Origin of the sequence: Gordonia sp. VNK1 (genome assembly GCF_040049135.1) — a bacterium.
Classification (GTDB): Bacteria; Actinomycetota; Actinomycetes; order Mycobacteriales; family Mycobacteriaceae; genus Gordonia; species Gordonia oleivorans.
In genome coordinates this window covers 115,344-230,686 of sequence record NZ_JBDZDJ010000001.1, presented here as the reverse complement: position 1 = coordinate 230,686, position 115,343 = coordinate 115,344, and the positions used below count along the sequence as shown (strand labels likewise).

Below are 115,343 nucleotides of genomic sequence, written 5' to 3'. Positions count from 1 at the left end.
GTCGAGCCGACCCTCGTCGGTCGAGGGGCACGCCCCTCTCGTCGGTCGAGCGGCGAGTCGAGACCACCGCGGTGGAACTGCGCGGCATCACTCGGTCGTGTCGCGGAGGGAATGGCACGGTCGGCTCCTCACCCGGCCAGAGGTATCACCGAGGTCAGGCGCCGTCACTCAGTCGGATGCCCGAACCCCGATCAATGCGCCCGGGCCGTCGTCGGTGACGTCCCACCGCACCTGCCGACCGGTGCGGAACAGTCGCCCACCACCTGGTCCGGCAACGAAGCGCGACGCGGTGCGTGCCGGATCGCCGACGTAGCCGCGGGCCAGTCCGGTCCCCACCAAGTACAGTTCGCCCACCGCGCCCGGCGCGCCCGGCTCCAACGAACTACCCAACACCACAGCACCCATACCCGCCAACGGATTTCCGATCAGATCGGGGTCGACGCCGCGCCGATACCGCACCACTGTCCCGATGACGGTGGCCTCCTCCGGGCCGCGGATGTGGTCGAGGACCGCCGTCGCCGACCACGCGTCGGCCAGCTCGGCGGGCAGCGCATCGCCGGTGACGAGCACATGCCGCACCGCGGGCAGCTCGACGGGCTGAAGCGTCTGCAGCACAGCGGCATTGGCGATGATCACCGAGGCGTGCGCACCGCGCAGCCAGTCGGCGAGTTCACTGTCGTCGCGGGCGGCCGGAGCGACGACGACGGGCGCACCGCCGACCGCGGCGAGGATCAGGCTCAGCACCGACAGGTCCGAGTCAGGGCCGGTGGTCAACGCCACCCGGTCGAGGACGTCGACGCCACCGATACGCGCCAGGCGATGCAACCCGCGATGGGTCACTCCGACACTCTCCGCAACGAATCCGTCACCACGGTCAACAGAGCGGACCACGACGTATGCCAACGCATCGGGCGAAACCCACGGATCATGTGACGCGGCAACCGGTTTGGCGGGCAGCGGCGGAATGTCGCTGCGGGTCAGCGCAAAGGGCGTCGCGCACGCCTCGAGCACCCCGGCCAGATCCTCCGTCTCCGCGGCACCGTCGACCATCACGCACGTCGCCCCGACGCGCCCCACGGCCCAGAAGGCGACCACCCATTCGGTGGACCGTTCGATCAGCAACGCCACCCGATCACCGGCGCCCACCCCCTTGTCGGTGAGGCGCCGGGCCGTCGCCGACACCCACCAGTCGAGTTCGTCGAATGTCAACGTGCGGTAGCCGTCATCGACGGCGATGAGGTTCGGAAAACGACGCACCGCGGTCTCGAACAGCTCGGACAACAGCGGCGGGTCCGCGTCATCCGGGGCAGCCCCGGCCCGCGTCGCGATGAACGCCTGCTCTGCGCGGGTGAGCAGCATCCGCGACTGCACCGGCTCACCCGGATCGCCGGTGAGCACGCGCAACGCCTGCCCGATGCGGGCGGCCAGCAGCTCGATAGGCTTGTGGGAGAACAGATCCAGCGGATACACCAGGTGGATCTGACGGTTCTCCGAGTTCGGGTCGACGACGACCCGCAGGTCGTATCCGTGGGCATTCGCCTCGACGGTGTCGCCGACGGCGAACTGCACCTGAGTCACCGGGCGCGTTTCCGCGGCAACGGGCAGGTCGAGGTGCTCGACGATGTCGGCGAGGTCGATCTGCGCGTGGTCGGCGGCGGCGACGTCGGCATCACGAACCGCGTCGATCATCTGTCCAACGGTCAGTGATCGGGGAAATCTGTTGCGCAACACCACCGTTGCCGGTTCGGCGTCACCCTCACCCGGTCCGATGGGGGTGACGACGGCGATGTCGTCACGGCCGGTGTGCACGCTGAGAGCGAAAGCCGTTGCCGCATGCAAGATATGAACGACGGTGGCGTCGTGGCGACGGGCGGTGCGGTCGATGAGTCCGACGAGACCCTCGGTGATGGTGCGGGAGATGACCCCGGCCGAGGGTTTGCGGTCGGCCGGCCGACGGTCGACGAGACCGAAGTCGCCGGGATACCCGTCGAGGGTCTCCGCCCAGAACCGCAGCAGCGCATCATGTTCGGAGGTGTCATCGGCGTGCACGGTCTCCGGCTCGGCAGGAGCGTCGTCGGCGACAGCGACAGCAACGTCAGCCGGATCGGGCTCGTCAACGACAGATCCATCGACGGCAGGTTCGTCGACTACCGCCTCGACAGCGCCCTCGTCTCCGTTGACAGCACTCGTTCCGACGTCGACAGCGCCCTCGTCCCCGTCGACAGCGCTCTCGCCTCCGTCGACAGCGCCCTCGTCCCCGTTGACAGCGCCCTCGTCCGCGTTGACAGCGCTCTCTGCGACGTCGACAGCGCCCTCGGCTCCGTTGACAGCGCTCTCGGGCGCGCTGACGTCGACGTCGTCGACGTCAGCACCAGCGCCCGCACCCCCAGGCTCCACCACCCGCCCGTTCTGGTCGACGGCGACGATCTCCCCGGTGCGGAACATGCGGCCGCCGATCTGCTCGGGGTCGGCGACGAATCGGGCGGCGGTCTGTGCCGGGTCACCCCAATATCCCCGTGCCAGTTGCACTCCGGAGAGATACAGTTCGCCGCTCTCCCCCGGCGACACCACACGACCCTCGGCGTCACGGACCGACCAGTCGATCCCGTCGAGCATCGACCCCAACACACCGGTGTCGGCAGCCGGGTCGACCTCCCCGCCCACCGACCACCCACCGGTTTCGGCGTGACCGCGCAGCGCGACGAGCCGCAGGTAGGGGTGGGCGGCGAACCAGTCGGCGTGCGCGATGGGTGTGGGATCGCCGCCGGTGACGATGCATCGCAGGGCGGGCAGGTCGGTGGCGATGGCTGCCGCGGCGGCCGGGTCGGTGAGGCCGGTCATCTCCGTCGGGGTCTGGGTGACGATGGTGACGGCGTAGGTGTCGAGGGCGGCGACGAGCAGCGTCGGGTCGGCCGCGGCGGCGTCGTCGATCACCACCACCCGCCCACCGGAGGCCAGTGCGCCGAACACCTCCCACGCCGACTGCAGCGCGGTGAGCGGATGCGCCCAACTCCACACGTCGGCGGGGCCGGCGGCCACGACGTCGAGACCGGCACCGAGCATGGCGGTGAGGTTCGCGCGGGTGACCCCGACCCAGCGGTCGGTGCCGGCGACGGGCAGCAGGTAGGCGTCGCCCGGCTGGGGTGCGCCGGCGTGGTCGCGGTGCCAGTCGATGGTGAGCCCGGCGCTGATCGTCGCGACCGGTCCGGCGGCCGGGCCATCATCGCCGGAGTCCGAGTCAGCGTCGGAGTCGTGGTCTGGGTCGAGCGGGATGTAGGCGGCGCCGGCCATCAGCACGCCGACCATCGCGACGACGGTGTCGGCGCTACGGGGCAGGCGTAGGGCGACGCGGTCGCCGTAGCGGATGCCACCCTTGCCGAGGTCGATGGCCAGGCGTCGGGCACGTGCCGCGAGCTGCGCATACGACAGCACGGTGTGCCCGTCGCTGACGGCGGTGGCCGCGGGGGTGCTCACCGTGTGCGGGATGAGCGCGCGGATCGGGTCGAGGGTCGGCGGACGACGGACCGGTGTCACCGACGACTCGGCCGCGTCGATCTCTTCCGGCGTTTCCGCTGGACCCGTCACCGATTCCTCCACCACCTCGAACTCCCTCGGCCCACCGTGGGCGCCGTGCACCCCACGACCAAGCGTTCACACCACAGAAACCCTATGTCACCGTGGTCGTCGGGGCATGGGCGTGTCGAAGGGGGCATCACCGCGGCCGGCAACGGTGGAGTACCGGGTGGTTGTCCACTCCGAGCGCCGGCCGACGCTCAACATTTGGGTGACGGTGGTGCCACCGGTCCAAGCCGGCAAGCCTGGTTCACGCTCATCGTCGGACTGGTCGCTGCCATCAGTGTGATCGTGACGATGACGCAGACGCAGCGCGCGGACAACTGCCGCGAGTGGTGGCCGCGATTCGAGTGGGCGATGGAGGCCACGTACGGCACGAACCGCGACCAGCCGCGCGATGGGTGGCGGGTGATCGCCATTCTGGCCGTGTCGCGGCTGATGACGGCCAGCGAGCGACCCCTGGTCAGTGAGCTGATCGGCGGCATCACCACAGAGGCCGTGAATGCCGATGACCTCGGCGTACCATCAGAGAACAGCAGCGAAGAGGACTGAATTCGATGACCGCCGACTACAGCAAACGCGGAAGCGATCCGCGTGAACAGGAACTCATCGCGCTGGCCGCCATTGCTGCCGCGAAGATGGGCAAGAGGCCAGCCCCTCGATGGGCATTGATCGCCGCGGGACTGGAACCGGCGCCGCCGAAGGGTCGATCAGCAAGTTCTTCGGACCAGGATCGCGACCCCGGCATCGCGTAGGTCACCCGCCGGGTTCGGATGATGCGCCCCAAGGTGATCCACGGCCAAAGATGTCGTAGAACGTCACCCGTGAGCGAGACGTTTGCCGACGTCGAGCGCGAACGCGTGACCTGCGCACCCGCTCGATCCGAAAACCGCACACGACCACGCGATACGCTTCCGGCATGAAGCGTGCATCCCTACTTGTCACCCTCTCCGCGATCGGAATTCTGCTGATCCCCGGATGCGCGACGAACGATGAACCGGGAGCACCCAGTTCGTCGTCGGCCTACTCCTCGACGCCGTCATCGTCGGCCACCTCGAGCACGAGTAGCGCGCCGCCACCAAGTCCTGCGCCGGTCACCGAGACGGTGGCGCCGCCACCGGTCGCGACGCAGACGCCGACGGAGACCGTTGCGCCGCCCACGCAGGGTTCGGGGCTGCCCTCGAATCTCGATCGCGACGGCGACGGCATCCAAGACGAGGGAGCCGTGGGCGGCGGCGACACCGACGACGCGCTGTGCAATGACCCCAATCTCGCCGACTGGGCCGCCACCAGCCCTACGTGTCAATGAGCGCTCGATGGTTGGCGGCCACCACGACTCCCGTCGACGAGCACCTGCGGGATACGACAGACAATGTCGTAGAACGTCACTCGTGAGAGCGACGTTCTACGACATCCGCGCAACCCGGCACCCACGGCGACGCCGGCGAGGAAGCCCCGCCGAGATGCTGGTGGCCGGCACAGACGACGCTTCCTCCCTACTTCGCGTTATGGGCGGGTCGAAATGCGTTGACAGAAAGCAGCGATCAGGTCAGAATCGCACGCGGCTGCAATCCCGGTGCTGCACAGACGGGCGATCGGGTGGTGGACACCGGGAGTTTCCGCTACTCGCGCCCGTACCAGCGCACGCCCATAATTCGCGTCGGCAACCATCGAGCACGGCATTCAGTGCGATGCCATGATCCGCGATGCCGCGTGACGGACAATTGAAGCGTCGCGTGCGGCAGCAGCTTCCCTATCCGTCGGCCAATGCGCTCGCCATCGGGCAAGAAACACGCACCGCATTACCGAATCGGGCATTTCGTTCATCTCATATTTCACTGCCAATCCGACAGTTGGGTGTCGCCCGATCGGACGAAATCTCAGTCGATACCATTGGCCAAAGAGTCAATCGATGCTGAGGTCAGTCTTCGAGGGATCAGTACATAACGTGCGAGGCCGAGTTATCTAGCCACACACCGGCACATCAACCCTGACATTCGGATCATCCACGAGCGGCTGAATCGGTACCTCCGCCGCCCCATGCGCCGACGTGGGCTCCTCCATCGTCATCTCGACGGTGACGGTCTGCCCCGGCGGAACCTGCACCATCGTCGCCATATACGGCCGGCCGTGCAGCGCCTGGTCGATGCGTAGGGCCTGCTCACCGTCGACGGTCAGTGACTTGAGCGTCGCGCCTTTTGTCGTCAGCATTTCGACGTTGACGAGGTTGGTACCGCGTTCGACACCGAGGTCGGTGCCATTGGGTGCGATCACGTAATCGGGCAACGACAGATCGGTGAGCGTGTTGGTGAGCTTGACGGTCACCGTGCTCTCCCGGGTGTCACCGGTGCACTGCCCGGACACATACGAGATGTCACGGCGCAGGTAGTAGTCGAGCTTGTTGCCGCCCGCATTGCCCAGTGCTACTTGCAGATACGGGCTGTCGGTGTCGGAGATCTGATGCCCGAGGTCGGTGGTCTCGAGGACGGCCTGCTCCTGCGGGTCGGTGCTGTAGACCATGATGCGACGTTCGTGCACACCCTGCCCCAGCGCCTCGAGCAGATCGCCGGTGTCACCGTCGAAGCGGGAGACCTGGTCGACGATCGCGCGAGAGATGGTCTGCAGATACGCCTTTCGGGCATCGTTGTTGTTCGCGAAACGTTCGTACGACGTCGACAGGGTGATCGGCACGATGTTGTCGGCCGTGATCTTCTCACCGTTCGGCAATGTCACCGGGCCGGTCACCTTCAGCACGTAGCTCATCGCGATCGGATCGACAGCAATCGCCCCGTCGAGTTGCCGGCCGTTCTGGGACTCCCAGTTCGCTATCCAGATCCTGGCGGCGTCACGGAAGTCGGCGTCGATGTTGCCGTTGCGGAAGTCGGTGTAGGGGTGGAACTGTGAGTACAGGAGGTTGTACTCGTCGCCGAGGTCGATCTGCGGGCGGGCGGGGTCCCGGAACTGGTTGTTGGCCCCGAGCGTTGGCGTGGTCACCCGGCCGTCGGTGGCATTGACGATGGCGAACCCACCGACGAGACCACCGGTGCCGCGCGCCTCCGACGGCGTCTGGAGCGCCAGGAAATAGTTGCGCGGTCCATCGCCACCCAGCATGCCCGGAACCAGTTGCGCGGCAACATTGGTGCCGTCGATGGTGGCGTCGGCGCGATCGATCACGTCGATGAGCTGGTCGCGCGCGTCGGCCACAGTGCCAAGCCACGACGGATCGATGGGCTGCGCCTGCGCGGTGATCTCGTTGGATCGCTTGGCGAGCGCAGCAAGTTCGGGTTGTGCCTGCTGCAGCGGGGCGGTGTTGATGGTGTCGCCGGTGCGCAGTTGAGACGGGCTGAGGACGGAGGCGAGCTCGGCCGACGGCACCAGGACGTCGCTCGCGTAGTCCGACACCGCGTCGCTCATCTGCTGCACCGACTCCAGGGGATCACCCAACCACGGGATCGCAGCGGCCATCGACCACACGATTCCGTGGGTGCGGTCCGCGGCGCTCGACGCTTCGTCGGCGGCGGATTGTGCTGCTTTTTGCGCTCCACTCTCATCACCCTTGAGGATCAGGGTCTTCGCTTGTTGGGCATCGGTTTTCGCAGCCTCCAGCTCACCCTTCGCCTTGAATGCAGAGAAGGCCAGCCAGAGGATGGCCAGGATGAGCAAGGCGAGAACAATTGCGAGGGTGATCCAGAGTTTGCGCTTTGACTTGCGGTGGTCTCGAGACGGCTCCTCGCTGCGCTCGTTGCCTCCTCGACCGGCGGGTGGTGGTGGCGTCCCGTTGTCGCCGTGCAGCGAGGTGGCCTCGACACGCCCCTCGTTCCTCCGGCCCACTCGACCAGCGGACGGGGCTTCTCGACCAGTAGGGGCGGGGTCGATCGCGTCCGAACCAGCCGGTGCGGCGTCAGATATCTCGATGCGGTCGGCGGGCACCCCCAACCACTCCGCAACCTCCCCCACCTTTGGCTCGATCTCGGAGAACACCCGCTCGAACGCCTCGATCGGCTGACCCATCGGGTCGACGATGTCCAGAGATGCCGAGTTCGTGTCCACCCGCCCACGCGAGTCGATGAATTCCTGCAGAGGTGCGTCGTCGCCGAGAACCTTGCGTAGCTCCACGAATTCGGTGAGCGTGAACATCCGCTTCCACCGCGCGGGCAGCATCCGCTGGCAGGCGGCGCGATGCTTGCGGGTCATCGTCAGCACCAGGTCGGCCGTCTCGAGAATCTGCGGACGCAGGTACCGCGACTCGAACCCGTCTGCGTCGTAGCCGCGTTCACCAAGCACCTGCGCCGACAGCGGGTGCATCGGCTGCGCGTTCTGGGCCCCCACGCCGGCGCTGGTCACCGTGACGTCGACGTCGCCGCGTGCGGCCATCGCCCGCAGAATCCGCTCCCCCATCGGCGATCGGCAGATGTTGCCCGTGCAGATGAACAGCACCGTCGACGGACGGTCGAGAGAATCGCTCACATCTCCTCCTCGAGAATGTGGGCGATCCGTCGCATCACGCCGGGATCGCCAAACTCACGGTGCGCGACCGGCAGTGGCACCACCCGCACCTCACCATCGAGGTAGCGGTCCCATCCGGCAGGACCGGGCGTATCGGACGCGGAAATGTAGAGCACCTTACCGGCCGTCACCGATCCCGCACGATGGGAGCGCACCGCCGCCACCAACTCCGGCGCCAGATCGGCGACCTCGTCGGCGGGAGCCGAGGTCATCTCGTCCGGGCTGCGCGGATCCAGCAGTACCACGTCATCAACCACACCACCGGCGTCGCTGATCTGCCGTGCGATCTCGTGTGCGATGTTGCCGCCCACCGACCACCCGGCCACCCGGTACGGCCCGGTCGGCTGCACCGAGCGGATGGCCGCGACATGTCGCCGCGCGATCTCACTCATCGACGATGGCAGCGCAGCACCGTCGAGGAGTTCGGGAAGTTGCAGTCCGACCACCCGGTACGCCGCAAGCGCGGCCGCAAGCTCGCGGTAGGGGGTGACCAGGCCGGTGGCCAGATGCACGACCCAGAGGATCGGACGGTCATCGGGGCCCGGCGCCGACAGTTCCACCGCACGCCGCTCATCGCCGCCCCCGGGCGCGTTCAGCAGCGCCGCCACCGCCGCGGGTGTCGGTGCGGCGAACAGTGCGGCCATCGTCGGTCGCCAGCCGGTGCGCTGGGTGATCTCGTCACGCACCGCGACCAACCCCAGCGAGTTGCCGCCGGCGGAGAAGAAGTCGTCGTCCATGCCGATCGGCGCTCCGAGGACGGCACTGAACGCGTCGAGCACCGAACCTTCGAGCGGGGTCGTCGCTGCCCGGCCGCCGGTCGGCCAGTGTGGTTGTGGGAGAGCGGATTCGTCGATCTTTCCGCTCGTCGTCCGTGGGATCTCGTCGACGACGATGAGGCGCGCAGGCACCATGTGGCGTGGCAGTTCCCGACGGCACACCTGGATCAGGGCATCGACGTCGAGGTCGTCGCCGGCCGCGTACGCGACCAGCGCCGGCCCACCAGGGCTCTCGCGCAGGACGGTCGCAGCCTGCGATGCGCCGGCGCGGCGCAGCACCGCATCCACCTCGGCGGGCTCGACGCGCTGTCCACGGATCTTGAGCTGTCTGTCGGCGCGGGCCACATAAGCGAGTTCCCAGCGGTCATCACCACTCTGTTCCCAGCGCACCAGGTCACCGGTGCGATACATTCGGCGACCATCCGGCGCAGCGACGAACCGCGCTGCCGTCAAGCCCGGATCACCGAGATAGCCTCGGGCGAGCGAACTTCCGACGAGATACAGTTCGCCGGTCACGTCAAGGGGGACGGGCCGCAACGCGCGGTCGAGAACCAACGCGCCGACACCGTCGACGGGGGTGCCGATGCTGACCGGTTCCTGGGGTCGATGCCGGCCGGCCGTCGCGGCGACGGTCGCCTCGGTCGGCCCGTACACGTTGACCAGCGTGCAGTGCGCCGCCCACCGATCGGCCAGATCTGCCGGGAGCGCTTCCCCACCGACGAACACCTGTCGCAGCAGGCGCAGCGGTTCCGGGTCCAGTGTCGCCAGCACCGACGGTGTGGCGATGAAAACCGTGACACCTGTCTTCGCCAGCCATGCCGTGAGATCGTGTCCGGCAACGAGTTCCGGTGGTACGACGACGAGTGTGGCGCCGACGCTCAGCGGGAGGATCATCTCCATGATCGACGGGTCGAAGCCGGGACTGACCATCGCGGCCACCCGGTCGAAGGCATCGATGGGCGCGACCGTCGAGAGTCTGTGCAGGCCACGGTGAGTCACGCCGACCGCGTTGGGCCGGCCGGTGGTGCCCGAGGTGGTGATGACGTAGGCGAGGTCGTCGACGGACACCTGTGCGTCGGGAACCGGAGGTACGTCGCCGATGGGTCGCGCGGGAATGTCGCAGATGGTGATGGCGGTGGCGCCGGTGACCTCGAGGATGCCGTCGATCCGGTCCGAGGGATACGACACCTCGATGGGCACATAGACCGCGCCGATACGGGCGATGGCGCGGACCGCGACCATCGACTCGATGGACCGCGGAATCCGCACCGCCACCGCATCCCCCGCACGTAAACCTGCGTGGGTCAGTGCTGTCGCCGTCGCCGACACCCACGCGTCGAGTTGAGCGTAGGTCAGCGCGCGTCGGCCGTCGTCGATGGCCATCCACGAGGCATAGCGGCCGGCCGGTGCGGCGAACATCTCGGCGAGGGTTGGCGGATGCGCGGGTTCGGGGGCCTCGAGGGCGCGGCCGATCACGCGGGTGTCGTGACGACTCAACAACTCTGCGGAGTTCAGTGCGCGGCCGGCGTCGGCGGTGAGGAGCCGCAGTGCAGCCGTCATGCGGTCGGCGAGGCTCTCCATGACGGCGGCATCGAGGATGTCGGTGGCGTAGACGAACGCGATCTGGTGGGTTCCGTCGTGTTCGCTGACGGTGACGCGGATGTCGAATTCGCTGTGGGGTGACTCGAATTCGTCGGATTCGGGGAGATATCCGGTACCGCCGACGGTGAGCGCCACCTGGGTGAGGGGGTGGCGGCCCGGTTCGCGGCGGGCGCCGACGTGTGCGACGACGTCGTCGAAGGCGACGAGCGCGTGATCGAGGGCGGCGAGGGCAGCGTCGCGGACCCCGCCGAGGTAGGAGCCGACGGTGGCGTCGGGTCGGATCGTGTTGCGTAGCAGCACTGTCGAGACGAGCATGCCGACGGCACTGCGCCAGTCGGCCGGACGCCGCAGCGAGGTGGTGGTCGCAATCGCCACATCGTCGGTGCCGGCCTGCACGGCCAACGCCCACGCCAGTGCGGCGTGCATCAGCTGGAATCCGGTGACGCGGTGCCGTCGTGCGGTGTCAGCGAGGTTCGCGTGGAGGTCGGCGTCGAGTGTCCGGTGCACGATGGCGGTGGAGTAGTCACGGACGGCCGGTCGGGTGGCGACGAGGCCGAGGTCGTCGGTATAGCCGTCGAGGGTGTCGGTCCAGAAGTCGAGTTGGGCGGCTCGATCGCGCTGTTCCGCGTCCACCAGGGCCGCCGTCACGTCGGTGAATTGGGTTGGGTTGGTGTGCAGTTCGCCGGAGGTGAGGAGTGCGGTCAGCTCATCGGCGAGAATCGCGGCGGACTCACCGTCGATGGCGATGTGGTGGCCGATGACGGCGACCACAACGGGGACGTCGATGCCGTGCTCGTCGGATCCGATCACGGCGTACACGCGCACCGGTGGTGCGGTGGTGAGATCGAAGGGGGCGCGCATCAACTCGGTGATCGTGTCCGGGGTGACCGCGTCGACGGTGATCCACTCCAGATCGGGACGCCAGTCATCGAGCACATGTTGCCGGGGACCGTCTGGGGTCGACGGGTAGGTGGTGCGTAACGCGGTGTGCCGTGCGATGAGTGCGTCCACCGCCGCGGCAACGCGCGACATCGTCGTGCCCTCGGGGACGGGGATGACGACCGGCACCACGTACATCGGGATGTCACCGAGTGTGTGGGCCGCCACCCACATGCGGCGTTGGGTGGGGGCGAGGGGGAGGTCGCGCCCACTGGTCGAGTGGTCCGCCCAGCCGGCAGTGGTACTGACATCGTCGGTCGAGCCCACCGGAGCGCCCTGCCCCACCTCACCGGGTCTCGACACGGCTCGTCGCTTGCGCTCCTCACCGGCTCGACCGGCGGGGGTCGGCGCCTCTTCCCCGCTGGCGGCCGCGCCTACTTCGTCGGTCGAGCCCACCGGAGCGCTAGCGGAGGCGGTGTCGAGACCTCCGCCAGCTGACAGCGCAGCCCGATCACCACCCTGCCCCACCTCACCAGGTCTCGACACGGCTCGTCGCTTGCGCTCCTCACCGGCTCGACCGGCGGCGGTCGGCGCCTCTTCCCCGCTGGCGGCCGCGCCTAATTCGTCGGTCGAGCCCGCCGGAGCGCTAGCGGAGGCGGTGTCGAGACCTCCGCCGGCTGACAGCGCAGCCCGATCACCACCCTGCCCCACCTCACCAGGTCTCGACACGGCTCGTCGCTTGCGCTCCTCACCGGCTCGACCGGCGGCGGTCGGCGCCTCTTCCCCGCTGGCGGCCGCGCCTAATTCGTCGGTCGAGCCCGCCGGAGCGCCAGCGGAGGCGGTGTCGAGACCTCCGCCAACTGACAACGCAGCCCGATCACCACCCTGCCCCACCTCACCGAGTCTCGACACGGCTCGACCGGCGAGGGTCGGCGCCTCTTCCCCGCTGGCGGCCGCGCCTATTTCGTCGGTCGAGCCCACCGGAGCGCCAGCGGAGGCGGTGTCGAGACCTCCGCCAGCTGACAGCGCACCCCGATCACCACCCTGCCCCACCACACCGGGTCTCGACACGGCTCGACCGGCGGGGGTCGGCGCCTCTTCCCCGCTGGCGGCCGCGCCTATTTCGTCGGTCGAGCCCGCCGGAGCGCTAGCGGAGGCGGTGTCGAGACCTCCGCCAGCCGACAGCGCAGCCCGATCACCACCCTGCCCCACCTCACCGGGTCTCGACACGGCTCGTCGCTTGCGCTCCTCACCGGCTCGACCGGCGGGGGTCGGCGCCTCCTCCCCGCCGGCGGCCGCGCCTACTTCGTCGGTCGAGCCCGCCGGAGCGCTAGCGGAGGCGGCGTCGAGACCTCGCCCCACAGCCCCCGCCAATCCACCCACCGTCGGGTGATCGAAGATCATCTTCGTCGGCACACGAACCCCGAACCGAGTCTCGATCGTCGACGCCAAATGCGTTGCCGACAGCGATGTCCCACCCAACTCGAAGAAGTCCGAGTTCTCATCGATGCCGGTCGCGTCGACGCCCAGCGTCTCTGCCATGGCAGCGGCAACCCCGTCGAGGACGCCCGGAGCCCACTCAACGGAATCCGGCGCCCACTCAACGTGATCGGGCGCCCACTCGACGGGGTTCGGCGCCCTCTCGACGGGAGCGACGACACCCGGGAACGGGCGATCCAGCCCCTCTCCGACCGCCGACAGCGCCGCAACCACACCACCGAGCAACGCCTCGGCCAACTCCCGCGACACCCGCGACGAGTACACGACGGTCAACTCCAGCCGCCCGTCGACGGTCGAGACCACCAGTTCCGCATCGAGTTTCGCGGCGACCTCATCTCCGTCGAGGTCGACCGGCTGCACCGTCAGCTGTTGGCCGTCCTGGTTCAGCACGATCGGTTCGGTCACCGCAGGGACCACGTCCTGACCGACCAACAGCACCGAGGTCAGCGGATCACGACCATCCCGTGCGTCGGGCCGCACCGCACGCGCCACCACCTCATACGGCACGTCGGCATGCGCAGAGGCCTCCACCGCCGCATCCCGCGACGCAGCGATCGCGTCCCGGATCGTGGCGTCACCGGCCACGCGAGTGCGCACCGCGACGGTGTTGACGAACATGCCGATCACCGATTCCCACTCCGGCGCGCTGCGCCCGTGCACGGGAACACCGATCACCACGTCGTCGCTGCCGGTCCAGCCGGCCAGCACCGACGCCAACGCCGCGTGCACAGCCTGGAACACCGTGGCCGACACCTGTTGGGCGGCAGCAGAAATCGACGCACTCACCCCACCATCGAGGCGCCATGCCACCCGACCTCCGGGGCTCACATCGGCCGGACTCACCCCGGGTAGCCGCAACGGAGCCCGAACGCCTGCCAGCTCATCGGTCCAATGCGCGAGTTGCCGCGCAAACAGGCTCGACGGCTCCGCTGGGTCGCCGAGGAACTCCATCTGCCACTGCGTGAAGTCGGCGTAGGTGAGACCCGGATCAGCCACGTCCTCACTCTGATACGCCTGCGCCACCTCGCCGAGCAGCAGTCGCACCGACCATCCGTCCACGGCGATGTGGTGCAAGGTCAGCACCAGATACACGTCGTCACCGTCGGTGGTCATCAGTGTCGCGTGGACGGGCGCATCGTTCTCGAGATCAAACGGGCGGGTGATCTCCGCTCGGATCGCGGCTCGCGGGTCGTCGACGTGGACGGTCCACACATCGTCGGGGTCGATGAGTTCCTGTACCGGCCCGGCGTCACTGTCCGGGAAGCGGGAGCGCAGGCTGTCGTGACGCGACAGCACCTCGATGAGAGCTGCTTGCAGCCGTTCGACGTCAATGTCGCCGGTCAGTCGCGCCACCACCGGAACGTGGTAGGCGGTCGATGTGGGGTCGAAGCGATGCTGAATCCAGATGCGGCGCTGCGGGTATGCCAGGGGCAGGGATTCCGGACGCGTCCGGTGCGAGGGCCTGGTCAAGGCCGGTCCCGTCGCGGTGTTGGCAACCGAGGCCGCCAGTGCACCGACCGTGCGCGCGGTGAATAGTTCGGCCACCTTGACGTCGTGGCTGAGGCGGTCGGTGAGCCGTGAGGTCACCTGGGTGGCGCTGAGCGAGGTGCCGCCGAGCGCGAAGAAGTCGGCGTCGGCGTCGAGGGCGGCGCGATCGACGGCCAGCACCTCGGCGAAGACCGCGGCGACGGTGTCCTCGAACTCGGTAGGAGGTGCCGCGGCGGTGATCTCGGGCCGCGTCGTATCCAATGCCGAAGCGACCTGCACCGCCGTATCCGGCGCGACAGCATCCAACACCTCAGGCACCCTCAGCGCCCGACGGTCCACCTTGCCGGTCGGGCCGATCGGCAGGGCGTCGACGACGACCACAGTGGCGGGAACAAGGCTGCGGGGCAATACGGTTCGGGCGTCGTCCCGGATCTGACGGCCGTCCGACGTGACGTCGGCGGCGGTGCTCACCCAGGCGAGCAGGACGGGTTCCCCGGAACGGTTGGTGCGCACCCCGACGGCCGCGGACGCCACTGCGGGCAAGGAGGTCAACGCGGCCTCGACCTCGGCGGGTTCGATGCGGATGCCGCGCAGTTTCAGCTGTTCGTCGCGGCGGCCGTGGATGACGAGTTCGCCGTCGGCGCGGCGGTGTACCAGGTCACCGGTTCGGTACATTCGGGTCCCGTCCGGGCCGGCCACGAAGGCGGCGGCGGTGGCACCCGGATCGTTCAGATAGCCTTGCGCCAGTGGGGTTCCGGCGACGTACAGCTCGCCGATGGTGTACTCGGGCACCGGCCGCAGCTGCTCGTCGAGGATGAATGTGCTCACCCCGGGTATCGGTGCGCCGATGGTGACCGTCGGTTCACCGCCACCGGGTCGGTCGCTGTCAGCGGAATACCGCGCGCTGGTGACCGCGACGGTGGTCTCGGTGGGCCCGTACTCGTTGCTCAGTGTCATCCGCGCCGACCAGCCGCGGACCAGACTCGGCGGCAGCGCCTCACCGCCGACGGCGAGGTGCCGCAACCCCGGCATTGCGTGCGGGCCCGTGGTGGCCAGCACCGACGGTGTGCTGAGCAGCACGCTCACCCCGGCCTGCTCGACGCGGCGGGCCAGTTCGTCACCGCCGACGACCTCGGCCGGGCACACCACCACGCAGGCCCCGGCGGCGAGTACCGGAACCAGACCCATGAGCTGGGCGTCGAATCCGACCGCATAGGTGTGCAGCACGCGGTCGGTGCCGGCCAGGTGCAGGCGCCGCACCGTCTCGCGGGCCCATCCGCCAAGACCACGGTGGGTGACCACCACGCCCTTGGGCACCCCGGTGGTCCCGGAGGTGAAGGTGAGGTAGGCCGGGTCGTCGATGCGCAGTGGACGCGTCCGGTCGGCGTCGGTGAACCGTGGTGGTGCAGCCAGATACAGTCCGGGATCGTCGACGACGATCACCTCGGTACCGGCGGCCGTCACGTCGGCGGGCACCTGGCCGGCGGCGAGGGTGAGCACCACCGCGGCCCCGACCCGCTCGATCAGGCCGGCGCGGCGCCGTTCGGGGTCGGTGGGGTCGACGTTGACCACGGCCGCACCCGTCCGCGCAATGGCGAGGGTCGCAAGCACTCCGTACACCGACCGCGGTAGATGACTCACCACCGCGCTCCCGGGCCCAGCGCCGCACTCCACCAGCCGCCAGGCCAGCGCGTCGGCGGCCCGGTCCAGCTGGTCGGCACGCAACGACGGCCCACATCCGGGCAGTGCCCGCTCCGCGTCGTCGACGACGATCGCGTCGGGTCCGGCGGACCGGAATCCGTTCAGCAGATCCGACAGCGTTTCCGGCTGTGGCGCAGCACTGTTCACAGGTGAGGCTCCGGAGACCAACTCACCTGCCAGGAGGTCGGGCCGGGCGATCGCCCGCTCGAGGGTCTCGGTCAGCAGGGCGGTGAGCGCGTCGAGCCGGGTCTGCTCGGCCACCCGGGCACCGCAGGTGAGCGTCAGGTGAATCCGGTCATCGGCCCGGTGGGTCATCACGTCGATGCCGAACAGCGGCGCGGACTCGCGCAGCGCATGCTGCTGCGCGGCAATGTCGTCGGGTACCGCGCCGAGGACGACGTCGAACAGCGGCCGGCCGGCACGTTCGCGGGTGGGGTCGGCGAGGGCGGTGATCTCCGAGAGTGGGAGGTCGGCGTGGGCGATGGCGCCGACGTCGGTGGCGGTGACCTCGGCGAGCAGGGCGGTGAACGGGGCGGCGAGGTCGATGCGGGTGTGCAGCGGGACGGCCCGGGCGAAGACGCCGGGCACGTCGGCCAGCCGGGGATCGACCCGCCCAGAGACGGCGGTGCCGACGGTGACGCTGCGGTTGCCGGACTGCCTCGCCAGGACCAGCGCAAGAGCGGTGTGCAGCACGATGAACGGGGTGCTGTGTGCCGTGGTGGCCAACTCGTCGAGGCGTGCCGTGGTGGCCGGGGACAGCGACGCCTGGCTGCGCCGCGCCGGGCCGAGCGCGGTGACATCGGACGCGGTGACATCGTGCGCGGTGGCATCGGAAGCGGAGGCATCGGAAGCGGTGGCATCGAGGTCGATCTCCGGAAGCCGCAGCGGCTCCAGTGGTTCGGTGAACACCGTGCGCCAGAACGCGGTGAGCTCGGTGCGGCGGGCGGCCAACGACTCGTGCCGCCACAACGTGTACTGCCGGTAGCCGACGGCGGGCGCCTGCGTCACCCCAGGCCGCGCACCCATCGCCGACCGCAGAATCTCCAGCGTTTCGCCGTCGGCGACGATGTGGTGGGCGACGACGAGCAGCCAGTCACGGCCGTCGCATTCGACGAGCCTGATCCGCCAGGGCAGTTCGGCACCGAGGTCGATCGGGGTGGCGAGCGTGGTGAGCGTGGTGAGCGCCTCGTCGATGTCGTCGACGTGGGCCGGGGTTGCCGGCCCCAGGTGGTCGAGAGCGGCCTGTTCGGGCCACAGCCGCTGATACGGACCGTCGTCTGTCTCGGGAAAGCTGGTTCGCAACGCGTCGTAGCGGGGTATCACCGCCCGCATCGACGCCCACAGTTCGGTGGTGCCACCGAGGCACAGCACGTCCACCGGCACCGCCGCAGACATCAGATACCCGGCCACGTCGGGCTGGGCGCGCCAGCGCAGCCACAGGTCCTCTTGTTCCGGGGTCAGCGGTAGCCGGTCGGGTTCGGCGCGGTGGGTGGCGAGGTCGGGCAGCGCAGGTTCATCGGCGGTGGTGGCGTCGAGTCGGTCGAGGGTCGCGGCCAGCTCGGCGACGGTCGGCGCGGCGAAGACCTCGGCCACCGGCACGTGGCGCCCGCCCGCCGACAGGAGCGCGGCGAGTCGCGCCGCCGACAGCGAGTTTCCGCCCACGGCAAAGAAGTTGGTGTCGGCACCGAATTCGACGGGGTGGTCGAGGCTTTCGCGGGCGATGGTGGCGGCCATGGCCTGGGCCACCGAACGCTCCCGGCCGGTGGGTTCCCGTCCGATGCCGCCGACTCGGCCGGGTGCCGGGAGAGACCGCAGCAGCGCATCCGTGTCGAGTTTGCCGTTGGTGGTCATCGGCCACTCGTCGACCCCACTGATCCGCGCGGGAATCTCGTGGGCGGGAAGGAGTTCGGCGCACCGCGCCCGCAGGCGCTGTTCGTCGGGCATCGGGGATGATCCGGTGACGAACCCGACGAGCTGCTCGTCCCCCGGCCGTGCGCCGGGAGAGACGAGGACCCGGGCATCGGTGACACCGTCCACCGACCGCAGGGCCGCGGCGATCTCGGCGGGTTCGATACGGAAACCCCGGATCTGCACCTGATCGTCGGTGCGGCCGAGGTAGGCCAGATGCCCGTCGGGCATGCGGCGCACCACATCTCCGGTCCGATAGCACCGCCGGCCGTTCACCGACGCCACGAACCGGGCCGCGGTCTGCGTCGGCGACCCGACATATCCGCGGGCGAGTTGTGCACCGGTCACGTACAGTTCGCCCCAGCCGGCCAGCGGTACCGGCCGTCCACGACCGTCGAGCACGGCCACCCCGACCCCGGCCAGCGGGCGGCCGATGATCGGCCGGTGGTCGTCGACGTCGATCTCGGCGCAGGTCACCTGCACGGTGGTTTCGGTGGGTCCGTACATCGTGAGTAGCCGCACCCCGGGATGTGTGGCCGCCCACTGCCGTAGCGTCGTCGGATCGGCGGACTCGCCACCGAGGATCAGGCTCCGCAGCGCCGGCAGCCGAGTTGCTGCGGCCACCGCCGGATCGGTGAGCCGCGCGAAGGCTGTCGGGGTCTGGGCGAGGATGCTCACCCGGTGACGGTCCAGGATGCCGGCGAATCGGTGCGGGTCGAGCAGGTCGTCGCGATCCACCATCACCACCGAACCGCCCGAGGTGAGGGCACCGAAGATCTCCCACACCGATGCGTCGAAGGTGGGTGCGTGCGCGCACGCCCACACATCGGAGCGCCGAGGTGCGATCACCTCACGGGAGGCGGCCAGCATGGCGGCCATCCCCGCGCGGGTGCCGATGACGCCCTTGGGTGTGCCGGTGGAGCCGGAGGTGTGGATGATGTACGCATCGCCCGGGCATGGCGGTGGTGTTGCCGCCCCGGCGGTGACCGGGGTGAGGCGAGTGCCGTCCTCGACGATCAGCGAGACCCCGGCCCGGGCCACCAGCAGTTCGGTGCGCTGCCGGGGATGGTCGGGATCGAGCGGCACGTAGACGGCGTCGGCGATCAGGGTGCCGACCATCGCCACCACCGCGTCGATTCCCGGCGGCAGGCACACCCCGACCCGATCACCGGGCCGCACCCCGAGCAGTGACGCGAATTCCGTGGCGCGAGAGATCAATTCGGCGTAGGTCAGGGTTGCGTCGGTGCCGATGAGTGCGGTGGCGTCAGGGTCAAGGTCGGCTGCGGCGCGGATCAGGTCGATGACGTCACCGGGTTCCGCGACGGCCTCGGGTACGGGGATGGGTTCGGCCGGCGGGAGGCAGTCGATCAGGTCCGTCTCGTCGGGGCTGTGGGCCAGGGAGTCGATAACCGCGAGGAACCGTTGCAGCAGTAGCGGTGTCGCCGCGGCGTCCACGTGGTGGCGGGCCGCCGCAAGCGTCACGGTCATATCGTCGGCGGTGTCGCGGACGGTGACCTCCACGGTGGTGCGTGCCCGCCCGGTGGGCAGCGGTTGCACCTCGGCGATTCCGGCGATCCCGGCGAGCTCGGCGATCCCGGTCGGCGCGAGGTCGGTGTCGTGGTCGAGCAGCACCGCGGGCAGCGTCGTCGGCGCGGTGCTTGCGTGGACGATGGCCGAGGCGAATGCGGTGTGGACCTGCCGGAGAGCTTCGGTGACCGACAGTGCGCGCAGGCCGGCGGCGCGCACCGGCACCGTCCGCGCGAACATGCCGACCAGTCCGTGGGTGGCGGGATCGTCGCGGCCGGAGACGGGGATGGCGATGACGAGGTCGTCGGTGTCGGTGATCTCGGCGAGGGTGGCGGCCAGCGCCACCCACAGTGCGGCCGAGACGGTGGTGCCGGCTGCGGCGGCTCGCGCGGTGAGGGCGGCGACGGTCGACGCCCCGACCGTGCCGTCGACGGTGACGGCCGGTCCGGCGGTCAGTCCGGTGGGCTGCGGGTCGGCCGGTTCGGGCAGCGGCAGTCGGGTGGGTGCACCGTCCAGATAGGTCTGCCAGTGATGCGGATCGGTGTCGGGGACGTGCCGGGCAGAACCGTCGGCGGTGGGTGCCGTGCCGACGAAAGCTGGTTCCTGCCCCTGGACGCGGGCCCGCACTGCGTCGCGGAAGTCGTTGAGCAGTATGGGGATCGACGCGCCGTCGACGATCATGTGGTGGGCCACCAGGGTCAGCGAGTCGACCCTATCGCCGGTGCCGGATGCGGTGGCCCGCCAGCCGGGGCCGGCACTCAGATCGAAGGGCTCGCTCACCGCGCGGTGCTCGTCGGCGTCGAGGAGCGGCCCCATCTGCGCGGTGCCGATCACCTGGTGTCCGGGTTCGCCGTCGATGTCAGGGTAGATGGTGCGTAGCACCTCGTGTCGTTCGGCGACGTCGCGTAGCGCGGCCTCGAGCACGGCGCGTTCGGTGGGCGCGGTCAGCCGCAGGCGGACGGCGAGGTGGTAGGCGTCGGACGGTTCGGCCCGGTTGAGATGCCACAGCGCGCGTTGCGCCTCATTGATCGGCGATGCCGCCGCGACGGTGAGGTGCCCGGTGTCGGTGTCGCCGGTATGACGTGCCAGTGCCGCCACCGTCGACCGGGCGAAGACGTCACCGACCGACACCGTCCGGTCCGGAGTGCTCAGCCGCGCGGCGAGCCGTGCCGCCGACAGCGAATTACCGCCCGCGGCAAAGAAGTTGGTGCCCGGCCCCAGGGTCGCCGCGTCGACGCCGATGATTTCGGCGATCACTGCGGCAACCCGACGCTCGTCGGCGGTCGGTTCCGCTCCGGTCGCGGTGTCGGCGGGTAGCGCCGCCGGCAGCAGCGCCGCCCGGTCGAGTTTGCCGCTGCCGGTCAGCGGCCAGGTCTCGACGACGCCGATGCGTGCCGGGATCGCATAGGCCGGCAGACGTGCGGCGCAGGCGGCGAGGAGCACAGCTTCGTCCACGGAATGGTCACGGCTGGTGACGAATCCGAGGAGTCGTTCGTCTCCGGGGCGCTGCGCTGCCCCACTTCCGGCACCGGCGCCGTCGATGAGCACCCTGGCGTCGGTGACGCCGGGAACACCGCGCAGCACCGCGACGATTTCGCCGGGTTCGATGCGGTGCCCGCGCAATTGGATCTGCTCGTCGCTGCGGCCGAGGTGGGCCAGACGCCCGTCGGGCAGGATGCGGACGAGGTCGCCGGTGCGGTACATGCGTGCGCCGGGCCGCTCGGGGTCGGCGACAAAGCGGGCGGCGGTCAGTGCGGGGGCGTGCAGGTATCCGCGCGACACCTGTTGGCCGCAGACATACAGTTCGCCGCGCCCGCCGGGCGGCACCCGCCGCAGACGTGCATCCCGCACCGACCAGCGCACCCCGTTTAGGGCTGCGCCGATGATGCTGCGTTCGTCGGTGACGTCCACGTCGGCGGCGGTGAGGTGCACCGTGGTCTCGGTGATGCCGTACATGTTGACCAGCCGCGTTCCGGGATGTGTTGCGGCCCAGGCCTGCAGGGTGGTCGGGTGTAGGGCCTCACCGCCGAAGACGACGCAGCGCAGCGCCGGCAGCGTGGTGTGCAGGGTGGCGGCGATGTCCTCGTCGGTGAGTCGGGCGAAGGCGGTGGGCGTCTGGGAGAGCATGGTGACGCCGTGGGTGGCCAGCGCGTCGGTCAGTAGCCGCGGGTCGCGTGCGGTGGCACGGTCGAGCACCACGATCCGGCCGCCGGAGGCCAGTGCCCCGAAGATCTCCCAGACCGAGAAGTCGAAGGTGTAGGAGTGCGTCCAGCTCCACACGTCGGCGGGTCCGGCGCCCACGGAGTCGAGAGCGGCACCCAGCATGGCGGCCAGGTTCTCGCGAGTGACGCTGACCCCCTTGGGAACTCCGGTGGATCCCGAGGTGTGGATGACGTACGCGTCACCGGGAGTGCGGTCCGCACCGGGACTCAGACGCTCCACGCGAAGGCCGTCGCGGATGATCGCGGCCGGCGCCACCGCGGCGAGGAGCTCGTCGATGCGGGCCTGCGGATGGTCGGGGTCGACGGGGACGTAGGCGGCGCCGGCCATCAGCACGCCGACCATGGCGACCACTGTGTCGGCGGTTCGGCCCATCAGCAGGGCGACGCGGTCACCGTCGCGGACTCCGGCGCGCAGCAGGTCGGTGGCGCTCGCGCGGGCGCGGGCGGCGAGTTGGGCGTAGGTGATCGCGCCGTCGACGTCGATGACGGCGATGGCATCGGGGTTCGACGCGGTGTGCGGGATGAGGGCCCGGATCGGATCGCGGATGGGAGTGCTGCGCGGCAGCAATGTGGGCAGCGGGGGCGGCGGCAGGCAGTCGACGATCGTCGTGCCCGCGGTGGCGGCGGCCAGGCGGGTGACGGTGTCGACGAGTGCGTCGAGCATGAGGGTGGCTGCGGCGGGGTCGACACGACGTTCGGCGACGGTCATCCGGATGTCGAGGTGATCGGCGGTGTCGGTGACCGCAAACTCGAGGGCGGTGCGCGCGGCACCGATGTCGACGCGGTGGGCAGTACGGAGGACGTCCGCACCGATGTCACCGCCGACGGCCGAGATGTCGGGCAGGGCGGCGTTGGCGGTGATGAGAACGTCGGCGAGCCCGGGTGGTGCGGCCGCGGCGTGGCCGACGGCGGCGGTGAGCGCGGCATCGGCGTCGGCGAGGGCCTGCCCGACGGGCCGGTCGAGGACGCCGGCGGTGCGGATCGGGAGCGTGCGGACGTACATGCCGACGCGGTGGAGGTCGTTGGTGGTGGTGCGCCCGGAGGTGGGGACGGAGACGACGGAGTCGTCGGTGCCGGTGTATCGGGCGAGGACGGCGGCCAGCGCCACGCGCAGCAGGGTGAATGGGGTGGCGCCTGCTGCTGCGGCGGCCCGCGTGATGGCGGTGCGCAGGTCACCGTCGATGCGGCGGTGCTGGTGGCTGACGGGCCCGGTGATCGCCGGGCCGGTGTCGGCGAGCGGTGGTTCGGGCAGTGCCGGTGCCTCGGGTGCACCGTTGAGCACCGAAGCCCAATAGTGGTGTGATTCAGCATCGTCCGCGACTTCGGGTGCGGCACTCGACACCGGCGCGTCTGCCCATACCGGCGGATGTCCGTCACGTCGGGCGGTGATCGCGGTCAGGAAGTCGCGGACGAGGATCGGGATGGAGGCGCCGTCCACGGCGATGTGGTGGGCCACCAGCACCATCGACGTCGCGGCCGCTGCGGGGGTGTCACCGGAGACACTGGCCGCGGTGTCGAGCACGGCCCGCCAGGCTGGTGCGGCGGTCAGGTCGAAGGGTGCCGTCGCGGCGGCGCGAATGCCGGCGTCGTCGAGGGTGCCCGTGGTGACGGGAAGGTGGGCGCGCACGGCGTCGGCGTCGAGGACCCGGGCGACGGCGGTGCCGTCCTCACCGGCGTCGAACAGGGTGCGTAGAGCGTCGTGGCGGGCGGCCACGTCGGCGAGCGCGGCAGTGACCACCTCGGCGCCGATTCCGGGCGCGAACTCGAGATGCACCGGCAGGTGGTAGGCGGTGTTGGTCGGGTCGATGCGGTGGGCCAGCCAGAGTTCCTGCTGAGGCCGGCTCACCCGTGGCGCATGCGGGCCGGGTTCCACGACCGGTGGTGCCTCGTCGACCTGCCGGGCGACGTCGCGCAGTGTGGTCGCGGCGGTGACGTCGGCGATGGTGAGCACTCGTCCGGCGGCCGACCCGAGCCGCCCGACGATCTCCATCACCGACAGCGAGGTGCCGCCGAGGTCGATGATCGAGGCGAGCATCGACGGCTCGTCGACGTCCAGCACGTCGGACACCACTGCGGCGACGAGATGTTCGTGCTCGGTGGTGGGTGCCGCGTAGGCGATCGGCGCCACCGGGAGATCGGCGAGCCGGGCGGCCACGGCCCGGCGGTCGAGTTTGCCGGTGGTACCGAGCGGGAGTTGATCGATGACGACGACGCGTCGCGGCCACATCATCGACGGCAGCGTCGCAAACAGGTGGTGGCGCACGGTCGCCGAGAGTGCTTCAGCAGCGATGCCTGCCGTCGAGGTGATCGCGACGTCGATGGTCGTTCCCTGCGCGCCGGTCACGGCGACGGCGACCGCCGCGTCTACGCCGTCGACGTCGGCGGCGGTGCGTTCGATTTCGGCGGGTTCGATGCGCACGCCGTGCACCGAGATCTGGTCGTCGTTGCGGCCGTGGAACTCCAGCAGCCCGGTGGCGGGGGCGAGACGGGCGAGGTCGCCGGTGCGGTACATGCGTGCGCTCGGCGCCCACGGGCAGGCGACGAATCGTGCTGCGGTGAGCGGCATCTGGCCGAGATAGCCGAGCGCCAGTTGGCTTCCGGCGAGGTAGATCTCCCCCAGCGCGCCGGGCGGCGCGGGACGCAGCCGGTGGTCGAGTAGGTAGACGCTCATGCCGTCGACGGCCGCACCGATGGACGTGGGCCGGTCGGTGGGCACCGGCGCGTCGAGGTGTGCGACGGTGGCGTACAGCGTGGCCTCGGCGGGTCCGTAGGTGTTGCGCAGCAGGCGATGTGCCGATACCTGGTTGGCCGTGGCGGGCGGCAGTGTCTCGCCGATGGTGCCGACCACTCGCGGGAGTTGTTCGGTCGGGATGCGTGCGATCAGCGACGGTGTGGCGTAGAGGTGGGTGACGCCGTGCTCGACGAGACTCGCACCGAGGGTGGCGTCGATCTCGGGCATCGGCACCAGCGTGTAGCCGAGCCCGGCGCAGGCCAGCATCTCGAAGTGGGCGATGTCGAATGCCGGTGACGCGACGCCCGCCAGCCGCCCGGGTCCGCTCCCCGCCTCGTGTGCGGCGCCGTCGAGTGTCCCACCGTCCAGCATCTCTGCCGCGTCACGGATCAGGTTCGCCAGTCCGCGATGCGGAACCGCGATTCCCTTGGGTTCGCCGGTGGTGCCGGAGGTGAACACCACGTAGGCGACGTCGTCGAGACCCGGACTGTCGACATCCGTGGATTGCCAGTCGATTTCGGCGTTACGAAGGCTGTCGAGATCCCCGTCGCCGAGTACGACGACGGGTCGGGCAACCCGCAGGATTGTGTCCACCCGGGTGCGCATGAGGCCGGGATCGATAAGCAGGATCGCAGCCCCGGTGCGTGCGACCGCCCACCACGCGATCACCTGCTCGACGCCGCGGGGCAGCGCGATGGCCACTGTCTGTCCCGGCCGCGCCCCGCGCTCGCGCAGAGCTGCGGCGATGTCGGTTGCCCGCGAATCGAGTTCGGCGAAGGTGAGTGCCGGCTCGCCGGCGCGGACGCCGTCGACAGCAGGCAGATCGCCGAACTTAGCGACGGCCGCGTCGAGGATCTCGCCGAGCACCTGCGGAGCCGCGGGCTGTGACGGCGGCTCGGGCGTCGAAACCTGCAGCGGCAGATCATCGATCAGGGTGTCGGGGTGTTCGGTGAGAGCGTGGGCGAAGGCGTCGACCGCGGCGAGGAGTTGGCGGTGGTGTTCGGTGACCTCGGCGGCGTCGTAGCGGTGGGGGTTCGCCTCGAGTTCGACGATGAGTGTCCCGGCGGTGAGCGGGTCGGTGGTGGTGGCGTCGGGGTAGATGTTGACCGACAGGTCGTCGACGGGGCCGGTGGTGAGCGAGTGGAGGGTGGCGGTGACATCGCCGAAGCGAATCTGCCTGTCGAACAACATGATGTTGAGGACGGGGCCACCGATCTGGCCGCCGTGGTCGGCGACGATGTCGTCGCGGCGGTAGCGCTGGTGCCGTAGGGCTCCCATGAGTGCGCCCTGGGTGGTGCGCAGTGCCGTCTCGACGGTGCCCTGTGCGCCGACGCCGGTGCGCACCGGCACAAAGTTCAGCGTGGGCAGCGGTGTGGTGCGCAGCGCCGCGACGGTGCGGGCGGCGACGGCGAGGTCGAGGGTGACGTCGTCGCCGTCGGTCAGCCGGGCCAGGTAGCCGGCGAGTCCGGCGGCGATGAGTGCGGGCAGGGTGGTGCGGTGCGTGTCGGCGGCCCTTCGCAGCACTGTCATGGTGGACTCGGAGAGTGCGTCGGACGCGGAGCGATTGAGAATCGACGGCGGCCCGACCCGCAACGAGAGCGACGGCGTACCGCCACCCACTCCGTCGAGGGTGTCGCGCCAGTACGCCCGGTCGGTCTGGAATCGCTTGACGGCACGATAATCGGCGTCCGCGCGGGCGGGTGTGCGAAGGTCGGGAACGGGGCGCGGCGGGAGGGGGTCACCCTGAAGCCGCGCGGCAATGCGGCGCAATCCGATGACCATGTTGTCGAGGGCCGCAACGCCGTCGGTGAGCAGATGATGGGTGCGCTGATAGAGGACGGAGGTTGTCTCGGAAAGCTGGATCAGCATGCCGCGTGCGAGCCGATCGCGCATCGGGTCGACCGATTGTGCCGCGTCGGCGCGCATCGTTTCGAGTGCGCGCGCCATCGGATCGTCATCGCCCCGGACGTCGAGGTAGTCGATGAAGTCATGCAGGGAGGAATCGAAGATTCCCACCACACCGTCGTGGCGTGCTTCGAATCGGATCTGCATGGCCCGAGTCGCGCGGATCTCGTGGCGGCTGGCCTCGCGGAAGGCCTCGACGTCCAGTGGGCCTTCGAGGATGGCGTACTGCGCCACGTTGAGCGGGACGTCCGGCATGGCCGACTGACGCTGCAGCAACGATTTCTGCGCGTCGTTGAGTGGGAACTCGTAGGTGGCCTCGGTGGCGGGGTCGGTCATCATCCGCCCCCACGGGTCCGCAGCCGGAAAAGCAGCATGGACAAGGGTATGGACAAGAGCAGGATCACCGCACAGCAAAGAAGCGTGTAGACCTGCGGATGCAGTGCCGCCCACGTGCGTGGTTCGGTGATGAGGGTGTGTGCGCTGATGGGGTTGCCGAAGCCCTCGCGCAGCGAGCGGGCCAGTGACGTCACCGGATTCCAGTTGGCAACGGCTCTCAGTGGCGCCGGGAGTGATCGCGAGGGAATGAATGCCGAGGAGATGAAGCACATCGGGAACACGACGATGGTGACGAGGCTTTGGGTGGCTTGGAAAGAGGAGGTGACCATCCCGAGCAGGGAACCGACCCAGCTCATCGAGAATCCGAAGGCCAGCGCCAGCAGGTAGCCGACTATGGCCTCGCCGAACGTGGTGTGGATGCGCCAGCCGACGACCAGTCCGGCGAGGCTCATCACCGTGAGACCGACCGCGTTGATGACGATGTCGGAGGTGCATCGGGCGGCGACCACCGACAGCCGCGACATCGGGAGCGCCCGAAATCGGTCCATCACACCGTTCTCGAGGTCGGTGGCGAGTCCGAGTGCGCTGAAGGCGCAGTTAAAGGTCACCGTTTGCGCCATGACTCCCCCGATGAGGAATTGGCGGTAGAAGTCGCCGCCGAGTGCATCGCCGAAGACGTACGAGAAGACGAGCACAAACATCAACGGCTGCAGCACGATCGCGAGGATCATCGCCGGTGTGCGCGCGGTGATGGTCAGATTGCGCCGGATGAGGACGTCGCAGTCGATGAGGAACGGGCGCAGTCCCTGAGGGCGCACCGCAAACTGGGCCGTGTCAGCACTCATGTCGCGCTCTGCCTGGTGAGCCGGACAAATACCTCGTCGAGGGTCGGGGTCGACGAGGATGCAGACGCTACTGGGATGCCAGCGACGGCGAGTTCACCGACGATCGCTGCCACCGCCCGGCGGCCGTCCTCAGCCGATACACGGAGCCCGCGGTCTCCTTCGGTCACCGGCGATTGGCCGGCGACCTCAAGCACTCCGGCAGCGCGCGCCGCCTCGGACGGTTCAGAGAAGGTGAGATGGACGGAGTCGGACGCGTAATCCCGCTTGAGATCGGACGCTGTGCCGCGAGCAACGATCTTTCCTCCGACGAGTACCGCCACCGAGTCGGAGAATTGATCGGCCTCTTCGAGGTACTGGGTGGTGAGGAGCGCGGTGGTACCTTCGGCGACGAGTTCTCGGATGATGCGCCATAGTTCGGTGCGGCCGACCGGATCAAGCCCGGTGGTGGGTTCGTCGAGTATCAGTACCCGAGGTCGGCCGATCAATGCGCAGGCCAGATCGAGTCGGCGACGCATTCCTCCGGAGTAGGTGGCCACTCGTCGGTTTGCGTGAGCGAGATCGAACCGCTCGAGAAGCTCGTCTGCTCGTCGACTCGCTTCGCGTCGCGAACATCCGGATAGCCGTGCCACCATTCGCAGATTCTCGCGGCCCGTGAGAACACTGTCGAGTGCGGTGAACTGGCCCGACACTCCGAGCCGGCTGCGGACGTCGTGTGGGTGGGTGATGGCGTCGATGCCGTCGACCGTGACGGTGCCGGAGTCTGGGCGCTGCAGGGTGGTGAGGATGCCGACGGCCGTGGTCTTCCCGGCGCCATTAGGGCCGAGGAGCGCGAGAATCGAAGCAGGTCGGACTGTCAGATCGATGCCGCCGAGTGCTACGACGTCGCGATACGTCTTCCGCAACCGATGCACGGCAATCGCTGCATTCGCGTCGGCCTGGGCGCCCTTGGTCTTCTCGACATCGGTCATGAATCACTCACCGGACTACACCTTGAGATGTCCATCGCCGACGTGTGGCCGAAGCCGCGGTGCGTGTGGTTGCCGATCCGGTTCCCGGCGAGTTTACGAACGACGACGCTATCCGCCGAGGGAACAACAACGGACGCCGGCAGGGGCGGCGCGGCCCAGTGAGGTTCGTGGCCATCACGGCGCTCGCGTAGCGCGGTAAGGAAATCGGCAACGAGAACCGGCACCGAGGTGGCGTCGACGGCGACGTGGTGGGCGGTGAGCACAGCGCGAGGTGATCGCCGTTGTCGTCGATGGTGGCACGCCACGCGACGTCGAAGGTGAGGTCCAACGGCGCGGTCGCCGATGCGCGGACCGCGTCATCGTCGAGCGCGGCGGTGGTGACGGGCAGTTGGGCGAGGACGTCGCCGAGGGCTGCGGTCAGGTCGGCGACGGTGACGTCGTCGTCGAAGGTGAGGTGCACCGGCAGGTGGTAGGCGGCGATGGCCGGGCCGAGGCAGTGCAGTAGCCAGAGTTCCTGCTGGGTGCGGGTGAGGTGTCGTTCCACATCCGTGCCCGCCGCCGTTGCTGCGGGTGGTGTGGCGTCGAGGAGCGCGGCAATGTCGCCGGGGGTGGTGGCGACGGTGATGTCGACGATGCGTACCCGGCGCCCGGTGGCGGTGCTGAGTGCGCCGACGATCTCCATCAGGGCGAGGGAGGTACCGCCGAGATCGATGACCGACGCCAACATCGTTGGGTCATCCACCTCGAGCACAGTGGAGACGGTCTGCGCCACAGTCTGTTCCATCGGCGTTCCGGGTGCGCGATACCCGTCAGGTGCGATGGGGACGGCGGCGAATTGTTCGGCCAGAGCACGCCGGTCGAGTTTCCCGGTGGAGCCCAAGGGCAGCGAGTCGAAGACCAGGACACGCCGGGGCCACATCACCGACGGCAGTGTGGCAAACAGGTGGTGGCGCACGCCGGCGGCGAGTGCCGCTGCCTCGACGTCATCGCGAGCGGTGACAGCCACCTCGATGCTGGTGCCGTGCGGTGCATGTACGGGAACAGCGACAGCGGCATCGACGCCGTCCACCGCGGCGGCGAGCCGTTCGATCTCGGCTGGTTCGATGCGCACGCCGTGGACGGACATCTGATCGTCATTGCGCCCGTGGAACTCGAGCAGGCCGGAGGTGGGATCGACGCGGACGATGTCACCCGTCCGGTACATCCGCTTCCCCGGATCCCTACTGCCTCGCACGTCCAAGTACTCGACGGTGTCAAGCAGTCCGGGATCGAATACACCGGTGGCACTATCCAAGCTCAGGTCAACTCTCAATTGCATCGCCAGCGCTCCTTGAATCTCGGAGCGCACAAGATCAAGAAATCTATCGACGCGCGGGGAAGCCATCGAACCGGGCGAAACTCGCAACATTAAGCTCAAGGTCGATATCGACAACCGACGCGACCGAAACTCACACTGCGCATTGCTCAGTGAGAACCGGTAACCGGTTCCGCTGTTGTTACTCAATGAACACACCCACTCAGGCGAACCGTTTGACGCGTAGTGCTCCATATCAAGGCCAATCGCGAACCAGACTGGCGGATCGATATCAACCCGCAGTCCCCTCATGCTAAGCGGGACTGAACCGGCTTGTCATAAAAACACCCGCGAAATCGATAACTACTTACTTCGTAACTCTACACTTTCTATTGCCGCACAACGCGAGCGAAGCAAGAACGACGCGGGTGCCCATGACCACGTAAATACCGATCACGCGTCGAACCGCGTCGCCTACCAAGCGACCGGTTGCTGGTTCACCTCCGCCAGTACATTGCTCGAAACGTATCTACAGCGGCGTACATTCACGCACATTGTCGCCGACAGTGCATCTCGGAACCGCAGGAAACAACTCGCAGTCCATCCATAGACCGACTACATAACAACAAATGCGAGATTTCCCCTTATGCAAAAACACCCCGATACCCTCAAAGAAGACTCACACTTTCTCCGAACGACCCTACGATTTCGGCTCCGTTCCACTACCCGTAGTCGTATAGTACTCGTAGCCGCCAGGCACCCGACCGATATCCAGATCATTGAGGATGCATCCGAACACAGCGACATTGCCAGCCTCCAATAGACCCAGCGACTTACGAATATCCGGACGTCTTGTGTGACCTGAGCGCGTCACGAGCACCACCCCGTCAACGAACTGAGCCGCTACCAGGGCATCCGCGACAGGCAAAAGCGGGGGAGTATCGACAACTATGTATTCATATTTTTCGCGGAGTGACGCCATTACGCCGCACGCCTTATCCGATCCCAACACCTCCGCTGGATTGGGTACTGAAATTCCACTTGCTAAACAATCGAGACCATCGATACCGCTACGCTGAGCAATCTCCGACGCCGAGCCCTGCCCCAGAACAAGATTGGTAAACCCAACCTTATCGTTGACGGCGAGCGCTGTACTGGCTCCTCCCCGCCTCAAGTCCGCATCGACCAGGAGAACTCGGGAACCCGCTTCTGCCAGCGCGATCGCGAGATTCACCGACACAGTAGTCTTACCTTCATTCGGCAACGAACTCGTGACTATAAAGCACCGCACCGGGTCGTCGACATTTGCGAATGAGAGATTCGTGCGGACTTGCCGAAATGCTTCGGCTACTGGAGTGGACCCTGATCCGAAGTTCACAAGGCGGCCACGGGAAATCTCGTCCGATGCCGGAATCAAGCCAATAATCTGATTTCCGACCACTTCACTAACATCCATCTCGGTACGAACTGTTGTGTCAAACCTAGCGCGCAGTAGCACCGACAGCGCACCGATAATGATGCCACAAACAAAACCAAGCGTCACATTTCTGAGAGTCTTAGGAGACACGGGGTCAGACAAAGCCTGCGCCGGGGACACAACTGTCAGCTTCGCAAGAGAGTTCCCACCCCCAGACGGACGTTCCAACCCGACCACATAATCCACTATTGAATCTGACACTGCCCTTACCAGCGCTACGGAGCGCTCAGGCGACGAAGTCACCCCACTTATCGTCAGAAGAACGGTATCGGGCGTAGCATCGGCTACAATGGCCGCGCTCGCTTCACTGACCGTCAAGTCAATACTTGGGTCCCTTTTCAACGCCTCAGCCAGGATTGCTTCCGATGTCGCCAACTGCGCGTACGACGAAACACGTTGCTCAGAGGCCAGCGAACCTTGGTAAGCCGACAGAGCATCCGCGTCAACACCCGAAGTCACATACAAGGTCGAATCCGCTTGATACATCGGCGTCGCACTCAGGCAGAATCCAAGCGCGACGACGGCTCCCATTAGCCCGCCGACAACCAACAAGTACCAACCACGAAACAACGCACCAAGCAGTCTAATCGTCGAAAATGCACTAGAATCGATAGTATCGACGTATTCCATAGTTTGCATCACCTCGAGTAATTTAGTTCACCCTACGGACCAACTCCAAACCCCGACAAGCCACTCACAAGCCGGCGAGCGCAACACGATTAGGTAATCGTCCCACACCGAGACCGATACCCCACATAGGCGTAATCAGTTCAGAACCAACTTGAGCAGAGCTGACGAACAGCTTATCAAGCGCGTCACCAAAAAAGGCCCCCGAAGTCGGCCTATCGCAGCCAGCGATGACAAGCGACGGAGACTCATCGCCCCAATCATCAAACTTAACTATCTGCCCGCCATCCCACATCGCCAACCAGATTCCGTCCATTGAATCTATCCACAACCCATCAGGCACTCCTGACCAGTTGCTAAGATCCATCACTTCGCGACTGTCCGATTTAACCTCACCGCGATCGCAGTCGAACGAGTATCGATATACCGAGCGAGCGCGGGAGTCCACAAAGTACATCCACTTCCCGTCCGAGGACCAATCTAAGCCATTTGCGATTGACACACCGTCAATGAACCGCACAAACCCAGATTCGGGTGTCCATCGATATAGTGCACCTTTGAAATCGCAGTGGTGACACAGAGAACCGATCCAGTAACGCCCGAACGCGTCAACATTACTGTCATTAAATCTACATCTTGGGGCAACTGCTGAAAGCTCTGCAACAGTTCGAACAGACCCTCCCGCACTTACAAGCACAAGGCTGTTCGACAGACTGACCAGAATCTCATCAGCGTCCGTCATCGCGACAGACGTCACTGCCTCGCTACACTCGAACACCACCTCGGTTTTCACGAGGTCGCCGGAAGTCCTTAACAAACGGCCACGCTCAATATCGACCCAATAGATACTTCCACTTACAGAATCCCAGACTGGTCCTTCACCCAACCCGACCCGTAGGCCAATTTCTACCTTAGTCAGACTACCAAGAACAGCCATCTACTAGTCCTCTCCAACAGAGCCAGCTTCAGACGAGAGCACACACAAAACGCCGCCATCGGACACAAAATCGCTACCAGTCACGAATGAAGAATCACTCGATAAGAGGAACTCCACCAACGAGAGGACGTCATCCGGAGTACCTAACCGTCCTATCGGTGTCCGCGACCTGAGTATATCCAACGCAGACCGATCGAAACTTCTGGAACCAAGCCTTGATGCACTTCGCTCTGCAAGTCCAGCTCGAAGCATTGGAGTGTCAACTGCCCCTGGCGACACCAAATTTACTCTTAAACCCGAACCGGCTAGCTCGACAGCTGCAGATTTTACCCATCCACGTAAAGCGTGTTTAGAAACTGCGTACGGTAGTGCACCCAGCGAAGTGGCAGACGTATGGACGCTGCCAATACACACGACCGACCCACAGGTCTGCGCCTCCTGCATACAGTCTCGCAACCCAGACACAATTGCATCGATCGACCTAACATTCACCGTCATCGCAGCCAGCCAATCATCTGTAGACAATGACCCCACCGAGCCACTCGGCTGAACTGCAGCACAGTGCACTACCCCCTCGATGGAGGGCGTAGTCTCCCTGAGTCGGGAAACAGCTGAGCGAACCTCCGTTAGGTCCGATAGATCAACTATTTCAGTCACATTGCGTCCGTGGTCAATATCCCACCCAATTACAGACCAACCCCGATTCTGCAGTCCCTCCGCAACCCGTTGGCCAATTCCTCCGGCCGCGCCAGTTACCAGCACATACCTAGTGGACATAAGACAATCAACAACGTCGGATTCACTGTTCACATCAATGCACCGTACCCCGCGCTATAAAGCACGCTTGCAAGCTGAAAATCTTCTTCCGTATCTATATCCACCGATTCAATCCCAGACACACTGAAAAAGGAGACCGGCGAAATACAACGAACGCCCGTCTTGACCATCTCGTCGCGCCGGAACACAAAGAAGCAAGAATTCTCCTTAAACACCGGACGCATATCCTGCGTACGCTCCATCACGCAGGGATCGTGATTCACAGGCTTCGAATCCTCTGTCCATAGACGTCCCAGTATCAGATCAGCAGAAATGAGCGTACCGAAACGCTCCTCGCTAATATACAGTTCCAAAGCCCGATCGATAGTTTCTGAGCGAAGTAGCGGGTTTGTTACGTGAAGCTGGATCACAAACTCGCTGTCTACGCAAGGTACCGCTTCTCTCAATACCTCGTCCATTGATGCGGAAGACGAGCCCAGTTCTGGGCGCCGCATGCGAACAGATACGTTCGGATGCTCTCGGCTTAGCGATTCTGAAAGATCCCGACTATCCGTATCTACCAGTATCGATGTTACGAGGGCGCACTGTTCAAGCGTCGTGAGTATGTGACGGTATAGCGGGACGCCGCCGAGATCACGAAAGTTCTTGCCGGGCACTCGCTCACTGCGCTCCTTAATCGGAACAATCGCAGTTACGCTCATCCCAGTGCTTCTTCCGATGCACTGAAGCCGTCATACGAGAGAGCTCTACCATTCATAGAATCCGCCTCCACACCCGTCCTGCGCGGATAGTACAACCTCGAGATTAGCTCCGCATCCGGCATCCCACTCGCATACCCTTTCCAAGTCCCATAGAACTGATTCATCCGAAACTGGACAACTTCAAGCGGACTCACCGCTGTCCGGGATTTTAGAGAAGCGAGAAGATCTAGTATCACGCTAGAGCACGCAAGCCTCATGGCTTGGACCGCCGCCATCTCGGCACCAGGGAACATCTTCTTATACGCCATCGCCTCGCGCCTGTACCGGTTTCGTATCGTCGACCAGTTCTCCTCATGGACATGAAAGACGGGTGCAGTAGCACAGTACGCTAATTCAAAGCCAATGCCTTGCACGTATCTCGCCCACTCAATATCCTCCAACCCGGTCAGATACTCGTCGAAACCCCTTTCGCACCACACTGAACGTCGTAGCATTGCATTAGCGTTATTCGCAAACGGATGGGATTGCGCAGCGGTTGACACGGGAGGAAACCAAGATTTCATCACCCTCAGTTCCGAGAATTTGGTGCGGTGGTCGCCAATCTGCCTACCGTATACGTAAGCAATTCTGCCATTATCGAACATCCTCGCCATTTGCTCTACCCAATCGTCATGGGACGGATACACATGAGCACTACATATCAGCACTAAATCGCCAGACGCCTGCGAGATACCCCGGTTCAGCGAACGACCAAATGAGAATTCTGATCTATCAATGTGAACCACTATATCACCGAGATCTTCAATCAATTCTAGCGTACCATCAGTCGATCCCGAGTCGACGAAGATCAGTTCATCAATGGGCAAACTCTGAGCTCTCAATCCAAATACCAAGCGCTCAATATGTTCGATCTCATTAAGACAACGAACAACCGCTGAGATTCTCATCTATGCTCTCCTGACACAGTTCGGATCCTTACCTTCGCGGCAACGAAAGAGAGCTGCACGAAACTATGTACACCCCTAAGATACCTGGGAAACAGTCGGCGAGGATCTTGAGCAAGTCTAAAAAGCCACTCCACACCGAATTTCTGCGCATACATGGGCGCCCGCTTCTCCTGACCCGTCAAGAAGCCAAACCAGCCACCGCACGTCATTACTAAGCATTCAGGTAGATCTGCGATATATTGTGCGCAGAACATCGCCTCAAGCGGCATTCCCATGCCGATAAACAAGACGTCGGGCTGAGACCGGCGCAATTGCTCGAAATCCTCATCTGCGAAGTTCTTGTATCCGTTCCTATGAAAGCACACATGCGCATCGAATAACGCTTCCAGCGAGGTTGACGTTTGCTTCACAAGCTCGTTAGTGCCTCCGACTACCGCGACGCGAACGGGTCGCCCAAGGGCTATCGGGCCCTGACGCAGCAAGTCAGCTCCCAGATCAGTAGTTGGAGATCGATCGATACAGGGTATCCCTGAGATACGCGCCAGAGCGACCACCGAGATCCCGTCGGCATAAGAATAGTCGGCCGAGTTAAAGGCTTGTACGAAACTCGCGTTGTCGCGATGGTTCAGCCCGCCGACGTGTAGCGCAAAACTGGTACGTCGCTTCGATGTTGTGAGCCACTTCAAGTGGACATCGAGGACGCTCGAGTACTCGCGTCCATCCAACACGAATCCGCAAACCTCACTCCTCACCGTTTCCCCCTAGTATTCGGTCAAGTCGATGCGACCAGGTCGGAATCGATGCCCTCTTAGGTATTCTAAGCCCATTCATATTTATGCCGCTAGGAACAGAGCAACGCCACGCATTCATATCATCAGGAACTGCAATGTTGGACCAATAGACGGGCTTCTCAGTAGCCAGTGCATTCCATAGTTTGGCTGGCACCAAAGTCTGCGATCGCGCAGTCTGGCGATAGGGAAGGACAATCGCTGACCACTGATCTACAAGCTTCACAACCTCTGACAATCTCGCAGCGCTATAGATCGAAATATCAGCGGCATTCTCTAATAGTTCTCGAGCACTCTGATCAATCGGACCTATCAAATCAACCTTGAAACCCATACTAGCAAGGCGAAAGATCTGATCAAGGTCGATTTCGGACTGCCGTATGCTACCGAAGTATCCCGATCTCAACTCTTCACCAGCGCCCCAGTTGTACCGCAGGAACTCTTCGTCAGCAGCTGGAAGGACGACTGTGCACGCACTCGCCGTCAACTCCAATCTTTGAGCGCTCTCCGCATTATCCGTTGTCAACCTATATCGACCCGACTTGTTCAACCTGCAAATCAGATACTCTGAGAACCTGCTGAGCCTGGGCGGATACCAGTCTGCTGGCGCCGACCTCCAGTCGACAACACAATCATAGGTTCTTCTCGACGAAAGGAGGAGCGACATCGTCAAATTCGAAAATGTCGGAATATATACTATGGCGTGATCATATTTGGGGAGGCGACGAAAATGTGCACATCTACCGAGGAGAATAAATACCAACTTATGGTACGGAACAACGGTCACGCCCTTGGGCACTGCATTGATCTGATCTACGGTATCAGTCCTTCGTAATCTCGACCTCACGTACCGCGCACATTGAGCGAGCGACCGGGGAGCTGGCTCGACATACGTCACCCTGAACCCTCTAGAAGCCGCTTCGGCGGCCAAAGAGTGGTGTCGCTGCCAGGTGAAATTCCATCGAACTCCGCTCAGCATTAGAATAGATCTCACTGCGCACCTCCGGCATTCGTCAAAGCCCTCTTTCTCAGCAGTAGGACTAAAGCCATTCCCGTATAGCCAACTACGTTTGCGATTGCGCCGCTGTACAAGCCGACGAACCACACGAGAGCTACGTTGACGGCGATGTTCAGCAAAGCGCCTATACCACTGGCGACACTCATTGTTACACCCGCACCGTGAGTAACACTCAGTTCGTTGGCTAGAGGAAGATAGATAACGAGCGGAACGAAACTCAGGTAAAGGGTCATTCCTAGTGTCACGGCGCCTGAGTACCCCGCGTTTTGCAGAACATAAAGCGCAATCATCTCCGGTGCAAGACCGAGTACCCATATTAGAAGTAGACTACGTTGATCGCGTGTTATTGCCAGTGCTGAATTGATCCCCGCTTTGCCCTCAGCATACCGATGAAGTCCAGTCTTATTTATCTCCGACGCAGCAGCGTTGTAAATTCCTGAAAATTGATACACTGCGCCGTATGTTCCCAATGCAGCTGACCCCAGGACCGCTCCGATCACAAATCGATCCGAGCTTCCTAGCAACCATTGAAAGCAGCCATGCAGCGTCATCGGCCCACCGAATGCCACTGTCTTTCTGTATCCTAATTTGTAGACAGGTGATTTGTCTCTCAGAGAAGCCAACCATCGTAAGAGCAGGGGGAGGGACACGAGTACTATCGCAACGTCGCCGAGAATCCAGGATGTCAACGGATCAATCCCAACGACCAACATCAGCACTAGCCTAGTGGCCGTTCCCGCAATTGTTACAGATACGAGAACTGCGATATAGCGGCGGACGTCCGTGACGGCTCGGTAGTATCCCGCCACTATCAGCACAGAATATGCTTCAAGAGCGGCGCACAATCCGGCAACGGAGAACAGGGCACAGCTGTAAGAGAAGAAACTCGCGATGAAAGCGAACGCAAACGCAATCGGCAACGCCAACAGAGCTGGCATTGCGCACACTTTCAAGGCCGACATCAGCTCGAGATTCAGTGGGTGCTTTTGCGCCGCTACCGTGCGAAAAAGAGCCTGATCGCTGCCGAACGAGGCCACCATGGACCCGAAAGGATTGAGTATTAGCAGCAGCGCCACTGGCGCGAAGGCTGTTGGACCAGCGTGCACTGCGACTACAAAGGAAGCTCCGACTGTACCAAGCCGGTAGACTACTGCTGCTCCTAGCGCGCCCACACGCCAACGATCCAACTTCGTCGACTCCCTCAAAGCCAAAGCGCTCATACAGTTACGTCCAGGATGGCTTCCGCACAACGCTCCGCGGCGCTTCGAGCAGGATCGACTGACAAGAATACTTCTGCTAGCAGTTCGTGGCTAAGAGCTAGGGACTCCGCGGCCGGTATTTCTTTCGCGAACTTTACTGCTGCCGCGAGCCCTTCTCTTCTTTTCACAACCGTTACAGCATCGGTCGGCCAGTCGACATCCCTCCAGACGCGCTCCTCGTGTGGATTGAAATAGACAACGGGCCGGCCTATCGCCAGCATCTGCATGAGAGCGGTGCTACACCTCGTTATGAGAAGTCGCGAAGTCTCAAGATCCAGCCCCAGCGGCCACGGACTGAAGGTTCGACCTTCGAGAGCCACGGCAGGGTGTTTTGAGATCGAGTACTGCGCTCCAACTTGTGTGCAGGCGATCTCCGTCGAGATCAGCCATTCCTTGGCCGCCCACGCATACGTCCCATATGCGAAGTTGTAGTTCACGAGGACATCGCGAACCGGTGCCTCAATTTGGTTAGCGCGAGCCATCGCAACTAGCTGTTCAAGCCTAGTCGAGCCAACAACCATTGTCCGGTCGCTCTGAACGTGCAAGAGATCGTACGGCCCCTGGAGCAAAACGCGGTCCGCCATGCTGTACGGGAGCTTCCATCGGAGTGTGTCCACGTTGGAGAAGTCCTGCGCGCCCTCAACTTTTGCAACAATCTTCACGCCACGCGCTCGCAGATCCTCAAGCAAGCCGCGGTCTGGGCCCCAATCATTCATCACGACAACGGCTACTGGGATGGTATCCCAAACGGAGGAGATATCGAGCTGGGATAGTCCCCAGTGTGCACACTCCGCTCTAATTCCCTCAGTGGTTCTAGTATCGACAACCACGGCACAGCGAGCGTCCATAGTCTCCAATGAACGAATGATCGGACCAAATTCTTGTACGTGATATCGCGCCGAAGGGAGGAACCAAACATCCACCGGTGTATCGCTTGCGGTCTGGCGAGTTTCTCTTATTGGTAGAGCATCGATACATCCATCCGTGTTGTAGGCAGCAAACTCGCAGTTCTCGGGCAGCCGAACAGCTCCTCCTTGCGCGGCCGCCCAAGATGGATTGCGATAGCGGAGATCGATCGGTTCGTTCAGGCCTCTTTCCGCAGCCGTCTCGCGTCTCTCGGCCCGCGTCATAGCCTTAACTGATCGCCAATAGCTGAGGAGTGCTGTCGATACTACGGAGACCGTTGCTAGCAATAGGGTGAGTATCCAGTAGAAGCGTCTGCGACCCAATACGTAGTGCGAGATGGTACGAACACCAGTGGCTGCAATCAACGCACATATTATGGCGAGTGCTTCTTCTCTCTTCGTGGCGAAACCACTCAGGACTCGAAGGTAGTTCTTGACCCTATGCGCCAGCATTTCCGGACCTAATCGCTGCGCTCCTTTGCGATACCACAATCGATCCTTCGCGGACGTCGAAGTCCACGTACGCGAGCGGACCAATTTTTGCCCCCTTTCCAATGGTGATCGGGCCTACGACAACCGCGCCGGCGCCAATTTCAACGTCATCTGCAATGACTGGGCAATCGTCGGATTCGCGTTTGTTTCCGATTGTGACACCTTGCCGGACGAGGACATTGCTGCCAATTTGTGAATATGGATTTACCACCAAACCGACCCCGTGTCGAAGACGTAGACCTGGTCCAATCGGCGTCGTTGCCGGCAGCTCGACACCTAGTACCCATTCGGTCGCGAGTTTGTAACAAGCGGCGATGAACACTCGCAGCAGTTTGGCCGGAGGCCCCGTGCACTTGATTTTCGAATATGCGCTTATCCTGAATGCGACTACAACTAGTTGACTCTTTGGATAGCCCCGATTCGCTGCCACATCCTGGGTGACGTAGGACCACGCTGATTTCATTCTTTTACCTCATTGGGTTCTCGGATTCTTGCTGGCCGCTCCAACGTGCGCCGACCTATCTCCGCAAGCACCAGCATAAAACCGACTATTGATAGGACATCATCATCGAATTGTATTGTAATACTGGAGATCACACCGATTATTGTCACCGCGCCCAAGCGCGCGGTGCTCGCGTTGTTCGCGAACACCGCCCAGAGTGCTAGACGCATAGCCACCAATAGGAGGAAGACCAGCGCCATCAGACCGATAATTCCAATCCGCACAGCGATGCTGAGGGGCAAACTATGCGAGCCAATCTGTATTGGCCCATCGTGCGGTAGCCCCCCAATCCCGGTAAATGGGTTGTCTGCGAATATCTGCAAACCTCGCGTATAACTTAGCTCACGAAGATCGGCGCTGCCGCCCACCCGCGCTGCGGTCAATTCGTCGAGTCGAGACTGCGTCTTGCTCCACAGACCAGGAACGAGGATAGCGCAAATGGATATTGTGGCCAGGACCACTCCGATCCTGATTAGCACCCCATACTTGTTGCCAATCGATCCTCTCGGTCGGATAGTTGCCACAGCCCCTACCACAACTATATATGTCAACAGAATTGATCTACTCGTCGAAAGAATGAGCCCCACTAACATTACCGAAAGAATGATTCGTGAGGTAACTCGCTTCATTTCAGGAAAGTTGGCAATGAACAGGCCCGTCGAAAATAACCCAAGGAGGGCTAGCTCGTTTGCATAGAGGGCAAATCCAATTGGTCGCATGATCTCAAAATTAAAGATCAGGCTTGGCGTGTAAACTTGCTTTGACGAAGACAATCCTGACCTTATTTTCAATGCAAGTAGCGTGTCGACGATAGAAGGTGCCAGCACCCAGAGCGAGTATATCGCCAAGGAGCCAGCCCATATAGCGGCAACCACGCTGGCGATGATTTTTCGGTCGGCCTCCGAGACATTCAGGTATACCAGAACGGCGAGTAGTGCAGTAGACCAGACTACTGTGGTTCGTAATGAATTTCCTAAGAAATCGCTCCATATAGTTGAACTCAACGCAAGGAGGACAATACACATCGGCGGAAATATGAGAGCTGCAGGAGCGACAAACCGGTGAGAGACAAACCGGTGAGATAGGTCGCGACTTTTCAACATCAGAACACAGAGGAATACTGGAAAGAATAGAGTCTGGTCTAGAGATACAAACCAGAGGACCAAGAATAGCGCAAGCCAGTACGCGGTTTGGCGAGATATCTTAGTCGACTCTGCACTCTTGTGTGTCAGCTTTCGCTCAGATCGCGGGATTGTCACCATTCGACGAAAGCCCCGGTACGGTCGCGCCATATCGGATTCTTCCAATTATGCCCGATCTTTGACAATTCTCTAACTGATTCCTCAATAATCTGAATACCGAGTCCTGGTTCTTGGGGCGGTTGGAAACAGCCCTCAGAGAGATCAAAGACCTCGGGGTTCGCTACCGTGCTCAGCAGGTCGTGACCTGTATTGTAATGTATGCCAAGGCTCGTCTCTTGAAACTGAGCGTTGTGGCAGCAGAAGTCGAGTTGCAGCGACGCAGCTAGTGCAATCGGGCCGAGTGGGCTATGAGGTGCCAGTCCGACGCCGTGCGATTCTGCTAGGTTCGCGATTCTCCTGGTCTCTGATATTCCGCCAGCGTGTGACACGTCTGGCTGAATTAGTGCGACACCGCTGGATACGATCTCTCGAAAGTCATGCCGGCTGTATAGGCGTTCTCCGGTCGCGATCGGTATTCTTGTTGATTGACAGAGCTCCCCTAATCGATGCCCTAGTTCTGGCCTCAACGGTTCTTCTACGAAGAGCGGATTCAAGTCTTCCAACAAACTGAGTATCTTCTTTGCTCCCGGATACTCTACGCGCCCGTGGAAATCCAGTGCCACCAAGCCGGGAGCCGTCACTCGATTGACTTCCGTAACCCGGTCGAGGATGTCCTGAATCTCCGAGTTGCTTGGTATGTAGCTCACGGCGCCTGCAATATTCATCTTGAAGTACTTGAAACCCTCGTCGATACGCGCGCTCGCATGCTCACCCACTTCAGTTGGCTCATCGCCGCCTATCCACGAGTAGGCGGGTATGCGTTCTCTGACGAGTCCACCAAGTAGTTCGTATATCGGGACACCTAGTGACTTGCCTTTTATGTCCCACAATGCCTGGTCTACCCCTGCGACAGCGCTGCTAAGGATCGGGCCGCCTCGATAGAATCCGCCACGCACGCTAGTCTGCCAGAAGTCCTCGATGCGTCGAGAATCCCAGCCAAGAATGATTGGCCGCAACGACTCCACTGCAGTCTTGACGACTTCAGCTCGACCTTCGACAATTGGCTCGCCCCATCCGACGATACCGGACTCAGTCTCGAGGCGCAGGAACAGCCAGCGGGGAGGTATTGTGAAGAGCTCCATCCTGGCTATCCGCATGTCCGTCATTCGGTAGTGTCCTTTGCTGCCTTCGCCTTCAGAGGCAACCAAGTTACCTCAACGATATCTCTTCTGCCGAAATCTACAATCTTTGTTCTTGCCAGGTGGTCTTAATTTCCGATGATGCGTGAGGTTAGTAGGCGCCCGTTTTCAGAATGACGGCGTGCGCAGTTCGCCAGAGGATGATTAGGTCTTGCATTATGGACCAGTTCTCTACGTAGGACAGATCTAACCTCACCGATTCCTCCCAGCTCAGATCTGAGCGTCCCGACACCTGCCACAGACCGGTGATACCTGGCTTCACGAGCATGCGGCGCGCCACTCGCCCGTCGTACTGTTCAACTTCCTCGAGTAACGGCGGCCGAGGACCAACGAGACTCATGCTTCCTGCGACCACGTTGAACAGTTGGGGTAGCTCGTCAAGGCTGTACCGGCGGATGTACCTGCCCACCCTTGTCACGCGTGGGTCCTCCCGCATTTTGAAGAGAACTCCCGCGCCCTCGTCGAAATCGGCAAGCTTGTGGCGGATCTGGTCAGCGTCCTGCACCATAGAGCGGAACTTCCACATCTGGAACGGTGAGTTGTTCATGCCAATCCGTCTGGCCCGGTAGAAGACCGGGCCACGCGAGTCCAGCTTCACCGCGATCGCGACGGCAAGCATCACCGGCGACATCACTAGCAACGACAACGCTGCGCCGACACGGTCCACCGCCGCCTTACGGAACCTGTTGGCACCGTCGTAGCGCGGCTTGTCGATGTGCAGCAGTGGCAGGCCGGCGACCGGGCGCACTAGCATTCGCGGTCCAGCCACATCGGTGACGCCTGGTGAGACCAGCATCTCCACATTCATGCCCTCGAGATCCCACGACAAGTCCTGCATCGCCTGATGTCCGAGAGCATCTGTGCTCGTCACCGCGACCGTGGTGGCGCCAGTGTGAATGACCGCATCGCGGACATCGTCAAAGTCGCCGAACACGGGAATCATCTGGTCGCCCACACGGAGTTCCTCCGGTGTACCGCGCCGGCTCGGGGGCAGGCACACACCGGCGACGTCGTAACCCAGAGATGGGTCGGCAATGAATCGCTCGACCAAGGGCTTCGACGCGCCAACACCTCCAACGACAAGCAGCTTGCTCAGGTGACGCGCACGCTGGCGTTGCCGGCTCAATCTGCGACGCCAGCCCCAGCGTTCGAGCAGGAGTCCCGCTGTCCCGAGCGGAAGGGCGATCAGGAGGAATCCACGCGCGATGTTGAGCCGGAACAGGAGGTCGAGCATCGCGAGCACACCGAACACCGAGAGGCATGCGGTGACCACTCGGCTGTACTCCTCGGGCCCGGACCCGATCACCCGTCGGTCCAGCGTCTGGAATGCGCGTAGCGCCAGCAGCCATGCGGCGATTAGCACCGCCGTTACGATCAGCGCCGGCGCGCCGAACTTGCCGTTGGGTTGGAGTGGATCGTCAGAACCGAACCGGACCAGCTGTGCGGTGGCCACGGCGGAGGTGACGATCAGAGCGTCGCTCACCGCGAGGGTCGTCAGGTAGGAGTGCACCCAGCTACGACTGGGTTGGGCGACGTCGTCCACTGAGCGTAGCGGCTGGGCGCCACGCAATTCGTCACGATCTGCGGTCACAACTTCCCCCGAAGAGTTACACCGATGAGACCTGCAGCGTACACGGACACCAACCTCTCCTCCGACCGTGCTGGTGGCGCGTGAATCTCACACACTCGCACTCGTCAAACCCCGTGGACACCACAAACTGCGATTGATCACCATCCGAGTTCTGCTTACTCGGACGTGTACGAAAAGAACTGTAAACCGGCGGGCGCGATCACACAATTTGTGACCACCGTCCCCAGTACCAGGGACAGATGCGTCTGTCGCGCACCAGGTGAATCGCGTATTCCGCTGTACACCAATAGATCTCACTGCCCAAGCAGCAACGTGCGACAGCGACCGTCCGCGAGAACTCGCCCGTATCTTTCCCGCAAATCAACATGCCGGAAACATTCAGAGGTCGACCACGTCACAGAATTCACCTGAACGGACTACAAACCCTCCAGGGGCTTTGTGAATACTGCAGAATTAGACCCCTTTTGTTGACGATCGCCGGTGTCGGAGATCACACGGCCGCCGCGATCCGTCCAGGCATGAGGCGTCCGTAGTTCACGGTGACTCACCCACCATCCTCAAGTGGCGATCTTCGCGCCGATCGGTAAAGCTGATCGGCGTGTCAGTACAGCCACCACCGCGGCGCACCCAGATTGTGGATGCGGCGATCAGTATCCTGGAACGTGGCGGTGTCGAGGCGCTCAACATGCGTGCCCTCGCGGCCGAACTGAACATGGGGCCGATGTCGCTCTACTACTACGTTCCGAACAAGCCGGCGTTGCTGGCCCTGGTGGTGGACGAGACCGGGCAGCGCATCGCGTGGCCCGAGTATTCAGGTCCCGTTCGCGATCGACTGATTACCCAAGTCCTCGACATTCACCAAAGATTCTCGGCGATCTCCTGGATGGGCGCATTGCTGCGCTCCAACGGAACCTGTGGGGCTCCACCGGCAGTGCTCACCGATTCGTTCATCGCGATCGCCACGGAGTCCGGTGTGTCGGCCACGGAGGCCTACGGCATCTGGCGTGCATGTTGGGCGGTGGTGTCGTCGGAGTTGCGTTGGCGGGACATCGATCCGTCAGCACTCGACACCACGAACCTGCCGAGTGACGCCAGCTCGGGCGCGACCGCGGTGGTGGCGCCCGTCCCGTTGTGGGCGCAGTTCGGGCCCACATTCGCGTTGAAGACACACGTCGCAGCACTGGTCGACAGTGCGTTCAGCACAGATTTGACACAAGGTGGCGGAATCGATCTGGCGAACGAGCAGTCAGCGCCGTAGAGCTGCGACGTTGTTTCGGTACCAGTCGATGGTGTGGGCGATGCCGTCTTCCAGAGTGATCGCCGGTTCCCACCCTGCATCGCGGAGCGTCGACACATCGAGCAGTTTGCGTGGGGTCCCATCGGGTTTGCTCGTGTCCCACTGCGTCTCGCCGTTGTAACCGACAGTGTCGGCGACAATCGCTGCGATCTCGGCCAGCGTGTGGTCGATTCCGGTACCGACATTGACCTGCTGAGGACCGTCGAAATGATTGAGGAGGTGCAGGCACGCCGAGGCCATGTCGTCCACGTGGAGGAATTCACGGCGAGGAGTGCCGGTCCCCCAGTTCGTCACACTGTCTGCGCCCGATTGCCGCGCCTGGTCGTAGCGCTGGATCAGTGCGGGAAGGACATGCGATCCGGTGGGCGAGAAGTTGTCACCGGGACCGTACAGGTTGGTCGGCATCGCCGAGATCCAGGGCAGGCCGTACTGTCGGCGCACGGCCTGGACATTGAGGATGCCCGCGATCTTCGCGATGGCGTAGGCATCGTTCGTGGGCTCCAGTTTTCCTGTCAGCAGCGAATCTTCGCGGATCGGCTGTTCGGCAAACTTGGGGTAAATGCACGATGAACCCAAGAACAACAGACGAGGGACCTCGTATTTGACCGCGGCATCGAGCACGTTGGTCTGGATCTGGAGGTTCACCGACAAGAAGTCGACCGGGTAGGTGCTGTTGGCAAGGATGCCACCGACCTTGGCTGCGGCGAGAACCACGGTTCGTGGGCGGGTCTCGTCGAAGAAGTCGAATACCGCCGTGCGATCGGTGAGGTCAAGTTCGGCACTCGAGCGGCCCACCAGATTGGTGAAACCCTCGTTCTCCAAGAGCCGCCAGATGGCCGAGCCGACCAGTCCCCGGTGGCCTGCGATGTAGGTGGTGTCCGAACGACCAAGTGGCGTTGCCACTTCAGTTGAATCCATGCTTCACGGCATCCTCTCGCGCCAGACTGACCACCTCCGGGACCAATGCAAACCTGCGGCCCCACTGGACGTGCCCTCTATCGGTCCCAGGATAGAGGGCACGTACGGTGGCCGCTGCTCAGATCCGGCTCGATCTCTAGTGCGGCGTATCACGCACTTACCCGCACGAATCCGCAAGCCCCTGCACCGTCGCGAACGCGGGCTTCGTGCTCCAATCGCTGCTGAGCAGACCAAAATTTTGCTCGACGTCAGCTGTGTTGGTTCCCGAATCGCGCAGTGAATACACGAATAGCGGGCCCAGATAGTCGGTGGATCGTTGATTGTCGATGGCCTGGCGCAGCGCCTCCTGCTGCGCCGCCTCGCTCACACCGGCCGTTCCCGAGGTCGGTGCCCCGAACTCGGTCATCCAGATCTTCTTGCCGCCGTCACCGTTGGCGCGCATGGTGTCGTGCATGATGCTCATCCGTTGGTAGGCATTCCACGATGCCGAGAGCGGGTCGTCGGGCATGTACGGGTACGTGTAGGGATGCATCCCCACCGCGGTCCACATGGATCTGTTGCCGACGTCGTAGAGGCGGTCGATGAATGTGGTCGGTGCGATATTCGTGCCGTCATCCCCGGCCGGCGCCAAACCTGCGGTCACGATCGTCGCCCCACGCACCTCCGCGCGGATGGCCCGCGACGCCGCGGTCAGCATGGCTGAGTACCGCGACACCGATGGCGCAGGCTGGGAGAAGGCGATGATGTTGGGTTCGTTCCAGATCTCCCATGCGGAGACCTTCGAGCCATACCTGTCGGCGACGGCACCCGCGTAGCGTCCGTAATCGTTGGGGTTCGCGGGGAGGGCGTGAAAAGACCCGCTGGCATTGCGGTCTCGTGCCCACGCAGGCGTCGTGTGGATCACCGCGAGGACCTTGAACCCGGCGGCCGTCGCACCGTTGATCAATTGGTCATAGTGGGTCCAGTCGTAGGTTCCGCGGGTCGATTCGACGTTGGTCCAGTCAACACCGATGCGCACCCACCGCACGCCCAGAGTCTGGGCCGCACCGAGCAGGCGCTGCACGTCGGCCGTCGCCATGTTGTTCAATTCGCCGCCGGAGGCAACTCCAAGGTCCTGTGCTGGATTGCCCGGCACACACACCGAGGCCTGGGAGTGCGGTGACGACGCCGTGGAGGTGACGCATGACGCCGCGACCACCACCGCTACGGCTGTGGCCCAACCCCATCGCGTCACTCGATTCATTGGCGTTGCATCTCGGGTGGTCGGTGTGCGGCATCCACCGATGACGGCCCGGTGACTCCCGTACCACGGCGTATCAGCGGAATCGACCCGCATGCGCCGAGCAGGAGCCAGAAGTAGACATCCATCGGGAAGATCTCGAAATAGGTGGCCGCGAAACTGGCGGTCATCGCTGCGGCCACCGCCGCGGCCGTGCCGAACGCGAAGCTCGACTCGGCACGCGAAGGCGTATTTCGTCCGAGATGAATGGTGGTCGCCAAAGCACTCACGAGAATCATGATAAACAGCCACAGCCCGATCGGGCCGAGTTCAATCAAGATCTTGATGTAGTAATTGTCCGGCTGATAAGGAATGCCCACGGCAAAGGCGAGGGCACCGTCAATTCTTACGGCCACATTCGGAGGAATCTGCAAGGTACTGAACGCGAGCTTCGCCGCGGCCGAACCCGATGCGCCCAGACCTGATCCGAAGGGATGAGCCACGATGGTGTTGGCCGCGTACTCCCACCCGTCCGCGCGGGTCTCGAGGCTGTCCGAGGAGGAGAACGTCGTAAGGGTGGACGGCGGGACGAGCACCAGCACTGCAGGCACCGCGATCACCGCCGCCGCCAGCAGCGCCTTCAGCATCCAGCGATACCGCACCACTCCGAGAACGAGAACGCCGACGACCAGACCGACGAATGCGGCACGCACGACGGCCACCGCCATGCCCGCAATGAGGATCGGCACCAGGCAGGCAAACACCTTGGACCTGAGCCGGTGCGGCTGAGCCAAGGCAACCGCGCCGACGAGCAGGAGCGTCATCATCAGGAAAAAGGCGTACGGAAAAGGCTGATTGAACGTCCCGAAACTCCGCAGTAAACCCCCACCCGCCGTGCGCACCTCCTGGTTGTAGCGGTACCCCATTTCCACCAGTCGGTCGGCACCCAAACCTTGCTGCGCCAGTCCGTACACGGCGTTGACGGCCCCCACTCCCAGAACGATGCTCACCAGGCGATCCCGATCACCCGCCTCGAACGGCATCCGCCACAAGATCACCAGCAGCAGGGTGTAGAAGAAACTGACCTTGATGGCGATCACGCCGATCACGCCGTAGGCGATCAGGCCGGCGATGGAACCGAAGACGATCAGGATCACCAACGCCGGCCACCACGGAACGCGGATGCCGCGTCGCGCAGGCCGATGCGGCGAGATGAACGTGGCCGCCAGCGTGTACAGGACCAGTGCTTCTTTCCAGCCCGCGATGAAAGGAATCTTCGGCAGGAAGATGATCATTCCCTGGAACGGTGTAAGCAATGCGAGCAAGAGCAGGCCACGTTGTGGTCGGAGATAGATCGCGTGCGCCGCATATGCTGCCGCGGGCACGAGGAGTATCAGCGCGAACAATCCAATCATCCGCCGCCCCCGCAAGACGTCTGTTCCGGTTCGAGGAGATCCAGCACCGCCTTGTGCACCTCGGCACTCACCCGACTGTGGGATTCAGCGAGATAAAGGCTGTGGTCGCCGTCCCCGATTGCGGTGACAGATACTGTCGGCGCGCTCTGACGCGCCCAATCCACCTCGCTGCGCCCGTGAAACCAACGGTCGTCCTCGTCGACCAGGAGAATGGACGCACGGACGGCACGTTTGGTCAGCGTGGCCAACATGGGATCAGGTGACTGCCACAGGCCGACCCTCGCCAGCAAACTCCGGATTCTGCGCGGAATAAGTTGCGCCACAGTGGCTTTGTATTTGCCGGTGGCAGTACCGAAGTGAGTTGGGGACAGCGCCCAGGCGCCGATGGGAGCAACGATGCGGGTGGGCCAGAAGGTGAGGTTGACCATCACCACACCGTCGGCCACGCCGCGGCGAGCGGCGTAGTACGAATGCCACGCGCCTGAGCATGATCCGGCGGCAACGACGGAACCACCGGAGGATCTCGCGAACGATCCCATGTCCACGATGTCCCGTTTGGACTGCCTGCTGTACAGCAACGAGCGACCCGGTCCGGCCGGTCGACTCAGCCCCACACCACATCTGTCGAACCGAAGTACTGCGGTTCCTTCGGCGGCGAGCATCCGGGCGACTCGCACCCACATCCCGCCGACCCCGGAATGCGGCTCGGTTCCGGCGGCGGCGAGCACCACAGTTGATGTCGGACAACGCTGCTCACGGGGAGCGTCGGGGGCACGTTCGGTCAGGATCGCAAACAGGTTCCTCGATCCCACCGAGAGCACACGCTCGTGTAGCCGGACTCCATCGTCCACGAAGGTGATTCGGTCGCTACCATCCGGCGTCCGGGCGTCATACGCCTGCGCCGGAAACCGCGATCGCACCTCGGCGACGATGGTGTCGAATGCAGTCAGCGGTTCGGTCACGTGAAAGCTCTCCGGAGTCACGAAGTCCTCCTGGCCGTCGACGAGAACAACCTGATCGCTGATGTCGCGCCATCGACTCATCGTCGTACCCACCGGTGCCCGTTCACTGCGCCCGAAAACAATTGTTGGACCGAGACATTGGGACAGCGACTGCGCCGCGAGATCACTCGTGGCGGCTGGCGACAGCGGTTGTCCGACGACCCCTCGACCACTCCCGCCGAGGAGCCGTCGCCGCATCAGTTGTTCGCGCAGAAAGGTTCGCCCCGACTCGACGGGGTCCCACAAAGCGAGGAAGCCGATATCGTCCCGTTGGGGGACAGCTGCGGCGGCCACCAGCGCACCCACGCGCAATCCGATCAATCCGATATTGCGATGTCCCGCCGCACTGAGCGAATCGACGGCGGCGCATACGGTCTGCGTCCAGAGCGTGATCGCGTCATCGGCGAGACGATCGCCGACCGAATCGCCGGTTCCGATGTAGTCGATGATCATCGCCGTCACGCCCGACGCAGCGAGTTGCCGTCCGAGCCGCCGCAGTCCCCGATAGGTATTCATGTATTCCACACCAATCGGCGGGCATACGACGACGGCACCCACCTCCCTCTTCGCCGGAATGAACGTCGCGAAATACGCGGCCGAATCTGTGCCGAACCACATCGACACCTCGGCCGCGTCAGGGTTGTCTGCCATTCTTCGCGAGTCCATCCGCGATTCACGCTGCGCCCCGAAACGCGAGCGATGTGACCAAGAAGTCGTCAGTGTCAACCTCTCACTGTGGGGGAGCTTCGGAAGCACCGGGAAGAATGCGATTGGATAGGCAGAATGATAAATGCTTGATCGCAACGTCGCGACTGGAAGCAGTCCCTTGTCCCCTGGAGTGGCCGGTCGCTCTGCGGGTGGATAAGCTTCGACCGGCGACGTTTCCCCGCGTCCTGGGCGCCCGCTATTTCCACGCCGAATTTCAGGCGCGCGCAGCCTGATCCAAGGAGGTGGTGAGTGGGCAAACATTCGGTGACCGGAAGTCGGTCCGCCATTGCCTCGGCGACCGACCCCGCAGAACCGACCGTCGGCCCCGATTCCACCCGCGCCGCACGCAACACGGCATCCCTGTTGATCAGCCGTGTCGCGATCGCCGCCATGGGTTGGGCGGGTTCACTTCTCATCGCACGCACGCTCTCCCCCGACGACTTCGGCGCATTCTCTCTGGTGTTCGGAATCCTCGGCCTGATGGCCATCGTCACCGACCTCGGGGTCGGACGCGTCGTCCTCGGGGATCTCGTCAAGACCGATCAGGACGCGTCCAGTGACCTCGCCGGGTCTTTCGTCCTGCTGCGGCTGGCACTGGGCCTCGTCGGCTATGTGGTCGCCGTGGTGTTCGTCGTCGTCGCCGACTACTCCGCCGAGATCGTGCGGGCCACCCTGATCGGCGGACTGGTCGTCGTCATCGCCACCCCGAGCCACGCGTTGTCGGTGATCTATCAGTCCCGCCTGCGGATGACCTACGTCTCGGCGATCGAAAGTGCCTCGCAATTCGTACAACTCGCCCTCACCGTGGCCGCGGTACTGTGGGCCCCCTATCTTCTGATCCTCGTCCTGCCCGCGGTGGCCAACGAAGTCGTCGCGATCGTTTTGAAGATCAGGGGGATCCGCCGCGGCGTCACCGGCGCCGCTCCCCGGTTTCATCACGTCCTGCGGTTCTGGAAGCCCATGCTCGTCGAGGCCATTCCGCTCAGCATCGGGTTCGCCCTGATCCAGGCGACCGCCAAGATCGACGTGCTCATGCTGAGCAAACTGGACAACCTCAACTCGGTCGGCCTGTATACCGTCGGATACAAGTTCTCCGACTTCGTCACCATCGCCGGTGTGGCGGTCTCGACGCCGTTCATGACGGTGATGGTCGCGTCGTGGCCGGGCAACGCCCGCGCCTTCACCAATGCCTCGCGTCGGGCCATCGGGATCGTGGCAGGTCTCGGAGGTTTGGGAATCACCATCTTCTGGCCGTGCGCCACCGAGTTGATCGGCGGTCTCTACGGCGCGCGTTTCGCCGAGGCCGCCCTGGCCACCAAGCTCTTGGTGATCGGGGCGGTGCTGGCCGGTGTCTCGCAGATCGCACTTCTCGCGCTGGTATCCGCCGGGAAGCATCGTCAGTATCCGTGGCTTGCCCTCTTCGCACTTGCTCTCAACGTGTGCCTGAACCTCTACTTCATTCCTCGGTTCTCCTACACCGGCGCCGCATGGGTCACGCTCATCACCGAGGTCGTCGCCGTCGTCGCGGTCACCTGCTTGGTCGCAGCGGTGATCCCGTTCCGCGGCGTCATCCCGATCACGCGCTCGCTGTCTTGCGCCGCGCTGGCCGCAGCTCTGATCGCCGGGGGCTCCGCCGCACAACACTACTGGGACGTCTCTTGGATTGCGTGCACGATCGGTGGTGGCGTTCTCTATGTTGTTGTGGCATACATTCTTCGGATCACCGATGATCTCGGCGTGCCACGATGGAGAGGATCGTTGCGCCGATGACGGATCGTCGAATGGTCTGGATCTCTCACGCTCCACGGGTGTCCGGGGCGGAGAAAGTGATGCTGGGTCTGATCGATGAGGCCCTCGCCGACGGCTGGTCGGTCACCATCATCTCGCCGCCGGGACCGCTGGTCGCGAGCCTTCCCGATGTGGTGACCCACGTCCCGATCCCCGATCTCGCGCTCAGTGGCGAAACCGGTCCGGCACGGGTGCGAGCGCTGGCTGCTCTGGCAGTCAACACCATTCGTGCGGGGGTGGCGATCCGCAAGTACGGCCGAGGTGCCCGCGTGATCGTGAACTCGCTGTACGCGTTGCCCGCAGCACGCCTGGGCGTGTGGCCGGACACCTTCACCTGGCTGGTGCACGACACGCTGAGTTACGGCAAACAACGAGTCGCCGTACACGCCGGCAGAGGCTCTCTGCGCCGAGCCGTCGCCGTGTCGGAGCAGACGGCGAAACCGTTGACCGACATGGGAATCACCACCGCCGTCTGCTACAACGGAGTCGATCCCGACCAGTCCACAGACCACCCGGACGACCCCTCGGGACCGCCCGTCGTCGGGGTCCTTGCCGCCATCACCGAGTGGAAGGGCCAGCGCGTGGCCATCGCTGCACTCTGCCATCTTCCGGATGTTCGGCTCGAACTCGCCGGCGGATGTTTCGACGGAGACGAGCCGTATCTCGAGAGTCTCCGCGCCCTCGTCGCCGAGTTCGGCCTCACAGACCGGGTGAGATTCCTCGGTCACACCGAACCGATTGCCTGCCTGCGCCGTTGGGACATCTCCTTGTCCACCAGCATCGCACCGGAGGCCGGTCCGATCGGTGTGCTCGAGGCCATGAGCGTGGGTACTCCGGTCATCGGCTCGGATCATGGTGGCGCCGCGGAGTATCTCGCGGATGGACGCGGGGTGCTCGTGCCGCCTGCCGATCCGGTGGCGTTGGCGGCCGCGATCCGCCGCGTTCTCGACGACGATGACCTGCGTGCCGATCTGATCGACCGCAGCAGGCACCGCGTCCGGGACCGTCATGACATCGCCGAGGTACGACCCGCGATGCTCGCCGCCCTGGTCTCCGACTGACCCTCAGGTCAGGTGTATCCCGGTGCGGTCGAATCCGTAAATGGCGAGCATCGCCAACACGATTCGTTCCAACCCGAAGGCGACGCACCCGGTGTTCGCGACTCCCTCAGGTGTGCCAATGGAGAACAGCTCACCGAAGTGCTCACCGGGTCGGTTGACCGACGCGATCGCCCGCGGGCTGTCGTCGGCGTAAAGCGCACACACCAACTCCACCTTCTGGTCGAGTTCACGTTGCTGCGCCGCGAGGAGTTTGCCGGTACGGCCGAAGAACGGGTCGTTGGCCGGCTCCACTTCAACCGGTAGACCCAACGTGTCGAATATGTCCGGCATCGCGCTACGCCACAGATCTGCGTGCGTCGCAACGGATTCCGACGTGCCCACAACCACGTACTCACGCATCCGAAACGCCTGTAGCCGCATCGGATCTGGTGACGGCTCGTGACGGAAGCATCGCCCTGTGACCTCCAGGCGACGTGAACCGCCCAGTGTGGAGTCGGCGAGCATGGCATAGATCGGGTGACACGCTGCCGGGAGCAGGGCGAGATCGGCGTATCCGAAGTGATCGGCGGCGATCTCGGCGCTGCCGGTATCGCTGACCAGTGCGCGGGTCACCGACTTCTCATCGGAATCCATGGCGCTGATCAGTCCCGCCAGCTGCGGAAAGGACGACAGATAGTCTGATCGACGGTACTCGATGTCGGGCAGGACCGGGGGAAAGGTCAGGCGCTCGTATTTCACGCTGTGGTTGCGGGCCGCATGATCCAGTTGCTCGGTGATGGCGGACAAGACCGACTCGAAGATTTCACCGAAGCCGTAGACGCCGGGTTGGGTCGTCGGAATGAGAATGCTCGCGTCGATCAGCGCGGCGCGGAACTCGGCCGGATTCCGCGGACGCCTATCCAGCGCCACAGGTCTCCAGTGCGCGGTCGATACTGTCGATCGAGACGAATGTTTCCGGGATGATCATGTCGTCGGGAAATTCCATGTCGAACTCCACCTCCAGCGCCGTCATGAGCGACACACTTCCTTTGGAAGTCATGCCCGCATCAAAGAGACTGTGATCATCGGCAACTGTGTCCACCGGCACCGCAATCCCCGCGAAATCGGTGATCATCCGCCGGATGCGCTCACGTCTGCTGTTGTCGTTCATCAATCTTCCCCCCGCGTCCCATCTTCCTGGTTCTCGGCCGGACACTCACCGCGTCATCATCTCGCCTCATTGATCGGTAACGATCGTTCAGCACCTTGCGAGATGTTGACTTTCTTCGGTCGCCGACCATTCCCGGCCACCCTATGATCGTACTGTGACTCACCATGATGCGCTCCCGGTGATTCCGGCTCAGCAAGCATTCTTCGAATTCCAGAAACGTCATCCGAACAACCCGGCTTTCCTGGTGACCGCGATCGCCTGGATTCACGGTCCCGGCCATCCAGACGCGCTACGCAAGGCCGTCCTGCTCACCCTTTCGGAATCGCCGATATTCGAAAGCTCACTGCGTCGCGATGAGTCCGGCGAGATCATGCACCTCCTCGACACCATCAACCCGGTCGACGAACTGGCCACCCTGGACTTCTCGGCCGGGGACGACCCGGCTGCCGACCTCGCGGAGTGGCTGGACTCCACAGCCGCAGCAGGCCTCCCACTGTTCGACGGGCCCGTGGGCCGGCATCGCATCCTGATCATGTCGCCGAACCTTGTCGGCTACTACACAGCAGTTCAGCACATGGTGGTGGACGGCTACGCGACATCGCTGTTGTTCACCCGAATCCTGAATCTGTACCGCGAGATTCGGGACACGGGTGCCCCGGAGTCCGATACACCCTTTGGCGATCACCGTGCGTTGATCGCCGCGGTTCGACCGCCGACCGATGCCGACATCGAGTTTTGGACGACCTACACCGCCGACCTACCCCCCGAGATGTCTCTGACGACGATGACGGCGGCACCCTCACCTCGGCCGAGACGGATGATCCGCGACATCACCGGGCTTCGGAAGGTGGATCGCGGGAACTGGATTCATCGGTGTACTGCCGCGATCGCGGCGTACATGACCCGTTATCTGGATGCCGACGAGGCAGTGTTGGGGTCACCTCGCGCCAACCGCGCTAATCGACTCGAGCGGTCCGTGCCGGTCACGATGATGTCGAATCTACCCATCCGAGTACCGGTCCGTCCGGAGGACACAGTGTTCGATACGTGCACCACGGTCCGCGACCAGCTCCGAATCACCAACGCACATACCACTATCCGTACCGACCAGATCATGTCCGCGGCAGCCGGTTCCTGGCGCGCCAGCCGATTCTATGGGCCGACAGTCAATGTCATCCCGTTCCCTTTGGCGTCCCCGCTCGGCGAGATCGACTGCGCCATCGAAGTCTTGTCGTGGGGACCCGTCGACGACATCACGGCGGTGATCACGCCGACGGCTGGATCGACGGACGGACGGATAGAACTGAACTTCAACTCCGACCTGTACACCGCGGCCGAGGCGGAACTGCACAGTGTACGCCTGGCTGCATGGATTCAGCGATTTGTGGCCGCCCCACACGACACCCCGATCTCCCAGCTGCCGTTCTTTCTCGACGAGGACATGCCTTATGTGACGATGTTCACCGATATGACGGTGACACCCGTCGCATCCGAGAACGTGCCATTCTTTGGAGAAATACTCACTGCTGCTACGGCACTTGGGATGTCCGGGGCGGCCGCCGGATCGACGTTGACGATAGTCGACGGCCACGGTCGCACGGTTGCGCCCGGACGGTGTGGCCGCGTACACGTCGTCTCACCTGGCGGGGAGGCGACCACCACCGACTTGCTCGTCGTCGGAGACGAGAGCGGCTGGCGGTTCAACGGTCGCGTGGCAGATCAGGTTCTGGTCAAGGGCAGTCCGGTCAATCTGCATGAGCAGGTATCGATCGTAGGCCGCGATCCCCACGTTCTCTCGGCCACCAGCGCACCCGAGTCCACCGGCATCCGGATCACCATCCGCGACGACGCCGACCCGGCGGCCGTGGTCAAAGCCCTGCGATTTCAGGTGGCCCGGGGTGTGGGCATCGACGTCGCCCCCACCTCATGAGCTCGTGGCAACTCCGGGGTCACCGGCGAGGGCATCGCCGGCAGTGATGTCATCGACCCAGCCCCGGATCTCGTCGAGAAACCGCGGACGGCCGAATTGTTCTGCGCGACGGCAACTGTCCTCGCGGGCCAGCCCGGTGACAGCATCGACCGCCGAGCGCATCTCCGCCGGATCATCAAATCCGATGTGTGCACCCGTCACTCCTGCGACCACGCTCTCCGCCGCCCCGCCGATCCGATTGGTGATCACCGGAGCACCCGTCGCCATCGCCTCCACCGGCATCAGCCCGAAGTCCTCGATCGGCGGGAAGACGTAGCACAGCGTTCTCCGGTACAGCGCATACAGCATCGGGTCGGAGACCGATCCGAGGAAGGTCACCGGCACCCCGGACTGTGCGGCAACAGTTTCGAGGCGTTCGCGATCGGGGCCGTCACCGGCGATCACCACCGGCACACCGGACGCCGCCCCCACCGTGATGACGTCGTCGAGCGCCTTGTAGCGAACGAGCCGGGAAGCTCCGAGAACGAAATCCGCGGGCAGTAGTGAAAGTTCACGTAACTCATCGTTGGTGAGCGACGCGTCGTCGACATACCGGGATGCCTTGTGCACGTCGACCGGAGGGTAGATCACCCGTGCCTCACGCTCCCACGCATCGGCGATCCGGGCAGCGACAAATCGCGAATTACACGCCATATCAGACGATTCCGCGGCCCGGCATTTGTCGATACGCCGCAGGGGCGGAATGATCGGCGCAACCACCTTGGCGCGCGGATCAAGGTCCGGAACCCAGATATAGCGAGCCGGACTGTGGACATAGGTGAGCTTCGGGGTGTCCGGAGTGGGTGTCTTGACATGGTGGGCAAACATATGTGAGGAAACCAGCACCCAGTCGACGTCGGGTAGTTCGGCCCGCCGCCACACCCATGGCAGAAGCGGTCCACTCAGCCCCTTTCGTCCGCGCAGCAACCGATTCCGCGCCAGGGGCCCTTCGGTCACGGTGGTCGTCGGCGGGAACCGTTCCGGCGCGTTGTTCCACGTGCAGTACACGTCGGTGCCCGGGAACGCCTCCAGGAACGCGTCGACGACGTTCTCCGAGCCGCCGATCTTTTCCACCCACTCGGCGACGATCACACCGCTCACAGGCGGTTCTCCGCTGTCAACGCGGGCGCCCCTGGCCACTCCTCGGGGACGTCCTCTGACTGTGTTGCGTCGGCAACGGAGTTCCGCAGCCCAGAGCCCTTGGGCTGCAAGATCATGAAAGTGGTGGACCCGATGGTCGACACTGCGTGCGCGATATCGGCGATCTGCGGTCTGCCGGTTTCGCCCTCGGCGACAACGAACAACACCACCGCTGCGGGACTCAGCTGATACTCCCACTCCGCGTCACGGGTCGAGATCTGCGTGATCGGACGATTCATCGGCACCGGGTCCGTTGCGGGCGACAGTACCGCGACCACCGAGCGGCCGTCGTTGATCGCGGCACCCACTGCGGATGCTGCTGCGATCGGCAGATCTGGCCACACATTGCGGCATCGCTCGAGGGTCATGCGCTCGCGCTGCGATATCCGTTCCGCCCATGCCTGGTTCACCGTCCGGCCCCATCGGCTACGACCCCACACGAGTGCCTCAACCGCGAGGATCCACACGATCACAGCCACGAACAAGGCGATCACCCAGATGCTCGCCCCGGCCCTCGGAATCTCCGATGCGGCCGGCGTCGACAGTACGGACAGGCCGTTGATACCACCGGCACGGATCTGATTCACCTGGTTGGTGGCTGCGGTCAGTTGGTCTTGCACGATCTCGCGCTCAGGTGAGGCGTTCGGCAGGGAGTTGAGTTGGCTGGTCAGACGTTTCACCTCGGCTTGCGGTGCCGCCAGGGTCAACGCGATCTCCTTGACACGTTGTACCCGCGCCTTGGTGTCGAGTTCGGACACCATCGCGGTGGCTGCGTTCAGTGCGGTCTCGGGCGAATCTGCGGTTGCCGAAACCGTGAGGAGTAGAGGCGATTTTGCCAGTTCCACCGTCACATGTGACGGCACGTCCGCTGGGGTCCAGCCATTTCCGACGCGATCGGCGACCCCCTGTTGCACGGCGTCGGATGCGGTGAGGGCCATGTAGGGTGCGGTCATCTGATAGATGTACGCCTCGGAGGCCACGGCCGGTGTCTGCGCATCGATCTGGGCGGTGAGAGTTGCCTTGTACTCGGCGGGCGCCGACGCCAGGACCCACGCCGTGATACCGAACGCAATGGCCGCAATCACCGCAGCAGGTATCGCCATCCGCGCAACCTTGCGCAGGTGGCGGCCCAGGTCGAGCGCCGGCGGGATACCCGTCACCTCAGAGTCGGCCATCAGTTGATCCCTTCGACGAGCTCTTGATAGATCTGGAGGTAGTCATCGGCCATCCGCCCCACCGTGAATCGTCCGATGTTGGCCGCGGAACGTCTCGCCAGGTCGGCCCGGTGGGAGTCGGAGCGGAGAATGGCGCATATCTCGCTCGCCAGCAGGTCGCAGTCTCCTACGGGTACGAGGATTCCGGCGGCTCCACCGTCCAAGCCCTCCGGGATACCGTCCACGTGTGAGGCGACGATCGGCGCTCCCACCTCGCGCGCTTCGAGCATGACCAGAGGAAAGGGGTCATGGCGAGAAGGTAGGGTCACAACTGCCGCAGCCTTGAGATAGGCCGATGGTTCGCGCTGCAGTCCGACGAAGTGAATGTGGGGGGCCAGCGGCCCGGTCTGCGCGTCCGTCACCACCTCGGTCCAATCGGCATTGCCGACGAAATACAGGTGTGCATCCGGGAATTCGGCGTGGACTTTGTCGAATGCGTCGATCAGCACGTCGGCGCCCTTGCGGTGGCTGACATGGGCGACGGAGACGATCGACAGGGCGGGTATGTCGGCGGCCGGTACGTCGGTGGGCCGACGACGCCTCGCCGTACCGATGACTCCGTTCTCGACGACACGGCGGCGTCGTGCCGGCACGTGTCGGCGGCGGAAGGCATCGTCGACGGCGTTGCTGACGCTGACGGTGCGGTCGGCCAACGCCATAAGGATTGCCCCACGCTGGTATTCGTTGTGGACGGTGGTCACCAGTCCGGGACGAGGCGTGCGGCCGCGTCGGGTCATCACATACGCCAGCGCGGCCGGTGCCAGCATGTGGGAGTGGATGATGTCGACGGGGTGCTCCGCGAGTTCGGTGCGAAGTGCGGCGTGTGCGGCGGTGAGGGTGCGCGGTCGTTTGGCGAAGTCGATGTCGATGTGGCGGACGCCGTGAGCTTCGACCAATGGGACGTACTCGCCTCCCGTCGAGGCGATGGCGACCTGGTGGCCGGCGCGTGCCTGTTCGACGGCGAGGTCGACGCCGACGTTGACGATTCCGTTGCCGATGTCGCGAAGTTCGTTCAGCAGGTGAAGGATTCGCATATCAGGCGGCCTCCGCGTCCGGCGTCGGGAGGTATCGTCCGGCCGCCAGGGCACAGATCTCCGCCAATGCCCGGGCGGTGTCTGCCCACGAGTACTGCGACGCTTGTTGCCGATGGGCGACGGCGAGGGCATCACGGTCCTGTGCCAGAAGCCAGTCGAGGCTCTCACACCAGGCGTCGATGTCCAGCGTCGCGACCTGCTTGTCGGCGACGGCGAGTTGTTCAGCGATGCCCACCGCACTGCTGACGAACGGTGTTGCGTGGGCCGCGGCTTCCAGGATGGGGAGGCCGAACCCTTCGGCGCGACTTGGTTGCACCACGGCGGACGCGTTGGCGTACAACGCGGCCAGTGCGTCGTCATCGGGGTCGCAGATCACCTCGACCACATCAGCGGCCTCCGATACCCAGTCCGGAAGCGCACCGGTCAAGATGGGTGAGCCGACGCGCATTGTCACCACCAGCGTGACTCCATTGCGCCGCAGCCACGGCACCAGGCCCTCCAGGAACGTCAGGTTCTTCCGCGCATCATGAGCACCGACGAACAGGAGATACGGCGATCTGTTCGCGACTGGCGCTGCGCCCCAACGCAGTTCGGCGATACGCTCGTCGGTCGGCAACGTCACGCCCGCCGGTACGACGTCCACCGGACGGTCCAGCCACGATTCCAGGGCAGTACACGATCGTTCCGAGACGGTGACAACGTGCGTGCGGCTTCGGCGGAGAGCGGCGAGGTACCCGCGGCGCAACAGGCGATACTGGGTCGAGTAGTACTCGGGGTACTGCTGTTCGAGCACGTCGTGGATGACTACCACGGACGAGGACGTGTGCAGGATCGGGGACCAGTTGCACATCGACAGTGTCGCGTCGCAGCCGGCGGCCGATGCCCGACGAGACAGTGAGATCAGTTCGTCGGCGCGGGCGGCCATTCCGTTCTCCGGAAGCGACAGCGCACACACGGTCACCCCAGGCGTGGCAGACAGTTCTGCCTCGACCGCCGAGGCAAAGCGTTGCACGCCCGTCAGTAGCTGCGTCGTGTATCGGGTGTTGATACCGATCATCAGAGATGTGTCGTCCGCGTGGCCCACTCAGTAGGCCCCTTCCTTGGCCAACACCGCGCGGACCGTACGCCACACGATGAAGATGTCACCGGTGAGCGACCAGTTGTCGACGTAGAGGTGATCAAACCGAATTCGGTCGTCGTCGTCGAGATCCGAACGCCCGGAGACCTGCCACAGTCCGGTTATTCCAGGCTTCATCAAACCGCGCCGTTCGAGGAAGTGTTCCACGGAGCCGCCCTCGCCGGGAACCAGCGGGCGGGGTCCGACGATGCTCATCGTGCCGCCCAACACGTTGAAGAACTGCGGGAGCTCGTCCAGAGACGTTCTGCGCAGCACGCGTCCAATCCGTGTGATCCGGGCATCGGCGGCAGACTTGTAGAAGACCTGATCATTCTGTCCGGCCGCTGTTCTGGCTGATTCCAGGTGTTTGTCAGCGCCATGGGTCATGGTGCGGAACTTCGCGATTCGGAACTCGGTGCCGCCGCGCCCGACACGAACCTGCCGGAACAGGACCGGCCCTCGACTGTCGAGCTTGATCGCCACCGCAACGCACACCATGACGGGGGCGAGCAGCACGAGGGCGACAGCACAGAAGGTCAGATCGAAGACTCGCTTGGCGAAGCGGGTACGCGGGCTCCGGATGGGCCGGCCGACATGGACCAGGGGTAGGTGATCGACCGGTTCGATCCGCAGCAGTGGCACCGCAATATCGGTCACTGCCGGCACGACGATCATGTCGACATCAAGTTTCTCCAGCGACCAGGCCAGCCTCTTGACGCCTCGGTGACCGAGCACCTCCATGGCAGAGACGGCCACCGTATCGGCGCCCGAGAGACTTACCGCCGCCTCAACTGTGTTCTCATCCCCCAGAACCGGGATGCGACCCAGTTCGGTGGTCACGGAATCAGAGGTTCGGTGAATCGCCGGTAAACAAACGCCGATCACCCGGTAACCACTGGATGGATCACGAGAGAGGCTGGCGCACAGACTCTTCGCCGAGACCTCGTCGCCGATGACGACCACGTCCCGACAGTGCGCGCCTCGGCGACGCCTGGCCGCCAGCCACCGCCGCAGAGCGAGTCGACCGACCAGTAGGAGCGAAAACCCCAGCGGCAATGCGATTCCCAGATACCCTCGGGCGATCTGCTGTTGCGCCAGAAGGCCGAAGACAGCCACCGTCGCAAATGTCACGAATGACGCGTTCGTGATGCGCCGAAACTCGCCGGGTCCCTTGCCGCACAGATCAGGTCGCCACGCCCCGTGCAGGGCCAGTATCAGCAACCAGATGACGATGAGGCCCACCGAGAAAACGCTTGCAAAATACAGCACCGGCGTCGGATCTGCGACGTGGAAAATCTGGAACCTGATGAACTGTGCCGCAAAGACTCCCACCGAAACCGCCAACACGTCAGACAGAACCAGCAGACGTCGATACTTTCGTTCGGCCCGGCGCCTCGCGTGCTTGTTGACACTCGAAGCCACCAAGAGATGGCTGGTGCTGCGCGACATGTCGATGACGGTTTCAGGTGAATCATTGTTAGTCATGCTCAAGGCATCGGCCATGACGTACCTCTGATAAGTAAGTTATTTCCCCGACCGCTTACTCCACGACTCTGTGAAGTGATTCCTAATCGAACCACGGAACTGGAGATGCCTCTACTCGAAAGTCTTGTTGCACGATCAAGCATCTGCCGGATTCGGGCGATTTCCGGGACGTTCACCGACTGTCCCAGACACCCCGGTGGTGCGGCAGACAGGGGTGAACGATGTCCGCACCCCGCCGACCCGGGCTTCAGGGAGCCGGGACCTCACCCGCGAGGGCACTCGCCTACAGGCTCGCACTCGCAGCAAAGCACTCAGAAAGTATCACCGAACAGATCGAATAGTGCTGTGCAGCAATCAGTTTAATGACTCCTTAGGGCTCCCGACGCTGGGTGGTTCTGCTAAGGTGCTGACGCTCCGCGTATCGATCGATACACGGAGAGGCGCCGAACTCCTCGAAGATGCTTGAGATGCAGGTGACATACCGTGGGCCTCGCCCGGAGCAACACTGAGGCCTCAGGCAATGGCGAAGGTCACTGAGTCCATCCGGCTGAATTCATCCGGTCGGAGGAACGCCCCGACGGGTGGGCTCCCTGATACCTGCCGCGCCAGCTGTGGGTTCAGATTCGACCGAATCAGACGACGAACATCCCGACATGGCCACGAGCGCAACCAATGCGAGGGCACCGATGGTTGAAGAGCGGACGCAGCTTCTTGGCTTGACTTTCAGGATCTCGAGATCCTCACAGGGTACGCGCCATGCCGGATTCACCCGCACTTTCGCGGGAACAGTACAGTACGCCGCATCGCGTCCCGCGCACTATCCCCCGACCGGGTGACCGCGGCATCAGAACACCAACGCTCAACCACATTGGCGCGGTCCCAAATGGGCGACACCTTCCTGTCGCCCGAACAGACCAAAATGGCCGCTGTCCGTGCCCGCAAACGCGCACACCGTTATGTTTCTCTGGTCTCAATCCGACACTTCTCGCCACATCGAAGAGAGCACGGGGACAACGACTATGAACACTTCTCCATCTGGAATGAACATGCCTCCCGTCGTGCCGCCGGTTACGGCACGACATCGGTCCCCTCGCCTGAGTCTTATCGAGCCGCGAACTCTCCTGGGCGCCGGCGTGCTTTCGCTGGGTATTGGTACAGCAGTACTACTTGGTGCTGGATCCGCCCACGCCGAGGAGGTGGTCGACAAGGAGCCGTCCAGTCCTGCTGTAGCGCAGGAGAATTTGCCGCCATCACAGTCGGATTCGCAAGACCCAGCCGATCAAGCCGAAATCCCCGCGCAGGGACCTACAACAACGGCCCCCTCGACAGCGGACTCATCGGACCCTGACACAGAACCCAGCGGCACCTCAGCAACCACTCCCGACGAAGCCATCATTCCAACATTTACGGGCGGCGCCGAGCCCGAAGCAGTCGGCGGGACGACGCCACCCCTCGGCGCGGATCAGCCGCACATCGATCAATCCTCAGTTGTGTCGTCCACATCTGACCGGGCGTCGACTCCCACGGGCGAGGAGGCATCCGATGCGTCACCGGTCTCCACTGAACTGCCTGTCGCGCTTCCTATTCCGGCACGCTTCGGCAGCCCGCTCCCTGCGGGCGATCCGTCGACACCCGAAGGCAGTCCGGACTCTGTTCCGGACTCCGCTGCCAGCACGATCACAGAGCTCGCACCCGAGTCCTACGTGTCAACGATCTCGTCCACCGATGGGATTGATAGCACACCAAGCATTCTCGGTGCCTTGGCAATTCCACTCCTGACTACGGCTTCCAAGACACTGACGGCACCGGCACTGCCAATCAGCCCAAGCCCCTCAAGCGTGACCGTGTCGGCAGCGGCAGCGACCGGAACGAGTCGGTCACGGCATTCGTCGTCGGGGGGCAACGTCTTTCTTGGTGGGGACTATATCGAGTTGGGAGTGAGCCCTCTCGGCTCCTTTGTATCCGGCGTCACCGGACCGTCAGGTTTCCATGGCTCGCAGATCGGCTTCATCAGTGACCTCGACGGCTTTGACACCGGTATCGACGCCCCCATCGACTTCTATACCCCGGATACGCCGGAGGAACGTTGGACGGTGGGTTTCAACGGCGACCACATTGGTTCATTCAGCAGCAGCAACGGGAACAGTGGCAACTCCGCAGTACTGAACGACGCGTCGCTGACCGACACGTCCACCGACACCACACTGTCCGGGACCTATACCGCGACCGTCGACGGCCAGCTCCAGGTCACACAAGTCACGTCCTTCGAGCCGGATGACACGGGTTACCTGACAACGATCACACTCACCAACGTCAGCGATACAACCCTGACCGACGTCAAGTACATGCGGTCGTTCGACCCCGACAACACCCGGTATGAAGGTGGTAGCAATACCACGGTGAATACGATTCTCGGGCAATACGCACAAGACGGTTACTCCCTCGTCACGGCGTCGAGCCTTCCCGGCGACGCATACGATGCCCTGACCGGTTCTCCCGCTGTTATCTACTACTACACAAGCGATCCCCGCGCGGAGGTCTACGTCGGAGGATTCCGGAACACCGATCCTTATTCGTACGCCGAGGTCGACCAGATCACTGGATACACGAAGACCGGCGACGATGCGATCGGGATTGTCTTCAACGTCGGGGATCTCGAGCCTGGCGAATCAGTCACCTTTGCCTACTACACCGGCTCAGGAACGACAGCTGCATCCGAGGACATCCTGGCGGAGATCGGTCCCGACCCCACCGTGATTGTGACGTCGCCGGTGAAGGACTACTTGTCCGAGGTCGCCATCATCAAGTACTTCAATGACGCGTTCCGGTCGCAGTCGTACGCGACTGCGATCAACTTGATGAGTAACTTCGCCTCACTCTTCGGTGTGAAGACCCTGAGCAACGCCACGAGTGCGGTCGCCGCTTTTTTGGCGATCTACAACGGGAATCCAACTGCGGCCGCCGCCATAGGCGTGCAGAACCTGGGGTCGGCAATATCGTCATATGCAGCCGAGAGCGCCGCAAAGTACGCCAAGGTTCCGGGAAGTGGCTACGCTGCCGGTGTCGTCTTCCTAGCAGGAACTGTGGTCACCACGTTGGGCTACGTCGGGGAGCAGGCGTCATACATCGATCCCGACTCCTCCGGCGAAACGATGGACTACATCAAGGCGCACCCGGGCGAGGCATTCAGCGAGCTCGGATCGGCGACGGTGAAGGTCACCACCGACCTGGGCAGCGCCTTTATCGGATCACTGGGCGGGCTTTTCAAGCTATGAGCCGCATTCCTCGACGGCGGCTACGGCCCAGTCGGTTTGAATGCACTCTGAGCACCGTGCGGGCATACTGCCTGCGCGGTGTTCGGCCAGCGCCTCAGTAACTTGTTCGCGCTCTTGAATCCAGCTCGGCCCGAGCAAGACTCGAATCGTCGGCAACGCGCGTGTACAGGGTCGGGCCGATCGGATCGCTTAGCAAATCCGATCCGACTTCGACGGCGGCGCGCTGGACCGATCCCGCTGCCCTCGCACGCATTGCACACGAACTCACGCGCTTGGAGAAGTGAGTTCAGGAGGCGACGCGGCGCGTGCACAGCCAACTCAACGGCAGGCAATGGAATGACCCCGTGCGAAAGAACTTCGAGGAACTCCTCAACAACCTCGAACGCAACGCGCGCGCAGCATGACCCAGATGTCCAACGAAGGCGCCCCTATGCTCAAGAACAAGGAGCGGCAGATTCGCGCGGACATGGGTCGGTGAGCGGTCGCACCGGTAACCGGCGTCGCCGTCCCTCGTTCAGCCACCCACCCGGTACCGCTGAAACGATCCGGGCGTGAGCGTGAATCCGTCCCCCTCGCGGTTTTCGCATGCCAGGCCCGCCGATCGTGAGTAGCAGGTGATGGTCAGCCCGGTGGCCGGCTGCATGCTCACCGCGGTGCCGTCGTCGAGAGTGGTTCCGCCGTCGCGGTATACACCCTGGACCAGTGACGAGCACGGGGGATTCTGGAAGTTGGACCACCCGAAGATGTGCGCGTTTGTGGTTTCGTACTCGGAATAGACACCGCACCCCATTCCGTCGGCCACCGAGACGCTGAACTCGGTCTCACACAGCAGCGACGTCGAACCGACGAAGCACGCAACCTGCTTTGACGGCAGGGCAAAGCTGTACTGCCACGGCTTGCCGGCCACGGCGTAGGTCGACGCGGGAACCAACCGATACGTGCCCGAATCCCCTTGTGGACCTGCGATTGTCGAACCTTCGGATGTCGGCGTCGTCGACGACGCCGCGGCAGCGGGTGCGGTCAGATCCAAGGACAGACGGGAGCCTCCCACTGTGCCGATGTCGGGGCTCGATGTCACGGCGGTTCCGTCGAGAGTGAACTCGACACGAACCGGCGCCGGCGGATCGATGCCGCGTTCACGTGTGTCGACTGTGGCGATGATGGTATCGGCGGATGCGGAGTCGATACTCACACCACGAAACTCATACGGCCGCACCGCAGATACCGCGCCGTCGACAAAGATGACCAGCGCAGTGAACAGGGATGCCCCGGTGCCGGCCTCGGAATCGCGATCACCATTGGCGCCGTCGACCACCGCGTACGCCAGCCCCTCCCCGCACTCCTGGTAATTCGTCGACACATCTCCGGCGTCAACATGCGCATAGGTCCCGTATGTACTCGGCTGGGTCGGAAACACCCCACCGGAGAGCACGGCCGGCCGAGGCGGGCACGGGGCTGTCGCCGATTCTGATGCTGTCGTCGTTGTCGTCGTCGTCTCCGTCGCCGGGGACGACTGTTCGGCGTCGTTGTCGGAACCGCATCCGGCCACCGCGATGCCCACCAGGGCCACCACCGCAACCCACCATCGTCGTGTCATATCTCGAACCTCCCGACTCGTCGTTTCTGACGCGCACACTAACGACGAGCACCGACACATTTGGTCCGCGGCCGGGTCGGCTCCGTATCGATAGGCGCATCCTTCTCGATTTCATCCGATCGGACGACCCGCCCGCAGTGGCGAATTCCTTCGCTGCGGAGAACGCTCCGGGAAGCCCATATCCGGCGTACTCAGTATCGAGAGGATCAATGCCACCACTTCCCAATCACCTTGTCGAGCACTGGCGCCCCAGCCACGAGGCGGCATCGTGGGCGAAGAGGAACCGTTTCGGCTCCCCGATCCCGATGACCGACGGCCGGCTACGTGCACTTGCTCGAGACCACGAATCGGCTCCGACTGGCCTGTACCTCTGGGAGGGCGTCCGTCACGAGATCTACGTCGGAATCTCCGAGCGTTCTGTCGTCACTCGGTTGCGCGCGCATGTGAAGAACTACTCCGACGCCAACATCCAAACGTTTTGGTATCGCCCGCATCCGGCCGACCGAACCGAACTCCGCGACATCGAACGCGAGCTGATCCACGACGCGATCCGCGACGGATTCGTCGTGTACAACTGCGAGCACTCCTCGAGTATCTACGGCGACTCTCCGTTTGATGATCTGGTCCCAGTCGATGACCAGGTGGCGTGGTGTGCCGACCCGACGAAGGTCAATCTGGCATCTGCCCATACGCTCCAGCCGATCTCACCGTCGGAGAACGTCCGCTCGGCACCGCGGTTCACGCGGTTGCTCGCCCGAGATGACGCCGACGAGATCATCGATGCCGTGGCGCTGTACCTGCGGGCGTGCACTCCCCTGCCCTTTCTCACCCCGCGCGAGTACTGGGGTGTGTCGTGTCTGCCGAACACCCGACTCGACAATGGGTACGCACGCGTGGTCACCCTGAACATGGGCATGCTGGAGATGCTGTGGATCAACGACGGCCCCGAGGGTATGTCCGTCTCGGTGGGCACCGACTATCAGTTCCTCCCAGCACGATTCACCGCTCACAAGCTGAAGAAGGTCGGCGCCCGCATGCGCGGCATTGTGCACCGCTCCGGCGGCGCCAACGAGGAAGTCCTCACCTTCGGCTCGGTGCGTGCCTTCATCGACGCCATCGACAGATCCCCCGACATCGTTAGCGCTGCGGGACGATTCGCCCTCGACCGTATGCGCAAGGGCCGATTGTCGGGCCGCTACCGTGACGCCCACAAAGCGTTGCTTGCCGAGGCCGCGCTCACGCGGATCGGTGGCCGAAGTGTGGACCGTGCTGCACAGGATGCGCGCTGACCGATTCGACGGAGTCGAGCAACCGACGTCAATCGCGCCGCTCGCCCACCTGCTCGTCGATATCGAGTTGCCAAATGCCCTGTAGCAATTCCACAGCCAGCTCTCTAGGGAGTTCGACGTCGCCATCGACAGCATCAGCCACAGCTGACTGCAATTGTGTGCCAAGGGCGCCGCCGAGCCGTGTGATCAAGCGGGTGGCCGACCGACCTTGTTGCCGTCGCTTGTGCCTGACGAGCTGATACGCGCCGTCGTCGCGTCCAGGTATCGGCGCAACCGAACCGAAGACCACGACCGGCTCGTAGATCCACTTTGTCGTGGGGTCATAGCGCAGCAGCACTGTTGCTTGGTCGTAGCCGTCCTGATCGTCACCCAGTTGGTAACCAAAGAGCGGGAACTGCGGGGTCTGCTCGACGTCGGCGGTCATCGCCTCGCGCTCGTCGTCGGTGAGGTCGTCATCCTCGACTGGACACAACAGCACCGGTACCGGCCAACGGAGTAGCAAACCGGCCTCGGCGGACCGGCCCGTCACCCCAGGGACGGGAGCGCGGCGATTTTCCTCCCACACCCGTCGGAGTTCGGTGAGAAGGTCGTCGTCGATCGGATTCGCGTCCGCGGCGATACCGGCGACGAAATCTCGAGCTCTCACGATGGCAGCCTTGTCATCCGTCACGATCACCGCTTCCAGGGATTCGGTGGAATTCCGGGATGCATTGGCCGATCCGACGATGGCGATGCCCTCTCCGACGAGCACTTTGGCGTGCAGCGTGGGCGATGACTTCACCTCAATACCCTTCGCGATCAATTCCGCGAGCGCATCGGGAGAGGTCGCGTGCGAGGCGACGGCTTCCTTGCTGGCATTGACCACCAGGACGTCGCCATGCCTGAAGTGCCGGAGGAGATCGGGACCATCACGCCCGACGAACGCAATCGCACCGAGGCGCGGACGCCGACCGTAGAGCTTCCTACTAATCGTCTCCCAGGGAAAGGGACCAATGAATTCGGTGACCATGTGCCCACACTGCCAGGGTCGCGCCGATCGTGGCTCGCGCACGAATATCAGTTCATTGATCGCGAAAGGCCCGGACCGGTCCTCCGTTCGGCAGATGCCGCAGACGTCGCGATATCCATCGGGCGAAAGCCCACAGCAGCGGCCATTTCGGAGGCACATCGGTGTGATCGGCACCTGTTGATCCGCAATAGCTTTCCGGGCATTTCTACGCCCGGCACGGGGGTCGCGGACAACGATTCGGTGTCGACCGAAGCCTTCCCGGCGGCCGACCAATACCATGTCCTCCGTCCGATCCCGACGCTCGGAAGCCGACCCAATGCACCTCACGCGACATCCCCGCCGACAAACCGTCACGGCCATCGTGACGTTCCTGGCGGCCGGGCTGGTCGCGCTCACGCATCCGGGAGTCGCGTCGGCCACCTCACCGCCGGCCCCGTCGGTCGGCGCCGGACTGGTCATCGCCGTCAGCCCCCAACCAGGTCAGTGGGGACACTGCGTCCTCACCGCCGCCGGACACGACAGCACCGGAACCCGCTTGGCACTGACCGCCGGCCACTGCGCCCGACTCGGATCCAACGTGAAGACCGCCGACCGTTCCACCGACCTGGGCACCGTGATCGCCCGCGGAACCTTCCCCGGCGAGGGTGTCTTCGTCACCAACGTCCTCGACTACGCCCTGATCCGCCTGCGCCCCGGCGTCCGCATCGGACCCGTGCCGGGCTCACCGATCGTCGCCACCCGCATCGGGATTCCACGCACCGGCGAGATCGCCTGCAAATACGGCCAGGGCGTCCTCTTCCCCGGCGAACGCTGCGGCGTCATCGGACGTATCACTCCCGTCGAGTTCGACGCCTTCGCCTGGTCGATCTTCGGCGACTCCGGCGGGCCCGTCTACACCACCCCGCACACCGTCATCGGGATCGTGTCACGCCCCGCGGCGGTACCCTTCGCCTCGAGCAGCATCATGACCCGCGTCGACGCCGCGGTCGCCGATGCCCGCAAACGCGGAGTGCTCCGCGGAGCGTTCACACCGCAGGCGTAGCTGACCTCGAGGCCGCTCTCCACACCGAAAGTTGTTGTCGGTGAACGCGAGTTGCGCGGATTCTCCCTCCGACGAGGGTCATTCCGCTTCCGGTTCCGCATCCCGACGCCGCTGCCGTTGACGACGCAGCCGTGGACTGTCACAGATTCGCTGCTGCCGCGCACATCCGTGAGCATGCCTCGGCACCATTCGCGGTTGCCGAGTACCCGACACTCCGCGGCACATCAGAGGTAGCTCCGTCGCGACGCGCAGATCGCGCGCGAAGAGAAGTCACCCGAGGGTGTACTCACCATCGAGACGGCGGCGATGATGCCGAGGATCACGAGAATGTCGACAAAGGTGTCCATGGGAGCGCCTTGGGGAACCGTGGGTGGGTGTCACCGTCTGACCGGTGACTTCTGACCCCATCACCATCGCGCCCCTGCCGCGGGATTGTTAGGCGGTCGCACTACGCGAGTTTCTCGTGGACGACTACCTACCGCGCGGTAGGACTACCCGCGTCGACGGGGTGGACGCGCTCGTCGCAATGGCGGAGATCCGGCGCCCCCTGACGGCGCTCAGATGACCGTCGGCCGCGGCGCCGGGTCCGGTGCCGGCGGCGCAGGCTGCGGGTCCGGCTGCGGCGCCGGTGTCGGGATCGGCGGCTCCGACGGCGGCTCGGGAATGGGCTCGGGCGCCGGTTGCGGCGTCGGCGGAGGTGGTGGGACGGGAACGGGCTGACTCATCGGGACTCCTCTGTGGACGTTTCCGATCGGAGGATGTTCGGTCACCGGGGCCGGCCAGGCAGGTCGGACCGCGGTGGGCGCCGGGCTGGACCTGTCCCGACGCTACGCCTGCGCGTGTGGGACGGCCAGTGCATGCGGTGCGCACTGCGTAGAGGCATCGGAGAGTGGTGGCCATCGCTCGTGGGGAGAGGCCAGAGATAGCGCAAGTCCCTGCGACAGTCGGGGGTCGTCGCAGGGACTTGCGGAACCCATACTAGCGGGAGATCGCCGGTTGTATGCAAGTTGGACAGAATTGCGTCACTTGTCAGGGGTTGTCTCGATACGACCACGCGCTCGTTTCGACGGAGCTCACCGCAGCGGCTTCGCTCGCACGCGTCACTCGACCAGCGGAGGCGGGTAGAAGTCACGGGGATACACCTGCGACGCGGTAGATCCGCAACTGAGGTCGCCCGTCGGGGCCGACGACCGTCATCGCCGCCGTCGCGATCTGCGCACCGTCGTCCCACATGCCGGGGTAGCGGACGTTGATCGCGTCGAGGGCACCGAGACCGGTGGGTCGTTGCGACAGGATGTACTGCACACCGCGGGTGGCCGGGTTGTTGAGTTTGGGGAAGAAGTCGAAGTCGCTGCGGATGACGAACTGTTGGGGACGGTCGGAGTACAGCCAGATCCGCGCCAACCCGAAGGTGTCCACCAGCACCGAACCGTCGGGCAGGTGCTGATCGTCGAGCCACCGCGCGACGTTGCGGGAGACGTCACCGAACCAATAGAACCAGTACGTGTCCGGCGGATACCGCTGCGGCCAGAACGCCGATCGGAGGCCATACTCCTCCTTCGCAATCCCCGGCGACAGCATCGTCTGCGCGGTCACCGGGATGCTGGTCACCAGCACCAGGACCATCAGGACCGCCGAGACGCGCGGCCAGCCCGTCGCCGAGTGGTGACGGCCCACCCCACCGGCCACCAGCACCGCGATCACCACCAGCGGGATCACGGTCAGGTAGAACCGGAACCACCCGAACGTCGACCCGACGAGCACCGCGGCGATCTGGAACACGAGCACCGACCCGAAGACCGCGAGCACGACGGCCGCGTCGACGGTGCGGGTGCGGATCGCCGTCCAGGTGACGACGACGGCCACCACCAACAGCAGGGGTTGCATGCCGAGCAGCCCGGCGGCCACGGACCTGGCGAGCGGGGTGGTGCCCACCTCGTCCGCCGACGCGATACCCGCGACCGCCACCTGCGCAGCGTTGCCGTACTGAGAGGAGAACTGCGAGAATGCATTTCCGTCGAGAATCCACCCCACGCCCGCCCACAATGCGAAGGCGAACGCCGTCGGCAGGCCGACGATCACCGCGTCGTGCACACCGAACGCGGCCCCGGCGCAGTAGCTCTGCCACCGGTGCGTCGCGCTCGAGCGGTGATGCAGCGTCGACACCCAGAACACCCCGACGGTGACCGCGACGGCCGCCACGATCGCCTCATACCGGGTGAGATACCCGAATCCCAGTGCGGCACCGGCACACACGAGGTCACCGACCCCACGACGACGCACCCAGCACAGCATGCGACGGCACGCCCACAGCAGGAAGAACAGGAACGGGGCCTCACTCATCCCCATGCCGCCGTAGAGCAGGATCATCGGGTTGACGGCGAACGCGAGGACCGCCGCCCACCGCAGCGCCCGTCCGGCCCGATAGTCCAGGGCGATCCGGCGGACCTGCCACACCCCGCCCGCCATGAACAGCGCACTCATGATGGCGCCCTCGAATCCGACGTGCCGCAACTGCGGCCACCGAGTCGCCGGCCAATGTTCGAAGGCCTCCACGAGGGGGATCTCGACGAGGCTGGGCAACGGATTCCACACGAAGCCGATCGCCCCGAGGTGCGGGTCGCGACTCAGGATGGTGAAGGCGGCGTTGCCGACGCGGCTGCTGGCGTCGGGGTTGATGTAGCCGGCCACCAGGTACAGGTACACGCCCACACCGAGGTAGCCGATCGCCGCTGCTGCGAACAGGGCCATCCCCCACCACCGTTCGCGGTCGGCCCGCGCGCGGGGTGCGGTGGTGGGGCGATCGACGATGTCCGGTGCCGGCCCGGCCACCGGGACGACTGTGGCGGTCACGGCGCGGTCGGTGAATCCGGTTCGGCCGCAGACTCCTCGGCGGGTGGCACCCCGGAAGCCGGGGGTACTTGGCGGCCGCGTCGTCGTCGGAGGACGGTCAGGACGACGGCACCGGCACCGATCACGGCGAGCAGGATCGCGGAGATGGCGACCCACAGCACCCACGCGGTGCCGACGTCGGACACGAGGGTGACCGGGCCGTCGGCGCGGACGGTGAGCAGTTGCGCCTGACGGTCGCGGCCGGCGACGAGGACATCACCGCGCAGGTCGCCGAGTTCACCGTCGGAGGCGTCGAGGTAGCCCATCAGCGGGTCCACCAACGCCCACGCCCCGGAGGTGCTCACCAGCAGCACGGTCCGCGAGTTCTGGCCGAACGCCTGGATGGTGCCCAGCCCATCGGGGATCTGCAGCCGAACCTCTTGCGGCAGCCCGACGGTCGTGGTGGTGTCGGTGACGTCGATCGGCGGGTCGAGGGGGTGCGCGGCGGCCGCGTCGGCGACGATGAGCGCTCCGCTGCCACTGGTGATCGCCTGATCGAGGGGCACCACGATCGGGGTGATCGGCGTCGCGGAGGTGCGTTGCACGGAGGCGAGAAGTGCTGCGGCGATACCCAATTGGGACGTGTTTCCCTCGTCGAAGGCGACCTGCACGCTGGGTTGCCAGCCCAGCGACACCGAGGAGAAGCCACCCATCTCGACGGGGGTGGCCTCGGCCTGCGCCGTCGATGACGGGTCGATCTGGAAGGTCAACGGCACGGTGCGTGGGGTGCAGGCGGCCGGGGCCGGCTCGTAGGACAGCCGCAGTTCCAGCGGTGCGTTGGCGGCGACCTGTGGGGCGGGGATGACGAATTCGGTGTCGAGGGAACCACTTTGATCGAGGGTGGCGGTGTGCAGGACCTGGCCACCGCTGACGGCGAGCATGGTGGCGCGTTCGGCGTCGCGGACCGGGGTGTAGGTGGCGCGCAGGTGAATCCGCACCTGGCCGGGTCGGCCGAGGGCCAGTTGGGTCGGATCGAATCCGGGGACGAGGGTGGTGGTGCCGAGGACCTCGGCGGAGAGGCGGTCGGAGAACTGGCCGAAGGTGATGATGTCGGAACCCTGGATCTCCCGCCGGCCGAGGCCGGTGACGGCGACGGAGTCGGTCTGGGCGAGATCGGTCAGATCGTCACGGAACAGCGCGGTTTGGATGGGTAGCGTCTGGGCGTCACCACTGATCTGCAGATAGGCGCTCGCCTGCCCGGCGTTGCGCAGACCGATGCTGCCCGCGGTGTCGGTGTCGTCGATCACCACGGCCCGGTCCAGGGGGCCGCGGGCGGGTGGGTCACCCGAGGTGGGGCGGTCGGCGACGGTGACCGCGACGCGTTGCGGTCGGTAGTGGTCGGTGAGGGCGGCCACCAGGCTGACCACGGTCTGCGCGACCACCGGACTCGGGTTCGCCGGCACGTAGAGGGTGATGGTGTTCAGCACCGGCGCGAAGAACTGCTCGATGGTGGCCGACGCGATCTCGGTGCCGGTGTAGGCGACGGCCAGGTTGGCCAGGTTCACGTCGGGTTCGGGTCCACAGAGGGCGTCGATACCCGGATTACGCAGTGTCACACGCAGTTCGGTGTGCCCATTGACGACCGGGACGCCGGTGATCGGCACCGAGAACCCGATGCTGCGTTGCTCGGGTCCGAACGCGGGAACCGCGACGGTCCCGAGGATGGTGCCGTCGAAGCGGGTGACCTGCAGGAAGGCGTCGGTGACGTTGACCGCCGAGGCCACCACACCGGTGAGGGTGGTGGGTCGGGTGCCGTCGGGTACCGGGATGCCGATGGTCTGCGGGGCGTTGGCGGCGGTGATCTCCACGGAGGTGCCGAGACCGAGTTGCCGCCACCCCAGGGTCGTTTGCACCGGGTCACCGGGTGCGGCGGTGGCCGGTGCGGCGCTGATCGCCAGCACCAGCGCGGCCAGCAGGACGGTGAGCAGCGACCGGCGGGGCGGTCGGTGGTGGTCAGTCATCGTCGGATTCGGTTGGGGGCGGCGATTTCTGCGGTGACAACCCATGGACGGTCTTCTCCCAGTACGAGGGTTTGTAGATGAGTTGGGCGACGCTCTTGAGTGCGGCCATCGACTGCAGGAACCAGTAGCCGGGAACCAGCAGTGCGGCGACGAGGAGGTACGGCTTGTGGCGGGTGCGGGCGGAGACCACGCCGAGCATGATCGAGGCGAGGTTGCCGACGGTGAACATCACCAGACACAGGTAGTAGATGGGTCCGGGGAACAGGCCCTGCAGAAAGTCCGGGCGCCCGGAGTACCAGACGATGAGCGAGAGCCAGAAGGCGAGGTTGATGGTGTTGGCGAACGGCATTCCGGCGGTGAGGTTCGCGACGCGCAGGGTGGGCACGATACCCAATTGCCGGACCAGGCTGACCGGTTGGCGGGCGTGCACCAGGAAGGTCTGCAGGTAGCCCTTGTACCAGCGGGAGCGTTGACGCACCCAGTTGACGACGTCGGCGTTGGCCTCCTCCTCGGTGAGGGAATCCAGAACGACGGTGCGGTAGCCGTGCCGGGCCAGCCGCAACCCGAGGTCGGCGTCCTCGGTGACGTTGAACGCGTCCCAGCCGCCGACCTCGCGGAGTGCTTGGGTACGAAAGTGATTCGACGTCCCGCCTAGCGGGATCACGCATTTCGACGCGCTCAGGGCGGGCAGCATGTAGGAGAACCACTGGTCGTATTCGAGGGAGAACCATCGGGTCAGCAGGTTGTCACGTTCGTTGTAGTAGCCCAATCGTGCCTGCACCGACACCACCTCGGGGCCGCTGGCCGCGAAGACCGCTGCCGCTTTGCGCAACTGAAGGGGGTCGGGGATGTCCTCGGCGTCGTAGATGGTGACGATGTCGCTGCGTTCGATCGGCAGGTTCATCGCGTGATTGCAGGCCTTGGGTTTGGTGCGTGGTTCACCGGCCGGCACCAGCACCGGGATGACACCGTCGATGTCGACGGCGAAGACCGCGTCGATGGTCTCGCGGTCATCAGCCTCGAGGACCAGCAGGATGTCGAGTTTGTCTGCCGGATAATCGATCTGTCCGACACCGGCGACAAGGTTGGTGACGATCTCGGGTTCGCCGTAGACCGGCAGGAGCACGGTGTAGACGGGGAGGTCGGCGTCGGGGATGGCGCGGGCCTCGTCGTCGGAGATGCGGATGATGCCGCGGCCGGTCATGCCCCGGGACACCAGCACCATCTTGTCGAGGCTGGAGGCGAAGAAGTACACCGCGCAGGTGGCGGCCAGGATGGTCAGGGTCAGATGCCAGGACAGGACGAACCCGACGATGAGGATCGCGGCGAGAACCAGCGACAGGACGCGTTGGATGCGGCTCAGGGGTGTACGCGCGGTGAGGTGATCGGCCAGCGGCGCCAGGTTGGTGGGCGCCGCGTTGGTGGGCGCCGGGGAGTCGGTGCTCATTGCTGCACCTCCCCGGTGCGCACCAGATGCCAGGCGAGGGCGGTGAGGGATTCTTCGACGGGGTCGGCGGTGGCGAGGTCGGTGTCGTCGGGGGTCGATCGGTCGGTGATGAGCCAGGTGATCGGGTCCAGCACGGCACTGCGGTAGCTCGGCGGTTGGGGTGCGGTCACCGCGTCGGGTCGGCGGGTGTCCAAGGAGGCCAGCAGGTAGATCACCTGGAAGCGGATACCGGTGTCGGACGGTATCTTCCAGGCCCACTGGCGTGCGGTCCAGAGGGAGTCGTCGGGGGTGCGGACCGTCTCGGTGGAGGCGCGCATCTCGCCGAGGATGGTGATGTGGGCGTCGGCGGTGGCCTGGTAGGCGGTCCAGACGGCCGGCGGTGCCACGGCGTACCACACGCCGCGACGGAAGTCGGTGAACCGGCCCAGATCTCGGCTGGTGAAGACGTCGAGGAAGGCCACTTGAGGTTCGGATGCACTGTCGTGCACGGTGATTCGGTAGCGTTGCACGGATCCGTCGTCGCCCATGACGCGGGGCCCCCAGGCGTAGGTGCTCGGCGTGGACACCGTGGTCGCGGGCTGTTCGGCAATGTCGGCGATCCAGGTGGTGTGCGCCACGGGGAGATCCGCCGGGGAGATGATCGGCAAGGGGCGGGGTGCGAAGGTGAGCACGAGCAGTGCGGCAACCCAACCGACGGCGATGGTTGCGATCGATTGCCGGGGCAGCGACACCGTCGCCTGATCGGGACCCACCCGGAGCCGAACGGCGATCACGATGCTGGTCAGGACGGCAGCGGGGACGGTGTAGGCCAGCGCGGAATGCTCACGCAGGACCACCACCAGGGCGAGACCGGCCACCGCGTAGGCGATCGCAGCCGGGACGGCCACCCGGGAATGCCGGAACGCCAGGCCGGTGGCGATCGCGCCGAGTACGACCGTGACCGTGCCGACCACGACGGTCGTGCCGCCGAGCACCTGCGCCACGAGCAGGATGTTGGGTGGGAAGCACGCCAGCAGGTAGAACCAGGCCACGTAGTCGCGTGCCACTCGTCGGATACCGAAGATGACGATGGAGGCGGCGAACACCCAGATGAGCAGGGGGATCACTTCGGCGTGCCAGTAGGCGGCCGCGGCAGGCAGTCGGGGTACTGCGAGGGTCGCCGCGATGATCAGGCTGGCTCCGATGACCACGGCGAGGATGCGGTCGAATTCCGAGTCGTTGATCTCGCGGCCGCGGGAGCGCGGGTCGAGACCGAAGACGATGAGCAGTCCCCAGAAGGGGACGAACAGCAGGTACGTTGCCGGGGAACCGAGTGCGGCTTCTTCGATGTAGGTGATGAGAATCGGGGTGAATGCCAGCACCGAGGCACCCACGGTGGTGAGGTAGCGCACCGCCATCCGCATGTCGCGCGGTCGGGTCAGCTGGCGGGCCACCGAGCGCCACCCCGGTGATGGCGGTCGTGTCGGAGCGCCGACCCGCTCGGTGATGTCGTACGGGGGCGGCGCCGACGGCGTTTGAGCGCGCGCAGGTCGAGTGGTCATGCGGTCGGGCGTCTTTCCGGGAGCAGTGAGCGAGGCGCGCGGCTCCTCGCATTGCTACCCCGACGGCTTTGCTGAACCACAGACGCGATTAATGTTAGCGGTGGTTGTCGGTGAATGCTGTGTTTCTGGTCGGGAAGAAAGGGTGGGGATTCGGTTCTTTGCGGAAGGTCTCCGTGATGTTGCTATCGCCGCGGAATGGGTATTTCGAAATGTGTTTTGCGAATCGTCAATCAATGACTGTCAACGGGGTTGAACTTACTTGAGGGACAGTTGACGGGTGATTGTCGGTGGCGCTTCTTGCCGCGTCAGCGAGAGTGGGAGAATTATCGACCGGCCATCGGCGAGGGGCCCGGCTCGACGGTCCCCTGAACGGACGAATGCGGTATCTACGCAGCGTGCGAGGTATTCACGACCGATTCGACGGAATCTTGCTCAGCATCGCGGCACCGTTGGTAGCCGTCTGCCACCAGGCGACAATGAAGGCTGTGGCGAAAAAACAGACCGCGAACGAAATGATCGCTGCCTGCTGGAGTCGCTCGGCCATCGAAACGATCGAAGCGTCGTCATCTGCCACTGCCCACCGACTCGCGTCTCCGATTGCTGCCATGATCTTGCCTCCGTTGGCCAGCAACAGGGCGAACGCCCCGCCCACCAGCCAATCGGAGAACACGCTGATGCGATGCCGCTGCGCGCTGGCCGCGGTGTCGGCGACTGACGCCGCCAGGTACTTCATGGATGCCTCAACCGGATTGCTTTGAAGTTGCCCGGCTGTTGGGAGGTCTTTCGCCGGCGCTTGGCCCGGAAGTCCGATCAGAAAGCCGATCAATGCGCCGACGGATCCTGCGGCCAGTTCGATGGCCACCCAACTTCCGAAGGTCACCCAGTCCCGTCCCGTCGCAATGAAGGTGGCAATGACACCGGCCACGATCAGTGTGATGACTCCTGTTCTGGCACCTTTCATATCGCTTCACGTCCTCTCTTGACCAGCTTCACAATTCGACGTTTCGCCAGGAAACGCGCGACTTTCAGCGCGGCCCGTGCCTTGAGGTCTGGATTGAGTTCCGTACGCGCTATCGCGACAATCTGGTCGAGCACGGCATCGGCGGTGCGCTCCCCGTCTTCGTTGTCCCACATCCGGGCCAGCAGCTTCTCGTGATTCATGGTGAGGACCTCCGCAACACCATCGCTCACCTGGGAGGCCCCGGGAATGATGTCGTTGTGGTCTGCCTGCCGTCCCGTCGCAACGGCAGAACTCGATGACAGTTCGTCGCGGACGATCTCAGCCGCAAGTGCCCTTTTGAACCGAATCACCTCGTCGTTCGGAACTTCGTTGGAACACAGATGATCGGCGATGAGTTCAGCGCAATCCAAACGACCCCAAAGCCAATCGTGCTTGACACCTTTGGCGGTCGCGAATGCACCGAAGTGACCCCACAGTGAGCCGTAGAGTTTGTGCTCCGGCCACATTGACGGGTCGCCCGAGTCGGCGAACCGCAACTGCAGCCCCTCGTTGGGTGGCACGCTCGGCGTCAGGTGGATGTAGTTGAAGGAGGGCGTGTCATACTGCTGGCCACCCCAGTTCATGCAACAGTAGATCACCTCTACCGCCAGTACTGTGTTGCGCAGTACTTGCTCGCCGCCACCAGTGATCACCGTCAGTTCCCTGAATACGAAGCCCATCATCTCCGACAGGCGCGGCGAGCAGCCCTCATAGAACTCGGTCAAGGCTAGTATCTGTTGCGGACGAACAACTTCCGATGCACCGATGATGGTTACGCGACGCTGCCGCTCAGATTCCAGCTGCTGGACTGAGATCTGGGCGTTACGTACCGCCGCGATGGCAGGTTCGAGAGTCGCGGGCTCATCGAGACCCATCGCACGTTCGCTGAGGGCGCGGCCGATCCATCGCAATACTCTGTCCGCTGTCGGAACTCCCCACTCCCAGCCCGACTCGGGTTGCCAGGTGAACCGCGACGGAATTCCCGGCGGACCAGCAGGCGTGTCAGGTACCGGCAACCCCGGCGCCATCACCTGTTCTCGCGTCGACCGAGAATCGAGGAACCGGATCATCGCCTCATATCGCGAACGCCGGTACGAAGTGAACATCGCCCTGCCCGCCGCAATGATCCGCGTCGAGGAGGCCCCGTTGAAGAAGACTTCGCCGAGCAGCGTATGCGGCTGTGAAGAAATGAAGTTCATCGATTCGAACGTCTTGGACAGCAGTTCGTAATCGATCCTTTGGTCCGGTTCACTCAGCGCCGAGTACACGCCGGCCAACGTGCGAAACATGCCCGGAAGGGGACCCGGCCCTTGCTCAATCGTGCTGGCGGAATCCGTCGAGGGCGTCACGTAGACCACAACGCGCTCCTGCGCACCACTGATGGGTGTACGCATGAGTTCCTCGAGCAATGGCTCGAATGGCGCATTGTCGAGTACGCCTCCGTCAATCAGCCACCGCGCGGGCCCGCCCTCGCCACCGCGGCGCTGCTCCATCAGGTCGCCGGTCTCCAGTACCGGCTCGAAGGCTCCGGGAAACGAGGACGTCGCCCGCATCGCGGTCGCAACACAGTCGACATCGGCGAAGTCGCCGGCGTCCTGCTGCGATGGGCCTTTCCGAAAGCGGTACACCCGCCGACTGTCCCGGGTAGGGACAGACCTTCCCGTGGCCAGGCGGATGGCTCGGGCAGGGGAATCCAATGCGGTTGCAGTAACCAGCAACGTGCACCCTTCGGCATCGGTAGGTGTTGCGCCCGAAGCGATTGTCTCGAGCGTCTCGGTTATCTGGCTCAGCACCTTGGCTCCGTCAAGCACACTGTTGAGGGTGCTTGCGCCATCACTTGCCGGTTCACGCACCAGCGCGCCCAATCGCAGAGAACCTACCTGTTCCCACACGCTTCGCATGTTCGGTACCTCTGCCCCGCTGGCGATGGCGGCGGCGAGCATCGCGCCGTTGAGGCCTCCAGCGCTGGTACCCGCGATGAGATCGATCGCGATCCGGCGGCTGACGTGTTCACTGTCGACCAGTTCCGACCATGCTGCCGATGCTCCAGTCGCGCCGCGCGACGCCACGCGAAGCCGGTTGATTTCGTGAACCACGCCACCAATCCATACTGCGAGGCTCACACCGCCATTGAGAACGAGCGCAATTCGTAGTTCTTTGGTTGGCATCTGCATTCCTCTGATGTGTCGGCCGACGTGTTGAAGGACAGTAGCCCCGACTTCGAGTGTTGAGTGACAGATCGCTTTACCGGTTGGTTTTCGTGATCTGACCGATGCGAAGTGATTTCACCGGGAAGCGTCCGTCGGCTGGTGTGGGCGACAAGGACACCGAACCGGCTCAGCAGATCCGACCAGTGCCGACGTAGAACGTGCCGAAGTTCGCCGACTGGTTGTAGGAGAGGTATATGAACTGGCTCTGACCCAGGCCATACGTGATGCCTGGGTTCCCGCATCGAGTCCCCACGGTCCAGTAAGCCTGGACCCGGTAGTAGCCGGCCGCTGCCGTGTAGTTGGTGAACACGCCGCAGCCACTCGCGTTGGTCCCGCCCGCGCGCCAGTTCTGCCACGCCGAGCCGTTCCACTTCTGTAGCGTCACAGACTGACTCGCATAGGGGTAGTTGTTGTAGTACTTGGCGCAGAAGCTGATCGGCGAAGCTGCCTGGGCCTGCGGCGCGGTTGCGATGCCGGCTCCGAGCGCAGCCGTCAGGCCTGCAATCAGGGCTACTGCTCGGACTCTCAGATGTGATGTCATGTCGATTCCTTTGCCGGAGTTCGGAACTGGGATGTACTACGCGGACACGTCGTCGCGTGACCTGATTGTGGTCACCGAAACGACTCGGCGACAGGCATTTCGGTGTTGATTTACGTATTCCATCGATCGATGAACCCCGAACTGGGGACACCCACGTGTGCGGTGGACGGACGAACGCGCCGGTCAGGAGGTCGCGTCTGTTCGCATCGCGAACGATGTCCCACGATCGTGGGTCGGCCGATCAGCGCACACCATGGCGCTACTGTCGCAGGGTGAGTGAGGTATGTCGTATCGCGCCGGAGGAGGTGAGGATTGCCCAGTGCCGGGAGTGACTGCACGACGTAGATCACGTTGAACCGAGCCGTGTTCGCCCTTGCGGATGCTGATGCACAGGCGGCGGTGTGAGTCGCTACGAGTTGATCGAGGGGACTACAAGTGTGGACCACATTTCGCTCACCCTACGGCTCCCAGTTGTCCCCGAGCACTGCGGCGATCAGGGACGGCTTTCGTCGTCTCCAGCTCCACAGCGGGTGATAGTTCACTACAGACGCGGCGGAAGGTGGAGCCGGAACCCCGCAATGGTGGGTCGTCCGGCTCTCGCGCTTTTCGAGGCCCCCGCCGTCACCCCATCAGTTCCCCTCAAGCTGCCCCGGCACCTCCCACCTGGCGCCCGTAGCCACCGCCGGTACCCAACCGTCGCTGTGCGCCCGTGACCTCGACACGGTTCTCCGCTTGCGCTCCTCACCTGCTCGACCGACGGGTCGACCGGCGACCGGCGACCGGCAAGCGGCGGAAGGGGGCGATCGTCCGACGGATGGGCGCGGGCTGTGGTAAGTGACCTCGATACGGCCCTCGTACCTCCCACTCGGCCTGCGGCATTCACCCCGCTACCCGCACCTGTCCGTCGTCGGCGACTTCGACGCGGCGACTCGCGCCGTCACCGCTGCGATGCAGGATCGAGGCAGCCACGCCCCGACCCGGCGGTGGGATTCGGATGAACACCTCGCCGTCGTCGGCGTCGTCGAGCACCTCAGTGGCGATCTGTGAAATCGCCTCTGCGACAGACACAGCGAATACGTCCGACACGTCGTCACGATCGCGGCCGGAGTCGTCGATGAGCACCACGTCGACGCCGCGGACGCGTGCTCGATAGACCGGCTCGTCGAGGTGGAGTTCGGTCATCAGGGGTGCGCGCATCCGGTCACGTAGATGTGCTTCGAGCACTTCGCAATCCAGTCGTTGGGCGTCGGCGAGCGGTGCTCCGGTCGCGATCAGTTCCAGCAGCGGTCGGGCGGTCGCGTCAAGGTAATGCACCTGGTGGGCACGCTCGTCGGCGGCCGCGGATTCCGCGGCGGCCTTCCCGAGGTCGTCGGTGATCTGCTCACGTAGTGAAAAGACCTCGCGCGCAGTCGAACGCAGCGTGAATGACAGCAGCACACCGATCACCAGCGGCCCGATCTCGAAGACGAGCATCAACGCCGCACCGGTCGGCGACTGCCCGGTCCGCGTGCCCCACCACGCATACACACACGCCATGGCGGCGAGCCCGCACCACGGCAGCACCCGGCGGCCCCGCAGGATGACGAACACATACACCCCGATCACCGCGCTGTGCGACACCGTGACGGCGTTGCCCTTACTCGTCGGTGTCTCCAGCAGGACCAGCGCGTTGGCCAGCGGCCCCGCGGCGACCGTCATGCAGGCGGCGCACAGGGGCATCGGATCACCGGGGATGACGACCACCGCGATCGCCATCGCCGAGATCAGCAGCCCACCGATCAGCGGTGGTACGAGCCAGGTGAACTCGTGCCGGGAGGCCACGAGCGGCACCCAGATCGCCACCAGGTATCCGACGAGCACAAGCCAGACGCCCCAGCGCTTCATGCCGAGGACATCACGGATGTCATACCCTCGCGCGGTCATCGTCGTACATCCACGGGGACGGCGGTGCGTGTCCAGACGATGTCGACGGTGGTGCCCCGCCCACGCTCGGAGGCCACGTGCGCCGCTCCCCCATCCACCCGGTGCATCCGGCCGAGGATGCTGGCGGCGATACCGAATCGCGAGGGCGGCACCTGGCTCGGGTCGAAGCCGACGCCGTCGTCGCGCACCTGCACCCGGCACCCGTCGTCGTCGGTGATGACGGTGACCGTGACGGCCGCATTCGCACCGGCGTGGCGTTGCACATTGCGCAGTGCCTCGGCGGTGGCCGCCGCCATCGCGGTGATCGCATGCTCCGGGCAGGTGGCGTTCTCGTCGTCGACGCGTGCGGTGACCACCACGGTGGGGTCGACGATCGCGACGGCGGCGCGGATGTGAGTCAGTGCGACGGGCACGGTGATCTGTCGTGACGGGACGTGCCCGCCGGCCTCGTCGATGGCGGCGAGGGCGGCGTCGGCGCTGCGGGCCAGGTCGGGTGATTGGTCGCGGCGGGCGGCCAACAGCAGTGTCGCCATCACGGTGTCGTGGGTGAGGGCGTTGAATCGGTCGCGTTCCGCGGAACGCGCCTGACTGGCCGCGGTGGCCGCGGCGGTCTCGTAGGCCTTTGCGCGAGTCGCATCGAGGGTGTGTGCCGCGCGGATCGCCATCACCTCCGCCGAGAGGAAGATCAGGCTGAAGCCGATACCCCAGGCGATCGACGCGATCACCGGGCTGCGTAGCTCCTCGAGTCGGGTGAGGTGACTGATCGTTCCGACACCGACGCCGACCACGATCAGCACCGCGTACGCGGCGGCCGGACGCAGCGCCAACCCGGCGGCGAGCACGGCGAGTCCGGGAAAGTGCACCAGCCACAGGCCGCGGGGGATGTCGAGAGGCACACCGTTCCAGGCGAAGCCGAAGGTCGCCAACGCAAACAGGTAGCCCGCCATGGGAATTGCGGCGATCATCCGGAGCCGGCGGGTGTCGCCACGCCAACTGAGCGGACCCATCAGGATGCCGGCGCCGAGGGTGGATGCGGCGCAGATCACCGTCCACCACGTCGCCATGTACTCCCGTGATGCGAGGATCGTCGGGAACAGCAGGATGCTGTAGACGAGGTAGCCGAGCGCGAGGTACTGCGGGATCAGTCGGAGGATGCGGACCCCGGCCTGTCGGTCCGCTGTGCCGACCGCGTGCTCGACCGCCGACATCGCGTTCATCGTCGGCCTGTCACCGGGCGGCGTGTCACGGTCTGCCCGTCAGCGTCACCGTCGGCGGCGGCGTGGGATGGGTACCCATCCATCCTCGATGGCGCGTTTGAGCAGTTCGGGTTTGGTGCGTGCGGGGCGGCCGGCCTCGGCGTAGCGGGCCCGGATGCGGTTGACGTATTCGGTGACCGTCTCCGGTGAGAGATTCAGTTCCTCGCCGACACGCGCGGTCGACTCCCCTGCTGCGTACAGCTCCAGGACGCGACGCTGCCGTGGCGACAGGCTGACGAACTTGTGGTCGGAGTCGATCGCCGACGCCCAGTCGATGCCGGCGACGGTGTTGCCGGCCAGCGCGTGCCGGATACCGTCGACGAGGTCCTTCTCCCGGACGTTCTTGCGGATGACGCCGAGTACGCCCTCGCTCGCGGCCTGCCGGATGAGGAAGGGCTCGTCGCCGGAGGTGTAGATGAGGATCGGCAGGCCCGCGGCGTGCAGGGCGGAGATGTTGGACGCCGGGGTGCTGCCGTCACCGAGGCGCAGATCGAGCAGCACGAGGTCGAGGGCGGTGGTCTCGGCGAGTAGTGCCGTGACGGTGTCGGCGCCGGCGGTGAACTCGAGGTCGGGGCAGTCGTCGAAGGTCGCGCGCAGACCGCGGACGATCTGGTCGTGATCGTCGACGACGCCGATGCGTCGCGGCGTGTCGGCCGGTGGGGGCGCGTCGGACGGTGCACGCTCGTCGGGCATAGGGGTCATCTTGTCCGATTGGGCGGGTTTGTGCGGGTGGTTTGGGCAGGTCAGTTGGGTTCCGAAGATCGTGTTGCGGATCGCCGACGCCGCCCGGTCACGGACCCGTCGACGGCGCCGCAACCCACGTGACACTTCCGCCGAAATATTCCAGCCAATCACGTAGCCCCATTCCAGGGGGCATAATTATCGTAACTAATAATAATGCCGCTCCGCTATAGGATACGAACGCACCCGCAGAAGAAAATTGGATCGGCCAGAGGACCCATAAACCCGGGTCACCATTACCTCCACTAAATAAATCGCACAGCCCGCTCTCAGAGCTCGGATACGAGGCCAAATATATTGTGGCCATTGATATTTAGGATCCACCCGTCGTACCGACGTCACCTCAATTCACTCACCAACCCCTTTCTGACCACGGAAACAGTGCCCCATCTACAAAAACTGGATCTATTCTTCGGCGCCGGACGCGCGTAATGTCCGATTTACTCCTCAGTCGTTGATGACCGGAATACGACGACGGAGATCGCATTTCACGAATGACCAATGGAGCTCATCATGAATATCTCTCACTCTCAGCGATCACGTCTGATCGCAGCAGCGGCAGGCGTCAGCCTCGCTCTCTACACCGGACACGGTCAGGCCAGCGCCGAACCCGAGAGCGGTTCCAGCACCACGGTCGAGGTCGTGACCGAGGCCGTTGACGAAGGAGGTGGCGGCGACGGCCTTGTCGAAGGCGACAGCGGCGTCGGAGACGCCGGGGATATCGCCGATGGCGGCGGCGCAGACGGGAGCAGCACGGGCACCGGCGAGGGCGTGATCCCCGATACAGCGTCGACATCCGCCGAAGGCGACGCCTCGACCACGCCGCAGCCGTCGCAACCGGAGCTGTCAACCGGCGCGGCAGAGGGCAGCGACGACTCCGGTTCCGTCCCCGCAGACACCGGTCAGGTGCCAGAGACTACTGCGCCGTCAGTGACAGCGGGCCCCGAACCAGTCATCACACCGTCGAACGATTCGACTGTTCCAGCGCCTGGCGACAGCGCTCCGGCACCTGCACCTGCACCGACGACAACCGAAGCCACGACGCCTGCAGACGATCCCACAAGCGACGACACCCCGCAGAATGGAGCTTCCGAGACCGCGTCACCGGCCGGCGATCCCTCAGCAACCGGGTCACCCACGGGCGTTGCAGGCCTCATCGGAACTTCTCCGACTCTCGCCGCGGAACCGTCGGCATCTGCATCAAGCGGAACCGATGCTGTCGGCGATGCCGCGTCGTCCACGCTCCAGGCTGCTGCGGTGACACCGACGTCACCGGTGACGGGACTGCTGGCGCTGCTCGGCTTCCCATTGCTCGGGGGCGCGACGCCCGCCGCAGCGGAGACCCCCGCGACATGGACGTTGCTCTGGTGGACGAGGCGTCTGCGTTCGTTCCTCGACAACCAGGCCCCCACCGCCGGGCAACTACCCACCTACACCGTGTCCGACGGCACCGCGACCGGCACGCTCGGATTCACCGACACCGACGGCGACGCCTTGGCCTACACCCTTGAGTCGGGACCCAGCCACGGCCAGGTCGAACTCTTTGACGACGGGACATTTCGCTACACGCCGGACGCCGACTACACGGGTAGTGATTCCTTCACGGTCAGCGCGTCGGACGACACGTCATTCCATCTTCATGGCTTCGCCGGCCTCCTGGCACTCTTCACCGGTGACCACGTGCACGACACCACCACGACCATCTCGATCAACGTTCCGGGGACAACCACTCCCAACACCGTGCCCACCGTCAACGACGGTGTGAACCCAACAGTCGGGGAGCCCGTCGGAACCACCGGGGTGATCATCGGCAGCGTCGCCGGAGTGTTCAGCGACACCGACGCACTCCGCTATTCGGCAACCGGTCCGTGGACAGAGACCACCACACCAGGCACATACACCGCCGAGGACGGCAGCACACTTCTCCTCGATCCGGCGACGGGTGACTTCACGTTCCTGCCATCCCGTGACGCCAGGTTCGACGCCAGCGCACCCGGCACCGGCGACGACGAGCTGATCCGTTCCTTCACCGTCGTGGCCACCGACACTGCGGGGCAATCGGCCTCGGTGAACGTCAGCGTGCCCATCGACCCGATCACCGAGGTCGTGTACTCGACGACAGATCAAGCCTTCCAGGTAGCCCAGTCGCCGGATGGTGTGGTGTATCTCCTCAACATGCGACCCGACGGCAGCTACTACATCGCGGTAGTCGATCGCAACGGTCCGGCGATCCCGGAATCCCTGACCACACGCACCAGTTTCGCAGCACTATCCTTGGCGCCCAACGAGATCGATGTTCCCGGACAGTACATCGGAAGCGGATTCACCTTCAGTCCGGACGGTACCGCCTACCTGGTGACCGGGGAACCGCAGGAAACCGAGTATGACTACTACCTGACGGCTGTGTCCGACAGCGGCACCTCATGGTCCACCCCGCTGCCCGACACGCAGACCGCATTCGGTGACCTGACGTTCGGTCCCGATGGAACTCTCTACTACCAGACTCGCCTGCCGCAGGATCCCGACCACACCATCACGCGCACCACGGTGATCGATTCCGAAACCGGCACGGTGACCGGTCAATTCGACCTCGACAACCTCGCCGGCTGGTGGTACCGCGACGACGGAACGGTCATGGCAATGACCCGCTCACCCATGCCCTACTACTACAGCACGATCTATCAGATCGACCCGTCGAACCCCGTCGTCGGAGCGGGCTACGACCTTCCTCGCGACCCGGACACCGCGCAAGAGGTGCACCAAATCATCGATATTGACGGCACGACGTACATCGTGTCGGTGAACGACAATCTCGGGCACCCCTACTACCGCTACGTCACGACCATCACACCCGCCGGGAACATCAGCAGCGCCGCGCTACCCAACACCTTCGAGCAGGGCTCGCCGATCCTCATCACTTCCAACGGGGTGGCACACGTAGTGGGTGACGATGTGTACGACAGCGACACCGGCACATACACTTTCACGACCTACACTCTCGACCCGGCGACTCTTGCGGTGACATCACAATCGACGCACGCAGGTTCGCCGACCCGTCCGATGGAAGTCGGAACCGACGGCACGACCTATGTACCGGCGGACGACGTCTCATTCCAACCCGGTGGGTATGCCGACTGGACCTACTACGTCGTCGTTCGCCCCGCGGACGATCCGACCAACGCCATCGAGGTGGAGATGCCGGGCTCGGTGACCAGTATGGGGACGGTCGATGGTTACGTCCTCATGCGCTCGGTTCGACAACCCGAAACACCCGATGAAACAATCACTTACTACCTCACCGTGTTTGAAGACGGTTCACTCACCCCGACGTCGGTCGAAGTCGGACCCAACCTCGGCTACCAAATCGGTACCGACGATCCCCGCTATGCGTACTTCGTGTCGCCCACGGCCGACGGTGCAGTTCTCTCGATCGTCGATCCCGAGACCGTCACACCAGTGAGCATCACCGCCACCGGCACACCGCTCGGATTCGCTCTCGATCCGGACGGCAACGGCGCCTACCAGTACGTCATCGCCGATGACGGATCACTCGTCGTCTACGCGTTGCGGCCCAACGCTTCCGGAACGTCGTTCACGCTGCCCGGCCAACCGGGTTCACGGAACGCCGGTGGAGGGGCGACGTACTTCACGACCTATGCGTTTGACGACGACAACAACTTCCTGGGCTCATCGATCGTCTGGCTGGGTTCGGACGGTTCCACCCGAACGCATAGCCTCGACGCGACCACCCTCGACGGTGCCGGAGCAGTCACGACGGCCGATGGCACGTTGGTGATTCTGGCTCAGGTCATCGGCGACGACAGCGTCGATTACGTTGCGTACGCGGTCGATCCCGACGATGGAGACCTGCACCCCATCGCGATTCCCGGTATCCCCACCGGCACCATTAACGTCGAAGGAAACCGAGCATTCATCACCGTATCGGAGGAGGACGAGGACTCCGTAGTCACCACACAGATAGTGGAATTGACGGTGCCACAATCCGTGTGACTAGATGCTCTCGATTGCGGTTGACACCGTTGCCCTCGGCAGGTTCCCGATAGCCGGGGCAGCGGTGTCAACCTTCTCAAATGGGACTTCGCCGCCCTTGAGCGAGGGTAGGTTCACGCCATGAGTTCAAGCTATGACGCAATAGTTGTAAACACGTATCGAAATCTGCGCCTGGCAATGGTGGCCTTGATAGCGATGCTGGCGGTTGCAATTGTGATGCAGTCGTGGCGCGCCGACTTCCAGTGGCAAAACTCGATCAGCGGGTACTACTTCACCAGCGCCCACGGGGTGGTGATCGGCGCTTTATGCGGACTTGGTGCGCTCCTCGTGGTTTACAAAGGCAGCACTGAAGCCGAGGATGTCATCCTCAATGTCTCCGGATTCCTCGCATTTCTGGTGGCGTTCCTCCCCGCGGAGGTTCCCGATCCCCTTTATCCACCGGGCGAGCTGAACGGCTTCCCCGTGCATGACAACGTCTTCTCCGCGGGCACGGCCGCCTTTGCGGCGGGATTCCTTGCGCTGGCTCTGTACTTCATCCTGTGGAGACGGCAGCGGTCATCATACGGTAAGACGGGGCGCCGCTGGGCGAACGTTCTTCGAGTGTTGGGATACGGCGTCATCGCCGTCTTGGCCGGACTCTACATAGCCGACGTCTGGGGCGGCCGAGAGTGGACATCGCAAAACCACAACATCGCGGCGGTCTCCCTCTTCATCGGACTCGGACTGGTCGTGATCTGCAACGCTTTCGTAAAGCCCCTGCCTGACCAGGAGGACGGTCATTCGGTGGCGCACTCGAAACTGAGGCACCGCCGGCGAACGTATGCGCTCCTCGCAGGTGGAGTGCTGGTCGGCGTCACAATCGTGGCAATCGCGTTGGCAATGCACGATTCCGGTCCTCTCTTGCTGATCGGCGAGATCGTGGGACTGGCATTCTTCGCGATTGCATGGTCCATCCAAACCTGGGAACTGTGGGATATCGGGCCTCGCGAGGTCCCTCCCAGGGTCGCGATGATGGTGGCCAGCGGTCCGAGCCAGCAGGACGACCAACCAGCCAAGTAAACGGAGCCCACATCACCGGGTACCCGCGATGAACTCGTGCGCGAGCGGCCATGCAGGCACCGGTTGCTGCGCCTCGGGAAACGTGCGCCCACCGCGGCCACCTAATCCTTAGGGCGACAAACGATGTCCCCAGGAGATGCGTCGGACGCGCAGACCAACTTGGGCACCATTCCTTGATCAACTGCAGCGAGCCAGCCCATAGTGATCGAGACGGCATATCCGCCGTTGGTTGTCGGGGCCGATCCGTACCGGGAGTCGCGATGCGTAGGTGGATGGCCAGTCTCTTCAGGATGCTGCGCAACAGCTCGCGTCCCGCGTTGACTCACCAGCAACGGCCGGCGTCACCCCTTCGGCCCCCCGCTGGTTCCCGGACGATACCGACTGGTCTGTGCGGAGCATCGACGATGACGACGCACGCGCCTCGGGCGCAGCGACAGCTTCGATCGCGGCACCATTTGCCTTGTCGCCCAGTATATCCCGAGCACTGACCACCATCGCCCTGATCTCTTCACAGGAGTATCGACATGACCGTACCGGCTTTCCACACTCAAGTACGTCAACAGATTCCGTGCGGAGACGGCATCTTGGTGGTCCGCACTTGCTCCCTCGGCACACACGCTCCCGACGCCACCCGCACCGTGATGGGCCAGTACCTCGGGCCCGGCAAGGTAGATGTTCTGTCGGCGCATCATCCAGCAGTCTGGTTGACACGCAACACTGATCGCGCCGCACTGTGCATCGTCGACGACCATCTGCCGGCGTGGGCGAACAATGGCGTGACGAACTCGGTTCGGCCCGGCACAAGCTCCGTGATTGTTACCGAGTTTCCTTGGTACAACCATCATTTCATCCCACGACGGTCGCTGTTTCGTGAGCCGGTCCTCGTCGCCGGAATCATCGGGACGCTGGTACTCATCGTCATCACTGGACTGTTTCGCACACCTGGCGGACCGTGGTGGTGGGAGGAAGCACTGTTCCTCACCGCGATGGTGTTCGGCTGCGGCTGGGTGGTGGCGGCATTCCGAACCACCGTCGATGATCGCGATCCGCACCCCCGCGGCCGCCGAGCCGGGGCAGCACTATTCATCACCGGCATCCTCTCCCTGATCGCAGGCGCCATCATCGGCTTCTCCGAACTCGGTGTGCGCGGAATCCCGGAAACCCTCAAGGGCACGCTGTTCATGTACGGCGTGATCGCGACCGGCGTCGGATTCATCTGCTGGATGCATTCGGCATGGTCGATCCTGGAAGGAAAGGGCTCGTCCGACCCGCTGGTCGTGGCACGAGCCCGGGCCGATGTCCTTCACGCGCTCGGTAGAGCCGAGATCGGCGAGGCGGTCGCGTGGCCAGAGCCCGAGGGCAGAAGCTCACGCGGATTCTTGCTGACCGTCGGTGCACTGGTCTTGGTGATCGCCGCTCCCGCACTCAAGATCATCGGAGGATTCGCAGACGCGTCCGCCGATGGCGCCGATCCACTCGCAATAGGGCTTCTCATTGTCGGGGTCGCGGGACTGATCATCGCGTCCATCGCGCACTTCATTCGGACCTGGGGTCGTTACCCCTCGCCGCAGGAGCGCAATGCTTTTCTCGCATCCGCCTACTCGATCGACAACGGTCTTGCCGTCAGTATCCGCAACGACGGCGATATCATGGCTGCCTTCCAGCTCCTGGGTGCTCGCGAACGCACGGCGGAAGTGCAGCGGGTCAATAAGTTTGGTCCAGGATAGGTATCCTCACGGAGGCCTCGCTCGCCCGCGAACCGTCTCACAACCTCAGCAGGGACGTAATGATCTCATCCGTATTTGGCGCAGGCAGTTCAGGACCGTGCATGGCGATCTCCGTTATATCAGCCAGTGCCGCAGCCATGACTTCACTATCGAGCCTGCCGATACCGACACGATGAGCGAGATCGTGGAGATCCTGAGTGGATGGGGTTCCTGACCTACCGATGCGCCTCCACATCGCTGCAAGCACCCGCGCTTGGTGCCGGACGCTCCGAGCCTTTCCGAAGCTGTCGAATGCGTTCTTCCACGCGGACATTGCCTCGGATTCGTGGCCGGTATCGACTGCCAGTACGGCAAGACTGTGCCACACGGTGCCTTGCTGCCAGTAGTGCGCCGACGGGTACGCACCTTGGCCAGGATCATTCAAACGCTTTGCAACACTGTCGAGTTCACGACGGAACAACTCCGCGTCGAAGGTTGATCTCTCTGTACTGGCGAAGCGGACCGAACTTCCCGCGGCAGCGGCCAGTGCCGCTCTGTCGCTGTTGCCGGCTGCGACAAACCTCTTGGCCGCCGAGTGAAGGTTCTCGATTGCGAGTTCGTGGTCATCGCCTGCCTCGAGTTTGCCCAGATGAAATCGAGCGTCGGCCATCTGCCGCACATATCCATGTTCGTCCGCGACCGGAATGATGTCCTCGAGCAGGCGCCGGGCGACCTTGATCTCGTCGTCGCCCAGCGCTGCGTGCGCGCGGGCCCGCAGGATCATGCTTGCCACTTCACCCTGACGAGGATCCCACCGTTCGTTGTCGATGGCGCTGAAGGCTTCTCGCGCACGCTCGGCGCCTTCCACCGCGTTTGCAGGATCACCGGAGTGCAACTCGATCATCGCCAACTGGTATTCGCACCAACCGATTCGATGATGTCGGTCGTCCGTGTCATCACAGCTCGACGCAACGCGAATCGCGGCCCGGAAGTCCTCGGCGGCCGTCGACGCCGCCGACTCCGGGTCTTCGTACATCATTCGCCACCTCCCTCGATCGTAGAGGGCACGGGCCTCGATCGAAGGATGCACGGCCGCAAGGTCACTGAGCTCCTCGTACCAGAGACGCAGATCATCGCGACTGAAGCAGCCCTCGGTCGTGCGGGCGACAACGCTCAGTTCCCCGATCGCCTCAGCCTGGAGTCGCGCGTCCTTGACGAGTCGACGCAAACGGTCCACTGTCGGCGCCAAGGCGCATGCGGTCATCGGGTCGCGGGGTCCTGTTCGTTTCATGACCGTGAGGAGGTTTCTCAGTTCCTCCTCGGGGTGGCTTCCCTCAGCCATCGCCTCGCCGACGGTGTCAGCCAACTGAGACGAGTAGTCACCACCCAGCCGGTCCATCACGAAGGTCTCGCCGAGGGGAGTCAGCGCATAGATTCGGCGGCGACGGTCGGTGGGATCAGGGGTGTTCACATGGTGAACGAGTCCCTGACCCCTGAGAGCGCTCAGACCACGTGACGTCACCGCCACTGGACTCCCAATGCGTTCACTCAGCTCTGTCGGGCCGGCGGGCCCCTCCGACAACTCAAACAGTAGCCGCTCCTTGACTGATTGTTGACTCTCATCCGCCCCCGCAGCACGCTGCGCCTGCCAGGCGTGAAACAGTCCGGCGATGACGCCGAGAGCAGCCCTACGTTGCTCTGACAGCGGACCGACGTGTGAGCGATGAAGCTGCGCGCGAGCTGCGATTTTCTGTATGTCATCAATCGTCGGCGAACTCGCCAATACCTCAGCCGACACCTGCCCCAAGAGGTGGTCGACGTCGCTCTGTGACTCCACAGTCGCGACGTCATCAAGCAGGTCCAGCAGCGCGCTTACCGATGCATTCACTCCACCCTCCGACCCAATCCATTCGGCAGAGATCCAGGATACATGACACTTACATGACCTGATAATCGTGAACGTCAGCACGTGAGTCAAAGTCCGGCGTTGTGATCGCTTCAAGACCGGCACTGGCCATGCTGAACCCAATGGCGCGCGGCGCAGGATCCTCGGGGCGCGGCACGTGCCGCACTCTCGCCACCTCCCTGTCCGCAAACGGCATCACCACCAACGCGGTCGCGACACCACCGAAAGCGTCGGGAGAGCCTTCCGCGGACCAGTCCACCGGCCCATTGGCAACCATCACCGTGGCCTGGCATGCGGAGATGACAGTACCCGCCGAGTTCTCGAATCCCCCGGTCTTCTCGGTCATCGCCGACACCAGCACCAAGGTCGGATGCAAGGCTGCAACCGCATCGACCACGGTTTGGTCGAGAAAATCCGCGCAGATCAGTGGAATCATCGACCACCTGATACCGGCGTGCACACGCAACACTGTCGATCTGTCAATGTTCTCCTCTCCCGCGAGATTTGTGGTCCACACGTCTGCCGTACGAACTTCGCTGGGGCCGTTGACATATCGCCCGATCTTGTCGTGAACGACGCGATGCCGGTCACGGGGATACATGATCGTCATCCGGTTGATCCGATGCCCGTCCACCTCGGCATGCTCAGAACCCGCGATGACGACGGACGGATAGAACGCAGCACTCCCTGCCGACTCGTGGTCGTTTACCGCGACATCAACAATGTCAGCGCAACGGTCGGTCGCAGACAGTTCCGGAAGCATCAGCAGCTCAATGCCATTGATTCGGCAGTGGTCAAGCGCCCACGCGAATATCTGATTCTGACGAGCCTTGTCGACCACCCGCACCCCAAAGAAGCCTGATGTCGACACTTCGTCAATAGTAAACTCCTGCGCCAATCGCTGATTGGGGGTCATCAGGAGCGCCGACACGCTGTCACCGAGAGCGTGATCCAGCGCAGCGCCGGCATCAGGATCGTAAATCACGCGCAATGAACCGAACTCGGCGGCGTTCCACAACGCCAACCCGCCCACTCGATCGACGGCGAGGACACTGCCCGCGTCGCGTGGCAACGACGTGAACCCGCGGAGCCCAGGGTAGAGAGTCGTCAAGTCGACAGGTGTCGTCGGATAGGGTGATTCGTCTTTCAGATCCCTTGGCCCCCGCCCCACGAGGAGCGCGCGATACGTCCGATAGCCCATGCCGTGAACGAACTGGTCGATACCCACGGCGATTCCGCGGGCAGCCAATATCGGATCATGCGATGCGAGAACGTCGATGATCGCATCCCGATCGGTCGCGGATAGGTAGGACGACCGCAGACGGCGTCGAGCTCTATTGGCGATGGCGGCCATCGTCGATCGGCCTTCGCTGGACTGGACCATCGCCGCACAGACGTGAGCGTTGGCTCGACAGAACGAGAGTAGGACGGTCAACACCTCGACGACGTCGACCGACGCTGCGATGCGTGCACATAGTGCGGCAAGGTCGGGGCCCTCGGATGCTGTGGGGTTCGCCATCTTTCCTCCTGGTACGGGTGGTCGAGCGGACGCTACCAGTCAGGTAAGACATCTCATTGGGCCGCGATATCGTAAGAGCGGCTATTGGTTTAGGGCTTCCGTCGCCCGCGCCGGCTTGGGGGTCAGTCGGGTGGGTACGTTTCGCCTTGCTGAGGGTGGTGTTCGTCGCCGGCGCAACCCATCCAATACACGCTTGCGCCTGCAGCCACTGTGGAACGATGGCTGCCGAGTCAGCTGAACCGGACACGGGAGCAGGACATGAGCGTTGGCAACACGACCATGCTTCACCGAATCTTCGGCTGGGTAACGTTTTTCGGTGGGGTCTCCGCGCTGATCGCGCTCACCGAGGTCGACCGCATCATCGGCCGCAGTTCGGTGTCGGGAACCCACTCGACCATCGCGGCCATCGTGGGTCCGGGTGCATGGGGCAACCGTAGCGGCTGGGATTCGTGGACCGATCTCGGGTCGACGATGGTTCCCGGCACCGCGACCATGGCCAACCTCGGGGATGGAGTCGCTGGGCTCATCGGATTCCATACCCTTTTCGACGCAGTGTTTTTCGTGTGTTACGGGTATCTGTTGTGTCGGCTGATTCTTCTGTTCGCTCCCCGACGCACGGGTGGCACCAACCGGATCGCGTTGGGCATCCTTGCCGCACTGATTGCCGCCGAGGTCGTCGAGGCCATCCTGTTGATCGCTGCTGCGGTCGGCGTATCCGGCGGGGCGGTGCCCGGGGCGCTACGGTCGGCCATCGCCATCGTCGCGCTGGTGAAGTGGGCGACGGTCATCGCGTTGGCGGTCACGATCGGCCGCAACACCAACCTTCGCGGTCATGTGCGGACGTGGTGTCGCACCTGGTATCGCCCCGTCTGGGTGCAACGACTGTCCGTGCTGACCGCGGTACTCCTGGGCGTGCTGACGCTGCCACCGATCCCGGGAGCGCTCGATCAGATCCCCGATGCACAACGCCGCGTCCTCGACGAGGGCCCACGCTACTACTGGTTCCTTCCGTTCCTGTTCGCACTCATCGCCGTTGCGCTCTACGTCATCGGGTCATGGCGCGCGAAACTGGCGGCGGAGAAGGAGTCCGACAAGAACGCCGGGCTGACCGCACGGGCATTGCTGTGGCCGTGGCTGATTCCGCCTGTCGTCGTGGCGATCGCCGGGGTGTGGCTGTTCGCCACGGGGTATTCGTCCCTCGTCGACGGCGTGAGCTTCTGGATCTTCATCGCTGCGTTCGTGGTGACCGTCGTCGTGTCAGCGGCCCGGCGACGACTTTGTCGGGAACCCCAGGGCAATGACGCCGCCGACGACGCCACCACCAAACCGCCTCCACCGATCACCGGCCGCCAGGTTCAGGTCGTGGGCAACGTGTCGGTCATTCTGGTGTTGGCCGTCGCCATCATCGGATTGATCCGGGCGTTCACCGCGCCGGTGGTCGTCGGGATCACCGGCCCGGAACCTCTCGTCTGGACACAGGTCGCCGTGCTGATTGCCGGATGGCTTCTCGTCGGCGTCGGATCGGTGGTCGTCGCCGTCCTCTGGGACCGGCTGATCGACCTCGCAGGGTCCGTCACCAAGCCGGAGTTCTTCCGCACGTCGGTCGCTCTGCTGATGGTTGTCGGGAGCGGATTCGTTCTTGCCTACGTGGCGTGGCCCGCCCACATTTCCGAGTTCTTCGGCGTCATGGGTACGGTCACGATCGGCATCGGCGTGTGGCCGATCCTGCTCGGCGCCATCATCATTGGCCTGCAGTTCCGGCGGCCGCCGGAGATCTTCACGTTCTTCCGGATGGAGGCTGCCCCGGTCCTGTCACTCACGGCGATCCTGCTGGTGATCGTCGGCTGGGCGGGCGGCGACCCCGATCTGCACGCGGTGAAGGCACGGCCGGGATCCTCGGACTCACCGAGTGATCGCACCGACGTCGCGGCCGCATTCACGTCGTGGGTCGACCGGACGGACGGTTGCCCGGGTACGCGGCCGTTGGTGATCGTGGCCGCCAGTGGTGGCGGCATCCGTGCCGCGGTGTGGACCGCAAGCGCAATGGCGTCGATCACGCAAGCATCTGACGACGCCGACGATGCCCAGCAGAACTGTCGCAGTGCTGTTTTCGCGTCCAGTGGAGTCAGCGGCGGCTCGGTGGGGCTGGCGCTAACCCGCGCCGAGGCCTACGCACGGTACGGCAACAACACGCCTACGGTCCGGCAGTCCATCGACGCCGCACGGGCCATCCGGCAGGCGGGTGCGAACCTGGCCGATCCCGACGTCATCGCAGCCGGGCTTGCCGGGACCGTCATCGGCGATCCGGTTGCTTCGGGCACCGGAATCCGTGCCCAACTGGAGAACTCGGGCCCACAATGGTCGGATCGCGCGGCACTCATCGAACAGGGCTGGGCCACACAGGTTCCCGCGCTCGGCGAGACATTCCCGTGGACCGCTGCCGGCTCACCGACCGGACCGTTGATCCTGAACTCCACGTCGGTGGCCCGCACTGCCGCGTGCTGGTCAGTCAACTCCAGACAGGTGTCACGATCCCGGCGCCACCCTCGGACGCCGAGGTGGGGCGGGAGAACACCGGCGACCCGGACACCGTTGGGTGTTCGAGTGCCGATGGCCAACCCGCTACGGCAGTCGATTTCGCGGATCTCTTCGCGCCGTGCCTTCCGACGATGTCGTGGGCAACCGCTGCGATGCTCTCGGCACGCTTCCCCTACGTCACGCCGTCGGGACGTGTCAGCGCGTCGAGTGGCCCGTGCGAGGACAACGCCTGGCAGTTCATCGACGGTGGGTACGCCGACGGAAGCGGATTGGCGACCATCGCCGACCTCGCTCCGCAGATCAGTGTCCTTGCGGCCGAACACAATGCGCGAGTGAGCGCCGGCAACGCCCGGGGGTACATCGTTCCGCTCGTCGTCTACCTCGACGACGAGCCCCAGGACCCCGCGAGCGCGGAGAATCCGAAAGCCACCGTCGAAACGCTCGTCCCGGTGACCGGATACCTCAATACGCATGCCGCACTGGCCGGTACGGCCGCCTCCACGCAACGCATCAGCAACGCGCTCGCGCTCACATGTAGCCGGCCGCCGTCGCCCGGACAGTCGCCGACGACGCAGCTACCCGTCGACACTGCCTGCGACGACGCACGCCAGGAGTTGCTCGCGCAGGTGAAGGGTCCGCTGGGTGCCACGCTGAGTGGTTCGGTGATCACAGCGGCGCCGCCGCTGCTGCCCAACGTCGAAGTGCCACTGGGGTGGACGCTGTCCGAGGCCAGCGTCCGACAACTACAGAATGCGGCGGGAACCGGTGCGTTGTGCGGCGCGGACGGCTCCCGTTCACCGGGATTGAGTGCGCTCAAAGCGTTGGTGTGTCAGCCGGTGGGGTGACGTCGGCCCGCTCTCGGCGCCGGCGCAATCTCACCAGGATGTTGCCGTAGTCCCCGCCCTCGAGGGTGTCGGCTGTGGGATGTTCGATGTCCTGGCACATGCCCAACTTGGAGGCCCAACGACCATCAGGCAGTTGACGCGCTGCGTGTAGGAAGAAACCTCGGGAGCCGTAGAGCACCACCTTCTGGTAGCCCTCCTCCAGGCTGTCGTCGTCGCAGACCTCGTAGCCGATGCTCTCAAATGCCTCGACATAAGCATCAATTGTCTTCACCCGTGGCACACCAGCGGGCCAGAACCATCCACCGACCGGATTCGGTGTGGGCTCCCACCACTGCGAATCGTCCTCAGCGGCCCATGCAGCACAGTTGTAGCTGCCATCTGGCGGGGACGTGATCTCGTACGTCCTGCGGTAGAGAACGGGAACCCGGCGTTCCAGCAGTTGGCGCTCAGTGAAGCTGTGCACGGTCCTTCTCGTACCACTCGATCCACCGATCACACGCTTCGGTCACCGTGGTGGCCCCCGCCGCGTGATCAGCACCGACAATGGCGATCAACGCCCAAAACCATTCGGGACCGGGTTCTTTCAGACACTCGATGATGAGTGGAAGGGCAGCCTCCCCCATGCCGATGATGCGTTGATACTCCGGCACGATCACCGCATCCATCATGACCGAGTAGTGACCGGTTTTCTCCCGCCAACGATCGCGCAATTCTGCGAACTCGTCTGCAATTCGGGCTGTTTCACTCGTACTTCGAATCTCGTCATCGGCCTGTTGCGATGACAGAACCTCCGAATACCCGGGCACTCGTGGCGTCGTATCGTAGGACATCTCCGAGTTGTCGATGTACTGGTGGGCGCAGTGGGCCAGAGCAACCGCCGATGGAATCGGAAGCTCGGAGGAAATCGAAAAGTCCTGTCCCTCACTAGAATCAACTGAACGCGGGTCAGTCATCGCGGTCACCGGACAGGTCGAAGAGGGTCAGGTCCGTCTGGTCCAATAGATGCGCCAACGATGCCTCCTTGATCTCGGCACGCTCCACCATCACCTTGAGGCGGCGCAGGTCGCCTGGCGTCAGTGTGAAACTCGTCGAACGATACTCACCGTCCTCGAGGAACTCCACACGAAGCGTGTGCTGAATGACCGCACCAATCGGTCCGAGCGCCGCATCCTCATCGAACACCGGCCGCGTGTCCGTGATGATCCGCGGAATGTGAAGCATCCGATCCGCCTGCTGCGAGATATCGACGGCCTTGCCGAGAGCCGCGAGGCTCCGGACCGTCAGCATGTCGCGCAGCCTCGATGTCAGCTGAGTGCTCGTCGTCGCGTCGTCGAGCTCGGCGTCAATGTCGGAGGCCAAGTGTTCAGCCATCTCGGCCACGTCGAACCCATTGCTCGTCCGCAGCGTCGCCATGGACACCATGTGGGTCACGAACGCGGCGCATAGCCGCTCTGACCAGACATCCCCGACTACGGATCGGACCTCCGACAGCATGCGCGCGATTGTGTTCAGATCTCGCGTCGAAAGCCGGCCGATCAGATCCAGATAACGCACTTCGTCCAGCACTGCGAGCGCGTGGAATACCGGGATGCCCGCCCGGGGCACCCGCACTGCGTCCATGCTGACCAAGTCCAACCTCTTCCTGCAGGTCACGACGACGACTCCACGATCATGGCACATCTCGCGTCCATTGCCAGGATCTGTCCACAGGCGGGTGCGTACGCCGGGTTGTGCACCTGATTCCGGGCGTCGAGAGCTTCCTCGGATCTGTCACCATCGCAGCGCCATAGATCCGTCACGGTGTTAGCCTCCACCCATGGAATGCGACCCCGAGGCCGTCGACAGATGACGTCGCAACCACCGTATGGACCCGGTCATCCGCCCCAGGCGGGAGGGTCTCGCACGACACGCAACGTTCTCATCGGCCTTGCTGTGGTGCTGGCAGTTCTCCTCGTCGCGTTGATCGGGTGGATCGTCCTGGACTCCCGCAGCACCGCCACCGCAACCGAGACGGCCACACCGCCGGCCGTCGACGTGGATCTGCCTGTCGTGACAGACCCTTTGGATAATTCCGGCGCAACCACCACCGACAACGGCCCAACCACTCGGACCGAACTCTGCGCGGCCTACGACGCCGCTGCGGCCGTCACCGTCCGCAACGGTGGCACAGAGCCGGCGGCGATCAATCCCGCTCTTCGCGAGTTGGCTGCCGCCGCCCGCGCCTACCCCGATGCGCAGGTCCAGTCCGATGCTCCCCGGCTGGAGCAGGTGACCATCTCCGGCTACAGCTATCCGCGGCACTTCTACGGTGCCACACTCAACATCAGCGAAGTGTGCGAGTGAGACCTGGCGCCGAGGTCGGGACGGCTACCGGACGACTTCTCGACAGATAACCCCCGCGGGATGCATCACCTGTGCCGATTGGTAGTCACTCCCGGATAGGGTGAAGCCATGCCCGTCGTCGAATCCTCCGTCGTCGTGCCGGTGACCCCCGACATCGCCTTCGCGGTGTCACAGACCACCGGTGAGGTCCGGTTGCGGTGGGATCCGTTCATCGCCAACCAGCACTTCCTCGGCGACGCCACCGAACCGGGCAAAGGTGTCCAGACGTTCACCCGGCATCGCATGGGTTTCTCGATGGTCAGCGAGTACGTGTCGTATCGGCCACCCACCACCGTCGGCATGAAGATGGTCCGCGGACCGTGGTTCTTCGAAAAGCTCGCCGGTGGATGGCGATTCACCGACAACGGCGACGGGGCGACGCTCGCCACCTGGCGCTACAACTTCAGTTGCCGTCCCGCGTGGCTCGCCCCGGTCGCTGAACGGATCGGTATGTGGTGGTTGGGTCGCGACATCGACAAACGCATCGCCGGATTCGCCCGTGGCTGCGAGGACCCGGAAGTGCTTGAGGCGGTGGGTGGGTGAGTTCCAGCGTTGATTCCTGAGGTCTCGACTCGGGCTCCGCTTCGACGCGGCTCAACGTGAGGCTGGCGCTCCGCCCGGCTCGGCCGGCGGGATGAGGCGCTCGGCTGTCTGACGGAATGCTGGTGGATGGTGTTGCATGCGTACCGCTTTCGGCTTACGCGGTCTCGACACGGGCTCCGCTGGCGCTCCGCCCGGCTCGACCAACGAAGTAAGGGTTTCGACCGGCGGAATGGGCGCCCGGCTCGACCAACGAAGTAAGGGTTTCGACCGGCGGGTTGGGGTGCTGGTCGCGTGCGGGATCGGAAGGTGTTGCGTGCGTTGCGCTGTCGTCTTGCGAGGTCTCGACACGGGCTCCGCTGGCGCTCCGCCCGGCTCGACCGGCGAAGTACGGGTCTCGTCCGGCGGGATGGGCGCTTGTCGCTTAAGGGTCGGAAGGTGTTGCGTGCGTGCCGCTGTCGTCTTGCGAGGTCTCGACTCGGGCTCCGCTGGCGCTCCGCCCGGCTCGACCAACGAAGTAAGGGTCTCGAGCGGCGGGATGCGCGGTCAGTGGGTCGGGAAGAAACCCACGGTAAAGCCTTCGGCGCCGGCCATTTCGGATGTGTGGGCGGGCGTGGGGGCCGCGGCCCGGCCGTGAAGCGCGTCGTCGTCGAGGTCGGGGCGCGTTGACGACAGCCATGCCACCACCCGGCCGTCGGGCCACAGTAGGGCGGGGGCGAGTCCTGTGGCGGCGGCGGTGGTGTCGGTGAGGGTTCGGGCGAGCAGGTCGTTGTCCTCGGGAATGACGTTGTCGGGCAGGGTGACCGAGACGCCCAGGATGCGCGGGCCGTCGAAGGTTGCGACACATCGGTGGGCGTACCGGTGGACGGTTCCGTCGAGTGCCACCCACTCTCCCGTCGTGTGACAGCCCACCTCGGGTGCACGCATCTCGCGGGCCATCCGAACCACGTCGCTGGGGCGGGCGAATCCGGAGAACCATTCGGTCATGCTCTGCGGCAGTGGGTTTCGTGGATCAGTCGAGGGTGATGCGATCAGCCGAGGGGTCTGTTCGACCGTCCACTCCCAGGCCTGGCTGGGTGGTGCGGCGGGTGGCTGGGCGGTCGGATCGCCGATCCACATCAGCACTCCGTGGACCTGGCGGCCCGGCCCCAGCACCGGCGATGCCAACGCCAGGCGGGGGCCGGCCACGTCGAGCAACACCTGCGACTGCTTGACGTTGTTGAGGACGGTGTCGACGAGCCGCAGCACGATCTTGTGCACCGAACCGCGGAACTCATTCGACAGCGGTCGCCACTGCTTGGAACGAGCACCGATCATGAGTACCGCGGGCGCCTGTCCCGCCGTCTCCACCAGAAACCATCCGTCTGCCACAGTCACACCTTAGTGCCCACCCGAACAGTGCCCGGCCGAACAGCGCTCAGCCGAGCATCACCGCATCGTCAACCGGTGCGCACGCCAGCCCGAATCGCTCGCGCAGCGTGTCGATCATCGCGCTCACCGACACCCGGTTGCCCGCCCACGCCACATACCCGTCCGGGCGGATCACCACGATCTCCGGATACTTCGCAGGCAGCCCGTCGGCGGCGACCACCCGGGTGAACGGCAGCGCCACCTGATGGGCCAGTTCGTCCACCACCCGCGGTGCCGCCAGCAAGACAAATCGACCATCCTGCAACAGCTTCGAGACCGTCGTCCGTTCACCGTCGACCAACACCTCGTGGTCGGGCAGGAAGATGCCGTCCAGGTCCGGGTCGATGCCACCACCCACCTCGTGGCGCAGAGAGGTGCCGTTGAGCTTGTCGGCGAGCCAGTCATGAGCGTCCGACGAGCACAGCATCTGCGCGAACACGCTACGCAGCGGATCGTTCGACGACGCCGGGTTCATCAACATCGACTGCACCCGGGTGTTGTCCACGATCCACTGACCCACCGATTGCCTTTCCGCACAATAGGTATCGAGGAGAGACTCGTCGGCGGCCCCGGTCACCACCGCCGCGAGTTTCCATCCGAGGTTCACCGCGTCGACGATGCCGGTGTTGAGTCCCTGCCCGCCCAGCGGATAGTGGATGTGGGCGGCGTCGCCGGCCACGAACAACCGGCCGTCACGGTAGTTGTGCACGATGCGGCTGTAATCGCTGAACCGATTGAGGTAATGCGGTTCGACGACGTCGACATGCGAACCCACCACCCGGTCGATGGCCGCGGAGTACTCCTCGGCGGTGACCGGTGCCGACCGGTCGTCGACGGGGCCGTCGAACTCGAACACGATCAGCCGACTCTCCCCATATCGGTTGAGATTCAACAACGTCCAGCCGCGCGCCGTGTGACTCCACCCGGGCCGCAACTGGTGCGGATGCGGGATGGTGGCCAGGCCGAGGATCGCGCGCATCGTCGGCGGGTACTCGGTGACGGCGAAGTCACCGGAACGTCGGACAATACTGCGACCACCGTCGGCACCCACCACATAGCGGGCGGTGAACGAGCGCTCAACTCCGCCGGCGTCGGTGGCAACTACCGTAACGTGCTGCGGCTCTTGGTGAACCGATGTCACGGTCATCTCCCGGAGCAGGTGTGCACCCTCAGATTCGGCGTGCCGTGTGATGGCGCGTTCGAGGTCTGCCTGGGCGATGCCGAGCATCACCGCACCGTCGATGGTGCGCCCCCGCACCGTGATCCACGGGTACCCGGCAAACTGGAACGGTTCCGAGGTGATCGTGGTGTGGTCGTTGGTCTGTCGGGGTGTGGCGACGATACCGCGGCGAGCGAGCGTTCCGATGGCACGCGAGTGATACGTCCCGGCCTTGGGGTACTCGCTGACATCGCCCCGTTGTTCCAGCACGAGTGCCGAAACATCATGCAGAGCAAGTTCATTGGCAACGAGCATGCCCACCGGGCCGCCGCCCACCACGATCACGTCGTACACCTCAGCGACCCTCCTCATTCTCCGACAGCACCACCGGAAGGTGCGCCGGGCGTCGCAGCCCGATACCCAGATCCCACGGCACCGACTCCGCCGGCACGGCCAGCCGCAGATCGGGGAACCGGTCGACGATGCGCTGCAACACGGTGATGATCTCCACCTGCGCCAACGCCGACCCCATGCACCGATGCATCCCGTAACCGTATTGCAGATGACGCCGACCCGGGCGGTACGGATCGATCCGCAACGGGTCGCCGAACACACCGGGATCACGGTTGGCGGCGTTGATGTGCGGATACACGATGGACCCGACCGGGAGCTCCGTGCCGCCCACCACCAGCGGCCGGGTCAGCTCCCGCGGAAACGATCCGGGTGTGCCCAGCGGCATCAGGCGCAGAATCTCTTCGACGAGGTCGGCGACCGCCACCGAGCGGTCGACCAACGCCCCGTAGAGGGCGGGCGCGGCCAACGCCGCGTACGCGGTCTTGGCCAGCATGGTGGCGACGTTGTTGTCGCCGCCGAGCACGATGCCCATCACCGTTCCGGCGAGCAGGGTGGCGTCGACGTCGGCGTACTCGGGTTGCGCCGCACGTCGACGATAGGTGGCCACCAGACCGTCGTCGGAGTGCTCCACCTCGCCGGCCACCAGCCGGTTGACCCAGCCGTACAACTCGGTCCACGAGTCGACGATCAGCGCGATGTTGTCGCGGGGCGCCATCTGAATGCGGCGACCCAGCTCGTTCATCCACTCGGCGTGCTCGAGCGACACTCCGAGCAGGCGGCACACCGTTCGAGCCGGCACCACCCGAAGGACTTGGGTCACCAGGTCGGGGTTCGACGACGCCGCGAGCGCGTCGAGGGCCTCGTCGGTGAGGGCGAGGATCGTCGGTGTCAGCTCGGCCATCGCACGCGCACTGAACTCGTGGGAGACGAACTCGCGCACGATGCCGTGCACCGGGGCGTCGAGGTTGATCAGAACCTCCGGTGCCCAGTTGGTGGGCATGAAGCTGGGGCCGCCGTCGACGTTGCAGAGGCTGCGGCTGGCGGTGCGGTCCAGGAGCAGCGTCTTGACGTGCCGATAGTCGGTGAGGCACACGGCTTCATGTCCGCTGGGCAGTTCGATGCGGGTGAGCCCGTCGTCGCCGGCCCAGGCCCGCACGTAGGGGTCGGGGGTGTCCAGTCCGGGAATGTCGGTGACGAGCGGAGTGGTGGCGAGGGTGAGAGTCATCGGAGGGCCTCCTCGGTGGGGATGGCGAGCGGATCGTGTTCGGCGATGTCAACGGTGACGGTGTGCGCCGAGTCTGGATCGGGTGTGGTGTTGCGGCGCAGCAACACGACCACCACCACGGTCAGAACCGCGCTCACCGCCACGATGGCCCACAGCAGCGGCACCATCCCCTCGGCGAAGGCAGCTCGCAGAGCGTCGAGATCGACTGCGCCGGAGATGGTGTCGAGTTCACCGGTCACCACCTTGTTGACGATATCGCCGCGTTGACCAGGGTCCAGGGAAGCCGGCAGCGCGTCACGTACCCGGCCACCCACACCCGCAGACAGCGCGCTGGCGAACACCGCCACCACCACGGCCTCGCTACCGAGACGCACCGTGGCGACCAAACCGGAGACCATACCCGACCGTTCCTCGGGCACCGACCCGATGGCCTGCCCGTCGACCAATCCCACTCCCAGACCAAAACCCAAGCCCAGCAAAGCGAACGGGAAGATCAACGATGGAATGGAGACCGTGGTGTCGATGGGGATCAGCAGGGCGGCACCCACCACGAACAGCGCGACGCTGCCACCGAGGATGAGCCAGACGGGTACTCCGCGTGTGTGCAACGCGCCGGCGATGAGCGGACCGACGATCACCGGCACGGTCATGATCAGCATCACCAGACCCACCACACCGGTGCCCAGATCCCACACGGTGGTGAGAAAGGTCGGGTAGTAGGTCAGCAGCGTCACGAAGCCGACAGCACCGGCCACCGGAACGGCGAGCAGACCGACCAGGCGCGGTGAGCGTAGGAGGGTGAGGTCGAGCAGCGGATGTTCGGTGTGGATCTGCCACCACACGAAACCCGCGAACAACACGACTCCCGCCACGATCATCGCGTACGTACCGGACGATGCCCATCCCCACGTATTACTCTGCACCACACCGGCAATCACCAGCGACAGCGATGCCGCGAACACGGCCGCACCCAGATAATCGGGTCGACCGGCGCCGGTGACCCTGGTGTCGTGCACCCGCGAGGCCAGCACGAGACCCATCGCGACGGCGATGACGATCGCATTGAACCAGAAGATGCCCGCCCAGCCGACCGCCGCGATCGCGGCCGAGGAGATCGTCGGCCCCAGACCGAGTCCCACGCCGGCGGCAGTGCCGAACAGTGCGAAGGCACGCGCGGCCGCGGCGCCGGAGAACGTGATGGCCAGCAATGCGCCGGAGCAGGCGAAAATGATCGCCGCTCCCACACCCGCCAGTGCGCGGCCGACGTCGAGGAGCATGAGGTTGGGTGCCAGCGCACTGAGGATCGCTGCGGCACAGAAGATCAGACCGCCGAGCAGCAGTCCTCGGCGACGACCGAGGTGGTCGGCGACCGAACCGGCGACGAGACTGAACACCGCGAAGGTGAGGTTGAATCCGTTGACCACCCATTGCAGCAGGGCGGGTTGGGCACCCAGGTCGGCGGCGATGTGCGGCAGGGCGACACCGGTTCCGGAGACTCCGGTCGGGACCACCGTCACGGCCAGCAGGATGCCGGCGAGCAGAACATTGCGACGTGGGTTACCGGTACTCATCGCTGTGTCTCCGATGCGCTGCCGAGCAGCCCGATCAGCTGGGCGACGGTCTGCTGGTTGGTGACGAACTGTACTGCGCTCCAACCTGATGCGCGTGCCGCCGCGCAGTTCTCCGGCAGATCGTCGATGAGGATCGCCCGGGCCGGATCGACGTCGAGTCGCTCGGCCGACAGCGCGAAGATCGCCGGATCGGGTTTGCGGACGCCGACGTCGTAGGAGTCGACGATGGTGTCGACGTGATCGTCGAGATCCACCATCGCACGCCAATGCGCCTCCCATTCACGCACATTGTTGGTGAGGATCCCGACGCGGTAGCCGGAATCCCTGAGTGTCAGTGCCAGGCTGCGCATCGTCGAGTTCACCTGGTGCCCGGCGAACCACTGACGCCCGAAGTCGACGGCCGACCGCGAGACATCCACCCCCCGCGCGATGAGCCAGGAGTGCAGTCCGGCAACCCATTCGGGTTCGGAAAGGAGGCCGAGTTCGACCGGGGCGAGTACCTCCACCCCGAGACGATCGGCGACGCCGGCCATGGCGCCCTTGAGGTCGGTGGGCGAGATGCCGGTCTTGGCCTGGTAATCGAGAAACAGCTCGTCGATCGGCGGTGACAGCACACCGCCGAAGTCCAGGAACACCGCGTCGTAAGGCGATTCGGGTGTGTGGCGGGGGATCTGGTGGCCGGTGGCCGGGACGGACAGGGTCATCGGGAGCCTCCGGTGGGTGCAGCGATGCGTGGCGGGGTGATCAGGGTGTCGAAATGGATACGACCGCTGGCGATCTGGTGTCCCTCCTGGGTGAGGTCGACGCCGAATCCGTATCCGGTGGGATCGTCGTCGGGGGTGACGGTGGCGACCGTGTGGAGGTCGAGTTCACCGAAGCGGGTGAAGTCGGCGCCAAAGGAGCGGATGCGCAGACGGCGGGCGCTGAGTCCGAAGAGGTCGTGTGCGGCAATGAGTCCGGACTGGCGGATGGCTTCGAAGAGGACCGCACCGGGGATGTGGTCGAGCGGATGGTCGAAGAGGCTGGGGTGGCGTTGGTCCACCAGGACGTCGATCTCGAGGCCAGCGGCACTTGCGTTCTCGCGGACCTCGCCGATCACCACATTCCGGTCGATCCGGCGGCCGAGCGTTTCCGGTGCGTGGAATCCGCGGTCGGCGCGTGGCGCCCGTCCCGGCTGCGGCAGGATGCCGTGGCGGTACTCGTCGAGACCGAGTGCTCGGCGGCCTTTGGTGCGCACTCGCGCCCACACGGGGCGTGGCATCCACTGGATGACCATGTTCATGATGGCCGCAGCGGATCCGCCGAGCTGGAGCCGCATCTCGAGGCCGATGCCGATGATCTCGCCGTCGCGGAGTTTCTCGTCGACGATGACGGCGCTCAGCTCGCCGTTGCCGGGAGCATCGGTGATGGTCAGGGCGTCGTCGGAGACGATGGTGACGTCACCGGTGTTGAAGATGAACGACTGATCGAAGCCGACGTTGACGTGTCGGTGGGCGATCAGAATCGATGTCTGACGGAAGCATTCGAGCAGCAGCAGTGGGTCGTAGCGCAGTGCGGCCGGACCCACATGATCGCTGTAGTAGCTGTGCGACTTCGGAAGGTGCACGCCGACACGGAAATTGGGGTAGCGGTCGCAGATGATGTCGGTGAGGTAGACCTCGGAGAGTGCGTCGCGGTGGACGTGCTCGCGCGGCACCAGCGTCGAATGCGACAGCCGCGGTGGAAGAGTGGAAGTCATACAGATGCCCCTTGCTTATGATGGTTCGCCGATTCACCCGCACACGTCGCCGTGCGCCGGTGGTACTGCCAGCCTTCGTGTCGTGAGGTTCCGGGCTCGGCAGCAAGGGGCTCTCGAGCAACTCTCCATCGACACCGCAGAGATTAGCCGCGATAACTATCTGGTGCAGAATTGGGCTCATCGTGAGCGTTATCGAAACGCGCATCGCGGCCATAGCCGCAGCTCAGCGGCGATCTCGTGGGTCATGTGATCCGTATTACGTGGCAGCCGGGGCGACAGTGAGGGTGGAGGCGACCACAGTGATCGGGGTGACCGCCACCAGAAGATCCGCCGCCACGGTGGCCCTCGGTACCGCCGTCGAGGGCTACGACTGGGTGACCTTCCTGGCGCTGCTCCCCTACCTCACCAAGGGACCACTCGCGGGCGTGTCGTCGCCCTTCACCACCGGGTTTGTCATCTTCGCACTCGGGTTCGCCGCCCGCCCCGTCGGCGCACTGGTCTTCGGTCGACTCGCCGATCGGGTGGGGCGGTCATACGCGTTTCGTGCGGCCCTGGCAGTGAGCACGGTGACGACGGGTGCCATGGCGTTCATTCCATCCGGACTGCACCCCTCGTGGCTCGCGCCGCTGCTCATCCTGGTGCTCCGGATGGCGCTCGGTGCCGCGCACGGAGGCCTCGCCGGCGTGGTGAACGCGAGCATCTACGAGATCCGCGACGTGATGTCGTGGGAACCCAGCGTGCTCGTGTACGCGATGGGTGCGGCCGGAAAGGTGCTGTCACTGATCGTGACCCTGGTGATGGCCAGTGCGCTCACGACTGATCAGATGATCGACTTCGGTTGGCGTGTGCCCTATCTGGTCGGAGGCGTGGGCGGTGTTGCACTGCTGGTGTACTCGCTCGGTTGGTATGCCGGTGTCGGGTCGTCGGATGCGCGGACGGGTGCACGGAACTCGGACGTGCCAGACGCGGAGCCGGCGGTCGCTCGGGGTTGGCTGTGGCGGAGGATGGCGGTGGTCGCCGGACTGAGCGTCGGCACCACGGCGGCGTACAACATCTGGATCGCCGCCGTGATCCCCTACGCCACTGAGGCGTTGGGAGTGCAGCCCCGCGTCATGTTCTGGGTGTCGCTGGTGCAGACGTGTGCGTTCGCGGTGATCGTCGTCGGCACCAGCAGGTTGATCCGACGATGGTCACTGCACATGGTGTATCGCCGCGCGGCGATCGCGGGCCTGGTGGTGAGTCCGGCCGTTCTCGCTCTCACCGCACCGTCGGGCGGTCTCGGCACATACGTTGCGGGGCTGGCGATCGCCACCGTGATCCTGGCGATTCTGTGTGCCGCCCTCCCCGGGGTGCTGGCGTCACTGTTTCCCGCCGACGTGCGCGCCGTCGGAAACGGCGTTCCCTATGCGGTGATCGTGGCGCTGGTGGGTGGGACGGCACCGGGTCTGCGCGATGTGCTGGCCGATCGCTACTGGGTCTTCGGCGTCTACCTGGTTGCACTGTGCGCGGTTTCGGCGATCGTCGCACGGCGGACGACGCCGCACTCTCTGCAGCCGCGAGAGCAGCGGGTGGTCTCTTCGGCATACGCGGCCCCTTGCCGCCACCATCGGGCCGCGCGACACTGTGACCATGGCCACCGCGACCCCGCAGACGCTGGATGCGCTCGGTTCGCAGCTCCTTGCCGAGATCCAGAAGTCGACCGACGCCCAGCGTGAGGAACTGAACGAGATCTTCCGGCAGGCCGGGGACCTGACCGATCAGGCGCACGACCTTCTCGATGGGGCGCGGGACGCCCTCGATGATCTGGTCAGCGACCCCGACTGGTTCTCCCTGCTACTGTTCCTCGTGGTGAGGCTCAGCGCCCTCGACGATCACCTGACCGTCGGCGCGATGCAGCCGCCGGGCTGGTCACCGATGATCACGCTGACCTACACCGTCGACGCGCAGGCCGCGGCGACGCTGGGCGTCGCACCTCTCACCCACACCGATGACGCCGGGAATCCGCTGTCCCGTGGCGTCTTTCTGCGGATACACAAGGACGTCACCGCGAACTTTCCGGTTGCCGGCGGGATCGGACTGTCGCTCGCGGCGCACGGCGCCGGTCAGTGGACCTTTGCGTTCGGGAAACCTCTCGGCAAACCGATGACGCCGGCGACCGTCGCCGCCACCCTGTTCTGGGACCCGCCTGACCTCACCGCGACGCCGGTCACGTTGACCACCGGAAGGGCCGCGGCCACAGTCCATCTCAATTCCCAACCGGCGGCCGGGGCAAAGCCGTATGCGTTGACGATCGCACTCGGCGATGCCACGACGCCGGCGACGGCCGGGATGCGCGCGCACATCGATCTCGGGTCGTCGTTGGGTGTTCTGTCCGAGGTCATTTCGATCGCAACCATCGACGAGCAGTACAGCCCGACGTACACGCGGCCCGCCGCGGGACCGCCCACCTTCGATCTCCATCACCGCAGTGCCTGAGTGAAGGGCTGAACCATGAGCGACGGAGTGCACACCGACGTCACGTTTGTCGTCAACGGCGCGGTGGTGCCCTTCGCGCCCGAACTCGGCGCCGACATCGGTATCGACATCACCGGCGGACCACCCGGCATCACCGTCGGGGTCGATCACATCGTCGTACACACCGGCCTCCAGATCGATTTCACCGCAGGCGAATTGACCGTTCGACCGGTCATCACACCCCAGGCCCCCGAGGGTGGGCACGCCGCGATCGACCTTGCCGGCATCACCGGTGGCGGCTACATCCGCCACAACAAGGCAACCCGCGAATGGCTCGGCGCGATCGCCGCCGACCTCGGACCCGTGGATGTCACCGGCCTGTTCATCATCGGCCACGTCGGTGGCGATCCCAGCATCCTGACGGTCCTCGGTATCCACTTCACGCCGGGAATCCAACTGAGCTTCGGCTTCGAACTCACCGGTGTCGGCGGGCTCATCGGCATCAACCGCCGCGCCGACACCGACCTCATGCGTCACCGCCTGGCCGGTGGCGCCGTCGGCAACGTACTGTTCTCCGACGACCCGGTCGCCAACGCCCCGGCGATCCTCGACGATCTGAGCAGGTTCTTCCCCGCCGCCGCAGGCACACTCATCGTCGGACCGACGCTGCAGCTCAGCTGGCTCTCCCCGATCGTCCGCGCCGACGCCGCCGTCCTGATCGAACTGCCCGGCCCGTCCAAGATCGTCATCCTCGGAACACTGCGGGTCCTCATCGGCGCCGACGAGAACCTCGCATTGCTGTTCTTGCGGATGGACTTTCTGGGTGTCGTCGACCTCCAACGGCAACTGATCTCCGTCGACGCCGCGCTGGTCAACTCCCACGCCATGGGCATCTTCCGTCTCACCGGCGGCATGGCGCTGCGCATCTTCTACGGCACCAATCCCTATGTGCTGCTGAGTATCGGCGGCTTCCATCCGCGGTTTGACCCGGGCCCCCTCGACCTGCCGGCGATTCCCCGGGTCGGGGCGGCGTTGGAGGCACCGGTCGGAGTATTCCTGCGACTGGAGATGTACACCGCCTTCACCCCGAACACGCTGCAGGCCGGCGCCCTCGTGCAGGCCGGAATGCGGTTGGGCCCGTTGAGTGTCGACGGCTTCTTCCAGTTCGATGCGCTGATCACGTTCAAGCCGTTCACCTTTGACGTCGACTTCGCCGCCGGCTTGGCCATTCGGGTATTCGGCGAAACCTTCGGCAGCATCACCGTCTCCGGTCGCGTCACCGGTCCCGGCCCGCTGGTGGTACGCGCCCAGGCCAGCGTCAAGGTATTGTTCGTGCGGGTGCGGGGCAGCGCCACCTTTGAACTCGGTTCCCGCAATGGTGATTCCGTTCGTGCCATCCCCAGTCTGTTGACGGCGGTCGCCGAGGAACTCGCGCAGCGCGAGAATCTACGCGCCGAGGGCACGGACCCGTCGATCCGGCTACGCCGCGACGTCTCCCGCCCCGAGAACATTGCCCTCGTCTCGCCGACCGGCACGCTGGTGTGGACGCAGAAACGCATTCCCCTCGACACCGACGTCGACCGCTTCGAGGGAGCACCGCTGGCAGGATCGGGACATCGGCTGCACGTCACCGCATCCGGTGTCGGCGGCACCGTCGAGGAACCCGAATGGTTCAGTCCGGGATCGTTCACCGCGCTGGATCTGAAGTCCTCGCAGACGCTCAACAATCCGGGATTCGAACGGCTCCCGGGCGGCATGCGGATCGTCGGCGGTGGGGCGGTCACCTCCGGGGACGCGGTCGCCGCATCGCTGACATTGCATCTCAGGAAGAAGCCCGGCGCCACGTCACCACCCTTTCTCGTGGCCGGCGTCGTCGGCTACCGAGTTCGCGGGCTCCTCGAGGCGGTGCGGGAGCGCGACACCACGCCGACGGTCGCGGCCCGCCCGGCCGCGGTCGGCGTCACCGACGAGACCTTCCGAACAGCCGACGCCACCGGAGTGTCGGCCCCCACCACCGCTTTTCAGGCGTTCCAGCAGTCCCGGGCATCCGCGGCCGCATTTCCCGTCGCCGACGCCGATATCAGCGTTCCCCTGTAACCATCGAACCCTTGAGGACTCAGCCATGCCTGATCCCGCCGGACTCGCGTTCACCAGTTGGCGGCGCTCCGCGCTGTACGGCCTCGCCCAGCCTGCGCCGGTCGACGGTCGACTCACCGGCCGGCTCGACCTGTCCATGACCGATACCGCCGACCCCGGCGTCACCACACCGGGGTCGGTACCGTTTCACTTCATCGCGCCCCGCGACATCGACGGCATCGATCCGCGTACGGTGCTGCGGACCGCACCGGCCGCCGGGGTCGTCGACGCGGAGACCACCAAGATGGTGCATATCGACTTCGCCGATCCCGCTCTGCCGTGGCAGTATTCGCCCACCCGGGCCGCCGGTGCGGCGCTGCGGCCGTGG

General features: G+C 64.5%; 76 protein-coding genes (1 of these 76 only partly in view). 21 read left to right on the top strand and 55 right to left on the bottom strand.

What is annotated here, in order from left to right; all coding sequences use genetic code 11:
- Nucleotides 1-168: 168 nt before the first annotated feature.
- Nucleotides 169-3,585, bottom strand: coding sequence for an AMP-binding protein (locus tag ABLE94_RS00860; RefSeq protein ID WP_348807786.1), 3,417 nt, complete (start codon nt 3,583-3,585; stop codon nt 169-171).
- 195 nt (nt 3,586-3,780) lie between these two features.
- On the opposite strand from ABLE94_RS00860, the gene ABLE94_RS00855 reads away from it, so the two are divergent.
- The 3 genes from ABLE94_RS00855 (at nt 3,781) to ABLE94_RS00845 (ending at nt 4,882) form a co-directional block, all read left to right on the top strand.
- Entirely contained in the window at nt 3,781-4,125 is a 345-nt protein-coding gene (locus tag ABLE94_RS00855) for a hypothetical protein (protein WP_348807785.1), read from the top strand.
- 5 nt (nt 4,126-4,130) lie between these two features.
- Nucleotides 4,131-4,328 carry a hypothetical protein gene (locus ABLE94_RS00850; protein WP_348807784.1) on the top strand — a complete coding sequence of 66 codons (198 nt, stop codon included), beginning with the start codon at nt 4,131-4,133 and terminating at the stop codon, nt 4,326-4,328.
- 164 nt (nt 4,329-4,492) lie between these two features.
- A complete protein-coding gene (locus tag ABLE94_RS00845) occupies nt 4,493-4,882 on the top strand; it encodes a hypothetical protein (RefSeq protein ID WP_348807783.1) in 390 nt (129 codons plus the stop codon).
- A gap of 656 nt (nt 4,883-5,538) precedes the next feature.
- Here ABLE94_RS00845 and ABLE94_RS00840 read toward each other — a convergent pair.
- The 17 genes from ABLE94_RS00840 to ABLE94_RS00775 all read right to left on the bottom strand — a co-directional run bounded on the left by ABLE94_RS00840 (nt 5,539) and on the right by ABLE94_RS00775 (nt 44,222).
- Complete coding sequence (locus ABLE94_RS00840) at nt 5,539-8,040, bottom strand: DUF4012 domain-containing protein (protein WP_348807782.1); 2,502 nt, start codon at nt 8,038-8,040, stop codon at nt 5,539-5,541.
- Nucleotides 8,037-26,654 (bottom strand): non-ribosomal peptide synthetase, encoded by an 18,618-nt coding sequence (locus ABLE94_RS00835; protein WP_425476114.1) that lies wholly within the window; start codon nt 26,652-26,654, stop codon nt 8,037-8,039. Before ABLE94_RS00835 ends, ABLE94_RS00840 begins: the two co-directional genes overlap by 4 nt.
- A complete protein-coding gene (locus ABLE94_RS00830; protein WP_348807780.1) occupies nt 26,654-27,499 on the bottom strand; it encodes an ABC transporter permease in 846 nt (281 codons plus the stop codon). The genes ABLE94_RS00835 and ABLE94_RS00830 overlap by 1 nt, the downstream gene beginning before the upstream one ends.
- Nucleotides 27,496-28,467 (bottom strand): ABC transporter ATP-binding protein, encoded by a 972-nt coding sequence (locus tag ABLE94_RS00825; protein WP_348807779.1) that lies wholly within the window; start codon nt 28,465-28,467, stop codon nt 27,496-27,498. The genes ABLE94_RS00830 and ABLE94_RS00825 overlap by 4 nt, the downstream gene beginning before the upstream one ends.
- 7 nt (nt 28,468-28,474) lie before the next feature.
- Nucleotides 28,475-29,671 carry a phosphopantetheine-binding protein gene (locus ABLE94_RS00820; protein ID WP_348807778.1) on the bottom strand — a complete coding sequence of 399 codons (1,197 nt, stop codon included), beginning with the start codon at nt 29,669-29,671 and terminating at the stop codon, nt 28,475-28,477.
- Between the two features lie 790 nt (nt 29,672-30,461).
- Nucleotides 30,462-31,868, bottom strand: a complete 1,407-nt coding sequence (locus ABLE94_RS00815) for a tyrosine-protein kinase domain-containing protein (protein ID WP_348807777.1) — start codon at nt 31,866-31,868, stop codon at nt 30,462-30,464.
- A 64-nt stretch (nt 31,869-31,932) separates the two neighbouring features.
- Nucleotides 31,933-32,802: an SMP-30/gluconolactonase/LRE family protein gene (locus ABLE94_RS00810; protein WP_348807776.1), complete on the bottom strand. Its 870-nt coding sequence runs from the start codon at nt 32,800-32,802 to the stop codon at nt 31,933-31,935.
- 3 nt (nt 32,803-32,805) lie between these two features.
- Nucleotides 32,806-33,579, bottom strand: a complete 774-nt coding sequence (locus ABLE94_RS26375) for an SDR family NAD(P)-dependent oxidoreductase (RefSeq protein ID WP_425476113.1) — start codon at nt 33,577-33,579, stop codon at nt 32,806-32,808.
- Between the two features lie 29 nt (nt 33,580-33,608).
- Nucleotides 33,609-34,280 (bottom strand): acylneuraminate cytidylyltransferase family protein, encoded by a 672-nt coding sequence (locus ABLE94_RS00805; protein ID WP_348807775.1) that lies wholly within the window; start codon nt 34,278-34,280, stop codon nt 33,609-33,611.
- On the bottom strand, nt 34,277-35,227 hold the full coding sequence (locus ABLE94_RS00800) for a glycosyltransferase family 2 protein (RefSeq protein ID WP_348807774.1): 951 nt from the start codon (nt 35,225-35,227) through the stop codon (nt 34,277-34,279). The genes ABLE94_RS00805 and ABLE94_RS00800 overlap by 4 nt, the downstream gene beginning before the upstream one ends.
- Nucleotides 35,224-35,955: a WecB/TagA/CpsF family glycosyltransferase gene (locus ABLE94_RS26370; RefSeq protein WP_425476105.1), complete on the bottom strand. Its 732-nt coding sequence runs from the start codon at nt 35,953-35,955 to the stop codon at nt 35,224-35,226. The genes ABLE94_RS00800 and ABLE94_RS26370 overlap by 4 nt, the downstream gene beginning before the upstream one ends.
- Nucleotides 35,956-37,005: 1,050 nt before the next feature.
- Nucleotides 37,006-38,253, bottom strand: coding sequence for an oligosaccharide flippase family protein (locus ABLE94_RS00795; RefSeq protein WP_348807773.1), 1,248 nt, complete (start codon nt 38,251-38,253; stop codon nt 37,006-37,008).
- Entirely contained in the window at nt 38,250-39,650 is a 1,401-nt protein-coding gene (locus ABLE94_RS00790) for a hypothetical protein (RefSeq protein ID WP_348807772.1), read from the bottom strand. Before ABLE94_RS00790 ends, ABLE94_RS00795 begins: the two co-directional genes overlap by 4 nt.
- Nucleotides 39,637-40,152: a serine acetyltransferase gene (locus ABLE94_RS26365; protein WP_425476104.1), complete on the bottom strand. Its 516-nt coding sequence runs from the start codon at nt 40,150-40,152 to the stop codon at nt 39,637-39,639. The genes ABLE94_RS00790 and ABLE94_RS26365 overlap by 14 nt, the downstream gene beginning before the upstream one ends.
- Complete coding sequence (locus tag ABLE94_RS00785) at nt 40,149-41,018, bottom strand: O-antigen ligase family protein (RefSeq protein ID WP_348807771.1); 870 nt, start codon at nt 41,016-41,018, stop codon at nt 40,149-40,151. Before ABLE94_RS00785 ends, ABLE94_RS26365 begins: the two co-directional genes overlap by 4 nt.
- 428 nt (nt 41,019-41,446) lie before the next feature.
- The gene (dgoD, locus tag ABLE94_RS00780) at nt 41,447-42,598 is read right to left on the bottom strand and encodes a galactonate dehydratase (RefSeq protein WP_425476103.1); all 1,152 of its coding nucleotides are present in this window, start codon (nt 42,596-42,598) and stop codon (nt 41,447-41,449) included.
- A 124-nt stretch (nt 42,599-42,722) separates the two neighbouring features.
- Nucleotides 42,723-44,222, bottom strand: coding sequence for a sugar transferase (locus ABLE94_RS00775; RefSeq protein ID WP_348807770.1), 1,500 nt, complete (start codon nt 44,220-44,222; stop codon nt 42,723-42,725).
- Between the two features lie 598 nt (nt 44,223-44,820).
- Between ABLE94_RS00775 and ABLE94_RS00770 the strand changes: the two genes are divergently transcribed.
- The gene (locus ABLE94_RS00770; RefSeq protein WP_348807769.1) at nt 44,821-45,480 is read left to right on the top strand and encodes a TetR/AcrR family transcriptional regulator; all 660 of its coding nucleotides are present in this window, start codon (nt 44,821-44,823) and stop codon (nt 45,478-45,480) included.
- Here the strand turns inward: ABLE94_RS00770 and ABLE94_RS00765 are convergent.
- The 4 genes from ABLE94_RS00765 to ABLE94_RS00750 all read right to left on the bottom strand — a co-directional run bounded on the left by ABLE94_RS00765 (nt 45,469) and on the right by ABLE94_RS00750 (nt 51,041).
- Nucleotides 45,469-46,437: a GDP-L-fucose synthase family protein gene (locus ABLE94_RS00765; protein WP_348807768.1), complete on the bottom strand. Its 969-nt coding sequence runs from the start codon at nt 46,435-46,437 to the stop codon at nt 45,469-45,471. The genes ABLE94_RS00770 and ABLE94_RS00765 overlap by 12 nt on opposite strands.
- Nucleotides 46,438-46,594: 157 nt before the next feature.
- Nucleotides 46,595-47,515 carry a cellulase family glycosylhydrolase gene (locus tag ABLE94_RS00760; RefSeq protein ID WP_348807767.1) on the bottom strand — a complete coding sequence of 307 codons (921 nt, stop codon included), beginning with the start codon at nt 47,513-47,515 and terminating at the stop codon, nt 46,595-46,597.
- Between the two features lie 161 nt (nt 47,516-47,676).
- Nucleotides 47,677-48,951, bottom strand: a complete 1,275-nt coding sequence (locus tag ABLE94_RS00755; RefSeq protein WP_348807766.1) for an O-antigen ligase family protein — start codon at nt 48,949-48,951, stop codon at nt 47,677-47,679.
- Between the two features lie 116 nt (nt 48,952-49,067).
- Nucleotides 49,068-51,041, bottom strand: a complete 1,974-nt coding sequence (locus ABLE94_RS00750) for an alpha/beta hydrolase family protein (protein ID WP_348807765.1) — start codon at nt 51,039-51,041, stop codon at nt 49,068-49,070.
- On the opposite strand from ABLE94_RS00750, the gene ABLE94_RS00745 reads away from it, so the two are divergent.
- Entirely contained in the window at nt 51,030-52,550 is a 1,521-nt protein-coding gene (locus ABLE94_RS00745) for an oligosaccharide flippase family protein (protein ID WP_348807764.1), read from the top strand. The two genes, ABLE94_RS00750 and ABLE94_RS00745, sit on opposite strands and share 12 nt — an antisense overlap.
- Nucleotides 52,547-53,629, top strand: a complete 1,083-nt coding sequence (locus ABLE94_RS00740) for a glycosyltransferase family 4 protein (RefSeq protein ID WP_348807763.1) — start codon at nt 52,547-52,549, stop codon at nt 53,627-53,629. Before ABLE94_RS00745 ends, ABLE94_RS00740 begins: the two co-directional genes overlap by 4 nt.
- Nucleotides 53,630-53,632: 3 nt before the next feature.
- Here the strand turns inward: ABLE94_RS00740 and ABLE94_RS00735 are convergent, their stop codons facing one another.
- Together ABLE94_RS00735 and ABLE94_RS00730 are read right to left on the bottom strand one after the other, a co-directional pair.
- Complete coding sequence (locus ABLE94_RS00735) at nt 53,633-54,538, bottom strand: aminoacyl--tRNA ligase-related protein (RefSeq protein WP_348807762.1); 906 nt, start codon at nt 54,536-54,538, stop codon at nt 53,633-53,635.
- Nucleotides 54,525-54,779 (bottom strand): acyl carrier protein, encoded by a 255-nt coding sequence (locus tag ABLE94_RS00730; protein ID WP_348807761.1) that lies wholly within the window; start codon nt 54,777-54,779, stop codon nt 54,525-54,527. Before ABLE94_RS00730 ends, ABLE94_RS00735 begins: the two co-directional genes overlap by 14 nt.
- 154 nt (nt 54,780-54,933) lie before the next feature.
- On the opposite strand from ABLE94_RS00730, the gene ABLE94_RS00725 reads away from it, so the two are divergent.
- Nucleotides 54,934-56,709, top strand: a complete 1,776-nt coding sequence (locus ABLE94_RS00725; RefSeq protein WP_348807760.1) for a condensation domain-containing protein — start codon at nt 54,934-54,936, stop codon at nt 56,707-56,709.
- On the opposite strand, the gene ABLE94_RS00720 is transcribed toward ABLE94_RS00725, so the two are convergent.
- The 5 genes from ABLE94_RS00720 to ABLE94_RS00700 are packed head-to-tail and all read right to left on the bottom strand — an operon-like array spanning nt 56,704 to nt 62,756.
- The gene (locus ABLE94_RS00720) at nt 56,704-57,849 is read right to left on the bottom strand and encodes a glycosyltransferase (protein ID WP_348807759.1); all 1,146 of its coding nucleotides are present in this window, start codon (nt 57,847-57,849) and stop codon (nt 56,704-56,706) included. The genes ABLE94_RS00725 and ABLE94_RS00720 overlap by 6 nt on opposite strands.
- A complete protein-coding gene (locus ABLE94_RS00715) occupies nt 57,846-59,063 on the bottom strand; it encodes a YveK family protein (protein WP_348807758.1) in 1,218 nt (405 codons plus the stop codon). Before ABLE94_RS00715 ends, ABLE94_RS00720 begins: the two co-directional genes overlap by 4 nt.
- Entirely contained in the window at nt 59,063-60,136 is a 1,074-nt protein-coding gene (locus tag ABLE94_RS00710; RefSeq protein WP_348807757.1) for a glycosyltransferase family 4 protein, read from the bottom strand. The genes ABLE94_RS00715 and ABLE94_RS00710 overlap by 1 nt, the downstream gene beginning before the upstream one ends.
- A gap of 1 nt (nt 60,137) precedes the next feature.
- Nucleotides 60,138-61,193, bottom strand: a complete 1,056-nt coding sequence (locus tag ABLE94_RS00705) for a glycosyltransferase (RefSeq protein ID WP_348807756.1) — start codon at nt 61,191-61,193, stop codon at nt 60,138-60,140.
- A gap of 27 nt (nt 61,194-61,220) precedes the next feature.
- Nucleotides 61,221-62,756, bottom strand: coding sequence for a sugar transferase (locus ABLE94_RS00700; protein WP_348807755.1), 1,536 nt, complete (start codon nt 62,754-62,756; stop codon nt 61,221-61,223).
- 1,919 nt (nt 62,757-64,675) lie between these two features.
- Here ABLE94_RS00700 and ABLE94_RS00695 point away from each other — a divergent pair.
- Nucleotides 64,676-66,013 (top strand): hypothetical protein, encoded by a 1,338-nt coding sequence (locus ABLE94_RS00695; protein ID WP_348807754.1) that lies wholly within the window; start codon nt 64,676-64,678, stop codon nt 66,011-66,013.
- A 514-nt stretch (nt 66,014-66,527) separates the two neighbouring features.
- On the opposite strand, the gene ABLE94_RS00690 is transcribed toward ABLE94_RS00695, so the two are convergent.
- Nucleotides 66,528-67,610 carry a hypothetical protein gene (locus tag ABLE94_RS00690; RefSeq protein WP_348807753.1) on the bottom strand — a complete coding sequence of 361 codons (1,083 nt, stop codon included), beginning with the start codon at nt 67,608-67,610 and terminating at the stop codon, nt 66,528-66,530.
- 209 nt (nt 67,611-67,819) lie between these two features.
- On the opposite strand from ABLE94_RS00690, the gene ABLE94_RS00685 reads away from it, so the two are divergent.
- Complete coding sequence (locus ABLE94_RS00685) at nt 67,820-68,899, top strand: GIY-YIG nuclease family protein (protein ID WP_348807752.1); 1,080 nt, start codon at nt 67,820-67,822, stop codon at nt 68,897-68,899.
- A 28-nt stretch (nt 68,900-68,927) separates the two neighbouring features.
- Here ABLE94_RS00685 and ABLE94_RS00680 read toward each other — a convergent pair whose 3' ends face one another.
- Nucleotides 68,928-69,908: a phospholipase D family protein gene (locus ABLE94_RS00680; RefSeq protein ID WP_348807751.1), complete on the bottom strand. Its 981-nt coding sequence runs from the start codon at nt 69,906-69,908 to the stop codon at nt 68,928-68,930.
- A 361-nt stretch (nt 69,909-70,269) separates the two neighbouring features.
- On the opposite strand from ABLE94_RS00680, the gene ABLE94_RS00675 reads away from it, so the two are divergent.
- Entirely contained in the window at nt 70,270-70,950 is a 681-nt protein-coding gene (locus ABLE94_RS00675; RefSeq protein WP_348807750.1) for a chymotrypsin family serine protease, read from the top strand.
- Nucleotides 70,951-71,174: 224 nt separating this feature from the next.
- On the opposite strand, the gene ABLE94_RS00670 is transcribed toward ABLE94_RS00675, so the two are convergent.
- From ABLE94_RS00670 to ABLE94_RS00610, 13 genes are all read right to left on the bottom strand, one after another.
- Nucleotides 71,175-71,297, bottom strand: a complete 123-nt coding sequence (locus ABLE94_RS00670; RefSeq protein WP_348807749.1) for a hypothetical protein — start codon at nt 71,295-71,297, stop codon at nt 71,175-71,177.
- 210 nt (nt 71,298-71,507) lie between these two features.
- Nucleotides 71,508-71,675 carry a hypothetical protein gene (locus ABLE94_RS00665; protein WP_348807748.1) on the bottom strand — a complete coding sequence of 56 codons (168 nt, stop codon included), beginning with the start codon at nt 71,673-71,675 and terminating at the stop codon, nt 71,508-71,510.
- A gap of 403 nt (nt 71,676-72,078) precedes the next feature.
- The gene (locus ABLE94_RS00660) at nt 72,079-73,803 is read right to left on the bottom strand and encodes an ArnT family glycosyltransferase (protein WP_348807747.1); all 1,725 of its coding nucleotides are present in this window, start codon (nt 73,801-73,803) and stop codon (nt 72,079-72,081) included.
- Complete coding sequence (locus tag ABLE94_RS00655) at nt 73,800-75,803, bottom strand: cytochrome c-type biogenesis protein (protein ID WP_348807746.1); 2,004 nt, start codon at nt 75,801-75,803, stop codon at nt 73,800-73,802. The genes ABLE94_RS00660 and ABLE94_RS00655 overlap by 4 nt, the downstream gene beginning before the upstream one ends.
- Nucleotides 75,796-77,250 (bottom strand): glycosyltransferase family 2 protein, encoded by a 1,455-nt coding sequence (locus ABLE94_RS00650; protein ID WP_348807745.1) that lies wholly within the window; start codon nt 77,248-77,250, stop codon nt 75,796-75,798. The genes ABLE94_RS00655 and ABLE94_RS00650 overlap by 8 nt, the downstream gene beginning before the upstream one ends.
- Complete coding sequence (locus tag ABLE94_RS00645; RefSeq protein WP_348807744.1) at nt 77,247-78,683, bottom strand: hypothetical protein; 1,437 nt, start codon at nt 78,681-78,683, stop codon at nt 77,247-77,249. Before ABLE94_RS00645 ends, ABLE94_RS00650 begins: the two co-directional genes overlap by 4 nt.
- 514 nt (nt 78,684-79,197) lie before the next feature.
- Nucleotides 79,198-79,752: a hypothetical protein gene (locus ABLE94_RS00640; protein ID WP_348807743.1), complete on the bottom strand. Its 555-nt coding sequence runs from the start codon at nt 79,750-79,752 to the stop codon at nt 79,198-79,200.
- Complete coding sequence (locus ABLE94_RS00635; RefSeq protein ID WP_348807742.1) at nt 79,749-81,959, bottom strand: DUF3376 domain-containing protein; 2,211 nt, start codon at nt 81,957-81,959, stop codon at nt 79,749-79,751. Before ABLE94_RS00635 ends, ABLE94_RS00640 begins: the two co-directional genes overlap by 4 nt.
- A 169-nt stretch (nt 81,960-82,128) precedes the next feature.
- Nucleotides 82,129-82,542: a hypothetical protein gene (locus ABLE94_RS00630; protein ID WP_348807741.1), complete on the bottom strand. Its 414-nt coding sequence runs from the start codon at nt 82,540-82,542 to the stop codon at nt 82,129-82,131.
- Nucleotides 82,543-83,421: 879 nt separating this feature from the next.
- Nucleotides 83,422-84,465, bottom strand: a complete 1,044-nt coding sequence (locus ABLE94_RS00625; RefSeq protein WP_348807740.1) for a DUF8320 family protein — start codon at nt 84,463-84,465, stop codon at nt 83,422-83,424.
- On the bottom strand, nt 84,462-85,673 hold the full coding sequence (locus ABLE94_RS00620; RefSeq protein WP_348807739.1) for an ATP-binding protein: 1,212 nt from the start codon (nt 85,671-85,673) through the stop codon (nt 84,462-84,464). The genes ABLE94_RS00625 and ABLE94_RS00620 overlap by 4 nt, the downstream gene beginning before the upstream one ends.
- A 54-nt stretch (nt 85,674-85,727) precedes the next feature.
- Nucleotides 85,728-86,414: a response regulator transcription factor gene (locus tag ABLE94_RS00615; protein WP_348807738.1), complete on the bottom strand. Its 687-nt coding sequence runs from the start codon at nt 86,412-86,414 to the stop codon at nt 85,728-85,730.
- Between the two features lie 585 nt (nt 86,415-86,999).
- Entirely contained in the window at nt 87,000-87,299 is a 300-nt protein-coding gene (locus ABLE94_RS00610; protein ID WP_348807737.1) for a hypothetical protein, read from the bottom strand.
- A gap of 420 nt (nt 87,300-87,719) precedes the next feature.
- Here ABLE94_RS00610 and ABLE94_RS00605 point away from each other — a divergent pair, with 420 nt between their 5' ends.
- The 3 genes from ABLE94_RS00605 (at nt 87,720) to ABLE94_RS00595 (ending at nt 93,259) form a co-directional block, all read left to right on the top strand.
- The gene (locus ABLE94_RS00605) at nt 87,720-90,473 is read left to right on the top strand and encodes an Ig-like domain-containing protein (RefSeq protein ID WP_348807736.1); all 2,754 of its coding nucleotides are present in this window, start codon (nt 87,720-87,722) and stop codon (nt 90,471-90,473) included.
- A gap of 120 nt (nt 90,474-90,593) precedes the next feature.
- Entirely contained in the window at nt 90,594-91,532 is a 939-nt protein-coding gene (locus tag ABLE94_RS00600; protein WP_348807735.1) for a hypothetical protein, read from the top strand.
- Nucleotides 91,533-92,173: 641 nt separating this feature from the next.
- Complete coding sequence (locus ABLE94_RS00595; RefSeq protein ID WP_348807734.1) at nt 92,174-93,259, top strand: hypothetical protein; 1,086 nt, start codon at nt 92,174-92,176, stop codon at nt 93,257-93,259.
- Between the two features lie 37 nt (nt 93,260-93,296).
- On the opposite strand, the gene ABLE94_RS00590 is transcribed toward ABLE94_RS00595, so the two are convergent.
- Both ABLE94_RS00590 and ABLE94_RS00585 read right to left on the bottom strand, forming a co-directional pair.
- The gene (locus ABLE94_RS00590) at nt 93,297-95,126 is read right to left on the bottom strand and encodes a winged helix-turn-helix domain-containing protein (RefSeq protein ID WP_348807733.1); all 1,830 of its coding nucleotides are present in this window, start codon (nt 95,124-95,126) and stop codon (nt 93,297-93,299) included.
- Nucleotides 95,127-95,175: 49 nt separating this feature from the next.
- Entirely contained in the window at nt 95,176-96,663 is a 1,488-nt protein-coding gene (locus ABLE94_RS00585; protein WP_348807732.1) for a hypothetical protein, read from the bottom strand.
- A 258-nt stretch (nt 96,664-96,921) separates the two neighbouring features.
- Here ABLE94_RS00585 and ABLE94_RS00580 point away from each other — a divergent pair, with 258 nt between their 5' ends.
- Together ABLE94_RS00580 and ABLE94_RS00575 are read left to right on the top strand one after the other, a co-directional pair.
- Nucleotides 96,922-99,537 carry a hypothetical protein gene (locus ABLE94_RS00580; protein WP_348807731.1) on the top strand — a complete coding sequence of 872 codons (2,616 nt, stop codon included), beginning with the start codon at nt 96,922-96,924 and terminating at the stop codon, nt 99,535-99,537.
- Complete coding sequence (locus tag ABLE94_RS00575; RefSeq protein WP_348807730.1) at nt 99,534-100,046, top strand: hypothetical protein; 513 nt, start codon at nt 99,534-99,536, stop codon at nt 100,044-100,046. The genes ABLE94_RS00580 and ABLE94_RS00575 overlap by 4 nt, the downstream gene beginning before the upstream one ends.
- Here ABLE94_RS00575 and ABLE94_RS00570 read toward each other — a convergent pair.
- The 3 genes from ABLE94_RS00570 to ABLE94_RS00560 are packed head-to-tail and all read right to left on the bottom strand — an operon-like array spanning nt 100,015 to nt 101,666.
- Nucleotides 100,015-100,509: a DUF7689 domain-containing protein gene (locus ABLE94_RS00570; RefSeq protein ID WP_348805046.1), complete on the bottom strand. Its 495-nt coding sequence runs from the start codon at nt 100,507-100,509 to the stop codon at nt 100,015-100,017. The two genes, ABLE94_RS00575 and ABLE94_RS00570, sit on opposite strands and share 32 nt — an antisense overlap.
- The gene (locus tag ABLE94_RS00565) at nt 100,493-100,999 is read right to left on the bottom strand and encodes a hypothetical protein (RefSeq protein WP_348807729.1); all 507 of its coding nucleotides are present in this window, start codon (nt 100,997-100,999) and stop codon (nt 100,493-100,495) included. The genes ABLE94_RS00570 and ABLE94_RS00565 overlap by 17 nt, the downstream gene beginning before the upstream one ends.
- Complete coding sequence (locus ABLE94_RS00560) at nt 100,992-101,666, bottom strand: hypothetical protein (protein ID WP_348807728.1); 675 nt, start codon at nt 101,664-101,666, stop codon at nt 100,992-100,994. The genes ABLE94_RS00565 and ABLE94_RS00560 overlap by 8 nt, the downstream gene beginning before the upstream one ends.
- A gap of 315 nt (nt 101,667-101,981) precedes the next feature.
- Here ABLE94_RS00560 and ABLE94_RS00555 point away from each other — a divergent pair, with 315 nt between their 5' ends.
- Both ABLE94_RS00555 and ABLE94_RS00550 read left to right on the top strand, forming a co-directional pair.
- Nucleotides 101,982-102,389: a hypothetical protein gene (locus ABLE94_RS00555; protein WP_348805049.1), complete on the top strand. Its 408-nt coding sequence runs from the start codon at nt 101,982-101,984 to the stop codon at nt 102,387-102,389.
- Between the two features lie 108 nt (nt 102,390-102,497).
- Nucleotides 102,498-102,971: an SRPBCC family protein gene (locus ABLE94_RS00550; protein WP_348805050.1), complete on the top strand. Its 474-nt coding sequence runs from the start codon at nt 102,498-102,500 to the stop codon at nt 102,969-102,971.
- Nucleotides 102,972-103,514: 543 nt separating this feature from the next.
- Here ABLE94_RS00550 and ABLE94_RS00545 read toward each other — a convergent pair.
- The 6 genes from ABLE94_RS00545 to ABLE94_RS00520 are packed head-to-tail and all read right to left on the bottom strand — an operon-like array spanning nt 103,515 to nt 110,425.
- A complete protein-coding gene (locus ABLE94_RS00545; RefSeq protein WP_348807727.1) occupies nt 103,515-104,339 on the bottom strand; it encodes a GAF domain-containing protein in 825 nt (274 codons plus the stop codon).
- Nucleotides 104,340-104,385: 46 nt separating this feature from the next.
- Nucleotides 104,386-105,891, bottom strand: a complete 1,506-nt coding sequence (locus tag ABLE94_RS00540; RefSeq protein ID WP_348807726.1) for an FAD-dependent monooxygenase — start codon at nt 105,889-105,891, stop codon at nt 104,386-104,388.
- 1 nt (nt 105,892) lies between these two features.
- Nucleotides 105,893-107,116: a cytochrome P450 gene (locus tag ABLE94_RS00535; protein WP_348807725.1), complete on the bottom strand. Its 1,224-nt coding sequence runs from the start codon at nt 107,114-107,116 to the stop codon at nt 105,893-105,895.
- Nucleotides 107,113-108,687 (bottom strand): MFS transporter, encoded by a 1,575-nt coding sequence (locus ABLE94_RS00530; RefSeq protein ID WP_348807724.1) that lies wholly within the window; start codon nt 108,685-108,687, stop codon nt 107,113-107,115. Before ABLE94_RS00530 ends, ABLE94_RS00535 begins: the two co-directional genes overlap by 4 nt.
- Entirely contained in the window at nt 108,684-109,391 is a 708-nt protein-coding gene (locus ABLE94_RS00525; protein ID WP_348807723.1) for an HAD family hydrolase, read from the bottom strand. Before ABLE94_RS00525 ends, ABLE94_RS00530 begins: the two co-directional genes overlap by 4 nt.
- Nucleotides 109,388-110,425, bottom strand: a complete 1,038-nt coding sequence (locus ABLE94_RS00520; protein WP_348807722.1) for an AfsA-related hotdog domain-containing protein — start codon at nt 110,423-110,425, stop codon at nt 109,388-109,390. Before ABLE94_RS00520 ends, ABLE94_RS00525 begins: the two co-directional genes overlap by 4 nt.
- Before the next feature lie 308 nt (nt 110,426-110,733).
- On the opposite strand from ABLE94_RS00520, the gene ABLE94_RS00515 reads away from it, so the two are divergent.
- The 4 genes in view from ABLE94_RS00515 to ABLE94_RS00500 are tightly spaced (at most 25 nt apart) and all read left to right on the top strand, a layout consistent with a single transcriptional unit that may run on beyond the window.
- Nucleotides 110,734-112,140 (top strand): MFS transporter, encoded by a 1,407-nt coding sequence (locus ABLE94_RS00515; RefSeq protein WP_348807721.1) that lies wholly within the window; start codon nt 110,734-110,736, stop codon nt 112,138-112,140.
- Nucleotides 112,055-112,900: a hypothetical protein gene (locus ABLE94_RS00510; RefSeq protein ID WP_348807720.1), complete on the top strand. Its 846-nt coding sequence runs from the start codon at nt 112,055-112,057 to the stop codon at nt 112,898-112,900. Before ABLE94_RS00515 ends, ABLE94_RS00510 begins: the two co-directional genes overlap by 86 nt.
- Nucleotides 112,901-112,915: 15 nt before the next feature.
- A complete protein-coding gene (locus ABLE94_RS00505; RefSeq protein WP_348807719.1) occupies nt 112,916-114,976 on the top strand; it encodes a DUF6603 domain-containing protein in 2,061 nt (686 codons plus the stop codon).
- Between the two features lie 25 nt (nt 114,977-115,001).
- A protein-coding gene (locus tag ABLE94_RS00500) for a hypothetical protein (RefSeq protein ID WP_348807718.1) crosses the window boundary here: on the top strand, nt 115,002-115,343 show its start. It continues 2,160 nt past the right edge of the window; only the first 342 of its 2,502 coding nucleotides appear in the window; the start codon lies at nt 115,002-115,004; the stop codon falls past the right edge of the window.

Bases quoted from the DNA above. Each gene is read 5' to 3' on its own strand.
- ABLE94_RS00560 (WP_348807728.1), bottom strand. From the start codon at position 101,666: ATGGACGCAGTGCGGGTGCCCCGGGCGGGCATCCCGGTATTCCACGCG.
- ABLE94_RS00655 (WP_348807746.1), bottom strand. From the start codon at position 75,803: ATGACTGACCACCACCGACCGCCCCGCCGGTCGCTGCTCACCGTCCTG.
- ABLE94_RS00820 (WP_348807778.1), bottom strand. From the start codon at position 29,671: ATGTACCGGACGGGTGACATCGTCCGCGTCGATCCCACCTCCGGCCTG.
- ABLE94_RS00685 (WP_348807752.1), top strand. From the start codon at position 67,820: ATGCCACCACTTCCCAATCACCTTGTCGAGCACTGGCGCCCCAGCCAC.
- ABLE94_RS00715 (WP_348807758.1), bottom strand. From the start codon at position 59,063: ATGGCCGACTCTGAGGTGACGGGTATCCCGCCGGCGCTCGACCTGGGC.
- ABLE94_RS00510 (WP_348807720.1), top strand. From the start codon at position 112,055: ATGGCCACCGCGACCCCGCAGACGCTGGATGCGCTCGGTTCGCAGCTC.
- ABLE94_RS00650 (WP_348807745.1), bottom strand. From the start codon at position 77,250: ATGAGCACCGACTCCCCGGCGCCCACCAACGCGGCGCCCACCAACCTG.
- ABLE94_RS00760 (WP_348807767.1), bottom strand. From the start codon at position 47,515: ATGGCGACGGCCGACGTGCAGCGCCTGCTCGGTGCGGCCCAGACTCTG.
- ABLE94_RS00595 (WP_348807734.1), top strand. From the start codon at position 92,174: ATGGGCCAGTACCTCGGGCCCGGCAAGGTAGATGTTCTGTCGGCGCAT.
- dgoD (WP_425476103.1), bottom strand. From the start codon at position 42,598: ATGACGGACATGCGGATAGCCAGGATGGAGCTCTTCACAATACCTCCC.
- ABLE94_RS00615 (WP_348807738.1), bottom strand. From the start codon at position 86,414: ATGCCCGACGAGCGTGCACCGTCCGACGCGCCCCCACCGGCCGACACG.
- ABLE94_RS00835 (WP_425476114.1), bottom strand. From the start codon at position 26,654: ATGACCGACCCCGCCACCGAGGCCACCTACGAGTTCCCACTCAACGAC.
- ABLE94_RS00670 (WP_348807749.1), bottom strand. From the start codon at position 71,297: ATGGACACCTTTGTCGACATTCTCGTGATCCTCGGCATCATCGCCGCC.
- ABLE94_RS00565 (WP_348807729.1), bottom strand. From the start codon at position 100,999: ATGACTGACCCGCGTTCAGTTGATTCTAGTGAGGGACAGGACTTTTCG.
- ABLE94_RS00520 (WP_348807722.1), bottom strand. From the start codon at position 110,425: ATGACTTCCACTCTTCCACCGCGGCTGTCGCATTCGACGCTGGTGCCG.
- ABLE94_RS00850 (WP_348807784.1), top strand. From the start codon at position 4,131: ATGACCGCCGACTACAGCAAACGCGGAAGCGATCCGCGTGAACAGGAA.
- ABLE94_RS00635 (WP_348807742.1), bottom strand. From the start codon at position 81,959: ATGCCAACCAAAGAACTACGAATTGCGCTCGTTCTCAATGGCGGTGTG.
- ABLE94_RS00705 (WP_348807756.1), bottom strand. From the start codon at position 61,193: ATGATCGGTATCAACACCCGATACACGACGCAGCTACTGACGGGCGTG.
- ABLE94_RS00665 (WP_348807748.1), bottom strand. From the start codon at position 71,675: ATGAGTCAGCCCGTTCCCGTCCCACCACCTCCGCCGACGCCGCAACCG.
- ABLE94_RS00730 (WP_348807761.1), bottom strand. From the start codon at position 54,779: ATGAACGACAACAGCAGACGTGAGCGCATCCGGCGGATGATCACCGAT.
- ABLE94_RS00550 (WP_348805050.1), top strand. From the start codon at position 102,498: ATGCCCGTCGTCGAATCCTCCGTCGTCGTGCCGGTGACCCCCGACATC.
- ABLE94_RS00815 (WP_348807777.1), bottom strand. From the start codon at position 31,868: ATGGAATACGTCGATACTATCGATTCTAGTGCATTTTCGACGATTAGA.
- ABLE94_RS00505 (WP_348807719.1), top strand. From the start codon at position 112,916: ATGAGCGACGGAGTGCACACCGACGTCACGTTTGTCGTCAACGGCGCG.
- ABLE94_RS00690 (WP_348807753.1), bottom strand. From the start codon at position 67,610: ATGACACGACGATGGTGGGTTGCGGTGGTGGCCCTGGTGGGCATCGCG.
- ABLE94_RS00845 (WP_348807783.1), top strand. From the start codon at position 4,493: ATGAAGCGTGCATCCCTACTTGTCACCCTCTCCGCGATCGGAATTCTG.
- ABLE94_RS00580 (WP_348807731.1), top strand. From the start codon at position 96,922: ATGAGCGTTGGCAACACGACCATGCTTCACCGAATCTTCGGCTGGGTA.
- ABLE94_RS00765 (WP_348807768.1), bottom strand. From the start codon at position 46,437: ATGGATTCAACTGAAGTGGCAACGCCACTTGGTCGTTCGGACACCACC.
- ABLE94_RS00530 (WP_348807724.1), bottom strand. From the start codon at position 108,687: ATGAGTACCGGTAACCCACGTCGCAATGTTCTGCTCGCCGGCATCCTG.
- ABLE94_RS00625 (WP_348807740.1), bottom strand. From the start codon at position 84,465: ATGACCGCGCGAGGGTATGACATCCGTGATGTCCTCGGCATGAAGCGC.
- ABLE94_RS00795 (WP_348807773.1), bottom strand. From the start codon at position 38,253: ATGAGCGCTTTGGCTTTGAGGGAGTCGACGAAGTTGGATCGTTGGCGT.
- ABLE94_RS00680 (WP_348807751.1), bottom strand. From the start codon at position 69,908: ATGGTCACCGAATTCATTGGTCCCTTTCCCTGGGAGACGATTAGTAGG.
- ABLE94_RS00525 (WP_348807723.1), bottom strand. From the start codon at position 109,391: ATGACCCTGTCCGTCCCGGCCACCGGCCACCAGATCCCCCGCCACACA.
- ABLE94_RS00535 (WP_348807725.1), bottom strand. From the start codon at position 107,116: ATGACTCTCACCCTCGCCACCACTCCGCTCGTCACCGACATTCCCGGA.
- ABLE94_RS00740 (WP_348807763.1), top strand. From the start codon at position 52,547: ATGACGGATCGTCGAATGGTCTGGATCTCTCACGCTCCACGGGTGTCC.
- ABLE94_RS00585 (WP_348807732.1), bottom strand. From the start codon at position 96,663: ATGGCGAACCCCACAGCATCCGAGGGCCCCGACCTTGCCGCACTATGT.
- ABLE94_RS00600 (WP_348807735.1), top strand. From the start codon at position 90,594: ATGAGTTCAAGCTATGACGCAATAGTTGTAAACACGTATCGAAATCTG.
- ABLE94_RS00750 (WP_348807765.1), bottom strand. From the start codon at position 51,041: ATGTTTGCCCACTCACCACCTCCTTGGATCAGGCTGCGCGCGCCTGAA.
- ABLE94_RS00830 (WP_348807780.1), bottom strand. From the start codon at position 27,499: ATGAGTGCTGACACGGCCCAGTTTGCGGTGCGCCCTCAGGGACTGCGC.
- ABLE94_RS00755 (WP_348807766.1), bottom strand. From the start codon at position 48,951: ATGATCATCTTCCTGCCGAAGATTCCTTTCATCGCGGGCTGGAAAGAA.
- ABLE94_RS00805 (WP_348807775.1), bottom strand. From the start codon at position 34,280: ATGAGCGTAACTGCGATTGTTCCGATTAAGGAGCGCAGTGAGCGAGTG.
- ABLE94_RS00640 (WP_348807743.1), bottom strand. From the start codon at position 79,752: ATGAAAGGTGCCAGAACAGGAGTCATCACACTGATCGTGGCCGGTGTC.
- ABLE94_RS00790 (WP_348807772.1), bottom strand. From the start codon at position 39,650: ATGCTGGCGCATAGGGTCAAGAACTACCTTCGAGTCCTGAGTGGTTTC.
- ABLE94_RS26375 (WP_425476113.1), bottom strand. From the start codon at position 33,579: ATGTCCACTAGGTATGTGCTGGTAACTGGCGCGGCCGGAGGAATTGGC.
- ABLE94_RS00630 (WP_348807741.1), bottom strand. From the start codon at position 82,542: ATGACATCACATCTGAGAGTCCGAGCAGTAGCCCTGATTGCAGGCCTG.
- ABLE94_RS00700 (WP_348807755.1), bottom strand. From the start codon at position 62,756: ATGGCCGATGCCTTGAGCATGACTAACAATGATTCACCTGAAACCGTC.
- ABLE94_RS00710 (WP_348807757.1), bottom strand. From the start codon at position 60,136: ATGCGAATCCTTCACCTGCTGAACGAACTTCGCGACATCGGCAACGGA.
- ABLE94_RS00620 (WP_348807739.1), bottom strand. From the start codon at position 85,673: ATGTCGGCGGTCGAGCACGCGGTCGGCACAGCGGACCGACAGGCCGGG.
- ABLE94_RS00825 (WP_348807779.1), bottom strand. From the start codon at position 28,467: ATGACCGATGTCGAGAAGACCAAGGGCGCCCAGGCCGACGCGAATGCA.
- ABLE94_RS00810 (WP_348807776.1), bottom strand. From the start codon at position 32,802: ATGGCTGTTCTTGGTAGTCTGACTAAGGTAGAAATTGGCCTACGGGTC.
- ABLE94_RS00800 (WP_348807774.1), bottom strand. From the start codon at position 35,227: ATGAGAATCTCAGCGGTTGTTCGTTGTCTTAATGAGATCGAACATATT.
- ABLE94_RS26365 (WP_425476104.1), bottom strand. From the start codon at position 40,152: ATGAAATCAGCGTGGTCCTACGTCACCCAGGATGTGGCAGCGAATCGG.